The sequence below is a fragment of the Parasphingorhabdus sp. genome, assembly GCF_039977335.1.
GTDB lineage: Bacteria > Pseudomonadota > Alphaproteobacteria > Sphingomonadales > Sphingomonadaceae > Parasphingorhabdus.
Window position 1 is genome coordinate 1548013 of record NZ_JBDWDI010000004.1, and the last position, 115343, is coordinate 1663355.

Below are 115343 nucleotides of genomic sequence, written 5' to 3' on the forward strand. Positions count from 1 at the left end.
ACCTGCCCGCTTTGAGAAAATTTCTGAACGAAGATGACGGCCGTCCTATCTATACGGTGAATTTGTATAAGTTTCACGATGTTGCTGATTATCCAGCAGCACTGGGCCTAACTGGATCGGGTGAAGAGGCCTATGACCGTTTCAGCTCGGTAATGATTAAACTAATGGCGGTGCGGGGCTCTCATCCGGTCTTTGGGAGCAGCTGGTCAGATCAAGCCAATGGTGATTGGGATCGCATCGTGATTGTGCGGTACCGAAGTCGTCGCGATCTTGTTGATCTTTTTGCGACAAAAGAATTCGCCGAAGCATCACTGCACAAATGGGCCAGTATCAAGAGCCATGATCGGCTGCTAGTGCAAGCACTTCACCTTCCCGGAGGAGAAGTGCCAATCTTCATATTGGCACTGATTGTAACTTCGATGGCGTTCTTTTCGAGTTCCCGGCGCTGTCTGGAAAAACAGGATGCAGATGTTTGCTAAGAACTGCGATAATTCCCATGCCTCGCTGACGCCCGCTTTCGGGATGAAGCGGATTTCAGATTCAACCGTTACGAAGCGATAGATTAGCTGTGTTCAGCTACGCCTGACTCAGCGCACTCGATAACCGGTCACGAATGGTTTTCAGCTCTTTGAGCATCACACCACTATCGTCTTTGACACTTGCGGCCACTGGTGGCGCGGATGCGGCTGGCTGACTCGCTGCAGCACCGGACTTCGCCTTGTGGGATGTCAGGAATTTACGCGCACCTTTGATGGTATAGCCTTCTTCGTTGAGCAGGCGGTTGATCGTCTTAACCATAGTAACATCTTCGGGCCGATAATGCCGACGTGAGCCAGCGCGCTTCAGCGGCTGAAGCATCCCAAACTGGTCTTCCCAATAGCGCAAAATATGCGGCTTAATGTTGAGCTCTTTGGAGAGCTCTCCAATGGTTCGGAATGCGCCGCTGTCTTTGGTCATACTATACTCGACCTTTCAGCTTACCCGGCCGCGATAATGCGGTCGCGCATTGTCTGGCTGGCGCGGAAAGTCAGTACGCGGCGAGGAGCAATGGGTACTTCCACACCGGTTTTGGGATTACGACCAGTACGCTCGCCTTTGTCGCGCAGAACGAAGGTGCCGAATCCAGAAATTTTCACATTTTCCCCGTTGATCAGCGCGCCAATCATGTGATCCAAAATCGACTCAACCATCACAGCGCTATCGGCGCGCGACAGGCCAACCTGGCGATTCATAGTATCAGAAAGATCGGCACGCGTAAGAGTACTGCTGTAGCTCATCTAAAATATCTCCTAGTAAGAGATTGAAAACCCTACATATCACATAGAGCAAGTTGGGAAATATGTAAATCTTAACAGTAGATTTCGATTGTTTCTCGCGATAAGTCGATTTTATGACCGATCAGATGACCCAAAATACCGATAAAATGGTGACCTTAGCCGACCTTCTGAACCAATGTGGACCGGGCGGAGAAGCCAATCCGATCACACTGCCGCAAGGATGGACGCAAGGACGCACCGCCTTTGGCGGGCTGTCAGCAACGCTGGCCTATCATGCAGCGAGTCATATTGAGGATGGTCTACCCGGCCTTCGCTCGGCGCAGATTGCCTTTACTGGGCCGCTATTTGGCGCGCTCACCGCTGAGACGAAAATGCTCCGCCGGGGCCGCAATACTGCTTTTGTCCAGTCCGAACTATTTGGCGACAAGGGACTCGGCCTGCACTGCAACTTCATCTTTGCGAGCAAGCGCGAAACGGAAGTCAAAACCCATGACATGACGCCACCTGATTTTCCGCCGCTACCCAAAGACGAAGAGTTGCACAGCGGACCGGAACAGTTTTTCACTTCAAAAATGGAATTTGTCGGGAAGCGGATTGATACCAGTATCAAGACCAACCGGCTAACACGCTGGATGCGGCTGGCTGACCGCGATGGCCTCGATCCGATGGCAGAAATTCTCTGCATGGGTGACAGCCTGCCGCCCTCGATCATGGGGCTGCTCGATAAAAACGCGATGGTCAGTTCGATGAACTGGCAGGTCAATGTGATCGCTGACCACCCTACCACTCAGGACGGATGGTGGCTCATCGATTCGCAGACCCATCATGCCGATCATGGTGCCAGCAGCCAGTTTATGAGCATCTGGAACAGCGACCAGCAATTGATCGCGACCGGCATGCAAAGCGTTGCCTATTACGCCTGATTAGAAATATCAGCTTTCAGTCAGCGCTTTCCGCCGGTTAGCGAACATTGTCTGAAGCCTTTGCTTGCCGCGATGTTCGAGCAGTGCCAGTGCCGGTATCAATAGCTGCAAGATGAACGCACCGAACAGCACACCAAAGCCCAGGCTAGCCGACATCGGGATCAAGAACTGCGCTTGAAGGCTGGTTTCAAACGTGATCGGCGCGACGCCCAGAAAGGTCGTGAGCGAGGTCAGCATTATCGGCCGGAAACGGGATTTTGCTCCCTTCAATATTGCCTCTTCTATTGGCATGCCGCTGCGCAGATTCTCGTTGATGAAATCGATCATCACCAGCGAGCCGTTTACGATCACACCCGACAAGGCGATAATCCCGAATATACTCAACACCACCAACTGTAGTCCAAGCAGGATATGCCCGATCAGTGCTCCAATGATACCGAACGGAATAACCGCCATGATGATTAGCGGCTGCACATAGGACCGGAAAGGAATGGCGAGCAGCGCATAGATAGCCAGAAGCGCGAAGAGGAACGCGGTGGTCAGGTCGCCAAACGACTCGGCCTGTTCTTCCTGTTCTCCGCCCAGCGTATATAAAAGCTGCGGATAATCGGCCTGTAGCTGCGGCATGATGTCATTGTTCAAAGCATCGGCAATTTCCTGCCCCGTAACCACGTCATCGTCTAGATCAGCGGTTATCGTCGTTACCCTGCGGCCATCTGTCCGGCGAATAATCGACGGCGCTTCGCCAAAAGACACGTCGGCCAGCGTTGCTAGCGCGACTTCACCGCCCGGCACACGGACTCGGAAACGCTCGACATCAGTAATCGAATTGCGTTCTTCTTCGGGCAAGCGGATATAGACTCGCACATCTTCCCGCCCGCGCTGAACACGCAGCGCTTCGCTACCGAAAAAGGCGGCGCGCACTTGTAGCGCCACATCCTGCAAGGTCACACCCAGCGTTCGCGCAGCTGGCTTCAGCCGTAGCTGAATTTCCTGCAAGCCTTCGTCCTGATCGGTTTCAATATCAAACACGCCGGAAAAGCGGGCCAATTCTTCCATAAGCTGCGCCGAGGCTGCGTTTACTATCGCTGGATCGGGATCAGACAGCTGCACGTTGACGGGCGCGCCAACCGAAATCAGTTCGGACGCAAAAACAAGCGATCGCACTTCGACAAGCGGACCCACCGTATCCCGCCACGCACTCTCAAACGCTTTGGCATCTAGTGTCCGCTGATCCCCAGGCACGAAACTAAACTGCACACTGGCGAGATTAGATGCCAAAGTGCCGCCACTGGGTTCCGGACCGCCGTCTGCTGCTGCCTGCCCGACGCTGGTAAATATTCCGCGCAGCGGTGAGGGTTCATCATCTTCCTGTTGCGCTTCATATTCTGCATAGGCTTTGCGCCCGCCCTCCTCGATCAGTCGCGCGATTTTCTCGGTCTGCCCAATGGTGGTTCCGGCGGGCATTTCGAGACTGGCAGTAACCACATCGGCCTCTACCGATGGGAAAAAACCGACTTTGATAATCCCGGCAGGGATGAACGAAGCGAACAGGATCAATATTGCAACCGAACCGGCAACGATGACATAGGGCATCCGAAGCGAGAAATTGAGCGCGCGATCCAGCGGTCCATCGACGAACGCCTGATAATGTTTATCAACCTTAGCCTGTACGCGTTCAAAAAACCGTGTGACAATGTTCAGGTTGGGCGTTCCAGGGGCTGGCAAATGACTCAGATGATAAGGCAGGATGAGCAAGCATTCGATCAATGACAGCGCAAGCACGGCGATCACCACCAGCGGGATGTCAGCCACCAGCTTCCCGATCACACCGCCAATCGCAAATAGCGGCGAGAAAGCGGCAACGGTCGTCAGCACAGCGAAAATCACCGGCACCGTGACCCGGCGCGCACCAGTAATAGACGCGCCCAAACCCGTGCGGCCATTTTCGCGCTGGGCATAGATATTCTCGCCCACCACAATTGCGTCATCGACCACCAGACCAAGGGCAAGGATGAAGCCGAATAGCGAGAACATGTTGATGCTCGAACCGGCAAGATCAAGCAGATAAATCGCACCGATAAAGGTGACACCAATCCCCACAGCGGTCCACATCGCTAGGCGAATATCAAGAAACAAGGTCAGCGACAGCAGAACCAAAAACAGCCCGATCGCTGCATTTTTGAGGAGCAGGCTCAGGCGGTCATTGAGCAGTTCGGAATCGTCGCTCCAGATCGCATAGGAAACACCTTCGGGAAGTGTTTCGGCAAAATCACTCTCCAGATGCTCCCGAACCGCTTCGGCCACATCGAGCACCCGCTCGTCACTGGTCCGGAAGACTTCAACAAAAGCAACCGGCTTGCCATTATAGAGCGGCAACAGATCAGCATCTTCAAAACCATCCTTGATCGTGGCGACCTGACCCAGCCTTATCAACGTGCCGTTTTCATTGCTGACCAACACAATATCTTCGAAATTCTGTTGGTTGTAATTCTGTCCGATGGTGCGCACCCGCACTTCCTCGGTATCGGTATCAATCGATCCGGCTGGGCTATCGAGGCTGGATGCCGCCACGGTTTGCGAGATATCGTTGAGCGACAAACCAAAGGCCTGCAATGTGTTTTGCGGGACTTCAATCGACAGCTCATAATCGCGGATGGAGCTGGTATCGACAAAAGATACCTCGTCGAGCGCCGCGAGTGAATCCTCCAGTTGGTAGGCGACCTCTTTCAGCGCGGTTTCCGAGACATCACCAAATATTGCAATTCGCACGACACTTTGTCTGGTGGTCAGTTCGCGTACATCCGGCTCTTCCGCTTCGTCAGGGAAGGTTTGGATCTGGTCGATCTCTGCCTTCACATCATCCAATGCGCGGTCAATATCTGTGCCGAGTTCAAGCTCAACCGAAACCGCGCCTGACCCTTCATAGGCACTGGCGGTGACTTTCTTGACCCCGTCCACGGCTTCCACCGATTCTTCGATTTTCTGGACAATCGATTCCTCGACTTCATCTGGTGTCGCACCGGGGTAGACGACACTCACCTGCACCGTGTCGAGGCTGTTTTCGGGAAACACCTCTTGTACGATCGTGCCAAAAGACGCGATGCCGGCAATGAAGAAGAACAGCATCAACAAATTCGCGGCCACGCCGTTGCGGGCCATGAAAGCGACAAAGCCGCGCTGCTCCATCACCTCTTTACTGGGAACTTCCGGCCCTGATGGCGGCGAACCCGATTGATCTGCCGGTTCGGTCATTGTGCTATATCAGCTCCGGATTTGGAGGATTCAGATTTTGGGGTTGGCGCTTTGCTATCCTTTGCCTTGCCGTTTCCTGATTTCTTGGTCGCCGGCTTGGTTTTTGCGGCAGCATCCTTTCTGTCTTCGGCGATTCGCACTTGCTGACCGTCCGTGGCCGTCTTCAATGTTCCCAAAATCACAACCGGCTTTGCGCCCAGACCAGCCGTGCTGATCAATGCCTGCGTATCGGTTCGCTGGAATATATCCACTTTGACGATGCGCAATTTTCCGTCCCGCACCAGCCATATCTGGTTGCCCGGGCGCAGCGCTGCCAGTGGCAGCACCGCATATTGATCCAATGCCCGGCCCGTAATTTCGGCATCGACAAAGCTGCCAACAAATAAAGGCGGTGCACCCGATGCGCCTGCGGATTTCTGTCCCTTTTTCTGGATCACCGCTGGAGCCCCGCCGCGCAGCGGGTTGGGGATGCGCAGGAACACATCTATCGTTCTTGTCTGCGGATTAAGAACACTGCTGGCGCGATCGACAAAGGCCTGCCAACGATAGCGCGTCCCGCCATAATCAGAATAGACCGATGCTTCGATCCGGTTGTTACCGGGCCGCCACAGCGCTGGAATCAGCGCCGCTTCACTTTCCGACAACGGGATAACCGCTTCAAAATCGGCCGTGCCAACCATGGAACCAAGTGATTGCCCTGGCGCCACATAACTGCCTAGCGCGATTTCCTCAGACCGCACGACACCGGAAAATGGCGCGCGCACCGTGGTCCGCTTTAGCGCCGTTTGCGCATCGGATAATTGCGCCTGTGCCCGGCGGAGCGCTGCCCGCGCAGACAGGAGTTGCGGTTCACGAGTCGCCAACCCATTGGCTGGCGCTGATGTGCTGGCTTGCTGGCCATTTGTGCCTCGGCCTTTGGTCAATGTCTCGGGCGGCAATATCCGGGCCGCATAGTCACTGCCATCGACGCTGGCATAGGCACTGCTGCTGGCCCCCCGTTGCTCAAAGCGAGCCAGTTCTGCCTTTGCCAGTGACACTTCCTCACGCGCTTCCATGACGGCAACGTTCTGGGACGCCACATCAGCCTGCGCGGTCTGGACAGCATTGCGATAATCCGATGTATCGATCCGGAACAGCGTCGCGCCGCGCGCCACACTCTGACCTTCGCGCAGGCCAGGATTGACATAAACCAGCTTGCCCGCAACCTCTGCCGATAGCGTCAACTCTTCACGCGCGCGAACCGTGCCGGACCCTTGTACCATCAAATTGCCGGAGCGAATTTCGAGCGGCTCGGCCTGCACCAGCGGAATATTTTCCTCCGGCGGCTTTTCCTCTGGTCCGGCGCGCAGAAATATCAACAGCGCCGCAATTAATATTGCTGCGAGCAGGATCAGGCCGCCAATGACGCGTTGCCGATGCACTATTCGTCTCCTTTAATGTCTGATGCTCCGGTCTTGGGATCATCATTGTCGGTATTGGGCGCTGAGGAAGCGGTCTGGTCCCAGCTTCCACCAAGCGCGCGGTGCACTGCCAAGCGGGCCAATGCCACGTCACGCGCCGCTGAAGACAAGGCCGATTGCACCTGATATTGCGCGCGCAGCGCATCAAGATAGTCAACATAGCTGCCGACGCCCGTCGCGAACCGGCGCGATTGCAACTGTGCCGCCGCGGTCGCTTCGTCTAGTTGAGAGAATAAAAAGCTATAGCGCTGCCGCTCTTCTTCATAGCCTTCGATGGCAGCGCCCACTTCTTGATAAGCGGTCAATACCGTCCGCGCATAAACCGCCGCCTGCTGTGCATATTGCGCATCCGCGGCTTCGATATTCGCCCTGATCCTGCCGCCCTGAAATAACGGCGCGGTCAGATTGGCGCCCAGATTCAGTACCCATTTGTCAAAGATATCAAACAGGCCCGATGTGTTTCCGGCCTGTGTTCCCGTTCCAGCAGACAGGCTGATCGATGGGAAACGCTCCGCTTTGCGGGCACCGAGATTAAACCGTGCCGATTCCAGTCGCTGGCCTTCTGCGCTGATATCCGGCCGCTGCACCAACAAGTCGATGGGCAAACCGGAAGGAATGGAGGTGAAGACAAGCTGCGGCGATAGCTTCTGGCCGAGAAACTGTTCCATATTATTGGAATAGCGCCCGATCAGTACCGCCAGCTGGCCTTCGGTCGCCGTCAATTGGCGTTCGCGCTGCGGCAATCCGGCCTGAATATTACGGAAATCCTGACGCACTTGATAAAGTTCGAAGGACGTCGCGAGACCCCGGCGATAGCGATTTTCGGTTTGCTCGACCCGGTCGCCCAGCACATCGATAATCTTTGTAGTCAGCGCTATTTGATCGCGGACATCCACAATATCGAAATAGCTGGTTATCGTTTCGGCGATCACGGCAAGGCGCGCGGCTTGCAGGTCTGCGGCTGCAGCCTCGGCATCTGCGCGACCTGCGCGCGCATCATCGCGCAGTCGGCCCCAAAGGTCGACCTCATAAGAAAAGCCGAGACCGGATGTGTAGTTTTCAACTTGGATCCGAGACCCCCCGCCGGCTGCGCCAAATCCGGTGCCGGCCGATGGTGTATCGGAATAGCTGCTGCCAAGGTCGGCATTGACTTGCGGGAACAGACCGCTTTTCGACACGCGTGCTTGCGCTTCTGCCGCGCGCAAACGGGCGGCCGCTTCAGCGAGGTCGAGATTTTTGGTGAGCGCTTCGTCCAACAAGCTATTGAGAACCGGGTCCTGAAAAGATCTCCACCATTGCGCCGGTTCATAAGCGCCGCTCGCATCGACCTTGCTATATTCCTGCGGGACTCCAGCAGCGATTTCTGGTGCCTTCGAATCCGGTGCCATACTTACACAACCGCTCGCCAGCAACATAGCTGCGCCGGACGACAGAAAGGCTCTAGAAAGTTGATTTTTCACAATAGGGGCACCGTTTCAGCGGCTTAGAATCTACTAAGCATTCCCAAAGTGCCATCGAAATAAATGAACGTCAACGTTTTATTTGTACGTTGGCGTTCATTTTGCTAGAGAGGCATGACAGAGGGGAATTGCCGTGACAGATACGGACACTAATCAAGCACATAGCTTGGCCGGCGGACCAGCAAGCCAGCGCAAGATTGCTGATATCTTGGCAGCCGCGCGCGTTGAATTTTTTACCAATGGTTTTTCAGCGGCCACTATCGAAGCCATTGCAGCCCGTGCGCAGGTTTCCAAAGTGACAATTTACAGCCGGTTCAAGGACAAAGAGAATCTGTTCGGGCAAGTGGTTCAAACAGAGGTTGCCCATATGCGCGAAAATTTTGTGCCGGAGAATTTGGCGGAGAAAAGCTTGCGCGAAATCTTACTCCACGCCGCACTCGGCATGCTCGACTTTCTGTTGCGGGAAGACAGGGTTCGGCTAGAACGGATGCTCGCTGCGGAAATGGCGCGCGATCCGGCAATTGGCACGATGTTCCTCAAAAACGGGCCGCATCGAATGGCTGAGAGCCTTAAAGCTCTTTTGAAGGCCTCTGTTGATAAAGGTGAAATTCAAAGTGATGATTTGGACGCATCTACAGAAATGTTTGCCGGATTGGTGATGGGCCGGATGGATTTACTGCTACGCTATGGCCATAAGTTCAAGCTATCCGCTGCGGACAAAGAAAAACGCGCCACACGCGCCGTCGATGCCTGGATGCTGATCCACAAACCCAGAGCCAATTTTTGATCGGTACCGTTAAGCCGAATCTATCTGCGCCCAAACCGGCAGATGGTCCGATGCCTTGCGTGCCGAGGCACTGTAATGGACGCCGCCGATAACCGCCTTTAACCGATCACAATGCATGATCCGGTCGAGCCGGGCAATCGGTCCGCGCGAGTGAAAACTGCGACCGCATTCAACCAGATTATAGCTGCGCCCAAAATCATTCAGGCAACCACCAGAGGCACTCCATTCGTTGAGATCACCCATTAATATGGTCGCCCTTTCCTCTCCATATTGTTTGGCCAGTTTGACAATGGTGGCCGCCTGCCGGCGGCGCCAAAGGCCGGACAGGTCCAGATGCATGCCAAATATCGACAGTTCAAAACCGTTCACATCTATCTGCGCCATCACCGCGCCGCGCGGCTCCAGATAGGGAATATGCAATATGTCATGGGCCACTATCCGGGCGGACTTGTGCGCCAATATCGCATTGCCATGCCAACCCATGCTATCCGTCTGCACATCCAGCGGAATGGCGCGATAGTCACTATATTGTTCTAGCAGTAACGCCGGGATAGCCGCCGCCCGCGCGCCAAAGCGGCGATCCGCTTCCTGCAAGGTGATAATATCCGCCTCAAGCTCGTTGAGCACTTCAATAACACGGCCGGGATTGCGCCGCCTGTCGGTTCCGATAGCCTTATGGATGTTGTAACTGGCAACTTTTAGCATCGAAGAGTCTGCACTTGTCCCACGCCGGTTCCGTTCCGCCCGGTTTCCATTTGCCCGGGCCGGAGCCAAGTTAGGGATAAGCGCCCATCATGCAAATAGTATCTGGTCCACAGAAGTTCGTGGTTTAGCGCGCTGGTTCCAAAAATCCGAACAATGCGCCAGTGGGGTCCCGCAACAGCGCGAACCGGCCAATGGCTTCTATGGTCTTTGGTAGGATCATTATTTGCGCGTCCAAAGATAGCGCCTTCTCGGTCAACGCATCAACATCTCCAGCGGCAATACAAGGCACCCATTGCGCCATAACATCTAGCCCTTCGGGTATCGCCAAAGCCCCTGTCACGGGGCTACCATCAACTGCCGAGAAACTGGTATAAGGTCCCATATCTCCAGCATCGGACTGCTTGGCAGACCATGCGAAGAGCTTTTCATAAAATAGCTGCGCACTGTCCGTATCCGTCGTGAGCGTTCATCCCAAAGGAACACGCCCGTCGGCGCTGGATAGTCGTGACTGGCGACAAAGGGACAAATCGTTGCACCTTGCGCGTCGCGCACGACTGCGCTTCGCCCGACACCGGGAATATCAAACGGTTCTCTTTCAATTGTGGCCCCCAATATCTTGGAGCGTGCAGCGGCATCATCGACATCGTCAACGGCGACAAAGGCCAACCAGCGAGAAGGTTGATCCGGTTCAATCTCGATAAACCCGCCATGCGCTTCGCCATCATGGAGGATCAGCGGATAATCTGCCTCGCCGGATTTCCAGACAAATTCCGTCGCATGTTCAACCTCATAGCTCCACCCGAGCAACGCCGAATAAAATTGACGCGCTTTGCTAACGTTGGTGGTCAAAAGGTCATGCCAGACAATATGACCTGATGCTGATGGTTCAGACATGATTAGCTCCCTTCTGATCGTCGCCATGCAGTTTATTGCACAGAGGAATTTCCGGGGTCTTGAGCCATATCAATCCGAATCCAAAAATTTGGCGAAATATCTTTTGCTGAAGCTGTCATAATAATCTTGAAACCGCGGGAAAGGGCCCATAAGATTCGCCTTCACAGACCCCATCGCATCACAGCAGAGGCCTGACCGTGCATCCTGAAATACCCTATCTTCGGGAAACCATCATATTCCTCGTCGCCGCCGGGCTGGTTGTGCCACTGGTCCGCCGTGCCGGTATCAGCGCGGTGCTGGGCTTTCTGTTTGTTGGGCTAATCATCGGCCCCTTTGGCGTCGGGCGACTGGTCGGCGAAACGCCGGTGCTCGAACTGATGGTCATTGCCGATGTCGAGGGGGTCAGCCGGTTTGCAGAGCTAGGCGTGATATTCCTGCTCTTCACCATCGGCCTGGAGCTATCAGTTGCACAGCTTTGGGGCATGCGCCGGCTTGTCTTCGGTTTCGGTACAATGCAGGTTACGATCAGCGCGCTGGTCATCGGCGGTATCGCCTATGCCTTTGGCAATAGCTTGGTCGCTGCGGCAATTTTCGGCCTGTGTCTTGCGCTATCATCGACCGCTTTGGTGATGCAATTGCTCACCGAAACACGGCGCCTCAGCACGCCCGCGGGTCGCGCCAGTTTTGGCGTGCTGCTCCTTCAGGATCTCGCCGTGGTGCCGATCCTGTTCTTCGTTGGTATAGCGGGCGCGACAGTGGAAGGTTCGCTGGCCTTGGCGGCGCTTCAAGCAATCGGGGAGGCGGTTTTGGTCATTGCCCTGATCTTCCTGATCGGCCGGGTCGCTGTCCGTCCATTCCTGCGTTTTGTTGGCGGCACCGGCAGCCGCGAAGTGTTTATGGCTGCAGTGATATTGTTGGTGCTGATCACCGCAGCTTTGACCGCATTGGCCGGACTATCCATGGCACTAGGCGCCTTTCTAGCCGGGCTATTGTTCGCCGGAACCGAATATCGCCATCAAATCGCCAGCGATATCGAACCGTTTAAGGGCCTGCTGCTCGGCCTGTTTTTCATCTCTGTCGGGATGAGTCTCGATATCTTGGCGGTTTGGGCGGATATTCAATGGGTCTTGCTATCCGCGCTAGGCCTGCTGACGATCAAAGGCATCATTCTCTTTGCCCTCGCCCGCATCTATCGCTTGCCCAAGGATGTCGCGGCAGAAACCGCCATATTGATGAGCCAGGGCGGTGAATTTGCCTTTGTTGTCATCGCCGCAGCCCTGTCTTTCGCCCTGCTTGATCCCGACATTGCACAGTTCATGCTGCTGGTCGTCATCGTCACGATGTTCCTCACGCCGCTGCTTGCCATAGCCGGGCGGCGGATCGGCGAATATATACGTCAGCGGGACGCCAAAAATGGCGGTCCAAGCGCGAGCATTGCTGACGAGCAACCGGTGATAATCGGCGGTTTTGGAAGGGTTGGGCGTATGCTTGCACAGTTGCTGGAAGAGCAACGCATTCCTTATGTTGCAGTCGACAGCGACCCCGAACTGGTGGCTGCCGAACGTGCGAAAGGAGCCGCCGTTTTTTTCGGCGATGCCAGCCAGCCCGACCTGCTCAAACATCTTGGCATTGAACGCGCGTCGGCCTTTGCCACTACGATGGATACGCCGGAAGCGGCCGAGCATGTCATCAAGGCTATCCACCACGATTGGCCGCATATCCCGATTATCGCGCGGGCTTGCGACGTCAGCCATGCTGCCCATCTGCGCGCCAGCGGAGCCCGCAGCGCGGTGCCTGAAACGGTCGAGGCCAGCCTGGAACTTTGCGAGCAATTGCTGACCAGCATTGGCTTCCCGCAAGATGCCGCCCGCGCCATCGTCGATGATCAGCGCACCTGGCAAACCGGCAGGGGAGAAGAAGAATAGACAGTCGCTATGGAATAGGACGTAATCAATCGATTTTACACTCGCGAACAGGCCGTGATACTCAATTTTTTAAATGAATATCCCCTCTTGAGAAGAAAGACATTCCCCCATGTCCGCAAAACCAGACCAGACCATATTCCTTACAACCGACATGACGGCGCGCGGTGATCGACCGATGGATCGCGCGATCCAGCTGGCAAAAGCAGGCAATGCCAAGTTGGTGGTTTTTCATGTGCTGGAAAAAGGCCGCCATGACAGTGCCGCCATGGATGCGGCCAGAGCTGAAATCGAGCTCGATCTCTCCAGCTATGATATGGACGCCGAAATCATTATCGAACGCGGCGATGTGGTGAGTCAGATTGTTGAAAATGCGGCCGCGACCAATGCCGCGATGATCGTGGCTGGTGTTGCCCGGATTGGCCGTCTCGGTGATCTTGTCATGGGCACGCAATTGGAACGGATCATCCACCACAGCCCGCTACCGATACTCATTGCAAAAAACCGTGCGACGACCAATTATGAGCGTCTGGTAGCCGCCAGCGATTTCTCGCCGCCTTCGGCCTATGCGATTGAGCAGAGCTGTGCGCTGTTTCCCGAGCTGCAGACCCATATAATCAATGCTTTTCATGTCCCGTTTGAGGGTTTTTTGAATAGCGAAGCCGCGACAGAAGAATTTCGGACCGAACAGCATTTGCAAATTGCAAAATTCATCGAGGAGCTGGAACTTTCTCCGAAAACGCGCAAGGATCTGACCTATAGCGTTGAATATGGCGATACATGCAGCGTCGCCCAGCAGGCACTAAAGGACCGTCATACCGACCTGGCGGTTATCGGCACCCACGGTACAAGCGGTTTTCGCGCCAATATGATGGGCAGCATGGCGCGCGCACTGATCACCTATTTACCGTGCGATGTATTGGCGGTACGCAAGCCGCCAAAATAGCCGCTTCGGCATCCGTCACATTTATGCCAACTCATCGCTTGCCAATGAGGCTGCCTTGCTGTATTAGTTAGCCAATACACATTGGAGGCCCTCATGAAAAAATTGTTACTTGTCGTTCCTTTCCTTGCTCTTTCAGCCTGTGAGGGGTCTATCGCCAACGCGGTTGGCAATGCGGGAAAGAGTAGTTTTTCTGACGGCATACAAATCGGGACCTCAGATACGAATCCTGGCGAATTTGAAGGTGTCACTCTTGCGGGACCAGATAATGTCATCTTCACCACCGGCTCGGACTTTTCCATTCGGGCGGAAGGCGATGCCGATACGCTGGAACAACTGCGCTACAAGATCACTGATGGGCAGCTGAAAATTGGCCGCGAAAGAAAAGGCATGTGGAGCGGCGATTATAAGGGTGCGACCGTCTATGTGAGTGCGCCGTCCCTGAACAGCGCCAAGCTTTCCGGGTCTGGCGATATGAAAGTCGATAAGATGGAGAGCGAAAGCACGAAGATTAGTGTTGCCGGGTCTGGCAATATCGACGTTGAGACCATGGACACCGCTTCGCTCACTACCAAAGTCGCCGGGTCTGGCGACGTCTCGGTTGCTGGCACCGCCGATGATGTCAAAATATCAATTGCTGGCTCCGGCGATATCAGCGGTAAGGGACTTAAAGCCGAAACCGCAACCATCAAAATTGCCGGCAGCGGTGATGTCTCCCTGTCTTCGGATGGCACCATCGATACCAAAATTGCGGGTTCCGGGGATGTCCTTATCCATGGCGACGCCAAGTGTAACTCCAAGACCGCAGGATCAGGAAAGGTCACCTGTGGGTAATTCCCTAAGCGGAATTCCCTTTCCTACCTGATTGGCCTTCTGCTAGCCTTCCTTACAAAGGCTTGGGAGGGCTATCATGACAACGCAAAACCATCAGATCAGCCACAACCAGATGAGATATGGTGCGGTTTTCGAACCGGCACCGCGCTTGCCTGCTTTTTGTGGAGAAACAGTGTGTGATCTATGTGAACTTTGGATCGCACGCTGCTCTGAAAAGTGGCGTGTGATGTGTGTGAACTTTGAACGGCGTACGTCTCGCAAAAAACGACCTGTGAATTGTGTGAACTTTGGAATTTCATCGCGATCAATAGCGGTGGATTGTGTTCCGGTCTGGAGTGCAATTTTCACGGGGAGACAGGCTCATGCCTAATTTCTGGGAAAAACATGCCGTTCCGCGGATCATCAAATTCGCCTGTTCACAACCGGCAGTGATGAAAGACCGTAGTGAAGTAGTCCCCAAAGCGCAGGGCGAAGTGCTGGAACTAGGCTGCGGTGGCGGTATCAATCTGCAATTTTATGATCGCTCCAAAGTCGACAAGCTCACTGGGCTCGATCCCTCTGCCGAGCTGCTCGACTATACGCGCAGCGAAGCCAAGGCGCTTGGTTTTGAGATGGATATATTGGACGGCATTGGAGAAGCCATGCCATTTCAGGACGATAGTTTCGATACGGTGCTCACGACCTTTACGCTTTGTTCAGTACAAGATGGTAAACAAGTTCTGAAAGAAATGCGGCGGGTGCTGAAACCGGGCGGCAAAATCCTGTTCCTTGAACATGGACGCGCGCCCGATAAAGGTCCCGAAAAATGGCAACAACGGATTGAGCCAGTATGGAAACATATTGCCGGTGGCTGTCATTTGCATCGCCCGGTCTCGAAATTATTCGAGGCAGAGGGCTTTGCGCTGCAACAGGAAGGCGGGCATTATGCCCCCAAGACGCCTAGATGGTTAGGCTGGATGGAATTTGGAGAAGCACGGCCGTTATGAAGAATCTCTTTGTCATTTTGTCACTCGCCTTGGCCGTGATCGCAGCGCCAGCGCAGGCTATGGAACGCAAATTCTCCATCTCCAGCTTCGAAGATATCCGTATTATCGGCAGCGTCGATGTCTTCATCACCACCGACCGCGGTGTGTCCGCCAGCGCGGAAGCGGCCAACCGGGAAGTGTTGGACCGTGTTTCTCTGCGCAAAAGTGGCAGCCAGCTGATCGTTTCGGTTAAACCGAAGCCTGGCAATAATAGCCGTTTTTCGGCTGACGAACCCGTCACAGTCACCCTCAGCAGCTATGTTATAAAGACAATCACTCATTCAGGATCAGGTACAGTATCCCTCGACAAGCTTGGTGGTAGCGCGCCCAAAGCACGTCTAAGCGGCTTCGGTGTGCTAATGATTAACGATGTCGACGGCGACACGCTCGACATTGCGATGAATGGGGGCGGGCAATTTACGATAGCTGGTCAAGCCAAAAGAGGGCGGATCAGCCTTCTCGGCTCCAGCATATTCGATGGCTCACAATTGACTTTGGAGACATTGGATCTCACTCATCGTGGACCGGCCAGTAGCCATGTTTTCGTTGAGAAAGAAGCCAATATTTTCAATAGCGGCACTGGTCAAATCCAGATTGATGGCAGGCCCAATTGCAGCGTCAAATCCGGCGGTTCGGCACAGATAACCTGCGATCCGAAACGGTAGACTCTCCTCTTAAATTTATCTGAAAATCAATCAGTTAGTGCACTGTTCCGATCGATTGGTCGATCGATAGCAATACACAAAGCCGTTCGACCTGGCGCCATTTACAATAGTGCAAATGATTGCCAACGGCACGGCTTTTGTCCGCCCGGTTGGCGGCTTCCAGACCGGCCTCTTCACCAAAATTGGTGATCAGCTGTTCGGCATCGGAAAAATTGGTGGAGTCTATAAATACGGGTAGTTGCAAAACAGGCTCCTGCGCTAAAAAAGTGAGCCTCTATCGACCCACTCGATGGCAATGAGCACTAATCAACAGGAGTGGAAATTCCGTCAAAGCGGATGGTGAACAAAAGCTTATTTTTTGGTAAGCAAACTGCTCTGGTCAATCGCGGCAGAGCATGGCATGGGGCGGCGATGACTGTTGAACGGGGACTCAATATGACCGACGACCAGAATCCAAAAGGCAGCACCAATAAAAGTGGCGGCGGGTTTTTCCTCGCGGCCGGTTGCATTCTCGGTGCCATTGTGGGCGGTCTGTTGGGGCAGCCTTCCATAGGTTTTCTTGCCGGATTGGCTACCGGTGCTCTGATCGCCACCGCCATCTGGTATTTTGATCGCTAATACCGTTGGAAGATTCCTACCAATAGCGTGCTTGTCATCAGACGCGGTGCTTCCTATTATCTTCCCATGCTAAAACATATTCGCAACGTCTCGATTCTGCTCATCATCATCGTTATTGGCGCAGGCTATTATTTTACGCGCGGCGACACGGCTCGCCTGCCGCTCGAAGCGACTACGGGGGTGAAACCCGAGATCACCAATGTGCGTAAGGAAAATTTCCCGACCATCAATATCGCCGAGGCCGATCCGTGGAATCCGGGCGAAGGTCCCGTCGCAGCAAAGGGCCTGACGGTCGAGCGATTTGCCGAAGGATTGGATCACCCGCGCTCCATGCTGCGTTTGCCCAATGGCGATATATTGGTTGCCGAAACCAACAGCCCGCCCCGCACCAATAGCGGCATCGAAGGCTGGATCATGCGCAATCTGATGAGCAAAGCGGGTGCCGGCACAGCCTCGGCCAACCGGATCAGCTTGCTGCGCGACAGCGATGCCGATGGTAAGGTTGATGAGAAATTCGCCCTGCTTGAAGATCTCAATTCACCTTTCGGCATGGCGTTGATCGAAGACACACTCTACGTAGCGAATACCAATGATGTCGTGGCCTATCCCTATACCGTTGGTGATACCAAAATCACCGCAGAGGGCCGCAAGGTTGCCAACCTCAATGCAAAGGCACCCAATAATCATTGGACCCGCAACCTGATCGCTAGCCCGGATGGAAAATATCTGTTCATCGCTGTCGGATCGAACAGCAATATCGGTGAAAACGGTATGGATTCCGAGGATGAGCGGGCAGCCGTTTTGCGCGTCGAATTGGCGACCAATGACAAGATTGTTTATTCAGACGGTCTGCGCAATCCGGTCGGACTCGCCTATGAACCGGTTTCCGGCAAGCTCTGGACCGTGGTCAACGAGCGCGACATGCTCGGCAGTGACATGGTGCCGGATTATCTGACCGAAGTGCTCTTTGCTTCTCATTATGGTTGGCCATGGCATTTCTGGCGCGGGCATGTCGATCCACGGGTGGAGCCGAAAAATCTCGATCATCGTCAATATGAGCGGCGGCCTGACTATGGCCTGGGCGCTCATGTCGCTCCTTTAGGTCTGGCCTTTTCCAATGGCGAAGCTTTGGGCGCGCCATTTGACAGCGGTGCCGTCGTTGCAAGACATGGCTCGTGGAACCGCAAGCCGCTATCCGGCTATGACGTTGTCTATGTGGATTTCGATGAAAAAGGAAAACCGCAGGGTAAGCCGCAAATGCTTCTTAGCGGCTTTATCGATGACGAAGAAAAGGCACGCGGTCGCCCCACTATGGTAGAGTTTGACCGGACCGGAGCCTTGCTGGTCAGCGACGATGTTGGCGGGATAATCTGGCGGGTTTCAAAGCCCGGTGCGACAAAGCCCGAAGCTGAAACCGAAACCGAACAGCCTAGCTGATCGACTTTCCGGCACGCCCGGCCAGTTCAACGATATATTGCCACGCAACCCGGCCTGACCGGCTGCCGCGCTGACGGGTCCATAAAAGCGCATCTTCGCTTTCATATACCAACCCATAGGCTTCAGCATATCGGTCAATCATCGCCAGATAGTCATCTTGTGATGCGGCATGAAAACCGAGCCGCAGGCCAAAGCGATCTGACAGCGCCAGTTTATCATCAACCACATCACGCGGATTGATCGGATCATCCTGTTCCGCCATTTGGCGCGGGACGATATGGCGACGATTTGACGTAACATAGAGCCGTACATTGGCGGGGCGTGCCGCCGCGCCACCTTCCAGCATGGACCGCATCAGGCGCGGTGCAGCGCTGCCTTCTTCAAACCCGATATCATCTATGAACAGGATGAAGGCGCGATCCGTCTTACCCAAGGTGGCAAAAAGACCCGGCAGGTTTTCGAGCATATCCGCATTGGCCTCAACCATGGCAATATCCGAGCCCGCCATGTTCAACTCGCGGACCACTGACTTAGCGAGGGCAGACTTGCCCATACCGCGGGACCCCCACAGCAAGACATCATGAGCCGCGAAACCTCCCGCCAGGCGTTTACTATTTTCCAGCAACCGTGCCTTCTGATCGTCAATTCCGGTCAACATATCCAGCGCAATGGGTGCGAAGCTGTCAATCGCTTCGATGGTTTTACCGGTCCAATGGAAGGCCGGCCCCGTGCCGATATCTGCAGATTCGGAAGGAACAGGGGACAGGCGTTCCAAAGCATTGGCAATCCGATGGAGCGCCACCCCAATTTCCAGACTGCTCTCCCCATCCGTCATATCAGGCGACCAGTTCCTCACTGTTGAGGCTATATAATATGTCAGCCCCGCCCATAGCTGCGGCTTTCAGGCCCAAAGCCTCGGGAACAAGATGATCGAGATAGTAGCGGGTCGTTACCAGCTTTGCTTTCAGGAACGGATCGTTGCCCTCGCCCAATTCCGCCTCAGCAATCCTCTGCTGCTTTTTCATCAGCATACCGCAAGTCGCCGTCGCCAGCATGGTCATGAACGGATAGCTACCGGCTAGACGGTCATCAATCGAGGCATCGCCGCCGGCCATCCACTTGGCGATATCTTCGACCATCAGTGCCAATGTCATCAGCGTATCTTCGTCTTTCGCTTCTGTTTTAATGTCAGAAATAAGAGCCATCATCGCATCACCGCCATCCAGACCCAGCTTCCGACCGACAAGATCCGCTGCCTGAATACCATTAGTACCTTCATAAATCGGGGCGATCCGGGCGTCGCGAAAATGCTGGGCCGCTCCGGTTTCTTCGACAAAGCCCATCCCGCCATGCACCTGAACGCCAATCGACGCGACCTCATTGCCGATGTCCGTCCCATAGCCTTTGATCAGGGGTGTGAGGATTTCAGCTCGCGACTTCGCACCTTCAATGCCCAAAGTCGCCCCATCTACATGAGAGGTCGCAAAATAGAGCAGCGCCCGAGCCGCCTGTGTCAGCGCTTTGCTGCGCAGGATCATCCGGCGCACATCTGGATGCTCAATAATCGCAACGGGTTCTTTATTGCCGCTGCCCGCACGCGCCGATTGTACGCGGTCGGTGGCATATTCTATGGCTTGCTGAGTTGCTCGTTCAGCAATCTGCACGCCTTGTGAACCGACATTGATGCGGGCGTTGTTCATCATCGTGAACATCGCTTTCATCCCGCCAAATTCGCCGCCAATCATCTCACCGATACATTCGTCATTCTCGCCATAGGCCATGACGCAGGTCGGCGACGCGTGAATGCCAAGCTTATGTTCAATCGAAACACAGGTCACATCATTAGGCGCTGCGCTATTGCCGTCAGCGTCCAGATGGAATTTGGGAACAATAAACAAGGAAATGCCCCGCGTCCCTTCTGGCGCACCGGGTGTTCGGGCCAAAACCAGATGAACAATATTGTCGGTCAGGTCATGCTCGCCAAAGGTGATATAAATCTTCTGACCTTTGATCTTATATTTTCCGGCATGTTCCCCTTCCGTGATCGGCTCTGCCGTGGAACGTAGTGCACCGACATCGGATCCGGCTTGCGGTTCGGTAAGGTTCATCGTTCCCGTCCATTCACCGGAAATCATTTTCTCTAAGTAGGTTGCCTTCTGCTCATCGCTACCATGAGCGTGAATCGCCTCGACTGCGCCAAAGCTCAGCATCGGGCATAGAGTGAAAGCGAAATTGGCCGCTCCACAGGTTTCGAGGATCAACGCGGACAGCGAATAGGGCAAGCCTTGTCCGCCAAAATCTTCAGGACCGTCAATAGAAGCCCAGCCACCTTCGACAAACTGACCATAAGCCTCTTTGAAACCCGCCGGCATAGTCACGCTGCCATCATTCCATTTCGCGCCCACAGTATCGCCGGTGCGGTTAATTGGGGCAAATTCACCGGCGGCAAACTGGCCAATGCCCTCAACAATGGCTTCGACCATATCTTCGCTGGCACCGGCAAAGCGTTCATGCTCGGCAAGCGAGCCGATATTGGCGATATGTTTTAGGACGAAATTCTGTTCTCTGCTGGGCGCTGTAAAGCTCATCTAATTGGTATCCGCTATTGCTTGAATTCTCGCTGGGCTATAGCGCCCTATCATGTCCGGCTCAAATGATCATATTGGCGACGATGCGCGACGTTACGGCAAGCAGACGATAGTCGCTGCTGCCGAGCGGTTAAAGGCCGGCGGGCTGGTCGCCGTACCAACCGAAACAGTCTACGGGCTGGCTGCCGATTCGACCAATGCCAGCGCGATAGCAGACATATACCGGACCAAGGGCCGCCCCGATTTCAATCCACTGATCGTCCATGTACCGAACGTTGAAGCCGCCGGGAAATTGGGTCTATTCAATGATCTGGCCAATAAACTGGCAAAGGAATTCTGGCCCGGTCCCTTGACGCTTGTTGTTCCCAAAACGCCTGACTGTCCGGTTGCGCCGACGGTGACCGCAGGCCTTGAAACCATCGCATTGCGCTACCCCGCACATCCCTTGATGCAAGAATTGCTCGCAGTTTCCGGGCTTTTCCTCGCCGCACCATCTGCCAATAAGAGCGGCGGCATCAGCCCAACAATGGCACAGCATGTCGAGCGCAGCCTGGGTGACGCGGCCCCCATGATATTGGACGGCGGCCCGAGTCAAAACGGCGTGGAGTCGACTATTGTCGCTATCAGAGGAGACGATTATCAAATATTGCGCCCCGGCCCGATAACCGCAGAGGATCTGAAAAAATGCACTGGCCAGGAGGCAATTAGTCAACAAAGCGCCAAGGTCGAAGCGCCGGGCCAGCTCGCCAGCCACTATGCGCCCTCCAAGCCGGTGCATCTGAATATTAGTCAGCCGGATCCTAGCGCCTATTATATCGGGTTTGGCTCCATAGGCGGCGATCACACCCTGTCGGCCACCGGTGACCTAGCCGAAGCGGCGACCAACCTGTTTGCCGCCCTGCATGTTGCCGATGCCAGCGATCGTCCGAATATTGCCATTGCACCCATCCCGAAGACTGGTATCGGCGCAGCAATAAACGATCGATTACAACGCGCAGCACAACAAGACTGACGTTTTTACATAGGTTTACGCCCTGAAATTAGGCGATTTAGCTGAATTGCGGTAAATGACAGCTGCGCAGCTCAATAGAGGCTGTGAACATTTCTTGGGGGAGTCAAGAATATGACGGCTATACAAAAATCATTAGCAGAATTTCTCGGTACATTTTGGCTTGTTTTTGGCGGGTGCGGCAGTGCGGTTATCGCGGCAGCGTTTCCCGAAGTCGGCATTGGCCTATTGGGTGTGTCGCTAGCCTTTGGCTTGACCGTAGTCACCATGGCTTATGCGATTGGCCATATTAGCGGTTGTCACCTGAACCCGGCCGTAACCATCGGCCTCTGGGCTGGCGGGCGCTTTCCGGCCAATGAAATTCCAGCATATATTATCGCGCAAGTGGTCGGCGCAGTCGCAGCGGCAGCGGCGCTCTATTGGATCGCAACCGGCAATGCGGATTATGACATCGCGGTCAATGGCCTTGCTGCTAACGGAGTCGGCGACAAATCCCCCGGCGGATATGCGATGGGTGCCGGGATAGCGATTGAGATATTGCTGACCTTCTTTTTCCTGATGATCATTCTGGGAGCTACGGATGGCCGGGCACCGGCGGGCTTTGCACCCTTGGCTATTGGTCTGGGGCTGACGCTGATTCACCTGATCAGTATTCCAGTGACCAACACATCGGTCAATCCAGCGCGGAGCACCGGTCCGGCGCTGATCGAAGGCGGCATTGCCCTGTCACAGCTTTGGATATTCTGGGTCGCACCCATTGTTGGCGCTTTGCTAGCTGGAATCGTCTATAAAATTGTCGGCGGCGACGCCCAGAATGTTGGTACGGAGAGCTAGTCTTCCCACCAACATAGTCTGATAAAAACCAAGGGGCCGGTCATATGATCCGGCCCTTTTCGTTGCAAATCGCAATTTTCTGTTGGTCACAGCGATTTCGCGACTTATGAAGAGATGTCGGGAGGGACAAGATAAGGAATATGGTGGGGCGTAGTCGAAACTATTTAGGTCTGAAATCTCTGGCGTTAATTGCAACTGCCTTGCTGTTTGGGTGCAGTGGAACAGAAGCAGAAGAAAAGCCGAAAGATCGAGATCCCGTTCCGGCAGCGACAATCGTCGTCCATAGCGCCGGCCAAAATGAAATCATCACCACAGCTGGCACCGTGCGCCTGCGCCGAGAGACGGAACTGGGGTTTACGACATCCGGACAAGTCGCCTCGGTACGCTATGAAGAAGGCGACCGGGTAAAGCGCGGCGCTACTCTGGCAGCACTCGATAACAGCACCGTGTCCGCTGATCTGGAATCGGCACAGGCCGAATTGGACCGTGCAGAAGCAGAATTTGGTCGGATCAAATCTCTCTATGCCGATGGCTGGGTTACCAAAGCACGCCTGGAACAGGCTGAAGCGGCGATGCGGGCCGCCAAAGCCCAAGTCAATGCCAGCGGTTTTGCAAGTAGAACTGCCCATATACATGCACCGAGCAATGGCATTATCCTCAGCAGAAATATTGATGCTGGCCAGATTGTGACTGCCGGAACGACCGCGATTATCCTTGGGGAAACCGACAAAGGCTTCGTCTTAAAAGTCCCATTCGCTGATGCCGATGCATCTCGGGTACGTGTAGGCATGCGAGCCAAAGTAACCATTTCTGCCATATCAGATTCTGCCATCGAGGCCGTGGTTAGCGAAAAAGACGGTCGCGCAGATGAAAGAACCGGCACGTTTGAGGTCAGCTTTCTGCTGCCCGCCAATGGCCGGCTGCGGTCAGGCCAATTGGGAACCGTTGATATTGAAGTAACCCGAGATAATGACGGTGCGATCGCCATACCCGCCTCCGCAATATTTGGTGTGCGATCAGGTGAAGGTCTGGTTTTCGTTGTCGATAAGGACAAGAAAGTCAAAACCCGTAATGTCATCATCGGTGAGTTAAATGATGACAGTCTGGAAATATCATCCGGTCTCGCCGAAGGCGATGTTGTTGTCATACGCGGCACTGAAAAACTGCAAAACGGTGATGTCATCAAACCGATCAGCACAACCAAATGATCTGGTGCCCAATATTCTTTGCTGAGATTTCCATAGATGCTTGCTAAATTCGTCATAGAGCGTTGGCAGCTGTCGATGATCCTGTTTTTGCTGTTGGTCGTATTGGGTATCAGCGCTCTATCCAATATCACCCGAGCCGTTGACCCGCATTTCCCGATTCCGGTCGTCAGCATCATCGCCATATTGCCCGGTGCCGATGCACAGGACATGGAAGAAACGGTCGCTAAGCCTATTGAAGAAGCCGTCCAAAGCCTAGACGATATAAAGGAGGTTCGCTCCAACAGCACCGATGGCGGCAGCACGATCAGCGTCGAATTTACCGACTGGACGGGGGACGTAGAAGGCTATTTTGATGATGTCATCCGGGAAGTGAATGCCATTCGTGACACATTGCCCCCGAATCTTCAGCGCCTGGAATTTCGAAAGGTTCGCACCACCGAGGCGGCGGTTTTGCAACTCGCTCTTGTCAGTGAGACCGCATCATGGCGGCGATTGGACAAATATGCCGATGATTTGGTTGATAACCTGACACGCTATCCCGGCGTGCGCGAAGCGCGCATATTTGGCCTGCCACAACCAGAAATTAGCGTTGAGATTGATCCCGCACGATTATCGGAATTGCAAGTCCCGGCAAGCGCGGTTGCAGATGCTTTGAAACAGGGCGGGATAGAACTTCCTGGCGGGGCGGTGCAAAGCGGCAATCGGCGGCTCAACGTGAAAGCGGGTGGTGTTTTTCGTAACCTGGAGGCCATTCGCGCTCTACCGCTGCGCGCTTCGGGCGGAGCCTTGCTGACCATTGATGATGTAGCGACCATTAAATGGGGTGCGGCTGAACAGATATATCGCACACGGCATAACGGAAAACGCGCCATAATTGTGACGGCTACTCAAAAAGATGGTGTTGATGTGACCCGCCTGAGAGAGGAACTCAGCACAGAACTTGCCAATCAGCGGGCTACCCTGCCTGCCGATATCAAGCTGGCATTGCAGTTTGACCAAAGCCGGGATGTTGAACGTCGTTTAAGCGAACTCTCCCGTGACTTTGCTATCGCCGTCGGATTGGTAATATTCACCTTATTGCCTCTCGGTCGGCGGGCTTCGGCCATGGTGATGATTTCAATCCCCTTGTCCTTGGCATCCGGATTGCTCGTACTCTACGCAATGGGCTATAATCTCAGTCAGCTGTCCATCGCAGGGTTCATTGTTTCATTGGGTTTGTTGGTCGATGATAGTATTGTTGTTACCGAGAATATAGCGCGCCATTTGCGCATGGGGAAAACGCGAACACAGGCAGCCATAGAGGCTACTATGGAAATCCGCGGCGCGGTAATCGGATCAACGTTCGTTCTCATCTTCGCTTTCGCGCCGCTGCTATTCTTGCCTGGAGGAGCAGGCTCCTATACCCGCTCTTTTTATCTGGCCATTATGATGACGGTGGCCGCGTCCTTAGTGATCTCCCTGTCCTTGATTCCATTTCTTGCCAGCCGCTTGTTGCGCCGAGACGAAAATCCAGAGGGCAACGCTCTACTCCGCTGGCTGAACGAAAAAATACAGACCTTTTATAGCCCGCTCTTGCATATCGCTTTGGGCGCGCCTCGGCGAACTGTTGGTATCGCTATGGTATTTTGCATATCGGCCTTTGCACTGGTTCCCTTAATGGGCTTCTCACTCTTCCCTAATTCTGACTCGCCTTATTTCCGAGTATCGATCGAAACAGAACAGGGGAGCAGCTTGAACCAAACGGACGAGATCGTCAGCCAGGTCGCAAAAATCATGGAAGCGGAACCATCGATCAAAGTCCGAGCAGAGAATATTGGCGCAGGCAATCCGCAGGTATTTTATAATGTCTTCGTCGGGGCGGAGCGCACCAACTATGGCGAAGTGCTGGCGGTGCTTGATGAATGGGATGCAGATGATGGACCGGAATTGGTCGCCCGGCTCCGGGCAAAATTTGATGCGATAGCGGGCGCGCGCGTTAAGTTGGAACCCTTTCAAAATGGTCCGCCGATTGCAGCGCCAATAGAAATCGAAGTGTCCGGGCCGCAGCTTGATGTCCTGAAAGATCTGGCAGGTCAGGTTGAGGATATCTTGCGTGATACCCCTGGTGCCAGAGACATTAATAACCCGATTGGAACGGACAAGATTGATCTTGATATCGGACTGGACGAACAAAAAGCCGCCTTACTCAATATTCCGCCAGGCGAAGCGCGCCGGGCAATTCAATTAGCGATTAGCGGCGAGCGAGCTGCGACTTTTCGGGATGAAGAAGGTGATAATTATCCCGTCACCGTCCGCTTGCCATTGAAAGAGACGCAGCCCGTTTCTGCTTTGGATGATATTTACCTTGCTACGCGCACCGGCAGCCCAGTTGCCTTATCACAAGTCACCAATCCAAAGCTGACCAACGTCCCGCCGCAAATTCAACGCCGCCAGTTGGAACGGTCTGTGTCAATTACCGCCCAACTGGAATATAACGAAGTGGCATCCATCGTAACCAACGAGGCGGTGGAGAAAATTCAGAATATCGATTTTCCAGAAGGCTATTCATTCTCCATCGGCGGAGAAAGCGAATCGATTGGTGACACATTTGGCGATTTGGGACCGATTGTTTTCACCGCTATTCTTTTGATACTAGCGATTCTGGTCGCAGAATTCGGGCGTTTCAGAGAAACAATAGTCGTTGCTGGTGTCATTCCATTGGGAACCTTTGGCGGATTGATCGCACAATATCTCTCCGGAAGTTCGCTCAGTTTCATGGGTGTAATCGGTTTTATCGCACTGATCGGTATAGAGGTCAAAAACTCCATCCTGCTTGTTGATTTTACCGCGAAGCTGCGCGAGCGGGGAATGCCTTTACGGGAAGCTATTGAACAAGCCGGTGAAGTCCGCTTCCTCCCCGTATTGCTTACATCTGTTACCGCCATCGGCGGTTTACTGCCTCTCGCCTTCCTTGGAGGCACACTTTACGCGCCGGTTGCGATCATCATAATCGGCGGATTGATCAGTTCGACCTTGCTTTCCCGCGTTGTGACCCCAGCTATGTATTTGCTTATTGCGCGCCGCGACGAAGAACGGCGAGTGAAAGAAGAGAAAAATGGCGATAGCGCTTCCCCTGATCAGACAGCGCCAGCCTAAAAGGAGTTCATGACTATGCAGGAAGCGATTTTTGCCGGTGGCTGTTTCTGGTGCACCGAAGCGGTGTTCAACGATATTGCTGGCGTTCAAAGCGTCGAAAGCGGCTATATTGGCGGCGACAACGCCAATCCCACATACCGGCAAGTCTGCTCGGGTACCACCGGTCATGCTGAAGGGATCAAGATCGGCTTTGATGCCGAAGTGGTGAGCTATGACGACCTGCTCGACATATTCTTTGCAACCCATGATCCGACCCAGCTCAACCGGCAGGGCAATGACATCGGAACGCAATATAGATCAGCTATCTTCCCCTTGGATGATGATCAGCGCGCTGCGGCTGTCGCGGGCATAGAACGGGCGGGCGCAGAGCGTTCGGAACCCGTTGTAACCACGATAGAAGGACCAGCAACTTGGTATGTAGCAGAGGATTATCACCAGCAATATTGGGCGGATGAAGGGCGCGGTAATCCTTATTGTGTCGCGACCATCCCTCCGAAGTTGCAGAAGCTGCGCACCAGTTTTGCAGATAAATTGAAGGACTAAGCCATTTCCATGAAACCGATCAAAAAAGCTGTTTTCCCCGTCGCTGGCATGGGCACCCGTTTCCTGCCTGCGACCAAGGTCATGCCAAAAGAACTGTTCCCGATTGTTGACCGTCCGCTGCTGCAATATGCGGTGGACGAAGCCCTTGAGGCCGGGATTGAACAGATGATTTTCGTCAATGGCCGCGGCAAGGGCATGATCGAGGACCATTTCGATCTTGCCTATGAGCTGGAACGCACCATGGGCGACCGCGGCAAAGATGGCTCGGTTCTTGATGGAACACGCCTCACTCCGGGCAACAGCGTCTTCGTTCGGCAACAGGAACCGCTTGGCCTCGGTCATGCGATCTGGTGTGCGCGGGATATTATCGGTGATGAGCCCTTCGCCATCTTCCTGCCTGACGAGTTCATGGTCGGTAGCCCTGGCTGTATGAAGCAGATGGTCGATGCCTATGGCAAGCTCGGCGGCAATATCGTCTGTGCGCTCGAGATCCCGATTGAGGATACCCCTTCCTATGGCGTGATTGATCCGGGCTACCGCGATGGCCCTATTACTGAAGTCAAAGGCTTGGTCGAAAAGCCGGCCGCTGGCACCGCCCCTTCCAATCTGATCCTGCCGGGCCGCTATATCCTGCAACCTGAGGTTATGCGTATCCTGCAGACCCAGGAAGCGGGCGCGGGCGGAGAGATTCAATTAACCGATGCAATGGCGCAGATGATTGGCAAACAACCGTTTCACGGCATGACCTTTGATGGTGCGCGATATGATTGCGGGTCGAAGGCCGGCTATGTCGAAGCCAATCTGGCGCTGGCACTGGCGCATCCAGAAATTGGGGATGATATCCGCGTTGTTGCTGAAAAATTACTCGCAAAATCATAAGCTTGTAAAGCCGAACTCCATTGTTCAGCGGGTCTTCATTCGCCAGAGCGCAAGGGATTGGCTGAGGAGATCATCCATGCGCCTATCGTCCGTACTCATGTCATCGCTTGCCCTCGCCTTGCTAAGCGGCTGCGTCGCCAGCAAAATCGTTACAGCTCCTTTCAAGGCCGCTGGTACGGTTGTCGAAACCGCTGTGGATGCCTCTACCCAGACCGAGTCCGAGAGAGAAGAAGATCTCGGACGCAAGGTACTGGCTGAACGGAAGCGAAAGCGCGATGACTGTCTTGAACAAGCGGAGACCAAGGAAGAGCGTAAAGAGTGCAAACGCGCTTATAAGGACGATTAAAGCGGGGCACAGGCTACTCAGCCTCGCTGGCCGCGAGCAAAGGCGGTGCATATTTTCCTGCAACGGCCTCCATCGCCTGCATTTTTGCAATTTCTTCCTCAAATAATTTCACACGTTTCTTCCACCGATAATGGGTGGATGCTGAGAAAATACCCTTGCCATGTTGCTTGCCGTAGCGGGTCCAGAAACGGATCGCGGCTTGCGGATCATAGCCGGCATTCGCCATCAGCCAGACTGACAACCGGTCTGCTTCTATCTCCGTTGCCTTGATCCTTTTCGCACTCTTGCCAAATTGACCGAAAAAGCCGCGATTGACCTTTTGCGCATTTAGCCGCTCCCGATGCTTGAGCAGATTATGCGCCAGCTCATGCGCGGCGATCACTGCCAACTCATCATCGCTCAACACATATTCCGCGAGGGTGGACGAAATGCTGACCATCTTTCCATCTGCCGACGCGTCGCGTTCCTTACTTACCCGGATTTGAAACTGACTGGGACATGTCCGTGCCGGTGTGACGGTGATGTCCTGACGCAACCCGCTGCGCTCTATAGTCAAGTTAACGCTGCCACTAGCTGCCGATTGAGTCATCGCCGTCTTGATCGTGGCAATACGTCGATATTCCAGTTTCTCATCGGCCATATCTTCTTCATCAATCTCGATGCTCTCAACCGGCATTCCATTGATCGCAATCAGACCATCGCCAACCGCCAACCCGGCGGCGGTGGCCGGACTGCCGGGCGCAACCGTGTTAATGGCGATCGGGCTAGCAAAACCATGTGCGATGCGCGCCGCAGCTTTATCGCCATATTGATCAATATCGTGGAGCAGGAGGCCAAGATGCTGCACCGTCTCCGCACAGAAATTCGCATTGGCAGAGACCAATCGATACCCGGTCGCATGCATGGTTTGATCGAGCGTTTGCAGAGCTTTGAGGGCCAGTACATCTGGGGATTGGCTGCCCTGCTCTTGCGCGGCAATCGCTGGCGATTGCGCAGCGAGTAAAATGACAAAAAGGGTGGGCAATATACGCAACATCTCGGCTCTTTACATTTCCATCCCTGTCGCGCTGTTGAACGCGAATGCTACGCCGGCGTCAATCAGATTGAGATAGGCCATTACAAGCGCCACACAAACCAGGACACCGGCGGCTACATATTTGAAAACATCCTGTACGCGATCGGCATTGCCCAGGCTGCGGGCTCGAGACGCCAGCGCGGCATAAAAGGTCAGACCGGCTGTTTCCGTAAATATGGTCAGACCTGCCAGTATCCCGAATTGCACGCATAAATTCCCCGTTGGGTCAACAAAGGGTGGGATGATCACGGTATAGAAGAAAAGCGCCTTGGGATTGGACATATGCACGGCCAGCCCGCTCAGGAACCCGCGCCGGAACCCTTCCGCCTTAGCCGATGAACCGCTGAGGCTCTGCCTCGCGCCACGCAGCATCGCTATGCCAAGCCACGCCAGATAGGCCACACCCAGCCAGCGCAACACGGCATAGGCTGATGGGAAAGCTTGAATCATTGCGATGAGTCCAAAAGCCGTCAGCGCATACCAAATGAAATTACCGACATTAATCCCGACAATTGGTCCGAGCGCACCGCGCATTCCACCCTGCTTCCCAGCAGGTAGTGCATGGCTGACCGTCACCATGGTTGCTGGCCCCGGCGTGAAGCAGAAGGTCAAGTCCGTAATCAGGAAGAGCAGGATGGTCTCAAGCGGCATCGTTAGACAGCTTCATCGCCCTCAATATGAACGAGATTATACGCATTATACACAGAATCGCACATAATCTTTTCGCCCCCTTTTTTGACGATGAAGCACCTCAATACGCCAGTTTATCAGCATGATAGACCATTTCTGAAGCAATATAGAAGGCACCCTCTGTAGGACAGCAGATTCTTTGCAAAGGAACAGGGGAGAAATTAACCGAGATACTTCTTCAAGTAGTTGATCAGAGCATTGACCCGTGCCGGGCGATGGGGAGAAGGCGGCATTACGAGATTAAGTGCGATCTCGCCGAAGCGCCAGTCCGGTAATATCGATTGCAACGCCCCGCTATCAATCGCGTCCTGACATATAAAATCGGGCAGATAACCTATCCCGCGCCCGGCGATCAGCGCCGGTAGCATGATATCACCATTGTTGCTCTGAAACCGGCATTTTGGCCGTACCGATATCTTTCCTCCCTCCGGTCCCTTCATGTGCCACATTTCCGGCGTGGCTTCGTTGGAGTAAAGAAAGCAATCATGGTCCGCGAGCTGCTCTGGCCGCGTTGGTGTACCGCGCCGTTCCAGATAGTCCGGGGCTGCGATAAAATGGGCCTGCATGCTCCGCACACGCAGGGCTCGCAAACTGCTATCCTGCAATTCGGCAATGCGAATGGCCACATCAAAGCCCTCGTCAATCAGATCAACGCGGGCATCACTCAGTTGCACATCAACCATGATCTCAGGATATTCGCACATGAAGTCCGCAATAACCGGCGCGAGATGGGAGAGGCCAAAGCTCAAAGGTGCGGCCAACCGGACCTGTCCGCGCAGCAAATGGGCGGTGTCACGGGCTGCCTCCATCGCTGCTTCTCCATCGAGCGCAATAGTTTGTGCATGGGGAAGCAGCGCCTTGCCTGCCGTTGATAGTGAAATTTTCCGGGAGGTCCGGTGAAACAACACCGTGCCGAGCGACTCCTCCAAACGCGTGATCGCCTTGGACACGGTCGGCTTGGAAATCGCCAGCTCATGCGAAACGGCTGTAAAACTGCCGAGCCGAGCCGCCGCTGCAAATATCGCCCAGGCTTCAAAATCAGGAAGGTTCATAAAATCATATTATTCAAATAATGGAAACAATCAATTTCTATATTTGATATTTATGAAACAATGAGATCATCCTAATTCTTTCTCCAGCAAGACGGAAACACTTCCAGTCCACTGAATAGGAGACTGACTATGATCGAGAAACGCACATTTGATGAACTGGCCCATGTCAATCATGACTGGCTACAGGCCCGGCACCATTTTTCCTTTGGCAGCTACTACGATCCAGCCCGCATGGGCTTTGGCCCAATCCGGGTGTGGAATGATGATGAGATAGCTTCCCAAACCGGATTTCCGATGCATCCGCATAAGGACATGGAAATCATCACCTATGTTCGTGAAGGCGCGATTACCCATCGCGACTCTCTCGGTAATGAAGGCCGGACGGAAGCTGGCGATGTTCAGGTAATGAGCGCGGGAACCGGAGTGAGGCACAGCGAATATAATCTGGAAGACGAACAGACCCGCCTGTTCCAGATCTGGATTGAACCACGTGCGCCGGGTGGTGATCCGCGCTGGGATGCAAAAACCTTTCCGAAAGGCGACCGCACTGGTCAGCTGGAAATACTCGCCAGCGGCTTTGACGAGGATGTCGATAATGGTGCGCTAATGATCCGGGCTGATGCACGGCTTTACGGCGCAACATTGAAGGCCGGAACAACCGTCCGGCACGACATCACTAAAGGCGCGCATGTCTATCTGGTTGGTTCAGCCGGCAAATTGCGGATCAACGGCGAATTGGTCCTTGCCCGCGATGCACTGGCAATCCGTGATGTGACATCACTTGAGATCGAAGCGGTAGAAGATGCCGAATTGGTATTTGCCGAAGCCTTTGAGACACAAAACTAACACCCGCGAAGGAGGAGGGCCCTTCCATCCCCGAACTCGGGGCTCTCCTCCACTTAACCCTACAAAAAAGGAAATATCTTATGACACATGCTAAATCTGTACTCCGCATCGACGCCAGCGCCCGGAAAAACGGCTCCTCCACGCGAGCAATGACCGATGCTTTGATCGGTCAGCTGGCTCCAGAAAATCTTACAGTTCGCGATGTTGCAACAGGCTTGCCCTTCGTGACTGAAGATTGGGTCGGCGCGAATTTCACTAGTGATGGGGATCGCTCAGACGAGCAAAAATCCGTACTCGGCCTTTCCGACACATTGGTTGACGAAATAATGGCTGCCGATACGCTGGTCATTGGTGTTCCGATTTATAATTTCGGTATCCCTGCTGCTCTAAAAGCATGGGTAGATATGATCGCTCGTGTCAACCGGACATTCCGCTATACAGATGATGGTCCCAAAGGGTTGTTGTCAGGAAAACGCGCCTACATTCTGGTCGCGTCTGGTGGAACTGTGGTGGGTAGCGAGATTGATTTTGCCACTAGCTATATCCGTCATGTACTGGGCTTTATCGGGATAACGGACGTTACATTCATCGCGGCAGATCAACAGATGACGAAAGGCGAAACGGCAATGTCTGAAGCCTTGCTAGAAATTGAAACTGCATAACCTCTGGAACACCCTCCAAACAAAAAGCCCCGCCGGATCATCTCCAGCGGGGCTTTTTGTTTGTTATGTCGGCGGGCTTACGCGTAGCTGACTTTCACATTTGCTTTCTTTTGACGCCGACGATTTGATCTCAGCGCGCCACCAATGGCACCGAAGCCAAAGATCATGAACGCCCAAGTCGCTGGTTCTGGAACAGCACCGCTGATTTGACCAGCTTCACTGGCGATGATCGCAGCATTGCCGTTGGCGAAACGCGCCAATACCTTGCTTGGATTTTCGCCGGAAAGCGCTGCGCCAAATTCAACAGCAGCGGGGTCGTAAGGAAAGCTAACCCCATCGGTAACCGGATTGCCAACACCAAAGGGTGTGATATCGATGTCGAGATTAGAACCGCCCTGTCCCGCACCGGAAGGTCCGGCCATGCCGTTCACTAGACCAATAGGATTATTGCCATCGCCATTGGCTGAATAGGCACCAAAAGCGCCGCGATATTCGCCAATATAGCCGCCTTGGCCACCGGAAATCACATAATCCAGCGCATTATTGAACAGCAGATCGGTATTGGCAGCACCAATATCATCCTGAAAATCGCCATTGAACAATACGATATTGCCCAGAACGTAAGATTTCACATTCGCCGCAGCACCAACGGAAAGGCCAGTACCAAAGCTTGACCCGTTGCGCGTGTAAACGAACAGATCAAATGAATCGAGAAATCCAGCCGTTGCAAGCTGTGCATCGGTAACGATTGTCGTTGTATGACCGCCGGCAGAATATAGGGTGTTGATATTATTGTCGCCGAAAATGGCGATCAACGCAGCATTGGCTGGGACTGGCGCAATAGCCATCGCAGACACAGATGCCGCAAGCAGTAGTTTTTTCATGATAGTTTTACCTCACATAATCGACCCGATCGAAAAATAGAAGTTACGCTATTGGCAGGATTCCAAATGCCTCATCGAATCCTGTGAATTCGTTAACATATTATACACCATAGTGCAAATTTACTGCGAAAACTGGCCGATGCTAAGCCTGTATTCTGAAACGAAATTCCCGGAAGTTACGATCGCTTGGACCAACGAAAAAAGCCCCGCCGGGTCATCTCCAGCGGGGCTCTTATTTCTTTTAGCCAAGTAAGAAAGAAACTATTCTTTCTCGTCACCCGTTTCAGCAGCAGCTTCAGGAGCTTCTGCAGCTGGTGCTTCTTCGGCCACAACTTCTTCGGCTGGCGCCTCTTCAGCGGCCGGTGCATCGAACACTTCTTCGGCAGCAGGAGCAGGCGCCGTGGCGGCCGCTTCTTCAGCTTTCAGATCGTCGGCAGCAGCCATCGCATCAGCAATCTTCTGCTGTTGCGCGCGAAGCGCGGCGTCACGGCCAGTGGCCGCAATCCGTGCCCGGTTCATGCCTGCACCCGTACCGGCCGGGATCAAACGTCCAACAATGACGTTTTCTTTCAGACCGATGAGCGAGTCTTTCTTCCCTTCGACAGCCGCCTGGGTCAGCACCCGGGTGGTTTCCTGGAAAGAAGCCGCAGAGATGAATGAACGCGTTTGCAGGCTGGCCTTGGTGATGCCGAGGAGTACCGGCTTGCCTTCAGCAGGAACCTGCTTCTTGGTCAGCTTGGCATTATATTCCAGCATCTCTTCGAGATCAACTTGCTCACCCGGAAGAAGCGTGGTGTCGCCGCCATTGGTGATTTCAACTTTCTGCAGCATCTGACGAACAATCGTCTCGATATGCTTATCGTTGATTTTCACGCCCTGCAGACGGTAAACTTCCTGAATTTCCGCAACCAGATATTCAGCAAGCGCTTCCACACCCAAGACTTCAAGAATGTCATGCGGATCAGGTGAACCGGAAACGAGGTTATCGCCCTTCTTCACGAAATCGCCTTCTTGCACGTCGATGACTTTCGTCTTCGGTACAAGATATTCTACTGGTTCGCCTTCCTCGGGAACAATCGCAATCTTACGCTTCGCTTTGTAATCGCGCAGATATTCAATCCGGCCCGATACTTTAGCGATAATCGAATTGTCTTTCGGAATACGTGCTTCGAACAGTTCAGCAACCCGTGGCAGACCACCCGTAATATCACGGGTTTTTGCCGCTTCGCGAGACACACGAGCGATAACGTCACCCGCTTGCACTTCCTGACCATCGGTAACCGACAAAGTTGCACCATTGGCTAGCAAATACCGTCCTGCTTCGCCGCTATTCTCATCCAGCAAAGTCAAGCGCGGACGCAAGTCTTCTTTGTTAGCACCGCGGCCAGAGGCCCGATATTCGGTGATAACACGCTGAGCGATACCGGTGGCTTCATCGGTAATTTCCGACATGGTTTTGCCGTCGATGACGTCCTGATATTTGATAACACCCGGCTTCTCGGTAATCATCGGCATGGTGAATGGATCCCATTCGGCCAGACGATCGCCCAGTTTGACCTTCTGGCCATCCTTGACCAACAGGCTGGTACCATATGGAAGTTTGTCAGCACTACGCTCACGCCCTTCATCATCGATAACCGCGATTTCACCAGAGCGAGCGAGTGACAAGAAACGTCCGTTCTTGTCTTCGATCACTGGCATGTCGCGATATTCAACCTTACCTTCAGCAACTGCCTCAAGGTTTGATTGCTCGTTCAGCTGTGCCGCGCCGCCGATGTGGAAGGTCCGCATCGTTAGCTGCGTGCCTGGCTCACCGATTGACTGTGCCGCGATAACGCCAACAGCTTCACCGATATTCACCGGTGTACCGCGAGCAAGGTCACGGCCATAGCAAGTGCCGCAAACACCCATTTTGGATTCACAGACCAGCGGAGAACGAATACGTGCGGACTGAATGCCGAGCTCTTCGATCACCACAATGGCTGCTTCGTCCAGCAACGTGCCGGCTTTGATCACAACCGTGTCGTCTTTGCTGTCGACAATATCTTCGGCCATTGTCCGGCCCAAGATACGTTCGCCAAGCGATGCAATAACCGAACCACCCTGGACGATGGCTTTCATCTCCAGTGCATTTTCCGTGCCGCAATCATTTTCGACAATCGTACAATCCTGAGACACGTCAACGAGACGCCGCGTCAGATAACCAGAGTTAGCGGTTTTCAGAGCGGTATCGGCAAGACCTTTACGCGCACCGTGGGTCGAGTTGAAATATTCGAGAACCGTCAGACCTTCTTTAAAGTTCGAGATAATTGGTGTTTCAATAATCTCGCCAGAAGGTTTGGCCATCAGTCCGCGCATACCGCCCAGCTGCTTCATCTGGGCTGGGCTACCACGCGCACCAGAGTGACTCATCATATAGATGGCATTAATCTGACGCTCACGGCCATGCTCGTCCTCTGGCGTCGCGGCCAGCTCGTCCATCATGGCGTTCGCAACCTGATCACCACAACGGCTCCAGGCATCGATCACTTTGTTATATTTTTCCTGCTGCGTAATCAGACCGTCTTGATATTGCTGTTCATAGTCAGCAACCAGAGCGCGGGTCTCTTCAACCGTTGCATCTTTCGAGTCCGGAATGATCATATCATCCTTACCGAAGGAGATACCGGCCTTACACGCATGGCGGAAGCCAAGATCCATGATCGCGTCAGCGAACAGAACCGTGTCTTTCTGACCCGTGTGACGGTAAACTTGGTCAATCACGTCACCGACCTCTTTCTTGGTCAGCAAGCGGTTCACGATGTCGAATGGCACCTTGTGCGATTTCGGCAGACATTCGGCAATCAACAAACGGCCCGGTGTGGTTTCGAAACGCTTGAGGATAGGCTTGCCTTCCTCATCGGTTTGCGGAACCCGGGTGGTGATTTTGGAGTGCAAAGTCACCGCACCAATTTCCAGCGCCTGATGCACTTCGGCCATATCAGCCAAGAGCATGCCTTCGCCTGGCTCGCCTTTGCGATCCATGGTGAGGTAATAGATGCCGAGAACCATATCCTGTGAAGGAACGATGATCGGTTTACCATTGGCGGGTGACAGGATGTTGTTTGTAGACATCATCAAGACACGTGCTTCCAGCTGCGCCTCAAGGCTCAGTGGAACGTGAACAGCCATTTGGTCACCGTCAAAGTCAGCGTTAAACGCAGAACAGACCAGCGGGTGAAGCTGAATAGCCTTACCTTCGATCAATACTGGTTCGAACGCCTGAATGCCCAAACGGTGAAGCGTTGGTGCGCGGTTCAGCATCACGGGATGCTCGCGGATCACTTCTTCGAGAATGTCCCAGACTTCCTTGCGCTCTTTTTCGACCCATTTCTTGGCCTGTTTAAGCGTCATTGAAAGACCCTTGGCGTCAAGGCGCGCGTAGATAAACGGCTTGAACAATTCCAAGGCCATTTTCTTCGGCAGACCGCATTGATGCAATTTCAGCTCAGGACCGGTCACGATAACCGAGCGACCGGAATAGTCGACGCGCTTACCGAGAAGGTTCTGACGGAAACGGCCCTGCTTGCCTTTTAGCATATCGGAGAGAGATTTCAGCGGACGCTTGTTCGCACCAGTAATGGTACGACCACGACGGCCATTGTCGAACAGCGCATCAACGGATTCCTGAAGCATGCGCTTCTCGTTACGGACGATAATATCCGGCGCGCGCAGTTCCATCAGGCGTTTCAAACGGTTGTTCCGGTTGATCACGCGGCGATAGAGATCGTTGAGATCAGACGTTGCGAAACGGCCGCCATCCAGAGGAACCAGTGGGCGCAGTTCGGGCGGGATCACAGGAATGATTTCTAGGATCATCCATTCCGGTTTGTTGCCGGATTCGATGAAGCTTTCGACAACCTTCAGGCGTTTGATGATCTTCTTCGGCTTCAGCGTCGACTTGGTCGTCGCCAGTTCTTCCATCAGATCTTCTTTTTCGCGCTGCAGATCCAGGTCCTGCAACATGATCTTGACCGCTTCAGCACCAATGCCAGCGGAGAATGCATCTTCGCCATATTCATCTTGTGCTTCGAGCATCTCGTCTTCGGTCAACAACTGGAATTTTTCCAAAGCTGTCAGACCGGGCTCGATAACCACATAGCTTTCGAAGTAAAGCACACGCTCCAGCTGCTTGAGCTGCATGTCGAGCAACAGCCCGATGCGCGATGGCAGCGATTTCAGGAACCAGATATGCGCGACAGGAGCAGCAAGGTCGATATGACCCATACGCTCGCGGCGAACCTTGGTTACCGTGACTTCGACACCGCATTTCTCGCAGACAATGCCTTTATATTTCATGCGCTTATATTTACCGCACAGGCATTCGTAATCCTTTACGGGGCCAAAGATACGCGCACAGAACAGGCCATCACGCTCTGGCTTGAACGTCCGATAGTTGATCGTTTCCGGCTTTTTAATTTCACCGAATGACCAGCTGCGGATGCGCTCTGGTGAAGCAAGACCGATTTGAATCTGGTCAAATGTTTCCGGCTTTGCGATCGGATTTGCGAAATTTGTTACTTGGTTCATATTCTATTCCTTCGGGGCCTTAGCCCAAAATTTGAAATGCTGGGAAGAGTGAGACGTTGCCTGTCTTACTCTGCCGCAATCGCTACGCCGTCATCATCGCCATCTTCATCTTCGTCACCGAAGCTGGAGAGTTCGACATTGAGACCAAGTGAACGCATTTCCTTGACCAGAACGTTAAAGCTTTCGGGCACACCGGCTTCGAAAGTATCGTCACCTTTGACGATCGCTTCGTAAACCTTGGTCCGTCCGATCACATCATCCGATTTGACTGTCAGCATTTCCTGCAACGTGTAAGCCGCACCATATGCCTGCAGCGCCCAGACTTCCATTTCCCCGAAGCGCTGTCCGCCGAACTGAGCTTTACCACCCAATGGCTGCTGCGTGACGAGAGAATAAGGTCCGATTGAACGAGCGTGGATCTTGTCATCGACCAAGTGATGCAGTTTGAGCATATAGATATAGCCCACTGTCACCTTACGGTCGAACTTGTCTCCGGTCCGTCCGTCAAACAGGTTGACCTGTCCGCTGCGATCGAGGCCAGCAAGTTCCAGCATGTCGGAAACATCGCTTTCATGAGCACCGTCAAACACAGGCGTTCCCATTGGAACACCATTGCGCAAGTGACCGACCATTTCGACAATCTCAGCTGTTTCACGAGCATCGATATCCTCGTGATATTGTTCGCCGTAAATCACCTTGAGCCGCTCTTTCACCGCATCAGGTGGTGGTGCCGCCTGCGGATCGGGATTGGCCAGCTTCCATTCTTCCAGAGCCTTTGTCACCTGCTCGCCCAGACCACGTGCGGCCCAGCCCAAGTGGGTTTCAAAAATCTGACCGACGTTCATACGTGAAGGCACACCCAGTGGGTTCAACACGATATCAACCGGCGTTCCGTCTTCAAGGAACGGCATATCTTCTTGTGGAAGAATGCGGGAGATAACCCCCTTGTTTCCGTGACGGCCAGCCATTTTATCACCAGGCTGCAACTTGCGTTTCACAGCGACAAAGACTTTGACCATTTTCAGAACGCCCGGGGACAGTTCGTCACCACGCTCCAGCTTCTCACGGCGATCTTCAAAACGTTCGTTAATTTCCTTGATCGCTTCGTCATATTGACCGCGAGTGGCTTCAAAGTCGGATTGAACCTTGTCGTCCTTCACAGCGATTTTCCACCAATCGACATTGTCCAATTCGGACAGGCTTTCGGCGGTAATCTCTGCGCCCTTCTTCATCGGCTTGGGCGCGGATGTCGCGGTTTGACCGATCAGCATGTCTTTCAATGCGTTGAAGGTTGCACGGTTCAAAATGGCGCGCTCGTCATCACGATCTTTCGTGAAGCGCGAAATTTCTTCGCGTTCAATCGCCAGCGCACGCTCATCCTTGTCGATGCCGTGGCGGTTAAACACACGAACCTCAACTACCGTACCTGCAACACCCGGAGGTAGACGCAGGGACGTGTCACGAACATCAGAAGCTTTCTCACCAAAGATCGCGCGGAGAAGTTTTTCTTCCGGCGTCATTGGAGATTCACCCTTAGGCGTGATCTTACCGACAAGAATATCACCCGGCTCGATTTCAGCACCGATATAGACGATACCCGCTTCGTCGAGGTTGCGCAGGGCTTCCTCACCGACATTTGGAATATCGCGGGTAATATCTTCAGGGCCAAGTTTCGTATCACGCGCCATGACTTCAAATTCTTCGATATGGATCGAAGTGAAGACATCGTCTTTCACGATACGCTCGGAAATAAGGATACTATCCTCGTAGTTATAGCCATTCCAAGGCATGAAGGCGACGAGGCTGTTTTTGCCCAGTGCCAATTCGCCCATGTCAGTCGATGGACCGTCAGCCAGCGTATCGCCTTCCTGAACAATATCGCCCACTTTAACGAGCGGACGCTGGTTGATGCAGGTGTTCTGGTTAGAACGCTGGAACTTTTGGAGGGTATAGATGTCGACGCCGGACTTGCCTGCTTCGACATCGCCTTGTGCACGGATCACGATACGGGTCGCATCGACCTGATCGACAATACCGCCGCGGCGGGCCGCAATCGCAGCACCACTATCGCGGGCCACGGTTTCTTCCATACCGGTTCCAACAAACGGTGCCTCTGCTTTTACCAAAGGCACAGCCTGACGTTGCATGTTCGATCCCATAAGGGCGCGGTTAGCATCATCATTTTCCAGGAACGGGATGAGCGAGGCCGCAACAGACACAAGCTGTTTCGGTGAAACGTCCATCAGGGTGATTTGATCACGCTGGGCAATCAGAAATTCACCCGCTTCACGAGAAGAAACCAGTTCTTCGACGAAGCTGCCATCTTCGGTCAGCTCGGCGTTAGCCTGAGCGACGGTGTGCTTCTGCTCTTCCATCGCGGAGAGATAAACAACTTCATTGGTAACCTTGCCGTCTTTAATCTGACGATAAGGCGTTTCAATAAAGCCGTACTTATTCACCCGGCTGAACGATGCCAGCGAGTTGATCAGACCAATATTCGGCCCCTCAGGCGTTTCAATTGGGCAGATACGGCCATAGTGAGTTGGATGAACGTCACGGACTTCAAAGCCAGCACGCTCGCGGGTCAAACCACCCGGCCCAAGCGCTGATACGCGGCGTTTATGGGTGACTTCCGACAATGGGTTGGTTTGATCCATAAACTGGGACAGCTGCGAGCTACCAAAAAACTCACGAACTGTGGCAACAGCTGGCTTCGCGTTGATCAGGTCGTTCGGCATCACGGTGGATACGTCAACGCTGGACATACGCTCTTTAACCGCACGCTCCATACGCAGCAGGCCAACACGATATTGGTTTTCGAGAAGCTCGCCAACTGAACGCACACGCCGGTTACCAAGGTTATCGATATCATCAACCTCGCCCTTGCCGTCTTTCAGATCGACGAGAGTTTTGACCACGGCCAAAATGTCTTCCTTACGAAGAACGGTGTAATCATCCGGCGCATCAAGATCGAGACGCATGTTTAGTTTGACACGGCCAACAGCAGACAGGTCATAACGCTCAGGATCGAAGAACAGGCCTTCGAACAAAGCTTCAGCCGTTTCGCGGGTTGGCGGCTCGCCAGGACGCATGACACGGTAAATGTCGGACAGCGCGCCATCACGGTCTTCTGCCTTGTCGACCTTCAGCGTGTTGCGGATCCATGGTCCGGTTGTAACATGATCAATGTCGAGCAGCTCCAGCTGATCGATGCCAGCACCGTCAAGCTTCTCAAGATTTTCAACCGTCACTTCGTCGCCAGCTTCGATATAAATCTCACCGGTTTTTTCGTTGATCAGATCGAACGCGCTGTAGCGACCAAAAATTTCCTCGGTCGGAATGACAACATTTTTCATGCCGTCTTTTTCAGCCTTGTTGGCGCTACGCGGCGTGATCTTGTTGCCGCTGGCGAAAACAACTTCACCGCTATCAGCATCTACAATATCAAAGGTCGGTTTCTGACCGCGCCATTGCTCTGCCACGAAAGGAATGGTCCAGCCGTCTTTCGCACGCTTATAAGTAATACGGTTGTAGAATTCGTTGAGAATATCTTCTTCGGAATAGCCCTGTTTCAGAATGCCGGTGATTTCCGCACTCTTGGTCCGGCCTTCATCTTCAATCTTACCCTGAATTTCGATCGCGCCCATGGGCTCTTTGATCGTGATCCGGTTGCCTTCCATCTCGGTGATTTCTGCAGGCTGCTTCATACCAGCAACGCGAACCATTTCACCAACCTTGAATGGCGGCTTCTTCTCTTTCACTTCGATGATCGCATCACCCAGCGAACGCAGCAATGCGGTAACCGGCAATTTACGCTTACGGTCGATACGCACATTGACAATGTCTTTCGCGTCAAATTCAAAGTCGAGCCACGAACCACGATAAGGAATGACGCGGGCCGCAAACAGGAATTTGCCCGATGAGTGGGTTTTGCCGCGGTCATGGTCAAACAAGACGCCGGGCGAACGGTGCATCTGGCTGACAATAACGCGCTCTGTGCCATTGATGACGAACGTGCCGTTCTTGGTCATCAAAGGCATGTCGCCCATATAAACGTCTTGCTCTTTAATATCGAGAACGGAGCGCGCTTCTGTTTCCGGATCGACTTCAAAGACGATCAGACGCAGCGTGACTTTCATCGGCGCTGCATAAGTGATGCCGCGCTGACGACATTCTTCAACATTATATTTGGGATCTTCGAGCTGATAGTTCACGAAATCCATTTCGGCGGTGCCAGCAAAATCGCGGATCGGGAAAACGCTGCGCAGCGTTTTTTCCAGACCGGACACATAATCAATCGACGGATCAGAGCGCAGGAATTGCTCATATGATTCGCGCTGAACCTCGATGAGATTCGGCATATCGATGACTTCATGAATGTCGCCAAAGATTTTGCGGATACGTTTTTTGCGGGTCGGTGTGAGAGCTGTTGTCTTTACCGAAGATGCTTTCGTCGCCATGTATTTTTGCCTTCTCGCCATCACCGGATTTACGCCACTTATGAAGCGCTTAGCCGGTGGAAAACCAAATTATGTGGGGCGCTCCAGAACAAAAAGCCACGGCCTCTCAAACCCATATTTCCCGGGCGGAGAGTCGCAGCTTATAGCGTCCTGAAAACCGGTCAGACTTCATTTCTTTTGGCGCACCGCGCAACTGCACGCCCTGTCTCGAAATCTGTGGTGAGCCGCTCATATAGGGAGATGGTGGATATCGGTCAAGAGGCGGAAAGCGTTCTGATGGAGAGAATGGAGACGATAGCAAGCCATCACATTGGCTTGCCCTCATACCATTTGGTGGCCAACACGCGGACCACCCAAAACAACATGACAGCCAAGATGATTGGTTCCGGAGCGGACAACAAGCCCGTGTCGCGAATTGCCTTGGGAAAAGCAGTCGCTCCAGGGCCGGTGAACAAGGATCCGGCTGCGATGAAATAGGCAAAACACATGCGCCACAAATGTCGTGCGATGCGCTGTTTGCCGGAAATCCCCCGCCGAACAATCATCACCGCGTCCCCCAATGCAGTCAATAAGGCCAGCGCGCCGAAAAAATAGTGCGGGAAGGCCGGCAATCCGTCCTTCAACCCATCGGGGCTGTTTTGCGCTTCCATCCCGAACCACAGCCCGCTGGCGGCGACTCCCAATGTCATGGCCAGCGCGACATAGTGGAGCAGGTTGATATTTTCGTCATACTGCCGGGCTGCCATCCAGGATGTGGCAACAAGATAGATGGTGAAGACCGCGACCAAGACAGAAATCGCCATCGGAAGGACGAAGGCCAGATAGATTCCAGCGGCGGCCATGATCATCATGGTTATGAAAAAAACATTGCCGATGCCGCGATGCACCCGCGAACCCTTACGAACAAACAACGCGGCGGCACCAGCTAATACGGCGATCGTGCCCATAGTGATATGAAGGAACATGATAAATGTCATTGAAGATATCCTCGTTCAAAAGATTGGAACGAGGAGCCTAGTATATCCAAATTTATCGAAAAACAATAAACATCTTGACGTTTTTCGATAAATGTATATTGATAAACAACGAAACATATATCGCAATTCAATATTACTGGAGACTATCATGACAAATATCGCGGCCAAAGGGGAGGAAGACATCGTCCTAAAGTCAGCCCGCCTGCTACTCGGCTTTTTTCGCTTTGCGGTGATCTTCGCATCTGTAATCCTAGTTCTGTCATTGCCTGTCATGGCTATTTTCGGGCAGGAGATATTGGCAGAAGTTGGTCAGCAGTTTGTAGATGTGCCGCCGGCTGCCGTGCTTTGGGTATCCGCCGGCTTTGTATTCGTGATGCTGCTGATCATGTTGCTGAGCTATTTCACTATTGACCGGTTGCGCAAGATGCTGGCCTCGGTCCGTGAAGGAGATCCGTTTAACCGGACCAATGGCATGCGCCTGCGCGGCATGGGCATTGCCATCTTCGTGATTCAGATCCTGTCTGGCGTGCTTGGCGCACTTATCGGCGTGATCATCAGCTTGCTTGGCGAAGTGAAAGAAGGCGAGCAGATGGTCGTTTCGGGTGAATTTGGGCTCTCGCTTTCCGGCATATTGCTGGTGCTGCTGCTGATCGTTCTGGCCCGGGTCTTTGATCGCGGCGCAGATATGCGAGACGAATTGGAAGGTACGGTTTGATGGCCAAGATTTTGCGTGATCCCTTTCTTAGGTTCGGTGCCGTTATCGTTAAAACCGGCCAATACCTGTTTGCACTGGCCGCGGCGCTGGTCCTGCTTTTGGTTCCTTTGTCAGTGGTCTTTGGTGACAACGTGCTGCAGGCCGTCCACCAGCATTTTGCATTTGCAGATTCGTATTATCCTGTCGGTTCGGTGGTGACGCTATTGTTGTTCGTATCTGCGGTCCTCGCTTTGTGGTGGATGTTTTTCCGTTATCTCACCAATATTGTGGACACGGTGGTCGAAGGTGATCCCTTCATTGCCAGTAACGCAAGCCGGATTCAGCGCATGGCGTTTCTATTGCTTGCCATTCAGTTAATCTACATTCCCACCGCTGCCTTTGGCCTGATCGTTGAAACGGCGTTCAAAGGTCCGACATCAGAAGTGGACGTGTTCTGGGATTTTACCGGATTGCTGATGGTTATCACGCTCTTTGTATTCGCCCGCGTGTTTCGGCACGGAACCGACATGCGCAGCGACTTGCAGGGGACAATCTGATGGCAATCACTGTGAAACTTGACGATTTGCTCCACGACAACCGGATGACGTTGACCGAGCTGGCAGAGCGGGTGGAAATAACCATTGCCAATCTGTCGATCCTGAAAACCGGCAAAGCCAAGGCGATCCGATTCAGCACTCTGGAAGCCATCTGCCGAGAACTGAAATGTCAGCCTGGCGACATATTGCATTATGACGATGGTCAGAGCAACGGCAGTTGACATCAGTGTATTATTTAAGCAATACACTGTGATATGACTATTTCAACTGAACTTTCGCTGTCCGATCATCGTTCTCTGGCTCGCATTGTGGGCGGGTCGTTGCTCGCCACTATCCTGGTCGGGATGGGGGCAGCACTGACGGTTGCTGAAGGTATCGACATCAACCTGTCAGCGGATGTTGTCGCAACGGCGCAGAATATGCTGGACGCCGAAATACAATTGCGGGCTAAATCCTATATTGCGTTGGTGATGTTCGGCCTGGAGGCGATGGTCGGTGTCGGGCTATTTCTGCTCTTGCGACCAGCAGGGCAATTGCTGGCGGCTTGGAGTTTGATCGTCAGCATAGCCGCAGCTATTCTGGCTCTATTGGGTGCGGTCTTTAACATGAATGCGGCCGAGATAGCCGGGGATGTGGCCTATACACAGCTAGCCAGTGAATCGCAGCGAGTATTGCTGGCCGGTTTGCAAGCTACCTCTGACTATACATCCTTTCACCTCGCCCTGATTTTATCGAGCGCGTCCAAAGCGGGCTTTTTCTATCTCTTTCTGAAATCCGGTCTGATCCCGAAACTGATTGCCGGCTGGGGTCTGTTTGCTTCTTTATTTGTGTCCACGGCTATCACTATGCGCGACTTCATTCCGATCATCGGACATAGCGGCGTCACCGTCAGCTTCATGGCATCAAACCTTATCGCTTTGATCGCAACCGCGCTCTATCTTACCATCAAAGGCGTTCGTTCTGACTAGCGACTATTCCAGTCCAAAATCGGCAAGGGTTACTACTTTACGGATCATATCCGGGTCATATTCCACCTGACCGTCGAGGATCAACATCGCCAACCCATGGACTAATGACCAGGCATGCAGCGTAGCCGTCGCTCGGTGTTCCGGTGAGATATCTTCCGACATGGTCGCAGCGATACCGGCACGCAATTGATAGAATGCCTCGCCCATTTTGGTTGGGTTACCTACCGCGAGATCTACTTTACCAACCCGGTCATAGATAAGACGCACCAGCGCTGGATGCTCAACAGACCAGCGCACATAAGTTACGCCCATCTCTCCAAACCCCTCCCGGCCGCCGCCGACAGACTGCGCTGCCTGCGCCTGATGCGCGCCAAGCTGGTTCAGCGCCTCAAGGGCCAGTGCATCAAGCAATGCGTCCTTGTTGGGAAAGTGCCGGTAAAGGGCTGTGGCTGATACACCCAATTCGCGAGCAAGCGCACGAAGGCCCAGGTCTGGATGATTCTGCCCACCGAATTTTTCCATGCCCGCGGCAATAGCCGCAGCGCGCAAATCACCATGGTGATAGGCACCAGAATCCTTGGATGATTCTTTAATGTTGACACTGTTACCTTTAACGCTCATGTTAACAGCATAAACATTTGGAGTCGTTAAGCCAAGGGGAGTTTGCCTCCATGCTAATATTTGCCATCGTGACTGCCATCATCGCAGTCACCGTCGCCGCGGCCCATTTCATTCTTGGCGAACAGGCGGTGCTGAAACCGCTTTTTGCCGAACCGACCCAAGGGATATTGTCTGCTCCCACGATGCGCCATCTGACTTGGGCGATGTTTCAGCTTCATAGCCTGGTTTGGGGCAGTCTTGGTGTAGCGGTACTGCTGAACCGCCTACAGGGCGGCGGCGATCTGATCGGATATCTGGCAATCCTGATCTTTGCGATATCCGGCATCGGGAATTTCGCAGCCCTCCGGCGTCCGCATCCCGGCGGCATATTATTATTACTCGCAGCGGCGACAACCGCTGCCGACATTTGGTTTAACTGAAAAGGATTTCACTATGGCCTCTGTTATTGAAAACACCATTCGCGCTGCGGTGACCCCCGTCATGGGCGCGGTCGCCAATTTCAATCGCAAACGGATGAAAGCGCCAGAAGGTGGGCACCCTTATCTAACCGGCATTCACAGGCCGATGACGGAAGAAGTAACGCTCGCTAACCTGAAAGTGGATGGTGAAATCCCAGCACAGCTTGATGGCCGCTATCTGCGCATTGGTCCCAACCCCGTTACCGCACCTGATGAAGCCAGCTATCACTGGTTCGTCGGCGACGGGATGGCCCATGGTATCCGCATCACCAATGGCAAAGCCGAATGGTATCGCAACCGCTGGATACGTTCCAACGACGTGAGTGACGGACTTGGCGAAGAACGCAAGCCGGGTACGCGCAAGCCGCGCACCGATACCGCCAACACCAATATCGTCGAAATTGGCGGCCGAACCTTCGCCATTGTCGAAGCCGGCGGCTTTCCGGTCGAATTGACCGACGATCTTGAAACGGTTGCACACAACCCTTTTGACGGTACATTGCAGAACGCTTTTTCCGCACATCCCCATATGGATCCGAAAACCGGCGAGATGCACGCTATTTGCTATGATGCACCAGTGATGGACACCGTCTGGCATGTTGTCATCGGCAAGGACGGCAAGGTGAAGCGGGAAGAACCAATTACAGTGGCACAGGGCCCGTCCATCCATGACTGCCAGATTACGGAAAACCATGTGCTGGTCTTTGACCTGCCCGCGACATTCTCAATGAAGCGCATGCTGGCTGGCTATGCCTTTCCCTATGACTGGAACCCGGACCATAAAGCGCGCGTCGGCTTATGCCCCCGCGATGGATCGGGCGCCGACACGATCTGGTGCGATGTCGAGCCTTGCTATGTCTATCACCCGGCCAACGCGTTTGAGGCAGATGACGGCAAAGTCATTGTCGATGTGGTGGTCCATGAAAGCACTTATGCGCGCACAACTTTTGGCCCGGGCGGAGAATGGTCGCGGCTAGAACGCTGGACGGTTGATTCCGTTAGCAAAAAGGTAGACCGCAAAATCCTGAACGATCGCGCACAGGAATTCCCCCGCTATGACGAGCGCCTGTCGACCAGCGACTATCGCTATATTTACAGTATCGCTCTGGCCGGAGAACCGGATCAGCTCGACATGGCGGGCAATGAACTGTTCAAACATGATTTGAAAACCGGTGAAGCTGCCGTCCGCCATTTCGGCGACAATCGCCATCCTGGAGAATTTGTTTTTGTCCCGCGGTCGGCCGACAGCGCAGAAGATGACGGCTGGCTAATCGGCCTCGTGATCGACATGAATAACGAGACCACCGAGCTGCAAATCCTGAAAGCCAATGATTTCAACGGTGACCCGCAGGCAGTAATCCATGTCCCGCATCGCATCCCGCCGGGCTTTCATGGCAACTGGATTAGCGCGGCCTAGGCTTTAGTCTTTCTCGATTCTGGTGGAACCAAAGCCTTCAGAAAACTGCGGGGCCTCGTCGTTGATTTCCTCCCACGCCGCTTTGGATCCGACAAAGATGTGGGCGGCATAGCCGCGCTGGCCTGCATCGTTGTCCAGCAAGCCTGCCGGGACAAAGAACAGATTGCTTTTCTCACCATCCAGCGGGAGCGGACTGCCACATGTTTTGCAAAATACCGAGTGCCATCCATCCCCGTCCGGGACGAAGAATCTAGAAATCAGCTCCTCCCCCCGCTCCCAGGTAAAATTGTCGCGGGTGGCGTGGAAGACCGCATTGCCGCCTGTGCCCGACACTTTTCGGCATTTGGAACAATGGCATTGTCCAATCGGACCGGGCGGACCGCTGATCGAAAATGATATCCCGCCACAAAGGCAACTGCCCGTCAATTTATCGGTCATGATCTGATGTCAGTCCTGTCTTAAAACATGAGTACAAGTCATATCATATCGGATCGGCAATAAGAACCGGCCCTTTTATGCCCTCTGGTCAGGCCTCATCACCGCGGTGATCCTGTTCTCCTGCATTTTCGACATTCACGGTGCCGCCATTTATCTGGATCATGTGAGGGGCATAGGATTATTTTCAGCCTAGCAAAAACACCGATTGCTCGCTGACTGCTGGTAACCGACACTCAGGTTTAAACAGCGATCAGGAGATGGATATGAGAACGGCGATAGTCACAGGGGCATCAAGCGGCATCGGCGAAGCTACCGCTCGGAAACTGGTTGAGTCTGGCTATAACGTCATGCTGTCCGCCCGGCGGGCAGACCAGTTGGAAGCAATTGTCGAAGAATTGGGAGAGCAGGCGGCTTTCCTCGCAACAGATGTAAGCAACCGGGTAGATCAGGAAGCATTGGCGGCAGCGACGATTGATAGGTTCGGTCAGGTTGATGCACTGGTCTGCAATGCTGGCATAATGCCCGTGTCGCTGATCGAGAAAGGTGATGTCGAAGACTGGGACCGGATGATCGACGTTAATCTGCGCGGTGTGCTTTATGGCATAAACGCGGTGCTGCCGCAGATGGTCGAGCGCAAGGATGGACATATCATCATCATTTCTTCCATCGCGGCGCTAGAAACATTCCCCTCAAGCGCAGTCTATTCAGCAACCAAATCCGGAGTGCGGTCGATGAGCGATACCTTGCGCAAGGAAATGACCGCGCACGGTGTTCGGGTCACAACCATTTTTCCGGGTGGCGTAAAGACGGAGCTTGGCGCCAGTATCAAGGACCAATCGGTATTGGAAATGATGGGCGGTGTGTTCAACTTCGAGTTTCTCGATCCGGAAAACCTCGCCGATAGTGTCGCCTATGTGCTTGGTCAGCCGCCATCTGTCTGTGTCGGGGAATTGATGATCCGTCCGACCGGACAGGCTTGACACGGTGCGCCTAGATTTCGTTTAGCCGACAACCACGCTGATCCAAGATATCCCGCATCTCGCGATAGGCTCGCGGCGTGTCGGTCAGCGGAATATAGGGATGGAGATGGTGGACAATATGATATTGCATCCCCATCGACCCGATATTGCCCCATGCACTCTTGAACGCGCGGGTATCTTTGTAACGCCCGGTCTGATCGGCAGGATGATGTGGCGCCCAGCTTAAGAAAAACTGGATATAAGTCAGACCGATTTGCCGGGGCAACCACCACAAAAGAGCGGCCTCTTTGGCATAGCCGGACCATGCCAGTGCGATCAATAATCCGAAATGCGTAATCTGAAACAAAGCGCCATCAATCAGCGCATCCGGGCGGCCAATATCTCGCAGAACATCTCCATATTTGTTGAAACCGCCCGCGGCTCCCGGCTGGCGGTTTTGAATGGACTTCCAGATGGCATGCCACGGGCCGCGTGCTTTGCTGCTAATATCAGGATCAAGTTCCGGATCATTGGCATGGAGATGGTGCTGGATATGGGTGAGCTTCGCCACGCGATAGGGCAGAACCAGCGGAATGGTCGACACATGGCCAACCAATTCGTTCAGCCAGCGCCATTTGGTCCCCTTGCGCCCGATAATATCATGCTGCGCCTCATGCGACGGCAGATAGCAAAGCATCACGTTAAACGTCGCAATGATGAAACCCAGCCAAAGCGGCATAACGCCCAAAAAGACCAGCGGCCAAAGCGATAGCCAGACCAGTAAATTACCCAATCCCCACGCTACCGCTTCCCAAGGCAAGCGGTCTGCATATTTGCGGGCAATAGCCAGCTCCCGTTTGCGCAGGTCCTTTTCGGTCAGGGCGTCGCTCATATCCAGCGCCCCTTGATCTGTGCAAAAGCGCCCCATGCTCCGCCGATGATCAATCCCAATGTCAGTGGCGCAAGCCCCAGAGGAGCTTGCCAGTTCAGCATTTGCATGATCTGCCCCAGCAATGGCCCCAAAAATCCGATGCTGAAAATCAGCGGCATGAAATGGAGGATATTTTTCAGAACAAATTGCACGGCACCGTCCTTGTCAGGAACAAATATTACTGCAGCATCGCCCAACAATCAACTATTTACAATATTGTCAGTAGCTTGGCCGGTCGCGCTGGCTTCAGCCCGTCTTTCTTTGCCCAACCCTTCGGGGCGTTTTAAGGCGCTCTGGTTGCACATCTTGCTCACCAATTTCGGCCATTTGTGCATCCGTCTTGGGCGCGTCTTCAACCCGCCCTTCGACATTGACGGCCGGCACAGCTTTGCTGAACAAATAGCCCTGCACCTGCACGCAACCTTCTTCCTTAAGCTGGTTGAGTTGGTCACTGCGCTCAACACCTTCTGCGGTTGTTACCATACCGAGGCTGGTGGCCAGTCCCGTCACAGCGCGGATAATGGCACGGCAGTCTTCACGACTGTCCACTTCGTCGACAAAACAGCGGTCAATCTTGATCTTATCAAACGGGAAGCTGCGCAGATAGTTGAGCGAGCTATAGCCGGTGCCAAAATCATCTAGTGCAATGCGCACACCCAGTGATCGGATTTTGTGCAGCAGTTCCACATTGGACTGATTGTCATTCATCAGCACGGACTCGGTAATTTCCAGTTCCAGCCGGTGCGGGGCGACACCTGTCGCCGCCAGCGCGTTGATGATCGTCGGTACCAAGTTGGGACTGCGCATCTGCGTCGGTGAGAGGTTGACCGCTACGCTGAGATGATCTGGCCATTTGGCGACTTCGTGCAATGCCGACCGAACGACCCATTCGCCGAGCGGGACGATCAAACCAGTATCTTCTGCCACCGGAATGAAAACATCCGGCATAATCATACCTTTTTCGTTATGATGCCAGCGTAACAGAGCTTCATAGCCGATTGTCTCATTGGTATCGATATTGACGAGCGGCTGGTAATATAGCTCCAGTTCGTTGCGCTTCAGGGCGGCACGCAAGTCCATTTCGATATTGCGCCGGTCCTGGACCGCCTCATGCATGGACCGTTCAAACATTGACGCGCAGCCGCGGCCGTTTTCCTTGGCATGATAAAGGGCTATATCAGCATGCTTGATCAGCTCTTCCCCGTCATTGCCGCAATCCGGTGCCAGAGCTATACCGATGCTGACGCCGGTTGCGACCGGTTGCCCTTCGACCATTACGGGCTCAGAGAGCTTATCGATAATATTCGCCGCAACTTGCATGACATCCTCACGCGAATCAACATTGCGCAACGAGACCGCAAATTCATCACCACCCAGACGTGCCACGACATCTTCAATGCCGATATTATTTTCCAAGCGGTTGGCGACGGCTTTCAGCACCAGATCCCCCGCACCATGTCCCAATGTGTCGTTAATCGCCTTGAAGTGATCAAGGTCGAGATAGAGCACTGCCAGCTTCTGGTCATTCTTCATCCGAGCGATCGAACGCTGTAGCGATTGATTGAAAAGTGCGCGGTTAGGAAGATCAGTCAAACTGTCAAAATGGGCGAGATGCGCAACCCGCGCCTCAGCCTTCTTGGCGCTGGTAACATCAGCGGCCACGCCCCTTATGTGCTGGCTTTCGCCATCAGCGGTCTTGATCCGCCGACCGGATAATTTCCACCAACATTCTTCGCCATCAATTTTAATCGGTACATGAATATCACGAAACGCGTTACCCGAACCCAGAGATTGGGCGAGCTGATTACGCTCGGTTGAATCTTGGAACAGATCGACCAGCGGCAAATTGCGCAAGTCCCGTATTTCCATGTCCACTGCCGTCGCGAAACGTGCTGAAGGGTTGACGATCAAATGGTCACCATCGACTTCCCACAACCAATCGGAACTTTGCTCGGCATAGTCATGCAGCAACAATCGAACGGTCTCCGCCGCATCCTTTTGTTTGGCAGCATGCAGATGGCGCTGAACAAAGTTGAAGAAGAACATCCGGTAAATATAGTCGATGCAAAGTGCAAAAAAGACCAACAATATGGCGGTACTTATCCCGCCAAGACCGTCAGCAGCGATGAATGCCCCTGCATAGCAAAGCGTTGTGATGGACAGGTTATAGGTTTGCGCACGCGGCACGCTGCCAAAAACAAACCCACCGACAACCAGTCCACCCATTGCCAGTATTGCTATATCAAGACTGTATGGAACTTGTCCAAACGCCACCGGAATAGCCAACACACAGGAAAAGCCAATGCTGCTGATTATGCTCTCGACGCGAATGTCTTTCAGGATGGATTCATAATTGGCAGTATCAATATCAAGATTGGCTTGCCGAAGAAAGTTACGAACGCTCAAAAAAGCAGCGATAGTCACGTAGAAAAAGGCAGTCGCAACAAAAGTTGCATCTGCGTGGGTGAACAACAGCACGAGGGCATAGATGGTCAGCGGCAGAGCAATTAATGCCCCTAGTCGCGATATCTGTCCGAAAGATTTGAGCTGTTCGCGCGCGACAAGTTCGGTGGTTTCATGATCAGCATTGATCTTGAAATTCCACACTTTCTTCTGCATCTCCAGCAAACGCTGCAGTGTAATCGTCTCTCCCATATGCACGCCCTGCTTTACTCTAATTTACAAGTATTGAGCGCAACCTAGATCACGAGAGTTTGGATAAAGTTAACGAGGACAAAGGTATGTTTTTCAAATGGCTTATCCCACATTTTCGGAAGCTGAATGTTTGAATCACCGCTATGAACTGGGCGGCGGCATCCACCACCCGCTTGGCGGCAGCTTCCAGATTGGCGTGAAAGTCTCCGGAGCTATCACCATTGGCATTGTCAGTCGTCGCTTTGATACCCGCCCATGGAATATTCAGCAATTTTGCCATCCGCGCCAAAGCCGCCGTTTCCATGTCGACGAGATCCGCCTTTAACGTATCGCGCAAATAGGTTGAACGATCCGGGCATTTTACGAACATATCTGCGGTTGCAATGCGGGCCTTGGGCAGCGTCAATGTGTCCGGCATGGGGTGCGAGGAAAAAGGGTGCCCAATCGGACGCCCGCAGTCGCCGAGCCGTTAAGGTCTGTCAATCCATCTGGCCCAATAAGAGACTTGGTCGCAGCCTGGCTTCCCTAAACACAGAAGCGATCCTATAGCGTCGTCTATCAGACCGGAATCGGGCGGTCAGGCGGCGACGGGAGGCCGCATCTATGAAAAGTTTTACTATATTGGTTTTGACGGCCCTTGCCTGTTTCGCATCAGCGCATCCGGCCGCCGCTCAGGAAATATTTGTCGGTGTCGCTGCCCATGAAGTCGATACCCCCCTGTCCTTCAAAATAGATGAGGAAGGCGTCGATTTCCAGGCCGGTTATCGGGGCAAACGGATCGAAGCCCTGTCAATAATCGGCGCGCCATCGCCTTATATTTTCGCATCGATCAACAGCGCCGGTGATACCAGCTTGGTGGCGGCGGGTTTAAGTTGGAAAATCGGAGACAAATTTTATCTGCGGCCCGGCATCGGCCTTGCTATTCATGATGGACCATCATTGCGTTTTGCATCTGATGGCACCCAAACCCAATTGGGATCGCGCATCCTGTTTGAACCGGAACTGGCTGTCGGTGTGCAGCTCTCTGAGCGTATCGATCTGGAAGCCAGCTGGGTTCATGTCAGCCATGCACAGATATTCAACGGCAATCAAAATCCGGGCCTCGACATTATCGGCGCGCGTTTGGTGATTAAACTACCTTGACATCTCAAAATATATGTAACAACTTACATATATGAAAAATGACTATCTACGCGATTCTGGAATAAAGACGCTCGGTACGCGCATCAGGCGGCTGTTTGAAAGGCTTAACGGCAATGTGACCGAGCTTTATCGCCGCGAGCTGGACTTTGAACAACGCTGGTTCGCTCTTGGTATGCTGCTCGCCGAGCATGGCCCGATGAACAGCCGAGATGCGACAAAGATGCTCGGTCAAAGCCATGTCGCGATGGTTCAGGTCGTGCGTGCAATGGAAAAGGCCGGTTTGTTGGAGCGCAAGGCCGATACAAGCGATGCGCGCAGCAAGATATTGCACCTGACTACCGCAGGTTCCGAAAAGCTGGAACAAGTTTTGGCTATATCGCGGGTCGTGGATCAGGCCGCTGAGGCATTGCTGCGGGAAGCCGCTCCCGATTTTCTGGAACAACTTGATGCGCTCGATGACGCGCTAGACCGGCTGAGCCTCGCGGAGCGTATTGAAGCGACATTTGCCGAGGGAGGTCAGAGCAAATGATTTCAGCATTATTATTGTCAGTGCAGCCGGTACCAGCCGACTGCTCCGACGAGCATGCAGCCATCACCGAAATGGCCGCAGCGATTGATCAAAAATATGTCCTTGCCGATATTGCAACGCAGTCGGCAGCCACTGTTACGAGCAAACTGAATCAAGGGGTATTTTACCAACACTGCGACGATAGCGAAGCCTTTGCAAAGCACATGACGAAACAATTGCGCGCCATCCTGAACGATGACCATGTTTTCGTCGAATATGCTCCGAATTCCTCTGAGGCAGGAGAAGATGACTGGCTGGAAGAGTGGAGAGATGGCGCGCCAGCCAGAGGCTTTGGCGTAAAGCAAGTGGAGCGGATCAAGGGCAATATTTCCTATCTTCACCTCACCGATTTTTTCGAATTTTCAACCGCTGAGAAAGCGATGACGGCTGCTTTTGAGCTGGTCAGTAGCAGCGATGGCCTGATACTCGATCTACGTCATAATCCGGGCGGATCTCCGGAAACGGAATGGCCGGTACAATGGACTTTCATGGCGCCGGGCTCAGCAATCCCGCTGCACCGCGAAACCCGCCATGGCAAAAAACCGGATCTGAAGGAACCGTCGCTGCAATGGCCGCGATACGGAACCGAACGACCGCTCGCCATCATTGTCGACAAAAGTACATTTTCCGCACCGGAAGCTGTCGCCTATTCGCTGCAGGCACAAGGCCGGGCGGTTGTCTTTGGTTCTCCAAGCGGCGGTGGAGCCCATATGCTGGGAGAAGCTGTGCCCCTAACCGGTGGCTGGCACATCGTCATTCCGGAAACGAGACCTTATAGTCCGCATACCAGTGACAATTGGGAGGGGACCGGTGTGATTCCCGATATCGAGACATCAAAAGAAGGCGCCGTCGAGGCCGCGCAAAAATGGATTGCGAGCGAACTTGAATCAAAAAGGGCGGCTTCCAAACCGGAAACCGCCCCTTAATCTTGTCAATAAACCGAAAGGCTTATTTCAATTCAACGGTACCACCAGCTGCTTCGATCTTCGCTTTGATCTCTTCAGCTTCAGCTTTGTTGACGCCTTCTTTAACTGCTTTAGGCGCGCCTTCGACGAGAGCTTTCGCGTCGGTCAGGCCAAGGGCGGTAATCGCACGAACTTCTTTAATCACCTGGATTTTCTTGCCGCCGTCGCCGGTCAGAATGACGTCAAATTCGTCTTTCTCTTCAGCAGCCGCTTCGCCGCCACCAGCAGCTGGGCCAGCAACTGCAACAGCAGCTGCAGCAGATACGCCCCACTCTTCTTCAAGAGCTTTGGACAGTTCAGCCGCCTCCATAACGGTAAGTTTCGATAGTTCTTCAACCAATTTAGCAATATCAGCCATGTTATTTACGCTCCAAATTTTCTAATCTATTTTGAGTAAGTTTATTTATTCACCCGTAGCGGCATAAGCGCCCACTACACGTGCAAGGGCTCCAGCTGGTTCCTTGACCACCCGTGCGATTTTCGTTTGTGGTGCAACAAGCAATCCAACAATCGTTCCGCGCAGTTCATCAAGAGATGGCATGGAGGCCAGGGATTTAACGCCCGCTTCGTCAAGAAGGGTATCGCCCATCGCGCCGCCAACAATCTCCAGGAGATCATTAGACTTTGCAAATTCCACTGCGATTTTCGCAGCAGCCACCGGATCATCCGATGTGGCAAGTGCGACCGGTCCAGACAGCATATCTGCTATCGGGGCATAGTCGGTTCCTTCCAGAGCCAGCTTGGCAAGGCGGTTTTTAGAGACTTTGAAACTCGCACCGGCTTCCCGCATCTTTCCGCGTAGCTCAGTAGACTGAGATACGGTGAGACCCAGATTGCGTGTTACCACGACAACCCCAGCCTCTTTGAAAGTCGCGTTTAGCGCAGCAACGGCTTCGGTCTTTTGACCACGATCCATATTTTGCTCCTTCACGTGGATTGCGTTTTTGAGGCGCAATCCGCTTTCTTCAATACCGTCATTCAGGCGCGAGCAAGAACGACGAGCGAAAGGAATGATCGAAACCATTCCTGTATAATCCGAAGGGGGGTTTTGGTTGCCTTGTCGCGAAAGAAACGCTGACTGCAAACCCGTGAGTTGCCTCACGAAAAAACTGATCCCCGTCTAGGCTGGAAATTAAGAGAGGCATATTCCCCTCACCGGCTGTCTCGGACGGAAATTGTGGTTCGTTTGACGGAACCGCAATTTGTGACAGTGCCAATAGCGGGAACAACCCGGATGTCAAGAGCTTTGGGGAGCCTTCGTGTTGAGGATCTACCTAAATTAAAGGGCCTCGGGAGAGGAGTTACTGGTCCTTCTGCAAAACGCCATCTTCAATTTTATAATAGTCACCTTTGTCAGCCACGAAAATATGGCTCCACAAGCTCGTGTCCGTGGCTCCGTCAAATAGCCCCATCGCCACGGCAATCTTGTCATGATGAATCGGATCCCAAAATAGCGTTGATCCGCAGGTGCCACAAAATCCGCGTCGGACTTTTTCAGAGGACGGGTACCAGCGGACATTATCTTCACCCTCGACCGTTAAAGCACTCTCCGGTACATCTGTACTGGCAAAATAATGCCCTGTTTGCTTGCGGCATTGCGAACAGTGACAGGCGTCGGGTTGCGGCAAATCGCCAGCGATAGATATTTGCACCGCACCACAGAGGCAAGAGCCTTTATGTGTCGTATCTTGCATGTCTTCCCCTTTATTTTGATCCCGGTGTAACCGGATATGGTTTCATTCCGAAAGGCTATCTGTCCCCCAACTCTAATGGTGCGTGTAATTGCACCCAGAAAGATAGCTTACATGAATTATAACAAAATACTTCGCAACTCTGTCGCGCTCATCGGTTTGGCTGGCTGCATGGTTTTTTCGTTTCAAGCCCACGCCCAAACTGAAAATGACAGAGATGAAGGATTTTATCTGTCTGCATCCGCAGCAGCAGAATTTTTGAATGATAGTGATTTTGTCGGCACCCAAAACCCGGCCGCCGGTGTTCCTGGCATCGCCGGCGCACCTGCCGATGTGAACGTAGAATATGATACCGGCTTCGCCTTAAGAGGCGCGGTTGGCTATCAGTTTAAGAGCGGGCTGATCCCGTTTCTGAAACCGCGCGTGGAAGTGGAAGTCAGCTATGCAGAAGCAGATGTGGATGGCGGCGCTTTTAACGGCGGCAATCAGACATTTGGCGGCAGCGTCAACCGTTTCACAGCAACGGCCGCGCTCTATAATGACATTGTCTGGTCATCCAATCAGAAGGTCATTCCCTATTTCGGTAGCGGCATTGGTATCGGCGTGGTTGATGCGGATATCAACTATTTCCCTAGTAATGGCGTTGCGACTGCGCCGACTTTTGAAGTGGATGGAAACCCAACTGGTTTGGTCACTTTCAATGCCATCGGCGCAACTGTGAAAGCCAGCAAGCGCTTCGATATCTTCGCGGAAGGACGTTATACCAAAGTCTATCGCCGCGACTTTACGCGTAGCTTTGTTGGCGGTGGTGGTAATGATTTTAACGCCAATCTGCGTGATGACACAGAGTCGTTCGGTGTCGGTCTTGGTGTACGGGCTAAATTCTAAACTTACGGCCTCCCCAAGGGAGAGCCGACAAATAAAAAAGGCCGGGATCGCTCCCGGCCTTTTCTCTATCTCAATATCGATCAAATGATCGGCTTATGCGCCTTCAATCTCGCCGAGGTCGATTTTCAGGCCAGGGCCCATGGTCGAACTCAGACCGATTTTCTTGACATATTTGCCTTTCGCACCGGTTGGCTTGGCTTTGACAACCGCGCCGACCAGAGCATCGAAATTCTTGCGCAGATCTGCTTCCTTGAAGCTCGTCTTGCCGATACCATTATGGATGATACCCGCTTTTTCAACGCGATATTCGATCTGGCCGCCCTTGGCGTCCTTGACCGCTTGCGCGACATTCGGGGTTACCGTGCCGAGTTTCGGGTTAGGCATCAGACCTTTAGGACCAAGAACCTTACCGAGACGGCCAACAACGCCCATCATGTCCGGGGTTGCGATGACACGGTCGAAGTTCAGATCGCCGCCTTGCATGGCTTCCATCAAATCTTCTGCGCCGACAACGTCCGCGCCTGCTTCTTTCGCTTCGTCTGCTTTAGCATCCTTGGCGAACACAGCAACGCGGCTGTCTTTACCGGTGCCAGCTGGAAGGGAAATCACACCGCGAACCATCTGGTCGGCATGGCGTGGATCAACACCAAGGTTGATCGCAATGTCGAGCGTTTCATCAAATTTTGACTTGGAAGCGAGGGCTTTCAGCGCCTTGATCGCCTCGTCAATGCCATAGAGCTTTTCGCGATCCACAGCTTCGTTGGAAGCTTTTGCGCGTTTGGTGAGTTTAGCCATGTCTTATCCCTCCACCACGTCAATGCCCATCGAACGAGCACTGCCCGCGATGATCTTTACAGCTTGGTCAACGTCATTGGCGTTGAGGTCAGCCATTTTTAGCTCAGCAATTTCTTTCAGCTGCGATGTTTTGATCGTGCCGCCAGAAACTTTGCCAGGTTCGCTGGAACCTTTTTTTAGCTTGGCAATCTTCTTGATGAAGAAGCTGGCTGGTGGTGATTTGGTTTCAAAGGTGAAGCTGCGATCCGCATAAACCGTAATCTTGGTTGGTATCGGTGCGCCTTTTTCCATCTTGTCTGTAGCCGCGTTAAACGCCTTACAGAATTCCATGATGTTAACGCCGCGCTGACCCAGTGCAGGGCCGATTGGCGGGGATGGATTTGCAATACCGGCAGGTACTTGCAAATTGATGTAGCCATCAATTTTCTTAGCCATTTGGCTGTCCTTTCATTCTATCGGGCTCCGCATGATTGCTTTGCCCTCAAATTAAGCGGTCAAACAGATGATCCGAAAATCATCCTCCCGCGTTGGTGTCCTGGCGGCAAAGCCGCCGGGGGTAATCCAGTGGCTCAAAGCCGCTGGGGTTTATCCGGTGGCGCAAACCACCAAATCTCTTATTTCGCGACTTCAACCTGCTCGAAATCAAGCTCGACAGGGGTCGCGCGGCCAAAGATCGATACGGATACTTTGACACGGTTTTTCTCGAAATCCAGTTCTTCGACAATACCGTTGAAGCTGGCGAAGGGGCCGTCCAAAACCTTAATTTGGTCGCCAATTTCGTAGTTGACCGTAATCCGCTGTTTCGGCGCGTTGGCGGCTTCCTCTTTGGTGTTGAGGATGCGCGCTGCTTCGGCTTCGCTAATTGCTTGCGGTTTTGTCGTGCCCAAGAAGCCAGTTACTTTCGGCTGATCTTTGACCAAGTGATAAACATCATCGGTCATCTGCAGCTTGGCAAGCACATAGCCGGGGAAGAATTTCCGCTCCGACTGCACTTTCTTACCGCGACGTACTTCGGTCACGGTTTCGGTTGGAACTTCGATTTCTTCAACCAGCGGGGTCAGGCCCAGGCGTTTGGCATCCGCCTCAATGGCTTCTTTGACCTTATGCTCAAAGCCTGAATAAGCGTGAATGATATACCAGCGTGCCATGTAAATAACCTAATCTAAATTGCGTTTCGCGAGGGTTTAGCCGCCCTTTGCGAGATTAAGGAGCCAACCAACGACACCATTGAAAACCGAATCGATAGCGAGGAAAAACAGCGCCAAAATCGTCGTCATGATCAGCACCATGATCGCGGTGCGGACCGTGTCGGGCCATGTCGGCCAGACAACCTTGCTGTTTTCGGCGCGGACTTGCCGCATAAATTCGCCGGGATTGACTTTCGCCATGGTTCGATTCCTAAAGTTATTTCCCCAAACCCGGCATAAACTCCGGGTGTCAGTCTATCGACTGGGATCGGATATATGCATGATTTAGGAAAGAACCAGCCCTTTAGCTCGTGATTCCCGATTCCGCAAGACAAGAGTGGGATATTACTGGCGTGATTCCGCCACGATAAGAGACTTTATCCACGGCAGATGTTCCCGACCGACAAAGAGTTGGTCCTGAATAATATAGGATGGCGATTCAAAAATTCCTGATTCGCTTGCCTTATCTCGGACTAAAGCCAGTTTCTCGAGCGCTGATCCAAGGTCTGGAATGTCGATGCCCGCCGACTGGAGCAAGCCCACAACCACCGCTTCATTATCCAAATCCACCTGCTCTATCCAATAGGCAGCAAAAGCTGCGCGCATAAACGGAACAGGGTCTCCTTCCATTCCGGCTATGGCCGCCAATGCTAGATCAGAACCAGCAGGTGTTTTCGAAAACAGCATTTCCCGCCCTTGCACTGCTGAATAGTGCAAATAGGTGTCTCGCTGAGCAATCGCACGAACCCGGCGATGGCGTTCCCCAACGGTTTCATCCGCTTGTTCTTCAGGCACTGACAAAGGCCGCACTGAAAAAGGGAGCCAGTCGATATGGACGCCGGTTTCGCGCGCCAGATCCAATGTTGGCTCGAACGCCAGATAGGAAGCGGGCGATTTAAAATCGAGATAGATGGTTAGCATGGCCCCACTCCCACATTATCCGCCTCAATGGCATCAATCTCATAGGCGATATCGGGCGCCGGCCCTTCTCGCCCCTGCAAATGCCACCGAACATAAGGCAGATGCTCGCGGCCAAACAAGATGGTGCCGTCCAACACATAAGTCGGAACGCCGTAAATACCGCAAGGATGGAGCTGAGACTGAAGCGCATCATGCCGGGCGCGGCCTTTCCCTTGCTCAAATGCAGCAAAGCCGTTCGAATCGATTCCGGCTTTCTTGAGACAAGCCTCGACCACGGCTACATCTTCAATATCCAGCTCGCGCCGCCAAAAGGGTGGATAGACTGCTTCGAAATAATCGCCCAGCCGTTCGCGGTCTGTCTGCATGGCCCATAGAATTCCTATATTGGGAATCGATGAGTCCCAGATTTTCTCTGTACCCTTGAGCATTAACCCCTGACGCTCGACATAGCGGCGGGCATCGCGGTATGCATATTTGACCCAGCTCCACTGGCTCGTGCTGCGGGTGCTTTCGACGACCTTGCCTTTGCTTTTGCGCGCCGATCCCAAATAGCTAGGGATATCCAACGTTAACGGCCGCCAGTCAAAACGCATCCCGAGCGACTTCTCCAGTGCCAGCGTTGGCCGAATCGCGGCAAAGGCATAGGGACTCTTGATGTCGACATAGACGATCAGCGGCGCGTCACTCTCCAAGGCCTTCACACAGTATCTCCCTGGGTCATGAATAGATGAGAAAACAGTTTAACTGGCCAAAGCCCGGCCCGGGTGCATACCATCGACATAGCCCATGAAAGGCTCGTGAATGGAATAGCCAAGCAACTCTTGCGCGCGTTTCGGCAAGGCGGCCGCTTTCTCGGGTGGCACCGCGAGCAACATGGTTTCCAATGGCCGCATCCAGCCCGGACAATATTGCGGCGTCACGATTAGCCGCGAGCTGTCCGAGCGGTTGGCACCGCCGCGATGCCACAAATTGCCCTTGGCGATCATCAAGGAGCCCGCTGGCATGACGGCCTTGATCGCCTCTGGATGCGCGCCGGGATCGCCATCGCCATCAAGCAAGGATTTGTTGGAAAAATGGGAAGATTCATTCGCGCCTTCTGGTTTCACCGGTCCCCATTTATGGCTTCCGGGAATAACTTCGGTTGCGCCATTTTCTTCCGTCATCGGATCAATAGTCCAGAATGTGCTGACACCAAGCGCCTTGCGCGGCATTTTCTGACGGCAATGGTCATCGTCCATATGCCAAGGTTGTACAGTCTCGCCTGGATGCAGGTTGATCGCAAGACAGGCGGATAGCAGGCAGGTTGCACCCAATTCCCGCTCAGCAAAAGCCAGTTGCAAGGGGTGAGTGATCAGGTCGGCAAATACTGGGTCCTTGCCCAGCATCGCATAGATGCGATTGGACTGGACGCCTTCAAACACATTGCGCCCCCGAATATCGGCTTCGATAAACGGTTCAAGCGCCGCGCTCTGTTCTGCGATTTGATCGGCAGGCATGATTCCGGGGAAAATCACATAGCCATCGGTTTCATATTGTTCCCAGCATTGCTCGAAACTTCTACCACCCAAATAGGGTTCCAAAGCGTCCTGATCGGTCGCTGCGATTTGCTGTTCGGTCATGAGTTGATTATGGCAGAAAACAGCGGTTCAGGCAATTTTCTGTGGTGACGCTACGGCATTGCTACGAGGGGGCTTTACTAGTGCCGCTCGATCAAGTCCCATTTATTGCCGAAGGGGTCACGAAAGACGACCACCTTCCCGTAGCTTTCGACTCGGGGCTCCTCGATAATGTCGACGCCCGCACGCTCCATTAGCGCCAGATCGCCCTCAAAATCATAGGTTTCGAGGAATAGGAACACGCGGCCACCGGCTTGCTCACCGATAACCTCTTCCTGCGCTTCATTACTGGCCTTAGCCAATAACAGCCGCGTTTCGGTGCTGCCAGGAGGCGCCACCAATACCCAGCGTTTATCCTCGGAAAGCTCTGTATCTTCAATAAGATCGAAACCCAATAGGCCAACATAAAAGCCAATCGCCTGATCATAATCAGGGACCACCAGTGAAATAGCGGAAATAAATTGAGTCATATGTTCAGACTGCCATATTTTGGAGAAAAAGTGGCAGGGGCGCACGGGATCGAACCGTGGGCCTTCGGTTTTGGAGACCGACGCTCTACCATCTGAGCTACACCCCTACATATGCTGATCAGCTTTAGTCTGAATCAACCAATGGCCGCGCATTAGCGCTATGTGCGGCTGAGGGCAAGCGTCATTCTGCGGCCGCCGCAAACAACGGGTCTACGCCCCGTCAGCATCGCAAACATAGTTAATTTTTTTAGAATCCTGTTTACCTCGCGAAAGAAGAGGTGGTTTACTTGGTCGTGGGAAAAGCAGTTCATCGGTGCACACCCAAGCATTGATACGCCGTCGTCACTACGAAGGAGGTTCCTATGACATATTTACAAACCCAGAATTCAAAAACTGCACCCACTGTAGCGCCCTATACATTCGCAGCGGAGGAAGATCGCTGCGCGCCACGGCACAAGGTTGCCATACCGGCAAAAATGCGCTTTTCCGGTTCGAGCAGCTTTGCAACAGAAGTTGCGAATATATCAATGGCCGGCTTTGCTTGCGATGCGTTGCTGCAAGCCCATCCCGGCACAAGATGCTGGCTGACCCTGCCCGGTCTCGCACCATTGGAAGCAGAAGTGATCCACCGTAGTAATATTGGGCTAGGCTGCGCATTTAAAGACATGCTCAACCCCGCCGTGCTGGACCGCTATATTGCCAGCTATCCAGCCCGCGTACCGATTCCGGTCTAACCCGTTCCCCCGGCGCGCCTGTGGTGCTATATCCTCTCTCCAAACTGGTCCGGAGAATGATATGGCAGATGCCTCCCCCACGAAAACAGGCACCAAAGCAGGCGTAAAACCCGAGCCGCTGAAAGTCCTGCGTATCTTCCGCAAAGAAGATGCGCAGGACTTTGGCGATGCGGGGCATATGTCTTATGTCGATGAAGCGCCGGTCATCCTTGATGGTTTGACCAAAATGGGTGAAGCCGGTGTAGCCGATGGCTATAAAGGCACTTGTCTGTTCAGCGGCTTCGGCTTCTCGCTCCATCATTTCTGGTTCAAGCCCGGATATCCGCTGCCGCTACACAGCCATGATAGCGATTGCCTCTATTATATCATTGCTGGAGACATCCGCATGGGTACCGAAGAAATGGGCCCGGGTGACGGATTCTTCCTGCCCGCCGAGACCCCTTATACCTATACAATTGGTGAGAAGGGCGTTGAAATTCTCGAATTTCGGACCGCCGAGGATTTTAACATCCAGTTTAAAGGCAAGACCGAATCCTATTGGGAACAGATGCTGGAGAAGCTGCGGAACGAGCGGCCCAAATGGCAGGAAGCCCTGCCGCCTAGCCGCGATTTCCGAAACGCTTAGCTATTCGGCCGCCTGCAACTGTGGAGCAAATATAGCATCTAACTCAGCATCATCGGCTTCGATGAGCTTATCGACCCATTGATGGAAAGCCTGCCCGCCACCTTCGTTGCGGCCAAACCAGACTTTGTCGAGCATGCCAGATTGCAGCGATTCATGCTGGCGTTTCCCGGTTTTATAATCTTCATCCGCCACAACGGTTTCCAGAAAAGCAAACTGTTCATGCGCGCCTTGCCGCACGGCATCGTCCGCAGGCTCATGCTCCATCACATAAAATTGCGTGGTAAAACTGTCACCAACGCCGGTGCCCGGGAAAAGTTGGGATATCATCGCCCCGCGACCGCCACCGCCGTAAAAACTGGCGATCGAGATATGCGGGAAGATGGTCCACACGCCCTGTAGCAACGCGTCGATCGGCCAATCTTTTTCATCAGTCTCGGTCAGATCAATTTGTTCATCGCTGCCCGTCTTCTGAATGAATTTTGATGGCGAGGAGAGGCGTTGATGCGGACCCCATGCAAAATAATTGGCTCGGTTGAAGAAATCAGCACCGAATGTATCCTTATGCAGCACCGGCAAATGATAGAAATCCAGATAGCCGTCATAGGCGGTCTTCCAGTTCGGGCCGGGAATCGTTCTTTGATCAAACAAATGCCAGGTTTTGAATCCGAAATGCTCCAGCAGTTCGTCATAGCCGCATAGATAAGAGGCAATATCGAGGGTACTTTCCGGATCGAGCGTCGCCCAGATCAGACCAGCGCGCTCAAGGGTCGGGAATTTCTTCAGACAGAATGCCGCCTTGTCGACCGTGCCAAAATCCTTGGGCGAGGCCACGGCGAGCAATTCGCCGTCATTTTTGAATGTCCAGCCATGATAGCCGCAGGTAAAGCGGGATGCCTTGCCGCTGCCTTGCGCCACTGGATTGCCGCGATGGGTACAACTGTTGAGAAACGCCTGCGCGGTACCGTCTTTCTGCCGGGTCACCAAAACCGGTATACCGGCAATTTCCATTGCCTTGTAGCAGCCGGGTTCGGGCAACTCGCAAGACGGCGCTACCATCAGCGGCAGGCGTTTGAAAATACGTTCTTTTTCCTGCTCAAACCGGTCTTCATCGGTATAGTCGGAAGCGGGCACAGCCACCACATCATCGACCAGTTCCATCGTGTCGGCCTCGCCATGCGCGACCAACGAACGAGTCATTTCCAATAATTTCTGCCGTGACATAATGCTCTCCTCCTGGCGATCCGCATCGCATGCGAGGCCCGTCGCCTATTTGCCGATCTTTTATCATCATCCGGCACAGGAAAAACTATTCTTTATGCGGAGACTCTTTTTCGGCCACTGCATCTGAGGCAATTTCTGGCGCAGGATCAGGCTCGTTGCGGGTCCATATCCACGTACCGCAAATTAATGCAGCAGCGACCGGAATAAGATTCCAGGGCATTTTCAAGAAGATAAGCGCGATCGCGATACTGACTGCAAAAGCTGCAATCGCGGCTCGCTTCCCGCGCTTGGTAATCGCCCGCCTGTCACGCCAGTTACGAATATGTGCCCCAAAGACATGATGATCGAGAAGCCAGGCCTCTAGCCGCGGACTGCTGCGCGCAAAACAAAAGGCCGCAAGGATGACAAAGGGCACGGTTGGCAGCAGCGGCAGGATGATGCCAATGCTGCCCAAGGCCAATGCGGTAAAACCCGCCGCAAGATAAAGATGCCGTGTCATCAGAAGGCGGTATCATATAAGCCGCCCTGTGGGGCAATCTAATTCAACCAATTGCTATCCATTGGAACGTCATCGCGCAGGCCGAGCAAAGCGCAGGACCAGGAACCCCAGAACGCCGGACACTAGAGACCCACTGATCACGCCCAGTTTCACCGTTTCAATCTGCGCCGGATCGACAAAAGCAAGGTTGCCGATAAACAGGCTCATCGTAAACCCGATACCGGTGAGGCAAGCAAGACCGTAAAGCTGTAACCAGGATACACCCATGGGGCGCTGCACCAAACCAATTTTCGCAGCGATAAACATGAAGCCGAACACGCCAACTTGTTTGCCGATCACCAGGCCAGCCGCAATGCCAAGCGCCAGCGGTGCAAACAAGTCACTAAGCTGAAGCCCCGCCAGCGAGACACCAGCATTGGCAAAGGCAAAAATAGGCAACACCATGAAGGCCGTCCACGGGTGCAATATATGCTCCAGATGCTTCAGCGGCGACGTCCCGTCTTTTGCATTAAGCGGGATCGAAAGCGCAGCGATCACGCCGGCCAGTGTCGCATGGACGCCGGATTTCAAAACACATATCCAAAGGAATGTGCCGACCAGTACATAGGGGGCAATCCGCGTAACACCCAGCCGGTTCATCAAGATCAGGACAACAATGCCGACCGCAGACAGCATCAGCGAGAAACTCGATACATCCGCCGTATAGAATAGCGCTATGATTATGATCGCGCCGATATCATCAATAATCGCAATGGCGAGCAGCAGCACTTTCATAGAGAGCGGCGCATGTTTGCCGAGGAGCGCCAGAACGCCAAGGGCAAAGGCAATGTCGGTGGCCGCTGGAATCGCCCAGCCATTTATATTGGCTGCAATGTTCCAGTTAAAATAGAGAAACACGGCCGCCGGAACAGCCATGCCGCCAACCGCTGCAATCGCAGGCAAAGCGGCCTTGTTGATACTGGATAACTGGCCTTCCAGTATCTCCCGTTTGACTTCTAGGCCGACCAGAAAGAAGAAAATCGCCATAAGGCCATCGTTGATCCACAAAGATAGCGGCTTGGCAATTTCCAATGCGCCAAATTGCGCCACGACTGGGATATTCAAAAAGGCCAGATAATAGGGACTGAACGCGCTATTGACCGCAATCATCGCGAGCAGGGCCGCAACAAATAACACGATGCCGGCGCTGGTTTCGCGAGCAACAAATTCCATCAGCGCCGTGCGCATTTTTCCGGCCATAGCTATGCTTTCGTAAGGGATATCATGAGGGGGGAGAGGCTTTTCTAATCATAACGGATGAAAACCCGGTGACAAAAAAATGGGGCAGCAGCGGAAAGAGGGAAAGCTGCTACCCCAGTTCGGGGGGGGGTAAAGAAATGTTCGTTTATGTCATTCGGCAATCAGGGCCGCATCGCAAACGAGTGGTTGTGTCATTCGAGCTTGCGATATTTGCGGATCAGACTGTTTAGATATTTTTTTCATGTCTTTATCTCCTTTTCTATCGTTTTTGCTTCTGTTGATCTTGATATTGCAGAAAGTTGGTGATACTTCCAATCGAATGAAAATTGAATAATCAATAGATAATATCTATCACCATAAAAGGTATCCCCCATGCCAACATTACGTCAGTTTCAATATCTCGTCGCGGTTGCCGATCACCAGCATTTTGGGCGTGCAGCTCAAGCTGCCGGTGCTTCCCAGCCTACGCTTAGCCATCAGTTAAGAGCGCTCGAATCGCGGCTCGGCGTAACGCTGGTTGAACGTCGGACCCACGGCGCGGAATTATCTCCAATTGGCCGCGAGATCGCCGAACGGGCCAGACGAGTGCTCGTGCAGGTAAAGGATATTCGTGACCTTGCCGAGCGCGCGAGTGAAAGCCTGGCAGGCACATTGCGTTTTGGAGTATCGCCGACCCTCGGCCCCTATCTGATGCCGCCCGTAATCGCTGCGCTGCACCGCGCCCAGCCCGATCTTCGCTTCTACATGCGAGAGGGTATTCCAGATTTACAGGCCATGGAACTGGTTAAAGGCGCGATTGACATGCTGCTCGGTCCGTTGCCGATTGAAGGGGAAAATCTCTCGATAGAACCCTTATTTCGTGAACCTTTGATATTGGTTGCGCCGCCCGACCATCCCTTGGCTACACAGGAAAAACTTTCCAAGGCTGATCTCTATAATGCACCAGTCCTCAGCCTTGATCGCCGCCATCACTTGCATAGAGATGTGGCCGAACAATGCCACAAGCACGGTATGCACCTGTTGCAAGACTATGAAGGCACCAGTCTGGACAGCGTGCGCCAGATGGTCGCATCAGGCTTAGGCCTTGCAATTTTACCTGCGCTATATGTACGCTCCGAATTGGCTCATGGCGGCGACGTGGCTCAGCTTCAAATAGAAGACTGGGAGGCCTCGCGCAGTATCGGTATCGCCTGGCGTACGGGAGCGGGCTTTGCCGATGAATATATGGCCGTCGCTCAGCGGATCGCTGAAGAAGCGAAAATTTTGCTGAACACCCCGGTCGGTCCGGAGCATTAATGGCGATTGAGATCGAACTGCTGCTGAAAGCCTATGCATCGGGCATCTTTCCGATGGCCGATGCAAGGGACGACCCCGAAACTTTCTGGGTAGAGCCAAAGACCAGAGCGATATTGCCGCTGGACGGCTTTCGCATGTCACGCTCTTTGCGCAAAACTATCCGTTCCGGACGTTTCGAGGTGACGGCGGATACCGCTTTTGCTGAAGTCATTGCCATTTGCGCAGAGTCGGCGAGTGATCGCCGCGAAACATGGATAAATGCCGATATCGAAGAGGCATTTGTCCAGCTTCATGAGCGTGGTCACGCCCATAGTGTAGAATGCTGGTTGGTCGATGAAAAAGGTGAAAAGACGCTTGTCGGCGGACTTTATGGCCTCGTCATTGGTGAGGCGTTTTGCGGGGAGAGCATGTTTTCCCGTGCTCGTGATGCATCAAAGGTCGCGCTGGCATGGCTCGTGGCGCGATTGATTGTCGGGCGTTTCACACTGCTTGATTGTCAGTTCATGACCGATCATCTGGCTTCGCTTGGTGCTATTGAAATCAGCCAGGAAGAATATCTCGACCGACTGGGCGCCGCTCAAGATTATTGCACGCCTGCATTCTCGGCAATTAAGTCAGCTATGGGATCAGAGGGTTCCGCGGACGGTGTTGCAGGCACCGGCTGTACGGGTTCCGGGACAGGCTCTGGAGCCGGTGCGGGCTCCACTGGGCTTGTTGCCGGACCATCGTTTGCAGCGCTTGACGTATTGTTAGCTTCACTGGACGAAGGCGACGAACGCGGCGCGGTCGGATTGGAGTTATCCGCTGGCGGCGCTTCTTCGCCTGCAAAACTCATCGCACAGCTTTTGACCCAGACATCGTAAATCGGATGCTCTACCACATTCAGCGATGGTGATTCGCGAAACAGCCATCCGGAAAAAACCGTTTCCCACTTGTCATCGCCCTGCCGCGTAGCCGGGCGAGCGTTTACCAACAACTGAACAAAAGCGCCTTGCTCCGGTGTCAACTCCCATGGCGCGGTGCGTTCACAGGCACGTAGACGGACAACTGCGCGGCCGACACGGATCGACTGGCCCGGCTTCAATTCCAGATCACGGGTCAGACCATTGCGTTTGTTTAAGAAACCCAGTGTCGCAACGCGCTCTGCCATTGGCGTACCGATTTGTTCCGTCACCGGTTGAACCAGTTCCTCATCATCGGTTGCCGCTACTTCGGCTTTTTCTGCAGGCTGCCCCGTACTCTCGCCGGTTTCATCATCACCAAAAAGGCCGCAACCCGATAATAACAGTGCGCCAGCAAAAACCGGAACCAATCGATTCCGGTTAGAAGTGAGAAATCCAGAATCAGCGGTCATTCGGCTTCGGCCGGGTTCCATGGCTCATAGTCGCCTGTTGCAGCGGCCCGAACGCCACCTGCCTCCAAAGCGCCGGCCGGGCGATAGGCATTGGCTGTACCGGTCAAGTTACCGGTTGGCTCTTTTTCCCATATGCGCGGTTGCGGCAAATAGCTTTCTGGAATCTCGTCAAAACTCTTGTGCAGCCAGCCATGCCATTCGGGTGGTACAAGGCTCGCATCATTTGCACCGGAATAGATAACCCAACGCTTGTCGCCGTCCTTGCCAAGATTTTTAGTCTGGTAATAAACATTACCAAAAACATCCTCGCCGACGGACTTGCCCTTGCGCATACTAAACCATGAGGTACCGATGGTCGCACCGTCCCACCACGTGAAGATTTTGCCTAATATTCCCATAGCTGTCCGCTTAGCGCCACGAGTGGGTGGTCCGCAATTAAAAAATGCGTCGAAATATGGGGCGCAGCTTTCGGTCTGTCGCTATTGCTGCCATTCTACTTTGTCGCCTGCCGAAATCCCTAGCTCTGCGGCACGCCCACCAGCCAATTCCAGAACTGCAACAACCGGCTCTCCCGATGGTACCGGCTCTAGCGAATAAGGAGTGGTATTGGCAGCAATTGATTCGATCGTACCGTTGCTGCGGATGAAGATGATATCAAGCGGAATCACGGTGTTCTTCATCCAAAAGCTTGCCATACGCTCTTGGGTAAAGGGAAATATCATACCGCGATCAGGCGCCAGTTCGGTCCTGAACATCAGGCCGCGGGCTTGTTCTTGACTGGTTTTGGCGAGTTCAACAGTGAAAGCATGGGTTTGGACGCCAGATGTGACCGTCAACGGGATCTGCTTAAGCCCTGCTTCTGAAAGACTGTTCTCCGATGATTGGCTTTGCGGTGTCTTGCCATCAGTATTGCCAGCCTGCGCATAGCAGCCCGTTAGCCCTAGACTGGATGACAAAAGGATAGGCCATAGGGCACGTTTGAAAAATCCGGTCATAGACGGGCGCTCTTTATGCAAGTGGATATCTGGTTACTGGGACGCTAGCGCTGTAGTGATCTGCACTGCCATATGACCGCGATCTCCATCATCAATGCGGACCAAAACCTGTTGTCCAGGCATGATTTCCGCAATCCCGGCATTACGTAGTGTTTCCATATGAACGAAAATATCACCATCCATGCCATCAGCAACCAGAAAGCCATAGCCTTTGGCGCGATTAAACCATTTAACCTCTGCTCCTACAAAAGTCCCTGTGTCCTCCACCGCATGGAAGGATTTGCGTCTCGTTTCAGGAGCTGGCTGATGTACCATCTGCTCGCAGTTAGATTCATCAATATCGAGGATTTTTGTGGCCTGTAGGCCTTTGGCAGCATCTACATATTCGCAGCGGACAACGGCCATTTCCGGCAAGTCCCGGCGGCCAAGCGGTTCCAGCACCGTCCAGTGCACCAATATATCTTGGCCATGGTCAAGATCGGCACCCTGATGTTGTTCAAGGTCGGGAATAATGAAGCCGAAACCCCGATGGGAATCGAACCATTTCACATGCCCTACAGTCTGCAAAACAGGTTTTGCCTGTTCTTGCCCACTCTCTACTACATCACTAACCGAACCATCATCTGCTCTGGCGGGCTCCGCATACAAACTTGCCACAATGCATCTCCGAACACTTTATCCGAATCAAGGGTCCTTCAACCAAAAAGAATCGGGGGAAGCACAATATAGCATATTAATTGTAAACTTGCGATTCTTGTTGAGATCAGAACATTTTAACTCAAAAAACAGGTGTTCTAAATCTCTACTTCAATCTCTTCTCCAGGCTTTGCAAAAACAAACCGGGAGGCAATGTCAAAGTCATGTCCCGCTCGTAAAAATGCCTGCAACTGTTTCCGGCATTTGTCCTTGTCGGTTGGCTCTTGGGCAAAGGGACCAATGGATTTCTTGCGCGCATAAGTGCGCGCGGCGTCCCATTTCTTGGCATCACTAAGATCAAGCGCCTGTCTGTCGTCGCCTTCTTGTATTCCAGCCTGATATAGCGCCTGTGTCACGCGGCGCTTGCCATAACCTCGGCTTATCAACGCCGCTGCGCGGTTCTTGGCAAATAGCGCGTCGTCAATATACCCAAGCTCGGCAAAGCGTTCCACCATCGCTTCTACGTCTGCCGGCCGGTCTTCGGACCATTCTCGCTCCCGTAGTTTACGGAAAAGATAGGATTTTAATTTGTGCCGCGTGGTCGCGTAGCGGCTCACATAGCGCAAAGCCAGTTCTTGCAGGCTATTTTGGTCCAACGGTCTACCGCTATTTTTCAACGCTTCGCCTCTCATTCAGAACCACTGCCCTTTTTGTGCCACAGTAGAGCCGAAATTTAAACGCCAGTTGCAATCATTAGGGCTTGTTTAGGGTTAAGACAGCTGAATATCTCTCAAATTCGGCTGAATATCTGGGAAAAATGACGATTTGTAAGAAGGCTGGACCTTCTGGAAAATGGATTTTGTATGACTGAGCTGACACCAACCCCCACCGCAGACGATCTCCCACGCCGTTTCGCCGATTTTGAAACGGTCGGTGAAGCGCTGGATTATGCGGCAGAGGGGCAAAGGGGATTTAATTTTCATGATGCTCGTGCCTCATTGGTGCGGGTATATCCTTTTAAGGAGCTGCAGGTTGACGCGAAGGCCGCAGCACGCCGCCTGATCGGTTTTGGCGTCAAGCCGGGTGACCGGATTGCTTTGATTGCCGATACAGAACCACAATTTTGTGCTCTATTCTTCGGCGCGATCTATGCTGGTGCATGGCCAGTGCCGCTGCCGCTACCGACCTCTTTCGGCGGGAAGGATAGCTACATCGATCAAATCGGCGTCCAGTTGGACAGCTGTGATCCGGCAATTTTACTTTATCCCGATGAGATTGAAGAACTCGCCGCTGCTGCTGGTCAGTCGCGCAAAATTCCGGTTTTCGGCTGGGATAAATTTGCCGAAAATGACATTCCCGATTGTGAACTGCCAGAAGCCAAGAGCAGCGATATTGCCTATTTGCAATATTCCAGCGGATCGACCCGCTTCCCGCATGGCGTGGCCGTGTCGCATAAAGCATTGCTCCACAATGTCGGATCGCATTCTTATGGCATGAACGTAGGCGAAGATGATCGCTGTGTTTCCTGGTTACCCTTTTATCACGATATGGGTTTGGTAGGCTGTTTCATTTCGATGGTCTGTAATCAGGTCTCGACTGACTATCTCAAAACGTCTGATTTTGCGCGCCGCCCGCTGTCATGGCTGGATCTAATTTCCCGCAACCCAGGCACTTCGTGCAGCTTTTCACCGACATTTGGATATGAGATTTGTGCACGCCGCATTGGCAGCCAGTCCAACGTGGCAGAACGCTTCGATCTATCGCGCTGGCGTCTCGCCGGTAATGGTGCTGATATGATCCGCCCGGATGTGATGCAGCGCTTTACCGATGCCTTTGCGCCAGCGAAATTTGACGCGAAAGCCTTTTTGCCAAGCTATGGTCTTGCCGAAGCTACTTTGGCCGTAACCATCATGCCGCCAGGTGAAGGCATGGAAGTTGAACTGGTCGAAGAAACCGAATTGTCTGGCGAAAAGCAAGCCGATGGCAGCAGGCCCAAGCGGTATCGCGCTATCGTCAATTGCGGGAAGCCCGTGCGTGATACATTGCTCGAGATTCGCGAAGAAGATGGCAGCGTCTTACCAGAAAAAGCTGTCGGTAAAGTGTGGATGCAAAGCCCCTCTGTCATGGAATGCTATTATCGGGATCAGGAAGCCACCGATGCTTGTCTGATCGATGGCTGGCTCGATACCGGTGACATGGGCTATTTGTCCGACGGGTATCTCTATATTGTAGGCCGCGCCAAGGATATGATCATCATCAACGGCAAAAACCACTGGCCGCAGGATATCGAATGGGCTGTGGAACAATTGCCCGGATTTAAGGCTGGCGATATTGCTGCGTTTGCGATCACCACACCGGGTGGCGATGAAACACCGGCTGTATTGGTTCAGTGCCGGACATCGGATGAGATTGAAAGATTGCGTTTGCGTGACGAGATTCGCGAAAAAGTTCGCGCAATCACGGGCATGAACTGCGTGATCGAGCTCGTCCCGCCGCGTACTTTGCCGCGCACCAGCTCAGGCAAGCTCAGCAGGGCCAAGGCGCGCAACCTATATCTTTCCGGAGATATCCAACCTTATGATGTGGCCGCTTAAAATCAGCAACTAAAAGCGTCAATATCGATTAACCATGTTTCGGAAAAATAGGTCGCCGCTTACTTTTCGATAAGGTTTTCCGCGTATGGGAAAAGCGTGGAAGAAAAACTGTCATCATCATCGGGCTTACCGCAAGAAATACCTGTGAGCGTCTTGCTTGGGATATCTGATCCCGAGGGCGTGGACTGGGGCCGTATTCGTGTGCTTCAGTTTGAAGGCATGCATCAAAATGGCTTCATCAAAATGATCGGGTCGATCACTTGCGGCCTGTTGGCTATTCAGTTTTGTATTGGGCAGGTAAACTGGTTGTTGCTCAGTGCTTGGACCCTCGCCTTGTTCGGCCTGTATGTTTACAGCTATGTCAAAGCGCGCAAAGAAGCTGTCTGGGAGCGCAAGAGCATTTCCCGGCGCGAGAATATCGACGTCATTTTAACATCATTGGCCGGTGGACTCTTATGGTCAATTGCTATGGTTCTTTTTGGACCGTCCGGCGATTTGAGCACGATGGTTGGCATATGGGCGCTGGTTTTGTGTTTGATGGTTGGCTCGGCCATGTTGATGTCAGCTGTCCCGCTTGCCAGCATCGTTTTCATCGGAATGTGCGGCCTGTCTTCGGCTTTTGGCTGGTATTTGATCAACGGATATCAGATGGCGATGGCGTCCGCCGCTATAGCTATGTTGCTGATCGCGTCCTGCCTGATGAATGGCCGGTCTTTCATAAATCGTAAAATTGCGGAAGCCAATCTCAACGAGAAGAAGGAGGTGGTCAGCCTCCTGTTGCGGGAATTTGAAGATACCGGAGCCGATTGGCTGTGGCAAACCGATACATCGCGCCGTTTAACCCATGTTTCGCCGCGCTTTGCGCACGCTGTGGGCCGGACCGCAGAAGATATTGAAGGCCGCCCGTTCCTACAATTGGTTGCAGGGCAAGCGTGGGATTCAGGGAAATTCCCTCCGGCTCTGCACGAGCTGGCCGAAAAACTAAAACGACGTGACAGCTTCAGTAATATGCTGGTTCCTGTCATGATCAATGACGTGACGCGGTGGTGGGAAATATCCGCATCGCCTAAACTCGATGAAAATGGCGTTTTCCATGGGTTCCGCGGTGTTGGGTCGGACGTGACCGAACAGCGCGAATCTGCAGACAAAATTTCGCACATGGCGCGCTTTGATACGCTGACGGGACTCCCCAACCGCCTTCAGCTGACGGAAACACTCGGTAAAGCACAACAGGATTCCGACAAGTGGAATGGCCGCTGCGGCTTCATGATGATCGATCTAGACCGGTTCAAAGCGGTCAATGATACGCTTGGTCATCCTGTCGGCGACCGTTTGCTTGCTCGTGTTTCAGAGCGGCTACGTTCGATCATGACGGATAATGAGCTTTGCGGTCGTCTCGGCGGCGATGAATTTGCCATTGTCATCAAAGATGCCAGCGATTCCCAATATATGGATATGCTCGGCAAAAAAATTATTGATACCTTGTCGCGCCCTTATGAAGTCGACAATCATACACTCTATATTGGTGCAAGCGTCGGCACCGCTATTGGACCGCGCGATGGCCGCACCGTCGAGATGCTGATGCGTAGCGCCGATCTCGCGCTCTATCGATCCAAGGATCAGGGCGGCGGGGCTCATAATCAATATGAACCGAAGCTTCACGTTCATGCCGAAGAACGCCGAGTTATGGAAATTGCCCTGCGTAAGGCACTGGATAATGACGAGTTTTCGCTCAACTATCAGCCAGTGGTGAGCGCGGATACTGGCGGTGTTATGGGTTTTGAAGCTCTGTTGCGTTGGACCAACCCGGAATTCGGTGTCGTGTCTCCGGCAAAATTCGTGCCGCTAGCCGAAGATGCGCGACTAATCGTACCAATTGGCGAATGGGTCATGCGGACAGCTTGTAAAGAAGCCATGAAATGGCCATCGACGATCAAGATAGCGGTGAACGTTTCGGCCGATCAGCTAACTGATCCTAACTTCCTGGATATGGTTGTGTCTGCGCTTCAGGATAGCGAGCTCCCCGCTCAGCGGCTGGAGATAGAAGTGACGGAAAGCATCTTCATGCGCGAAGGTACTGGCGCCACACAGGTGCTCGATCAGATTATCGGGCTGGGCATCAATCTATCGCTTGACGATTTTGGCACTGGCTATAGCTCGCTGGGCTATCTTCGGAAAACCCGCTTCTCAACGATTAAAGTCGATCGCAGCTTTGTGCAGGGTGCTGCCAAGAAAGTACCAGAAAGCCTGGCTATCATTCGTGCCGTTGTCGCTATGGCTGATAGCCTGGGCATGACAACGACAGCCGAAGGGGCGGAGACCGAAGAAGAAGTCAAGATGATCCAGAAGCTCGGCTGCAGCAAAATCCAGGGCTATTATTTTGGCCGGCCCATGGCACCGCATGATGCGCTCGACCTGTTCAAGGATTTTAATCCTGACACCGCCAGACTGGGTGATCGCGCCGCTTAATATATCAAATCGTGCCCTAGAGCTTAGATAGCTTCTTTTCGATACCGCGCCAAATTTTGGCATAGGCTAAGGCCGCTGGACTGCGCGGCGCCAATTCTCCAAGTGGCTTTTTGATACGGGTCATCCGTTCGACATCGCTGGACATTGGAATAGTCGGCCATTTTGGCTTTTTGGCCAAGGTTTGCTTGTGAATCGTGCGGCGGCGATCAACCATATTATAGACAGGTAACAGTGGTGCATGTTTGCGCCGCCGAGAATCGAGGAAGGTCTGCACGTCCGTCAGCGCGCGTTCCGACAATGGTGACGGGATGACCGGCACGATCACCAGATCAGCATTGCGCAAAATCTGTTCACTGGTTTCGGTCAACCCGGGCGGGCAATCAAGAATGATCCGGTCATAGTCTTTTTCGAGCTCACGCAAGATTTTGCCCATATATTTTTTCTTGTTCAGGTCGAAAAAGAACCGGTCGAGACCGCGCAGCGACACATCAGCCGCCAGAAGGTCACAATTCTCAATAGTCGTTGGCTTGATCAATTTGCCCGGCTTGACATCGCCTGCAATCATTGCCCGCGCACGATCTTTCTTATGCCGGTCGCCATTCAGGATGAACGATGCTGCACCCTGCGGATCGATATCCCAGACCAGGGTTCGCCGCGATGATTGTATCGCGCTATTCCAGGCGAGGTTAACGGCGGTGCAGCTTTTGCCGACGCCCCCCTTCATACTATAAACTGCGATAACGGCCATATCTGTGATCCGGATGGGTGAGCGAACTAAGTCGCCAAATTCCAGAACTGTCAGATAATCTCCTGCACCCGGTCTTGCGGCCGACATAGGCGAACGCCTTTATCGGTCTCCACCAGCGGCCGCTCAATCAGGATCGGCTCAGTCGCCATGGCATCCAATATCTTTTCAGCGGTGGCGCTATCATCTGTCAGTCCCAGCTCTTCGGCGGGCGAACCACGGGTTCTTAAGCCCTCCCGCGGGCTGATACCAGCATCGCGGTAGAGCTGTTCCAGCTTGGCACGGCTAGGTGGGTGTTTGAGATACTCCACGACGGTCACATCAACACCTGGCGCTTCTTCGAGCAGAGCCAGAGTCTTGCGAGATGTACCGCATTTGGGATTATGCCAGATGGTTGCTTTCATATCATGCTCCGTAACAGCGTGTTTCTGTGCCCCATAAACACCACCTCACGCGATGTTTCAAAGAAAATTTACAAAATACAACAAAGGGCATTGCTTGTGAGAACTATTCTCATTAGTGCCCGATTGATATTGAGAATGATTCGCACATCAGGGAATTTGCACATTATGATTTCATCACGTTTTCGCGGTACAAAATTTTTATCTGTTGCCAGTGTTGTGGCATTGGCGCTGCAGGCCAATAACGCACTGGCTGCTGAGGAAACCCTTGATGATGCAGCGTGGGATGATCAGAATGAGATCATCGTTACGGGTGAAAAAGATGGCTATGTTGCGATTAGCAGCGCTGGCCTGAAAACTGGCACGCCTTTGCTGGACACTCCGCAGACCGTTTCCGCCGTGACCCGCGAACAATTGGATGACCAAGCCTTGCAAGATATTGGCGACATCCTGCGTTACACCCCCGGAACCTCAATTGGCCAGGGCGAAGGCAATCGCGACCAGATCACCATTCGCGGTCAAAACACCACTGCGGACTTTTTCGTCGATGGCATCCGCGATGACGTCCAATATTTCCGTCCACTCTACAATCTGGAGCGTGTCGAGATTCACAAAGGCCCCAATGCGATGATCTTTGGCCGCGGTGGCGGTGGTGGCATCATCAACCGGGTCACCAAATCCCCGATCAGCGATGAGACATTCGGCTCGACAACCGCAAGCGTAGACAGCTTCGGTGCGTTTTACCTTAGCGGTGATGTGAATGCAGCCATTGCTGACAATGCCGCGTTCCGCATCAATGGGCTATATGAAGAATTTAACAACCACCGCGATTTCTTTGATGGTCGGCGCATTGCGATTAACCCGACAATCGGTGCAGAACTGAGCGACCAAAGCCGTATCCTGCTCTCCTATGAATATGTCGATGACGACCGCTCGGTTGATCGCGGCAATCCGGCTGAATTACGGGCCGTTGGTGATGAGTGCTCGTTCGACAGTCCTTGCGGCCCCTTACGCGGATTTCGCGATACCTTGTTTGGATTTGACGGCACCAACAAAACCACCTTGCAGGCCCATATCCTGAAACTGCGCGTCGAACATGATTTCAACGACACGCTCAGCTTCAATGCAACCACGCTTTATGCTGACTATGACAAATTATACCGGAATGTTTATCCGGTCGACGCCATATTAGGCGTCCCGGCCGGCGGTCCACTTGTCGATTCCGTCACCCTTGATGGTTATAACGACACCACCGACCGCGAAAATTTCATCACCCAGGGCAATTTGCTGTGGACCGGTGAGACGGGCGGCATCGGTCATACGCTGTTGCTCGGCTATGAAATCGGCCAACAGCAATCTGCCAACGCCCGGCAGGATATTTTATTTGCCGATAGCAATGATGACCAGATCACCATCCCGCTTACCGACCCGATTGCGCAACCGGCATTCAGCTTCCCTGCTTTCACCCGCAACCGTGCTTCGGACCTGAAATTCTTCTCGCTTTATATCCAGGATCAGATCAGCATTGGTGACCATTTCGAGATTGTCGGTGGCGTCCGTTTTGACAGTTTTGATATTGATGTGAACGATATTCAGAATAACGTGCGCCTCAACCGGACCGACGACAAATTCTCCCCGCGTATCGGCCTGATTTACAAGCCACAGGAAAATATCTCGCTTTACGCCAGCTATTCCAAAAGCTTCCTACCCCGTGCTGGCGACCAATTCCTGACCCTGACACCAACAGTCGGCTCAACTCTCGGCACTGTAGATCTGGAACCGGAAACCTTCGAAAACTATGAAATCGGTTTGAAATGGGATTTTGCGGAAGGCCTCAGCTTGACGACAGCCCTGTTCCGTCTTGACCGCGACAATCAAGCCGTCCTGCTGAACAATCAAGGTGACACGACCTTATCCGGATCTCGCACGGAAGGTGCAGAAATCCAGCTCGTTGGCCGTGTGACGGATAAACTTCAGGTTAATGCCGGTTACAGCTATCTTGATGGTCAACAGCGCAACAGCGCCACGGTTGCCGGACAGGATCTGCGCTTGTTCCAGGTGCCAGAGCATATGGCATCGCTTTGGACCAAATATGATTTCACCGATCGGTTCGCCGCTGGCCTGGGCATCACGCATCAGTCGAGCCAGTTTGCCAGAAACGACAACAGCGTTCGGGTTCCTGCCTATACCCGGGTAGATGCGGCGCTTTACTACACTGTGAACGAACAGTTCAAAATCCAGTTGAACGTCGAAAATCTCTTTGACGAAACCTATTTCCCGTCCGTGCATAACAATGATAATATTACGACAGGCGAACCAATTAACGGCCGCTTGACCGCAACATTTAGCTTTTGAATGCTGCCACTTTGAATTGGTGAATTTACTAATCGTTCGTGATTGACTACGAACTTTGCAGCATGCTGGGTCTATCGATTACCCCACCCCAAAACCCCATCGATAGGCTCAGCGTGTACTGGCAAAACACCTTAAGATGATAGGCGAGCCTTGAAGCGCCTGAAGCTTGGCAATACCGCCTATTTTTTCGGCGTAAGCGCCGGAACGGCTTTGGCGGCATCCGCAGGATCAATGCCTGGTGGGGGTGCCGTGCTAAGGACATCATCGCCGCGCGCAACCCTTGCTGCCCGCTGGATTGCCTCACGGATGCGCGGATAAGTACCGCAGCGACAGATATTGGTAATCGCTTCGTCAATCTCGTCATTGGATGGATTCTTGTTTTTCTTGAGCAAGACTGCCGCAGCCATGATCATACCCGACTGGCAAAACCCACATTGCGGGACGTTCTCAGCCGCCCACGCTTGTTGTACCGGATGGCTCCGGTCCCGCGACAGCGCCTCGATCGTCGTGATGAACCGGCCTTCGAGTTCGCCAATAGTGACAAGGCAACTACGTATAGCCTCCCCATCAACCTCCACCATACAGGCGCCGCAATCACCGGTGCCGCAGCCATATTTGGTTCCGGTCAGATTCGAGGCATCACGCAACGCCCATAAAAGTGGCGTGTCGGCGTCCATCCGATATTCAACGGGTCTGTCGTTAACAGTGAATTTTGTCATTAAAATAGGCGATACATTAGAAAACCTATCGCGACAATGTAGCTCTCACACAACGGCTTGACCAACCTCGATACCCACATTATGTAATGTTATATCATCTTATACAGAAGAAAGCATCGCGCTGGTATGCCCGAACTCATAATATATGCCTCGCTCCTTGGAATATTGGCCACGGCCATGCTCGATCTTTGGGCAATATTCGCGCGTCAAATATTGCATTTACCGGGACCAAATTGGGCAATGCTGGGCCGCTGGCTAGGACATTTCGCAAGAAGGCAGTTTACTCATGGCAATATATCGTCGGCACCGCGGATCACTGGAGAACAAATTATTGGATGGAGCGCTCATTATCTCATCGGCACTGTATTCGCGCTCTTGTTGCTCCTATTCACTGGCCCGGATTGGCTCGATAGCCCAACAGTTCTGCCTGCCCTCGTTGTCGGCTTATCGACCATATTAGCCCCGTTCTTGATCATGCAACCTGCGATGGGGGCCGGCATTGCGGCATCGAAAACGCCTAGACCCAATATTGCGCGCTTGAGCGGTGTTGCAGCTCATAGCGTGTTCGGTCTCGGACTTTATAGCGCGGCGGCAATGTTGTCGCTGTTCAGATAGCTGATAGGAGGCTCTCGGCGAGTCCTATTCCCGCCAGCTTTTATCTTCCCGGTCAATCAACCGCACCATCGCATCAAATTCTGGCACGCCCTGAATCGCAGGATCAACCGACGCCTTTGAAAGATTGGCCAGATGTTTCCTAATAACCTCTTCGCCGATCACTAGCGGTTTGCCCATGGACAGCGTCTGCATCTGAATTTCGCAGGCGCGCTGCAATACCCAATGGTTCAGGAATGCCTCTTCCAACGTTTTACCCATAACCACCGGACCATGATTTTCGAGGAGCATCATGCGTTTCTTGTCCAGACTCGCAAGGAAACGTGGCCCTTCATCCTCATGCACCGTGACGCCTTCAAACTTGTGATAAGCGAGGCGCGGAACAATCGCCGCGGCATAGAAGTTCACCGGTTGCAATCCGCCTTCCAGCGATGCCACCGCCATTGTAGCGGTCGTATGAGTATGGATGATTGCATGCACATCCGGCAGCTCGCGGTGGAACAGGCTATGCTGCGTAAAACCGGCTTTGTTCACCGGGTAAGTTGAACCATCCAGTGTATTGCCATCAATATCAATCTTCACCAAAGTCGAAGCAGTTACCTCGCTAAAATGCAGACCATAGGGGTTGATCAGAAACGCGTCATCCTCGCCGGGCACTTTCAACGTAACATGATTGAAAATCATCTCATCCCAGCCCAGATGGGCAAATATCCGGTAGCAGGCGGCAAGTCGCTGACGCGCTTTCCATTCGTCTTCGCTGCAGCTCGACTGGATATTGATTGCCGTGGCCATTTTCTGTCTCCTGATTCGGGTCTATTGCCGTCGAAACGAACATGACACAGGCCTCGGCGATAATCAAAAGGCTTTGATGGCGCAAAAACCGCGCCCAAGCGCGGCGAAACTCTGGTAAAAATGCCACATATTTGAGTCGGAAATGCTTGAAATCGGTAGATTAGCCTGTTAGGCGCGCTCCAACTGCAGGTGAACGAATCATCTGCAAACCCTTTTTTATGGCTTAAATAATTTTCAGCCGGTTATGAATTGACCCGGCTTAAAGACGATATTGAACGGAGTTACTCAGTCTTATGCAAATCATGGTTCGCGATAATAATGTTGATCAAGCCCTTCGGGCGCTCAAAAAGAAATTGCAGCGTGAGGGCGTTTATCGCGAAATGAAACTGCGCCGGCATTATGAAAAGCCTTCAGAAAAGCGTGCACGCGAAAAAGCAGCCGCTGTACGCCGCGCCCGTAAAATGGAGCGCAAGCGGATGGAACGCGACGGTACCATTTAAGACCGATCGTCTTTCAAACACCGACTTTCATTAAATAGGTAGTCTGACATGTCCGTAACCACTGTTCCCATCCGGCCGATCAAAAAAGGCTCATTGACGAAACTTTGGATCGGGCTTGCGCTGGTTTTGGCGGTTGCGGGGGCACTGGCTTATGCCGGAACACAGAATGCCGTTACAACTGGCGCGTCAAACGCACAGTTTCTGGCAAGCAATGCTGACAATGATGGCGTTATAACCACGACCTCTGGTCTTCAGTATCAAGTGCTTAAGCCCGGTGAAGGGGCATCACCAACGGCGACAGATACGGCTTTGGTGAAGTATAAAGGTACAACCCGCGACGGTAACGTGTTTGACGAAAATGAGCAGACACCGATGCCAGTGGGCGGCGTAGTACCGGGTTTCTCCGAAGCCCTGCAGCTAATGCAAAAAGGCGGTGAATACCGGATCTGGATCCCGTCGGAACTTGGCTATGGCGAACAGTCACCCGGACCAGAACTGCCTGCCAATTCAGTGCTGATATTTGATGTAACTCTGCTCGACTTTATCTCGGCAGAACAAATGCAAGCGCTACAACAGCAAATGCAGCAGCAAGGCGGAATGCCTGGCGGCCCACCACCTGGCATACCTGGCCAGTAAACAGGCAATCCAAATTTGAAGGCTGCGCTCCTCGCGGAATGCGGCCCTTATCTCATGACTTAGGCCACCGGCTGTTCATGCTCAGGGCCTTATCTGGCTTGTAGAACTGACACGCCGCTTGAGGGTTCGCAGAGGAAAAAAGGCGCGCTGCCGTGATCAGGCGTCTGATAATGCTGACTTACCCATGATTCCAATGCGGCCGCTTTTGATTTTTCCACGACCGCAACAACGCAGCCACCGAATCCCCCACCGGTCATCCTGATGCCGCCGGTTGCCCCCAGAAACTGAGCGCCGATTTCGACCAACTGATCAATGGCCGGCACCGTAATTTCGAAATCGTCGCGCATCGATGTATGGGACTGTGCCATCAGAGTGGAAAGCGCAGTCAGATCACCTTTTATCAACGCTTCTCCTGCGGCTAATGTGCGCGCATTTTCGGTCACGACATGCCGCGCCCGACGAAAACTAACCTCGTCCAGCCCCGATTGCCCGTCCTCAAGCTGTTCGATCGTCAGGTCACGTAGTGCTGCAACGCCATAGTGGTTCGCGGCCTGCTCGCACTGGACCCGCCGTTCATTATAGGCACTGTCCACCAAGCCTCTCTGAACACCGGAATGAATGACCGCTATGGCCAGATGATCCGGTATCGAAATGGGTGTAGTTTCCAAAGAACGACAATCAATCTGCAGCGCAGCACCTGTGACGGCGCGTGCAGAAGCTAGCTGGTCCATGATACCGCAGGCACAGCCAACATAATGATTCTCGCTATGCTGAGCGATCAACGCCAGCTCGGTCTTGCCCAGCCCGCCCAGCTGATGCATCTCATCAAAGGCCTTGGCTAGCGCGACGCCGAGTGAGGCCGATGACGAAAGCCCCGCTCCCTGAGGAACGTTCCCGGCTATCGCAATATTACTTCCCGTCAGTGCAAACCCTTTGTCAGTCAAACTTGCTGCGATACCGCGCACATGGTTTTTCCATTCTGCCGGCTGTTTGGCAAAGGGTTGAATCGGATCGAAACTGTCGTGATCGCTGTCAAGATCACAGGCCAGCGCGTGGACTTCCGCTTCGTTACCCGGCCCGATCGCTACGATCGTTTCATAGTCGATTGCGCAAGGCAGAACGAAGCCGTCATTATAGTCAGTATGCTCGCCGATAAGGTTTACCCTGCCGGGAGCAGCGATGAGAATAGCGGGTTCCATGCCATAGCTGTCGACATAGGCTTGCGTCACTTTGGCCCTTAGAAGGGCACGTCGTTCCACAGTCATCGGGCCTGCTCGCTAAAACGGATATCACTGACTGATCTCAGCATCTCTGCCGCCTTTTCAGGCGAGAGGTCGCGCTGGGCTTCGGCGAGCATTTCATAGCCGACCATGAACTTTCTTATTGTCGCCGAGCGCAGAAGGGGTGGGTAGAAATGCGCATGAAGCTGCCAATGAGCGGTATCATTCTCGCCGAAAGGCGCACCGTGCCAGCCCATGGAATAGGGAAAGCTGCACTGGAATAGATTGTCGTAGCGTGCGGTCAGCTCGCGCAAGGCGATGGCGAGGTCGTCGCGCTGCTCCTCATTCAAATCCGGTATCCGTCCTACAGCAAAGCGGGGCAGCAACAGCGTCTCAAACGGCCATTCCGCCCAATAGGGCACAATGGCTAACCAGTGGTCCGTTTGTACCACCACCCGCTCGCCCAGTGCTGCTTCGCGCTTTGCTAGGTCGAGCAGCATGGGGGTTCCGAAGTTGGCGAAGTGGCCGCGCATACTGGCATCTTCGCGGCGTAGCGCGTCTGGCAGGTGGCTGGCGGCCCAGACCTGGCCGTGGGGATGGGGGTTGGAACAGCCCATCATTGCGCCCTTATTCTCGAATATCTGGACCGATTTGTAAGTATGCCCTAGCGTATCTGAAAGCTCACACCATGTGTCCACAACCGCCACGATCTGGTCCCGGGACAGTTGCGGCAGGGATTTGCCGTGATCGGGCGAGAAACAGATGACGTGACATTCACCAGAGGTCGTCTCGGCGCGAAACAGTGGATCGTCGGTCTGCTGAGCCGGCACATCTTCCATCAAGGCGGCAAAGTCATTCTTGAACACAAACACGCCATCATAATCGGGATTTTGCTCGCCGGTAATCCGCTTGTTACCTGGGCAGAGATAGCAATCGGGATCATAGGACGGCGGCTGTTCTTCGGTCTCCCCCTCATCCCCCTGCCATGGGCGCGACAGCCGCTGTGGTGAGACCAATATCCACTCGTCTTTCAGCGGGTTGTAGCGGCGATGGGGTTTATCAAACATGGCCGTTACGTTAGCGCCTCTTTAAATCCAGCAAAGCGCGCTTTATTGCCCATCGCGCGATTGGTCAGCAAGGCGGCAATTACAGATGTCGTCAACGTGACCACCATGAAGTCGATATAATGCATGGTGATGATGCCCGCCGGTTCCAGCCGGAACGTATAGGCGCCGTAAAGCAGCACGCCCCAGATGACCCCGCCAACCGCTGCGGGCGCACAAACGCCGCGAAACAACAGCCCCGCGATAAAGGCGGAAAGGATTGGCATCGATAGCAAGCCGTTCAACTGCTGCAGCAGGTTGATGATACTGTCCGCATTTTGGTAGAGCGGCACCAGCATGATCGCAACGACCGTCAATAAGACCGAAACGGCCCCGCCCAGTTTCCAGTGGTCTTTGACCTCACCGATAAACTGCTCGTGAAAATCAACCGAATAAAGCGCAACCGAACTGTTAAGCACCGCACTAAAGGTCGTGATCACAGCGGCTGCGACCATCGCGGCAAAAGCACCCGATAACCATCCTGGAAGCACTTCGGCTACCAGCCGGCCGTAAGCCGCATCACCGACATCACCGAACAGTTTATAAGCCACAACGCCCGGAATCACGACAATGGGCGGCACGATCAAAATACGGATAATCGCTGCAACCATCACGCCCTTTTGCGCTTCCTTGACGGTGGGCGCCGCCATTGCCCGCTGGGTTATATTCTGGTTGGTCGACCAATAGAAAATCTGGATGAAAATCATTCCCGTAAACAGGGTATGAAACGGAATTGGAGAATCCGGTCCACCGATCATCGAGAGTCGTTCCAACGGCATATCGGTCACAATATCATAATCCACCGCGGCCAGCGCCAATATGACGATCGCCATTGCCAGACCCAATATGCCGACACCCGAATAAGTATCCATCACCGCCACCGCCCGCAGCCCGCCGAAAATTGTATAGGCCGCAGAAATGATCGCCAAAATCCCGGCAAAATAGATCAGCGGTATGGTGGTGCCAAAAAGCGATTGCATGAACAATGCCCCGGAATAGAGCGCAGCCGGCAGATAGATCAGGATATTGCCGAATAGGAAAAGCCCCGAAATCAACGTCCGGATGCTTTTGCCCTTGTACCGCTTTTCAAGCAGCTGGGTCACGGTCGTACAGTTATTTTTATAGTAGATTGGCACGAAAACAAAGGCGAGGATCAGCAAGCCCGCAAAACCGCAAATCTCCCACCAGGCCAGCAAGAGCATCTGATTGCCGTTCATCCCGACGAGCTGATCGGTAGACAGGTTGGTGAGCGTAATCGAGCCCGCCACAAACAACCATGTCAGACCGCCACCAGCGAGAAACACGTCTTTGCTCGACCCGTCATGGGTTTTCGCCTGCCGGACTTTTGCCCAGGTCGCAAAACCAATAAGCGCGGTGATAGCGACACAGACAATAATCTGTACGCCGCTGGTTGTCGGTAAATTGGCTAACATGCGATCCCCTTTACGCCCCTGTGTTGTTTTTTTGCGGGGTGTGCCTTTTTGTTAGGGCCGGTCCTCACAAAAGCCAAGCCGAATTGCGCTGGAAACTGTTTGACTTTGCGCCAGAATTCATCGCCTAATCCGCCGATGGTTGAGAGGGGAACAAGCTGGCGGCTGGATGGTGATGCCATCACATTGGTGTTTGTCGCCGCCGGGCGCGATGAAATTGATCTGGTCTATCTCGGCCCCCGTTTACCTGATGGGGAAGACCTGTCAGCACTGGTCGCTGCGGGAACCTTCGGTAGCCACGAAAATGAACCGGATGCACCCCGCATCGGCGGAATCCTGCCGCAAGCCAATGGTGGTTATCGCGGTCGTCCAGCCTTTCGTATCCGCTCTGGTGAACAGCCCGTTGATGGGGATTTCCGGCTGGTCAATGTCCGCTCTGGCACCGCTGATATGACGGTGCGCTGGGTTGAACAGCAAACCGGCTTACAGGTCGACACGCACTGGACAATTGTTGATGACAGAACCATCGCAGTGACGGTGGATCTTTTGGCCGACGACAAAGGCGCAATTGTCCTTGAATCCGCGTCATCGCTTTCCCTGCCACTGCCCCGCCACCTTAGTCACATGACGGCTTTCCACGGGCGTTGGGCGCGGGAGATGCAGGCTAAGACCACCCGCATCGGTCCTCAAGCCATCGAGATGCGCTCGGCCAATGGCAAGCCCGGCTTTGATGCGGGCAACTGGCTGATCTTTCATGGCGATGACGGCCAAAAAGATGGCGGAGAATGTCTTGGCATTCATGCATCTTCCTGTGGCGATCATCTCGCCCATGTCGTGCAGGATCAGGATGGCCGGGCCTGCCTGTCCATCGAGGCGCTGCGGCAACCGGGTGGAATTGCGCTGAACGCCGGTGATACTGCCGACCTTGGCCAAGTGACCATGATCCTCGGCGACAATCGGGATCATCTCACCCGGCTGTTTCACGATCATGTCCGAACGCATATCCTGCCGCAAAGGTCCGACTGGGGACCGCGCAAGGTGCATCTCAACAGCTGGGAAGCGCTGGCGTTCGATCTTGACGAAGCCAAGTTGAAGACCTTGGCCACGGCCGCCGCCGACCTTGGCATTGAGCGTTTCGTGCTGGACGATGGCTGGTTCAAAGGACGGCGTCGTGACAATGCCGGTCTTGGCGACTGGCAAGTGGATGAAGCGATTTTTCCGGACGGTCTGACGCCGCTTATCGATCATGTGCATGGGCTGGATATGGATTTCGGCTTGTGGGTTGAACCGGAAATGGTTTCACCCGACAGCGATCTATACCGCGCCCATCCCGAATGGTGTCTGCATGATGATCGTGCGGATCGTCCGACGGAGCGCAACCAACTGGTGCTTGATCTCAGCCGCGAGGATGCATTTGCCTATATCCATGACGCGCTGGCCGCGTTGCTCGAAAATCATGATATTGCTTATCTGAAATGGGATCATAACCGGCGGCTTTTTCCCGACAATGGCTTGCAGCAATTTGCGATCCAAAGGTTGCTCGGCAAGCTGCGGCAACAATATCCGGCGGTGGAGATTGAAAGCTGTTCCAGCGGCGGCGGGCGTGTCAGTTTTTCGATGCTGCAATATTGTCATCGCATCTGGCCGAGCGACAATAATGATCCCATCGAACGGCTGCGGATCATGGAGAGCTGGGCGCGCTTCCTGCCGCTCGAAATTCTGGGCAATCATGTCGGGCCCTCGCCCAATCCGATCACCGGACGGCGGACCGATATGGATTTCCGGGCGAAGGTTGCCTTGTTCGGGCATATGGGTGTCGAGACCAATCCGGCGGCGATGAGCGAAGATGAGCGGGCCATCTTGCGGGCGCATATCGCGCTCTACAAGCAATGGCGCGCCCTGCTGCATCAGGGTGATTTCCGGCAATTGCACCATCCCGAAACCAGCATCTACGGCCAGATGGTGATCGGCGACCGGCGCGCGCTGGCCGTGGCGGCGCAAACCGCCTTTGCCGAGAATTTCAATGTGGCGCCGGTTCGTTTGCCGGGTCTGGATGCAGATAAAATTTATCACGTCACCCTGCCCAAGCCATGGCCGCGCAAGGCGTCTGCTTATCTTGCCGATCCCGCTGCTTGGGAAAGCGGGATGGTTTTAAGCGGACGGGCACTGGCCGAACGCGGTTTGGCGCTGCCACTGACTCACCCCGAAACAGCCTGGCTGATCGCCATCGAAGAAAAGGGATAAAGCCAAATGATGAAACTGGGATGCTGCTATTATCCGGAACATTGGCCGGAGGACATCTGGACCGAAGATGCGAAGCGCATGGTGGAAATGGGGCTATCACAGGTGCGCATCGGTGAATTTGCATGGAGCCGTCTCGAGCCGACTGCGGGTCATTATCAGTGGGAATGGCTGGACCGGGCGATCAAGACGCTCGGTGATGCAGGTTTGGAAATCATTCTCGGCACACCGACGGCGACGCCGCCCAAATGGCTGGTCGACAGCATGCCGGATATGGTGGCCGTTGATGCACAGGGCAATCCGCGTAAATTCGGATCGCGCCGTCATTATTGCTTTTCCCATCAGCCCTATCGTGAACAATGCGCGCGGATCGTCGAGGCGATGGCGGAGCGCTATGGTGACAATCCCGCCATTGTCGCATGGCAAACCGATAATGAATATGGCTGTCACGATACGATTGTAAGCTATTCCGAGGCCGCAAAGCTGGCCTTTCGCCGGTGGCTGACCGACAAATATGACAATGTCGATGCGCTGAACACCGCATGGGGCAATGTCTTCTGGAGCATGGAATATCGCAGCTTTGATGAAGTGGAGCCGCCCAATCTGACGGTGACCGAGCCCAATCCCGCCCATGTGCTCGACTATCGCCGCTTTGCCTCGGACGAGGTTGTTACTTTCAACAAGTTGCAGGTGGATATATTGCGCGCGCGGTCGCCGGGGCGGGACATGATCCACAATTATATGGGGTTCTTCACCGAATTTGATCATCATGATGTGGGCAGGGATCTCGATGTCGCCAGTTGGGACAGCTATCCGCTCGGCTTTCTCGAACAATTCTGGTTCAGCGATGAGGAAAAGCTGCGCTATACGCGCCAAGGCCATCCCGATATCGCGGCCTTTCATCACGATCTGTATCGCGGATGCTGCGCTGGCGGCCGTTGGAGCGTGATGGAGCAGCAGCCGGGACCGGTAAACTGGGCGCGCTATAATCCGGCGCCGCTGGATGGCATGGTCCGGCTGTGGACACTGGAGGCCATGGCGCATGGGGCGGAGCTGGTGTCCTATTTCCGCTGGCGGCAAGCACCGTTTGCGCAGGAACAGATGCATGCCGGCTTGCTCCGTCCCGATAGCGAAGTGGCGCCCGGCGGTCATGAGGCGGCTTTGGCGGCTGCTGATATCCAGCAGCTAGGGCAAATTGGCGAGACAGCGAAATCGGTCGCTTTGCTATTCTCTTACGAAGCCGCTTGGTTGTTCGAGGCCCAGCCGCAAGGACAGAGCTTCCGCTATCTCGAGCTCGTTTTTGAAATGTACAGCGCGCTGCGGCAGCTTGGTTTGAATGTTGATATCGTGTCGCCGGATGCTACGCTCGATGACTATAAGATGCTCGTGGTGCCGAGCCTGCCGATACTCAGCGCGTCGCTGGTGGACAGGATCGAACAGCTGGGCGTCCCAACACTGTTCGGGCCGCGCACCGGCAGCAAGACCATGGACTTTGCAATCGAAGCGGGCTTGCCGCCCGGCCCGCTGCAGCGCTTGCTGCCTTTGAAAGTTTCGCGAGTGGAAAGCTTGCGCCCCGGTCTGACGGAGAAGGGCGCGGACTATGATGTGACGCGCTGGATCGAAACTGTCGAGACAGATTTGCCCAGCGACGAAGTGGTCGCGGATGGCCGCGGGGTCGTCTTCTCCAACGGTACGGTCCGCTATCTGGCAAGCTGGCCACCCGCACCACTTATAAAGCGCGTTTTTGCAGACATGACCAAGGAAGCCGGCATCGATATATTGCATCTGCCGCGCGATCTGCGCGTCCGGCAGCTTGGCGATGTGCATTTTGCGTTTAATTACGGCACCGAGGAGCTCGACCTCACTGACCATATAAAGGGCGACACGCTCGTGCTCGGTGATGCTGTGATTAAGAGTGCCGGTGTGGCTGCATGGAAGGCGGACTAAAGACGCTCGGCCTGCGCAATCGCTTCCGATGCCCGGAGCGCCGATAATATCCGCATCAGGTGGTGGACATTATGCACTTCCAAATCCACCTCAAACGTGTGGAAAGGCGCATCGCGATTGGTCATGCGCAGCCGCAGGATATTCGCATTGTGAAAACCGAAAATCCCGGCCATCTCGGCCAGCGTTCCCGGTTTGTTATGCAGCACAACCATGAGCCGCGCCGCTGCGCCATCAGTTTCCATGCCCCAGCTGAGATCGACCCAATCGGCATCAACCCCATCAGCCAGCTTCAGGCAATCAATCGCATGCACCTCGACATTCGCCCCGCTGCGGCGCAGGCCGACAATGCGGTCGCCGGGCACCGGATGGCAACATTCTGCGAGATCAAAGGCAACACCAGGCGTTAGCCCCTTGATAGAGATCGCGCGGTCCTGTTCCGGCCATTCGCGGTCGTCATCATTGTCATTAACGCTGCCGGGCATGAGCGCTTCCATGACTTCGCGGTCGCTAAGCTCACGCGTGCCGATGGCGATCATCAGCTCGTCATCATCTTCCAGATCGAGCCGTTTGAGCGCTGCCTTCAGGGCCTTCTTCCCGATCTTACCGGGCAGGCGTTCGACAATCTCGTCGTAAAGCTTGGTGCCAATTTCGACAATCTCGTCGCGTTCCTTGTGCCGCACGAACCGGCGGATCGCGGCGCGCGCTTTGCCGGTAATGACAAAGGACAACCAACCCGGCTGCGGTTCCTGACCATCGGATTTCAGGATTTCCACGACATCGCCATTATTCAGCTGCGTCCGCAAAGGCACATGACGGCCATTGACCTTCGCCCCCACCGCCTGATTGCCGAGGTCAGTATGCACCGCATAGGCAAAATCGACCGTCGTTGACCCCTTGGGCATCTGCAGCAAAGTGCCCTTGGGCGTGAAGGAAAATATCCGGTCCTGATACATGGCGAGTTTGGTATTTTCGAGCAGCTCTTCAGCATCCTCGGCATGGTCGAGAATTTCGATGAGATCGCGAATCCAGCCCGCTTGCCCATCGGGCCCGCCACCTTGTTTATAGGCCCAGTGCGCCGCCAGCCCATATTCATTGTCGCGGTGCATGCGTTCCGACCGGATTTGTATTTCCACGCGCATATTATTGCCGTGCATGATCGTGGTATGCAGCGACTGATAGCCATTGCGTTTAGGCGTCGAGATATAATCCTTGAATCGCCCCGGCACTGTTTTCCATTTTTGATGCAAGATGCCCAGCGCCCGGTAACATTCCGCGCTGTTATCGGTAATCACCCGAAACGCCATGATATCGGTTAGCTGTTCAAAGCTGACATGGCGTTCCTGCATCTTGCGCCAGATCGAATAGGGATGTTTCTCGCGCCCGCTAACCTCTGCCGCCAATCCGCCAGCGGCCAGCGCCTTTTCCAGCGATCGGGCAATTTTATGAACCTGCCCGTCATCGCCTTCCTTGATCGTCTGCAACCGGCCAGTGATCGTTTCATAGGCTTCCGGCTCGAGATGGCTGAACGCAAGCAGCTGCATCTCGCGCATATATTCATACATGCCGATCCGCTCAGCCAGCGGCGCATAAATATCCATCGTCTCATGGGCGATGCGCCTTCGTTTTTCTTCGCTTTTGATGAAATGCAACGTGCGCATATTGTGGAGCCGGTCGGCCAGCTTGACGAGCAGCACCCGGATATCATCCGACATGGCGAGAAGGAATTTGCGCAAATTCTCCGCCGCGCGCTCATTGTCGGTCTGCGCCTCGATCTTCGACAATTTGGTCACGCCATCAACGAGCCGGGCAATATCGCCCCCGAACAGCTTTTCAATTTCTTCGGTCGTGGTCAGCGTGTCTTCGACCGTATCGTGCAGCAGCGCAGTGACAATGGTCTGTTGATCAAGCTTGAGGTCGGTCATCAGCCCGGCCACCTCGATCGGGTGACTGAAATAGGGATCGCCGCTGGCGCGTTTCTGGCTGCCATGTTTCTGCACAGAGAACACATAGGCGCGGTTGATCAGATCCTCATCCGCCTCCGGGTCATAGCTGCGCACCCGCTCTACAAGTTCATATTGTCGTAACACAGCTGCAAACTGTCTGGCTTTCACCGCAGGAGCAACAAAAAAATAGCGTTGAAGACAATGCCTTCGAGGGTGGAAGGCAATGCTTCAACGCTTAAGTAAGACCGGCCGAGCCATTTGCATGGCCGTCACGGGATTGAGTGGCCGGTCGTGAAGGTGTATTTATTTGCGGTTCGCTACCCGTTGCTTGCCACCATTTTTATCTCCGTTGCACTTGGCCAGAGCCTCGGCATCAACGGCTTCACCTTTATAGGTAAAAGACGCCAATGGGCCGACTTTACGGGACAGTTTGGCGCAGACAGTCTTGAACGACGAGCCACTTTTGGCTCCTTTGCATTCGGTTCCAGCACAGTGCATCACCGTACCTCTGATGATGTGACGCGAAGCTTCAACCGGCTGTTGCAGCTCGGCGGTATAGGCAACCGTCTTGCTGCGCGCGTTCGCCGCGCTGGCGGAAAAGATAAGCGTGGTGGTGAGAATGGCGACAAACAGCATGGCTATGTGGCGCAATGGGCTTTGGGAGATAAGCATTTCAAATTCCTTTCTAATGATCCGAACCCTTGTTGTGCGCCGTTATCCTGGGGAGAAAAATCGGCTTGCAATTTAGGTTGCGAATCAGTACTTATATAAAAAGGTTTTAAGTTGCAACTAAAAACTTATATTTTTTTTTGGGTTTATCAAAAACTGGTCTAGGGTTGGGATATGGACAAATTGACAGAAAATCTTGCAGAGCTCGGAACCGGGTGCAGCCTGCCCATCTCTCTAGAGGTGATTGGCGAGCGCTGGTGTTTCATGATCTTGCGCGCCTCGTTTAATGGTGTGCGCCATTTTGAAGATTTTCTCAGCGAAATCGGCATTGCTCGGAATATATTGGCCAACCGGCTGACCCGGCTCGTTGAAGCCGGCATCATGTCCCGCCGCCCCTGCGATCATGACAAACGCAAAGTCGAATATCGCCTCACAGACAAGGGCACAGACTTATTGGCCGTCATTGTGGCCATTCGCCAATGGGGCGAAAAATGGGAAACCGGCACCCCGTCCAATCCGGTACTGGCCGATGCCAAGGACCGTCAACCGATTAGCCGGATCACATTACGCGCGCATGATGACAGGGTTTTAGGCCTTGATGACCTGTGCTGGATTGACGAAACGGAACTCAAGAACCACGCCTCCGACCACAGTGGATCGGCAGACCGCGGCGATATGATTGTCCGCCATCTCAAGGAAATTGGCGAGCCATCGGCGGCCTGAGCGCAAGTTTTCGGCGCAAGGCTGAATGGCAATATCACGACAACAATACTCCTAGGGTGTTGGGACGTAGGCGGGTAAGCCTTTCAACACGTCCCGATCAAACGGCTCATCCCGAAAGAGATATGGATAGTGGAACGCTCGCAATTGCTTGTGAAAATCGCGCACGGAATCTTCATAGGCAATCATCGAGGCTGCATCAGTCCCTGCAAGCTTCTCAAACGATCGCTCAACAAATGAAGTCGGTGAGAGAAAAGCGATCAATCCGGCCTCACGATCGCGTACGAGGCGGGCTGAGCGATATTGCTCGACCAAAGGCGCCGCTTTTTGATCGCCAACTTGCTGGAATGCATAATACCATTTCCATTCAAACGCTGTCTCAAAGGTAGCATGATCGCTCCATTCAGGATGCTCTTTGAGGAATGGGGTCATCGTTGCTTCCTTGGGCAAGTCCCAGGCATCGTTCACTGTTTCCCGCTGAAGCAGCAGAATTTCGCCACCATTGGGCAATGGCTGACGGGCTTCGATTGCCGCTTTTGAAAGCGCTGGAACAACGATCGCCAAAGCCAGCCAAAAGCCAATCAACGAGGTGAGCAGAACAGAAGGCGAGGCGTTGATCCGGCTCACCAGTTCAACAATCAACCACCAGATTAGGAGCGCGCCGACAAGAATTACCGTGGCTTTAGAAACAATATCTGGCGATGTTCCTACTATTATCGATGCCCCCCATAAAGGGGTTAACAGCAACGCCGACAATGCGACTACCCGAACGAGTGCCCTCGGCAACCACAACTGCACAGGTGACCCGGCTGTTGCCACTAGCAAGTCATGACGCCTGGCACTGCGTTCAGCTGCACGAAGGTCATAAAGCAAGAGGATAAGAAGCAGCGGTGCGACCGATGCAGCAAGGAATGCGAAATCGAACCGTCCGATCAACCCGAAATCAGCATTTCTGGTGTCAGCTTCATGAATCTGACCTTCGAGTGCCAGCATCCGCACGCGATGCTTCCAAGGACTGCTATCACGCTGGCCCATGGCAGCAAACGCAAAATCAGAAGGCGGAGCATGGGTAAGGTGGAACGCATAGTAAGCTGCGCCACCCCAATCTTCTTGCCCTTTCAGCGCGTTGGCGCGATCGGCTGCATCTTCCTCGATCAGCGTGGCAATGGTTTCTTGCTGATCGCGGACTTCTGCAACACCGAAGGAAACAGCGATAACGGAAAGAAAAAATGCCAACGCCAACCAGAATAGCGCGCCGCTATCTTTGGCTAGAAATCGAACTTCGCGGATAAGATTGCCAACCATCACAGACGCACCTTTCGAGCTGCGAGGAACACTATGCCGCTAGATACCAGTAACCACGCGAACAGCACGCCCAGCGAGAGCGTAGCGCGGCTGATCCGCTCGCTGGCGGTGTCAGGCGCAAAGCGAAACGCATCAAGCACTTGCCAAGCTTGCGAATTTACGGTTGCGCGTCGCGAGGCCTCAGCATCAGCGTTGCGGTTCATATCGTCGGCATAACTGAGCTCATTAACGTGGACGTCGTTGAGCGATTGGACAAAATTAAAACGCAGTTTCTCACTTTCGCGCAAAAACCTATGATGAGTCGCAAGGTCAGTTCCGGCGAAGGTGCGCGATAGCGACCCGATGGCAATTGTGGGCGACGCCAGGCCGAACAGATCGAATATTCGCGACTGGCTCGCCTCAAGGCTCATGCGGTTTTCCGCGTAGCTGTTGAGTAATTTGGTTAACTCCGCCTCGGAATAGGACGCGACAACGCCACGCCAATTAATTGGCAGCTCTTCAATAGTCTCAACGTCATATTGCTCCAGCACCTCGGCTTGAAGCCGCTGAAATGCCGGGTCCGCCGCATTGTGCCCGTCTCCCAGCTTGCGCTGCTCGGCGAGCATCACGAGGTCGCTTTCAATTTTACCGGGCGCATCGATTGCAGCGCTACTGGCATTGATCGCGAAGCGCGGCACGATCAGAGCGGCGAACAACCAAACGAATATGAGCACACCCAATGAGACAGCACGCTGTTTGAGAATGATCGAGGCGGCGAGGACGATGGCGCCCCACACGCAGAGATACATGAAGTAACCACCAACCATTGAGAACGCACCAAGCCCGCTTTCACCGAGGCTCACCGAATAGGTCGCGACTAAGATTAGCGGAATCATGAAGATAAGGATGACCGCAAGCAAAGCGGTTGCCTTGCCCATTGCCAGCGTCACACCAGATTGTCCCTGTGCCAAAATCACGGCTAGAGTCCCGCTCTCACGCTCTCGCAAGAAGAGCGCATGGCCGAGTACGATTAAGAGGAGCGGCAAGAGCAATTGGTAAAGGCTGGCTGGCGTCAGCGCCGCAAACCCGCCAAGGTCAGCAGCCGCCTTGGTATCGGCGAACATTGCAGTGTTTTGGCGGTGTCCTTCGAGGAAGATAGACTGACCAGTGACCGCATCTACACCCGGCTCAAACGCAGCAAGCGGCGGTGGTGGCCGAAAAGCATAATGGCCGTAATGGACCATGCGATGTGGGTGGCGATCCGGTTGGGCAAAAAAGGTCTTTTCCGCTTCAACCTGCTGGGCGAGCCGCTGCGATTGCTCGTCCGCGACCCGGTTGATTGTGAGCACACTGGTCACGGCAAGCAATGTTACAACGATCAATGCAGCGACTACGATTACTTTCGAACGCAGCCAGAGCCGCCATTCTTCTTTGGCTATTCTGATTATCATACTCATGCTGCTTCTCGCTCCGCGAAAGCTGCGTGTACCGTCTCGGTATCAATGCGCTTTCCGTTCTCGGCGGAAAAACTACCAACTAACTGGCCGCGCCTGAGCAATCCAATCCGGTCCGCTACCTGACACGCACCATAAACATCATGCGTAACCATAAGAATTGTCTGACCAGCGCTGGCCAGGTTCTTAACCAGATCATGAAACTCATCAATCGCCACTGGATCAAGACCGGAGGTCGGCTCATCGAGCAGCAAAATCGGCGTCTCGCGCAACAGAGCAAGCGCAATCGCTGTCTTTTGCCGCATCCCCTTGGAGTAGGATTGCAAGCGCCGGGACCGGGCTTCATCGGGAAGCGCGACCCGGTCCAGCGCTTGATCATAGTCAGTCTTGTTCGCTGATTTGCCGGCTAGATCAAGAAAGTAATCCAGATTCTCGTAAGCGGTCAAATGCCCGTAAAGCGAAGCTGCTTCTGGTAGATAGGCGATGGCAGAACGCGCAGTGACAACATCGCTAGTGACGCTTGTACCATTGACGAGAATGTCTCCACTCGCAGGTTGGATAAAACCAAGAAATGCAAGCAATGTACTAGATTTTCCAGCGCCATTGCCACCAAGCAGAGCAAATATTTCACCCTTGGCGACCGCAAACGAAACGCCGTCTAAGACGGTATTCCCTTCACGATTTAGCGATAGGGATCGGGTTTCAAGTGGGGAGGTCATAATATTGTTTTCCATTACTCAAAGATAGAAACTGGCTAATATACAAACTGGGAATAGGGCTTGGTTGGCGGGCGCAACCTGTATGTAGTGAGAACACATCAGAAATAACTCAACCAAGCTTTGTTGCGTTTCTCTCGATGCTTATAGGCAGCGAAAACCTTGGCGATCGGGTAATGCACCGCGATCAACAATACCGTGCCGACCCAGATCATTCCAACGTTATCGAGCCCAAATCGTTCCCCATGCGTTGCACCAAAGACAGCGTATAAGATCCAATAGGCCGCCAACAACACATAGAGATGTAGAATATAAACGAACATCGGGATCGAGCCGAATGTCTGCATCAATTTTAGTGCAGGATTTTGTTTCTGTATTGAATCGATCCAGACCATCAACAGAAAACCGATACCCAAAGTTAGCAGTATGTAATCCAGAGAAGGCGGATATTTGGTGAAATTGATGAAAGACATAACCGTCTCGATCACATTTTCCTGAACAGACCAGGGCAGTGTTTCACCATAGATATTAAACCCGCGTAGAAACAGCAGCAGTGCCAGACATATTACCCCGATTGTGATCAGCGCATTGCGCCGCGTAACAGCGTTGGTCGAGCGCGCATATAGTGGCCCGGCAAAATAGCCGAGTAGGATAACGCCAAACCATGGCAGGCTGGGATAGGATAGATCGATAGTTAGAGGGCCGATCTGCGTCAGATTACCTCCATCATGCAAAATGGCCCACGGAATATAAGCCCAGTGACCGGGTTCGAAATCCAGTGGCGTCAGGAAGTTATGTCCCAGCACAATCAGGAAGCCCAAAACCCCAATCACCCAATAGTTGAAGCGGCAGGCAACCGACAGCGCGATCATGCAAAGGCCGATCGCCCAAAGCACTTGCAGAAACAGAAAGGTAGGATAGCTATCCGCCCACACAAGATAGTATAATACAATCTCGATCAGAAGGATTACGACGCCGCGCTTAAACAGAAACATCGAGGGTGAGCGATATTCGCCGTCTTTTTGATGCGCATAAAGCCAGGCAGATGTCCCGGCCAAGAATATGAATATCGGCGCGCATAAATGCGTCAACATTCGTGTAAAAAAGAGGTCCGGCTCGATCGTGTCCGCTATCGGATCACCCGTGCGCACGTGCATATAGAAACGCTCCCGCACATGATCGAGCATCATCAGGATGATCACCAGCCCGCGCATGATATCGATCGAAGCGATACGAGAGGGTGCTGGTTTCAATGAAGTCATGTTCGATTACTCGTCTGATAGGACAATGGAGCCGGACCTTATTTTCCTAAAACTTGAACCGAGCAGAAACGCGCACCGTTCTTGGAGCGCCTGGCTGTACCCAGACATTCGCGAAGGAGTTTGTGTAAAAGGTCTCGTCGAACAGATTATCGATGTCGACCCGCAACGCCAAGTTTTCGATCGGCTCGATCTGACCGAATAGACGGACTGTGGTGTAGTCCGGCAGATCGAAATCACCGCCCACTTCGCCGTTTCGTTCCCCTACATGAATCACCCCTCCGCCAATTTGTGCGGCAATGTCAGCGACTGTAAAGCTTTGGGACATTTGCAAGCTTAGCTTATGATCGGGCGAGTTGATCAGTGGCTCGCCTGGCTCGAAGGTGGTAAAAGTTCCAGAGTCCGTCCCGCTATTGGTGTATTCCGCATCCGTGTAGGCGTAGGAAAACCAGATACGGAAACCACTGTCGAAGCTCACATTGGCATCCAGTTCCAGTCCGCGGCTGCGCGCCTCGCCAGCAGGGATCAGCTCGCCAGCTGCTTGCGGACGGGGGTCAAAGATGAGAATGTTGCTTTGGTCGACGTCGAAGATGGTCGCGGTGGCCGAACCTTGCACGCCGGGAAATATCCCGCCAAAATCAAGCTTGATACCAGCCTCGAACGAGGTCGACTTATTCGGGTCGAACGATGTTCCCTCAAAATCAGCGCCTGAGAGTTGGCGAATGCCTTCCCCGTAGGACGCGTATAGGCTGATGCTGTCAGTTGCGCGAAAAACGATGCCCGCTTGCGGCGAGAACGCATTGTTGGACGACGTGCTCGCAACCGCAGGAACACTGCGCCGGTTGATCAGCTCTTGATCGAAGTCGTCGAACCGGCCGCCAACGCGTATCTGAAGCGTTTCGGTCAAATCGATCTGGTTCTGGATGTAGAAACCCAGACCGCTTGTCTTTTCAAGTCGATCGATTTGCGCAGCTGCATCGGGCCGCGGATAAAGGCCGTACTGGGGATTATCGACATCGATCAACAAATAGGTCACTGGATCGAGCGAGCTGCTTGGCGCGCCGCCGATACCAGCTTGGCGGAAACGATTGGCTACCTGATCATTATCAAACTCATCATAATCCACTCCGAAGATCACACGATGGCGAATGCTACCCGTGTTGAACTCACCGGTTACTTCGGCGCGTAGAGCCAGATATTCCGCTTCATAATCTCGAAACCGGAAAAAACGCGAAATGGTTTCGCCATCAACCAGGTAAGGCTGGCGACTGCCGAAATTGTTCTCATACGCATCTCCGAAGAGCGATGTCTCCCGGTATCCTGCGCCAATAAGAATACCCCAATTTTCACCGAAGTCGTGCTGAAGTTCTAACTGATGCCCCAGAACCTCAAGGTCGACGAGCGCATCAGGTTCGCCTGTGAACAGCCTGCGCGGCGAGAAGCCGAACTGATCGGAAAAGATGACACCGCGGTCCTGCGGCACCTTCTGTTCGGTATATTCCAGCTCATAGGTAGCTACAGTATTCTCACCGAGCTTCACGGTAATCGACGGATATAGGCCATAACGCTCGGTCTCGACCGTTCTACGGAAGCTTCCTGCATCTTCGTAAAAGCCGACAAGCCGCACGCCAACATTGTCACCCAGCGTAGTTTGAAGATCGACATCGCCGCGATAGAAATCAAACGACCCGGCCTGAAACCCGATCTCGCCCGACGTTTCAAACCGTGGCCGCTTGGTAACAAGATTGATCGTACCACCGGGTTCACCCCGTCCAAAAAGAGCCGAGCGCGGCCCTTTCAATATTTCAACGGATTCGATTCCCGCCAGATCACGCGGGCCGCCAAAGCCGCGTCCTGCGTTAAAGCCATTGACCAGAAACCCGCTTGGCAGATTGATGTCGCCAGAGAAACCGCGAACCGAAAAAGAGTTCCAGAGGCCGCCGAAATTATTCTGCTGCGCAACAGATGCCGACAAATCAAGAGCATCATTCAAGTCCAGCGCGCCGGAATTGCGAAGCAATTCCTGATCGATTATCTGATCAGCCTGAGGAGTCTCCAGTACATCAAAATCACCGCGATAAGCCTGCCGTGTGCCTGTCACGATAATAGCACTTTCATCCTCCGCAGAACTATCCCCAGTTTCATTATTCCCTGATTGTGCAAAAGCTGTGTTAGCGATGCACAATGCCGCGCTGCCCATAAGCAACCGAGCGGTATTTTTTATTTTCATTATATGTATTCCTGTAAATCAGATAAAATGCTCACCCGGACTATTCAGACCGGGTGGCAGTATTTTTCGGAAGCATCAGGCTATCCGTGTCATATGACTCCATGACATGCGGATAAGTCACCTGATTTCAGGAATAGGGAGGGGCCCGCGCTTTTCCCTTAAGCGCGAAGATGGCCGGCTGTCTTTTGACGACTAGTGCTGTCCATGATTCTGGAGCAACATTCGGCGGCATCACTGCTGGCGTTGGCAGATCAAAGTCGTCGCTTTGACTGCCTTGAACGCAAATTGCACAAGAGGCTTCCGGCGCTTCATCCAGATTTTCATTATGGGCATGCCCAGCCGTCATGATTTGCACGAGCAAAAACACGCCACAGACTATTGGCAACCAAATAGCTGCCAAAAGATTACGCTGAGTAAGTCGCAGAGTCCGGACCATAAAATGTAACTATATTACATAAATTAAATTAGCAACAGGTGAGTGGTTAGATCCTTGGTCGGGCTATATTGGCTGAGATTGACCATTCTTCAAAGTGTCCGCTTTCGGGATTTGGCGATCGCTCAAGGCGTCCCCGCAATTCTGATACACTGCCCGGTCACCCACTCCGAAGCCGGCGCGCACAGGTAAAGCGTTAGCGCGCCGATATCTTGTGGTGTTCCCAAACGTCCGGCGGGCAGGCCTAGCGTGTCTTCGAAACCGATAAAATCCTCGTCCGTCATGCTCAGCGCTTTTTTCACCGTTTCCGTCGGAACAAAGCCCGGCAGGATCGCGTTTACCCGGGTCTTGGGTCCGAGTTCGTGGGCGAGGGTTTTGGTCAGCATCAGCACGCCGGCCTTGGCCGCGCTGTAGTGGCCGCTGCCGGGGAAGGGGTCTTGTCCGGCCATGGAGCTGGTGTTGACGATCCGGCTGCCTTCGCCAAAATGCTTGCAGGCGGCGCGCACGCCGTGGAAGACCGAGGTCAGGTTGACCGCCATGGTCTTGTCCCATTCCGCTTCATCCAGATCGGTCAGCGGGGCAGAGACCAGCGAACCGCCGGCATTATTGACCCAGATATCGAGCTTGCCAAACTCATCGACCGCGCGCTGGGCGAGCGCGTCCATCTGTTCTGCGCTGGTGACATCGGTGACTTGAGCAATCGCGCGGCCGCCCGTATTGCTCGCGTTGATTTCATCTGCGACGGATTGGATCTCGCCCATACTGCGAGAGGCGCACACTATATTGCACCCCGCATCGGCTAGCGTCTTGGCCATGCCTTCACCAATGCCGCGTCCGGCGCCTGTGATAACGGCCACTTCGCCGGTAAGGTCGAAAAGAGGATTGGTCATGTCTGTTCCTTTATGCGTCATCCCAGCACAAGCTGGGATCTCCTCAAGACAAGGCACCACCCTCGAAGAGATCCCAGCTTGCGCTGGGATGACGAACTCCTCTGGATGATCCCGAGAGATTATTCCGCTGCTTCGAGCACCTCCTGCTTCGCCCGCACGCGGATGGGGATGCTGCTCATCAGCGGGATGCCGGTGCGCTTGTCAAAATCGCGGTCATTATAGGATAATCGGCCGGTATTGCCGCCTGCGCCCAAGGGATCTTCTTTCTCATCCGGATTGGTGCCCCAGCTATGCGGGAGCGAAACACAGCCCGGCTTGACCGTCTTATCCGCCTTGGCCACGCAGCTGATGAAGGCGCGCGCGGATTCCACCTCGACCGGTTGATCTTCGGTGAGGCCGAGCGCGTCCATATCTTCCGGATTCATAAACGCGGGATGATGTGGCACGCGTTTGCGTTGCACCGGATCTTCATGCCAATTGCTGTTATGGATTTCGGTCATCCGCCGCCCAATCATCCGCATCGGGAAAGCGTCTTCTTCAACCGGCTGGCCAAGGCGCTCGGCATAGCCTGCCAGTTCTTCCATCATCGCGCTATTGCCAACCGACAGTTTGCCTTCCCAGTCGGCGGGCTTGGGTTGGACCATCAACGCCTGTGCGTCCACGATTTTGCCCTTGTGCGCGTCCGGGTCCGCATAGACATCGGCCACTGGAACCGGCGATCCGTTAAGCGCAGCACTCCACGCGGTAATCGGGTCAGGTGTTTCGCTGGGTTCAAAGGTCGTGGCTTTTTCCTCACGCTCTTCGAGATGCGACACCAAGGCAAAGCTTTTGATTTTCAGCGGCTTGCCCATTTCGCTGGCGAGCGCGTGAATAAACTCATATTCCTCGCACAGGTCTGATCCTTCTGGCGATTCCATGATTGGCAGGCTGGCTTGCGCATAGTTATTTTCGAAACCCCATCCGGCACCAAAGCCGCCATAAAGTTCTGGAGCCGCAGTATTACCGTGGACTTCATAGTGGAGTTTTGGCGAGATGACATAGTCGGCCAGTTCGGCCGTCTTCGACATGCGCGGATCTAGACAGACGAGCAGATCAAGGGCCTTCATCGCCTCAAATGTCTTGAGCTGGTCCGGCCATGCGAGCATTGGATTGCCGCCAAGGCAGATCAGTGCTTTCACCTGCTTGTCACCTGGCGTCAGGATTTCGTCGGGCAGCGCAGCTGTCGGCATGCCGGAAATGCTCTGTTCCAGATTGCGGCTATGCAGTTTGCGGCCAAAGCCCCATGCTTGCATTGGCCCGGGGGAAGCAGCAACCGGCGGTGCGGGTTTCATAAATACCCCGCTGCGCCGGTTAATATCGCCCTCGCGCAGCCAGTGTCCCATGATCGAGGTCAGCGACAGGTTCAGATATTCGGTGATATTGCCGCCGCCCGCCATATTGGGGCCGGTGCCGACGCTGATACTGCCTTTTTTCCAGCCGCCATACATGCGTGCAGCCTGCACAATTTCTTCGGCTGTCACATCGGCGCGCTCGGCGGCCAGAGCAGGGTCAAATGGGGCGACGGCTTTTTTCAAGGCCTCGAAACCATCTACATCGTTGGCGACGAATTGTTCGTCATAGAGCTTTTCTTCAATCACCACTTTGGCAATCGCGCCGAGGATGATCGGGTCTTCTCCGGGGCGACATTGCAGGTGCAAATCAGCCTGTTTCGCGCTGTCGGTCTTGCGCGGATCGATAACGATCAGCTGCATGCCGCGCTTCTTGGCGTCATGGAGTTTTTTGGCAGGGTTCATGCCAAGGCCGCCATTCATCGACACAACCGGATTGGTACCGACCAGCATCAGGCCATCCCAGTCGCCAACGCGGGGGGCTCCTGCCAGCCACGGACCGACCAACGCGCGGGCAATGCCTTTGCCCGGCTGGTCAATCGTGACGCTGTCATAGACAGAGGTCGAACCAATGGCATCCATCAGCGCCAGCATGAACGCATGACCGTTGAGATTATTGTAGCCGAAGGTGCCGACATAAGACGCGACGCTATCGGGACCATGTTCGTCGACTATGGCTTCGATGCGCTGGGCAATTTCCTTGGCGGCAGTGCGCCAGTTAACGGTTTCTTTCTGGCCGTGCTTCATGCCCTTGTAACTGGTCAGCAGACGGGTATCGAAACTGTGATAATTGGCCAGTTGCCGCCCCTTGATGCAGCTATAGCCTTCAAATTCCGGGTTATTCTTGTCGCCGTGGGTTTTGACCGGCACGCCATCTTCAAAATCGACAATCAGGCCGCAATGGGCGTGGCAGGCCCGGCACATCACATGTTTCTGTTCACTTGCCATTGTCGCTCTCCTGACTGATATTTCAGACCATTGCTTTTTCAAATTTAATCGTTCAATTAATAGCAATTGATTCCCAATTTAGGGCAAGGCAGCGGACGCTGCCACTGACCCTATTGATAAGATATTTCAGGAGCGAAGCGCCATGGCCGAAAAGCCCGATGCAGCAGAATTAAAGGACTATACCCAAGCCGCCGATGCGTGGTTCAAAGAAAACACGGTCCGCGATCCGGGCTTCATGTTACCACTGACCTTCATGGAAGTGAGCACCGATCAACAATTTGATTTCCTGCGCGAATGGCAGCGCAAAGTCTATGAAGCGGGCTATCTCGGCGCGGCATGGCCGAAAGAATATGGCGGCGGCGGTCTCCATACCGATTTCCAGCGCGCGGCGACCCGGGCGATGAAAAAATATGACGCGCCGATCATGCTCAATGCGATCGGCAATGGTTGGGCCGGGCCGCTCATCCTTGATCTTGGTTCCGAGGAGCAGAAGCAGACGTATATCAAGGGCATGCTCAATGCCGAGGATATCTGGTGTCAGGGTTTTTCCGAGCCGGAGCATGGCAGTGACTTGGGCAACGCGCAGTTGAAAGCCGTAAAAGAGGGCGATGAATATGTCCTCAACGGATCGAAAATCTGGACCTCGCTGGGTGACCGGGCGAAATATATGATCCTATTGGCGCGCACCGATTTTGAGGCGGAGAATAAATATAAGGGCCTTAGCTTCTTCCTCAATCCGATGAAGGTTGACGGGATCAGCACAAGCCGGATTAAGAAGCTCACCGGCGAATATGGCTTTGTCCAAACCTTCTTCACCGACGCGCGCATTTCGGCTGACTGCCTGTTTGGCGGTGAGGGCAATGGCTGGTCGATGGCGATGAAGACGCTGGAATATGAGCGCGGTGCGAAGGTGAAACCGGTCGGCGGTTATTTCGTCAAGGAACTGGACGTCATGCAGATTGTCGAGTTGGCGAAAAATTCGGTGCGGAACGGGAAGCCGCTACTCGATGATCCAGTGATGCGCGACAAGATGACACAATATATGATCGATATTCAGGCGCTCAATCTCAACAATACCCGCCGCCGGATGCCGCAGCTGATGCAGGACAAGCCCATGGGATTGCCGCTGATGAACAAGCTGGCGCGGACCGAGTTGATCCGCGAGCTGACCGAATTTTCACTGGGCTTTCAGGGGACCAAGGCGGGCTATTATGTCGGTGATGAAAATGCGGTCGATGACGGCTATTGGCACCGCAGCTATCTCAACAGCTTCTCGGCGACAATCGGTGGCGGGACGTCAGAGATTCAGCGCAATATAGTCGCCGAGCATGCGCTTGGCCTGCCTAAGACACGATAGATCAGGACCGATAAAAATGGATAATTTAGGCGAAATCGGCACGACCGAAGAGCAAATTGAATTGATGGATGTCGCGACAAACTTCTGCCGCGACAAGTCACCTATGGACAAGGTTCGGGCACTGATCGAGGACGATCTGGGCTATGATCCACAGGTCTGGAAAGAAATTGGCGAACTGGGTTGGCTGGCAATCGCAATTCCCGAGAAACATGATGGAGTCGGCCTATCCATGGCCGAAGTGGTCCCGATTGCCGAGCAAATGGGCCGCAACCTTATGAATACGCCTTTCGGCTCTACAACAATCGCGGCACAGGCTTTGCTCACTGGCGGTAACGAAGCGCAGCAGGCGGCATGGCTTCCTAAAATTGCAGCAGGTGGTGCGGCCACGATGGCGCTTTCCGAAGATGGTGGTGACTGGGACCTGAGCAATATTACCTGTTCGGGTAAGCAAGATGGCGATAACGTGGTCCTGTCTGGCAAGAAGCAACTGGTGCGTTGGGCCGATAGCGCGGAACTGATCATCGCTTCGATAAAAGTGGACGCTGATGTCCGTTTTGCTGTGATCGAACGATCTGCTGTGCCGGAAGGTGCACTGCGGCGAGAGTCGATTATTGACGAGACGGCACGTAGCTTTGAACTGACTCTGGACGGTGTGACGATCCCAGCAGATGCTCTATTCGATGCTGGTCGGACGCGCGAAACCATCGAGAAGGTTGAGCTTGCAGCAGGCCTGATCCACGCCGCCGAAATGTGTGGCGGGTCTCAGGCAGTGATTGATTACACGCTTGAATATCTGAAAACGCGCAAGCAATTCGACAAGATTATCGGTAGCTTTCAGGCGCTGAAACATCCCACCGTGGACAATTATGTCGAATATGAAAAAGCCCGGACCCATCTCTATAGCGCCGCCCATAGCTGGGGAGAGCAGGGTCGCGGCGAAGTGGCGGTTCGCATGGCTGCGGCGCAGGCGCATAGCAGTTACAGCCGTGCGGCTGATCGCTCGATTCAATTTCATGGCGGCTTCGGCTTCACCCATGATTGCGACGCCCAATTGCACAGGCGTAAAGCCATTTTCGACGGCGCACTCATAGGTGACGCTGCTTATCAACGGTCGAAACTGGCCGGCTTGCTATTCGATTAGGATTTAAAGGAGAGATTAATATGTCAGAAGTGCTCACGGATATTCAGGACGGTTTCATCATCGTCACCATCAACCGGCCAGATGCGAAGAACGCGATGACCAAGGCAGCGGCGGAAGGCATCAGAGCTGCCATGGAGCAGCTCGATAACGATAACAGCCTCAACGCCGGGATTATCACTGGCGCGGGCGGTACATTCTGCTCCGGCATGGATCTGAAAGGCTTTTTGCGCGGGGAAACACCGTCAGTGAAAGGCTATGGCTTTGGCGGTATTACGGAAAAGGGTCCGGAGAAACCGATTATCGCAGCGGTCGAAGGCTATGCGTTGGCAGGTGGTCTGGAACTGGCTCTGGCTTGTGATCTTTGTGTTGCCAATAGCAACGCGAAATTCGGTATTCCTGAAGTGAAGCGCTCACTCGTCGCAGCAGCCGGCGGGGTGATTAAGCTTCAGCAATTGGTTGGCAAACGCATTGCGATGGAGATGGCATTGACCGGCGACTTCTTCTCGGCCCAGCGTGCTTATGATGTTGGTTTTGTAAACCGCCTAACCGATGGCCCTGCTCTTGACGCGGCGATTGAATTGGCCGCAACTGTCGCTGCCAACGGCCCGCTAGCGCTGAAAGCGACCAAGAAAATCATCAACGAAAGCTATGATTGGACTAGCGAAGAAGCCTGGAAGAAGCAGGCGGAAATTACCGGCCCGGTATTTACCTCCAAAGATGCGCAGGAAGGATCGCTGGCCTTCGCTCAGAAACGCAAACCCGACTGGAAAGGCGAATAACCATGGCTGATATTGAGCGGATCAACCCGGACACGCTGCCGGATGCGGGAGCGATGGGCTATTCGCAGGTCACGACTTGTACGCCAGGGAAGATGATTTTCATCTCCGGTCAGGTGGCATGGACACCCGGCGGTGATCCGCCGCCTGCAACCATTGGAGAGCAGGCTGCACTGGCCGCTGATAATCTTGGCAAAGCGCTGGCTTCGGCCGGTGCCGGACCTGAGAATATCGTGTCTGCGCGCGCTTTCATTGTTGATTATACCGAAGAAAAGGGTGCAGAGGCATTCGCGCCCATCATGGCTTTTCTGGGTGGCAATCAAGTGGCGTTCACCGCCATTGGTTGCTCGGCCTTAGCCGGCCCCGGTTTGATGATCGAGATTGAGGCGATTGCGGTTGTCTGATTCCATTACGACAGGCAGCACTGACATTGTTGAACTTTGGTCTACCGATCAAGACCTGCCACACTGGTTTACTGAAGCACTGGACGTGCCTCGTGAAGAAGCTTTTGTGGAGGTCGGTGGGCATAAGGTCCATTATTTCCGCTGGGGCAAACGCGGCAATCCGCCGCTGCTGCTGACGCACGGCTTTCTTGCCCATGCCCGTTGTTTTGCATTTATCGCCCCGTTTCTGGCCGAGGATTACGACATTATCGTCTATGATCTGGCCGGTATGGGCGAAAGTGAAATAGGCGCCGAATTTGAAGGGGCGCAGCGCGCCGAAGACATGGTGGCGCTTGCCGATGCGCTGGATCTTTTTTCCGGTCCGGTGAAACCGAAAATCATCGCGCATAGCTTTGGCTCCGGTGTGGCGCTGACCGCAATGGAATTGGCAGGCGATAGATTTGGCGGTCTGATCATCTGTGATCTTATGATCATGCGGCCAGAAAAGCTTGCGGCCCATTTCAAGGGTGGTGGTGGGCCTCCGGGGTCTGGCAAGTCTGATCGGCCAACCAATATCTATCCCGACTATGAGACGGCCCGCGGACGCTTTGTCCTGGCTCCGCCACAGGATGTGCAAACGCCTTTTCTGCTGGAATATATGGCTTATCACAGCATGCGCCGGGTTGAGGGCGGCTGGACCTGGAAGTTCAATCCAAAAGTGTTCCATCGTAGTGAAAATGATCAAGCCAAATGGATGCAGGCGCCGCAACGGATAGTCGATTTGCCGCACCGACTGGCGATCATCTATGGCGAGAATAGCAGGCTATTCGATGGCGATAGTACCGCCTATTTGCGCGAGTTGGGAGGCGCGCATATTCCGATGATCGCAGTGCCCAAGGCAGAACATCATCTGATGCTCGACCAACCGCTTGCATTTGTGACAGCGCTGCGCTCTGTTCTGGCTTTATGGGACGTTCCATAAGCGAGAAAGAGGTTAGGTCGTGAGCAGCAAATCCAAAACGCGTATCGTTTCAGTGGTTCAGGCCGGATCCGATCCATTCGATACACCGGCTACCCTGAGCAAATTTTCTGACCTGCTGTCAGACGCTAAGGCTGCGAAGAGCAATCTCGCCGTTTTCCCGGAAGCCTTCGTTGGCGGCTATCCCAAAGGCGTGGATTTTGGGGTTCGGGTAGGATCGCGCGATGAAGCCGGACGGGAATTATTCCGGCTCTATTCGGACAATGCCATCATATTGGGTTCATCCGAATTTGATGCATTGAGCGAGGCAGCCGCGGCCAATGATCTTGCCGTGGTGGTGGGTGCCATCGAGCGGAAAGGCGCAACGCTCTATTGCTCGACTTTCAGTTTCGAACGGGATGGATCGCTGCTGGGCGTGCACCGCAAGCTGGTTCCCACCGCGATGGAAAGACTGATCTGGGGCCAAGGCGATGGCAGCGACTTACCTGTAATGGACAGCAGCGCCGGGCGGCTGGTTAGCGCGATCTGCTGGGAAAATTACATGCCGTTGTTGCGCAGCTATTATTATGATGCCCAGCCCGATTTCTACTGTGTCTCGACCGTAGATGATCGTCCGGTCTGGCTGCCAACCATGCAAACCATCGCCCTGGAAAGTCGAGCCTTTGTGCTTTCTGCCTGCCAATATTTGGAGCGCGGTATGATTGGGTTGAACAGCGATCAATTTGATGCGGTTCAAGGCAATGACTCTGATACGGTTCTGATCAAAGGCGGTAGCTGTATTATTGCCCCGTCTGGTGAAGTTGTCGCTGGACCGGTGTTTGGCGAAGCGACATTGCTAACTGCTGAAATTGACTTGAACGACCGGATGCGGGGCAAATTCGATATGGATGTCGCAGGCCATTATGCGCGGCCCGATGTGTTTGAGCTGCGCGCGAACATAGAGAAGCAGAAGAACATTCGGAAGGATTGAACGACCCTGAATCGCCTGGCTCGTCCAGATGTGCTACTATTGATTTCTCAACAGGATCATGAATTGGGAGGATCAAATGGGAGGGCACGCGCAACCGGATATTGTCACACAGGAAAATTGGGAGGCCGCTATCGAAAAGCTGCGCGTCAAAGAAAAAGAACTGACGCGGTCGCATGATGCTCTCAATGCAATGCGACGACAATTGCCGATGGTGAAGGTCGAGAAAAGCTACGCGTTTGAGAGTGAAAATGGCAAGGTCAGCTTGCTGGATCTGTTTGATGATCGAAAACAGCTCATTGTCTATCATTTCATGTTTGCGCCAGATGCCGAAGCCGGTTGCCCTGGCTGCTCATGGGTGACGGATGCAATGTCCCATCCGGCCCATTTGCACGCACGGGATACATCTATCGTGCTGGTCTCGCGGGCGCCTTTGGAAAAGCTGATGCAATACAAACAGCGAATGGGTTGGGACCTGCCATGGGTGTCTTCTTTCGGCAGCGATTTCAACTATGACTTTAACGCCACCAATGACGACGGTGAGAATCATGTCGCCAGTGTTTTTCTGCGCAACGGGGAAGACATTTACCGCACCTATTATACAGATCAGCGCGGTGTCGAGCATTTGGGCAGCCACTGGACTTGGCTCGATCTCACACCTTATGGCCGTCAGGAGCCTTGGGAAGTCGCACCCGAAGGCTGGCCCAAGGGGGAGATGTTCTGGGACAAGCGGCATGATGAATATGGGTCGTGAGATGGCTGTCAGCCTGGCTCACGGGCGGATATTATTCGCTTCTGGCCCAATCGTAACAAATATAGTCCCGGAACGGTTGCAACACAGAATATAATTATTATCGCTGCAAGATATCCTGACACATCACCGGCGCTGTCGGGTATTTCGGGGCCGAAGAAATTATCGAGGTCGCCCATGGCATTGATAAAACTGTGGATCGCAATCGTTGGCCAGATAGATTTCGTATAGACAGCGATACCCGCAAATCCGATACCCAGAAGGGTCGCATAAATCACTTGCGGCAAAACATCTCCGACGGGTGCATTTTGCAAATTGGATAAATGGGCGACGCCGAAGATCAAAGCCTGCGCGAACGCCGCCAGAAAGATGGCATTTTCCCGCTCCTGCCAACAACGATAGAGAAAATAGAAGCAAAAGCCCCGCAACAATATTTCTTCAAACAGCCCGGTGGAAACGCTGTTGTAAATCCATCCGGTTACACGAACGCCATCAAAGGTAAGCGCATTCCAGTCGACAGATAACAAGTTGATCAGTCCAATCAATCCCATCGGCACAACCGCGAACGGCCAGTTTCGGGGCCAATTACGGATAGTATTGGTTAGTCCGGTCGCGTCAAATAGTTCAAATCGTTTCAGCAATGCGATGACAGCGATACAGAGCAGTATTTGCAAGCTGCTGTGCACCATGTCTTCGGCAAAACGAGATGAGAGTGGGTAAAGACCAGCGAGTTTGAACAGCGATATGCTGCCAACCACGAGCAGGATCGGTAGAAGCAAAGGATAGCGCTGCGGCTGGAAGGTATTGGAAATAATTTTCATTTCGAGATGCTATTGTTCAAACCCTTTTAATAAGCTGGTATTTCGACCAATAGCATCTCTGCTTCGATCAGTCCTGTTAAGCTGATTATCAAATGAACAGACCCTTCTCCTCGCGACAATTTGATACAATAAACCTGAAATCTGACGAATCTTTGCGACACGCTTTCGTCATAACTATTTCTGACGCCGCAGTTGGCGCCGCGTAAAAAGAGGAGTTTATGATGAAAAAGATTCTGATGATATTGGCTGCATCAACAATGGTCGTGTCACCAATGATAACCGCCCAGGCTGAGGCCGCAACCCATAAGACGGTCAAGAAAACGGTCACAAACAAGGAAGGCAAGCGCGTTGTTACCAAGACAGTTACGGTCAAAGACAAAGCTGTCAGGAAGAACGTTAGAACCCGCCAAGTTGTGAGCCAGAAGCGCTGGACCAAGGGTCAAAGCTTTGATCGCCGCCATGCCGTCAATTATCGGGTTATCAGCAACCCCCGCGCCTATCGTTTAGCAACCGCTCCGCGCGGTTATCGCTGGGTTCGGTCCGGCAATGATGCTGTTCTTGTTGGCATCACAAGTGGAATCGTCGGAGCCGTAATCGGCAATGCTATATCGCGCTAATGGCAAATACGATCAGATAAAAACAGAAGCCCCTTGGCTCGGTCCCGGGGGCTTCATGCGTTTTTGATCGTAAGGCCGCCGTCAACCGGAATGATCGCGCCGGTTAGAAAACTCGCTGATGGCAACACGCAGGACAAAGTCATGTGCGCAACCTCTTCCGGGATGGCATAGCGGCGCAGCGGCACACGGCGTTTGGCGTAGATGGTTTTATGCTCTTCTGAAATCGCATCGGTGATACCGGTGCGGATCGGTCCGGGACAGATGCAATTGACGGTGATGCCCTCGCGGCCGAGGTCAACTGCCAAGCCTTTCGTCAGGCCGATCACACCATGTTTGGCGGCGACATAAGGGCTGTTGCCCGGCGATGCACCCAAGCCTTCGGTTGATGCGATATTGACGATTCTTGGATGGTCGGCCTCTCTCAGATACGGCAAGGCGGCGCGGATCATCCGCTGATGCGCTGCCAGCATGACCGACAGGGTCGGTTCCCAACTGTCTTCATAGCTTTCTTCGGCAACATCGGCCGGAATAGCAAAGCCAGCATTGTTGACGAGAATATCGATGCCGCCAAAGGCTTGGGCAATATCGGCGACAACCGCTTTGATGATGTCAGGGTTGCTGACATCCAGAGACCAAGCCTCTGCTGAGCCTTCGTAACCGGCTGCCGCTATTTCTTCGACAACGGCGTCGCACCGCCCCTGATCGAGATCGGTAACGGCAACCATCGCGCCCTCCGACGCAAAGAGATGCGCCGTGGCACGGCCCATACCGCTAGCCGCTCCAGTGACAATGGCTTTCTTGCCAGCGATGGACCGGCTCAGCGGTTGATAGGGTTCCATGATTAGGCTGCCAAAAAGCCTTCTAGACGTCCGCGAATAATCGCATCTGCTTCGGTCATGATGCCGTCGATCAATTCCTTACAGGTTGGAATATCATTGATCAGGCCTGCGACCATGCCGCAGCTCCACGCGCCCGCATCCATGGTGCCTTCCAACATGATCTGCGGATAGACACCGGCAACCTGTTCGATAACATCGGTAAATTGCAGGTCTGCGCCTTTTTCCTTTTCAATCTCCAGAAGCTTTTCGACCGCCGCATTGGTCAGCACGCGCTCGGTATTGCGCAGTGGGCGCATGACGAGGCGGGTGTCGAGTTCGCTGGCCGCGACGATGGCGTCTTTCACATTCTGGTGGACCGGTGCTTCTTTGGTCGCGATGAAGCGTGTCCCCATGTTCATGCCTTCGGCACCCATGGCGAGAGAAGCGACAAGTGACCGAGCGTCTGCCTGACCGCCAGAGCTGACAAAGGGAATGTCCAATTCATCGGCGGCGCGGGGCAGCAGGATCATGT

Annotated in this window: 110 protein-coding genes, 1 tRNA gene and 3 pseudogenes (2 of these 114 only partly in view); 51 read left to right on the forward strand and 63 right to left on the reverse strand. The window is 53.6% G+C overall.

Annotated features, from left to right (window positions below):
• On the forward strand, positions 1–479 hold the 3' portion of the coding sequence (locus ABJM21_RS14800; RefSeq protein ID WP_348300768.1) for a hypothetical protein. 166 nt of this gene lie to the left of the window's left edge; the window shows 479 of its 645 coding nt (coding positions 167–645); the start codon falls outside the window, past its left edge; the stop codon is at positions 477–479.
• A 97-nt stretch (positions 480–576) separates the two neighbouring features.
• Here the strand turns inward: ABJM21_RS14800 and ABJM21_RS14805 are convergent, their stop codons facing one another.
• Both ABJM21_RS14805 and ABJM21_RS14810 read right to left on the reverse strand, forming a co-directional pair.
• Positions 577–957, reverse strand: coding sequence for a MerR family transcriptional regulator (locus ABJM21_RS14805; RefSeq protein WP_348300769.1), 381 nt, complete (start codon positions 955–957; stop codon positions 577–579).
• Positions 958–977: 20 nt separating this feature from the next.
• Positions 978–1277, reverse strand: coding sequence for an integration host factor subunit alpha (locus ABJM21_RS14810; RefSeq protein WP_348300770.1), 300 nt, complete (start codon positions 1275–1277; stop codon positions 978–980).
• Positions 1278–1390: 113 nt separating this feature from the next.
• Between ABJM21_RS14810 and ABJM21_RS14815 the strand changes: the two genes are divergently transcribed.
• Positions 1391–2200: a thioesterase family protein gene (locus ABJM21_RS14815; protein ID WP_348376474.1), complete on the forward strand. Its 810-nt coding sequence runs from the start codon at positions 1391–1393 to the stop codon at positions 2198–2200.
• 9 nt (positions 2201–2209) lie between these two features.
• Here ABJM21_RS14815 and ABJM21_RS14820 read toward each other — a convergent pair whose 3' ends face one another.
• Genes ABJM21_RS14820 through ABJM21_RS14830 form a run of 3 tightly spaced genes read right to left on the reverse strand, consistent with a single transcriptional unit; the run spans position 2210 to position 8375 of the window.
• On the reverse strand, positions 2210–5455 hold the full coding sequence (locus ABJM21_RS14820; RefSeq protein WP_348300772.1) for an efflux RND transporter permease subunit: 3246 nt from the start codon (positions 5453–5455) through the stop codon (positions 2210–2212).
• Entirely contained in the window at positions 5452–6876 is a 1425-nt protein-coding gene (locus ABJM21_RS14825; protein WP_348300773.1) for an HlyD family efflux transporter periplasmic adaptor subunit, read from the reverse strand. The genes ABJM21_RS14820 and ABJM21_RS14825 overlap by 4 nt, the downstream gene beginning before the upstream one ends.
• Entirely contained in the window at positions 6876–8375 is a 1500-nt protein-coding gene (locus ABJM21_RS14830; protein ID WP_348382170.1) for a TolC family protein, read from the reverse strand. Before ABJM21_RS14830 ends, ABJM21_RS14825 begins: the two co-directional genes overlap by 1 nt.
• Positions 8376–8508: 133 nt before the next feature.
• On the opposite strand from ABJM21_RS14830, the gene ABJM21_RS14835 reads away from it, so the two are divergent.
• Positions 8509–9162, forward strand: a complete 654-nt coding sequence (locus ABJM21_RS14835) for a TetR/AcrR family transcriptional regulator (RefSeq protein ID WP_348300774.1) — start codon at positions 8509–8511, stop codon at positions 9160–9162.
• A 9-nt stretch (positions 9163–9171) separates the two neighbouring features.
• Here ABJM21_RS14835 and ABJM21_RS14840 read toward each other — a convergent pair whose 3' ends face one another.
• The 3 genes from ABJM21_RS14840 to ABJM21_RS14850 all read right to left on the reverse strand — a co-directional run bounded on the left by ABJM21_RS14840 (position 9172) and on the right by ABJM21_RS14850 (position 10761).
• Entirely contained in the window at positions 9172–9867 is a 696-nt protein-coding gene (locus ABJM21_RS14840) for an endonuclease/exonuclease/phosphatase family protein (protein ID WP_348300775.1), read from the reverse strand.
• 124 nt (positions 9868–9991) lie between these two features.
• Positions 9992–10207, reverse strand: coding sequence for a hypothetical protein (locus ABJM21_RS14845; protein ID WP_348300776.1), 216 nt, complete (start codon positions 10205–10207; stop codon positions 9992–9994).
• Entirely contained in the window at positions 10204–10761 is a 558-nt protein-coding gene (locus ABJM21_RS14850; RefSeq protein ID WP_348300777.1) for a VOC family protein, read from the reverse strand. Before ABJM21_RS14850 ends, ABJM21_RS14845 begins: the two co-directional genes overlap by 4 nt.
• 197 nt (positions 10762–10958) lie before the next feature.
• On the opposite strand from ABJM21_RS14850, the gene ABJM21_RS14855 reads away from it, so the two are divergent.
• From ABJM21_RS14855 to ABJM21_RS14875, 5 genes are all read left to right on the forward strand, one after another.
• Positions 10959–12686, forward strand: coding sequence for a cation:proton antiporter (locus ABJM21_RS14855; RefSeq protein ID WP_348300778.1), 1728 nt, complete (start codon positions 10959–10961; stop codon positions 12684–12686).
• Between the two features lie 109 nt (positions 12687–12795).
• On the forward strand, positions 12796–13629 hold the full coding sequence (locus ABJM21_RS14860) for a universal stress protein (RefSeq protein ID WP_348300779.1): 834 nt from the start codon (positions 12796–12798) through the stop codon (positions 13627–13629).
• 93 nt (positions 13630–13722) lie between these two features.
• The gene (locus ABJM21_RS14865) at positions 13723–14460 is read left to right on the forward strand and encodes a head GIN domain-containing protein (RefSeq protein WP_348300780.1); all 738 of its coding nucleotides are present in this window, start codon (positions 13723–13725) and stop codon (positions 14458–14460) included.
• A gap of 362 nt (positions 14461–14822) precedes the next feature.
• Positions 14823–15446: a class I SAM-dependent methyltransferase gene (locus ABJM21_RS14870; protein ID WP_348300781.1), complete on the forward strand. Its 624-nt coding sequence runs from the start codon at positions 14823–14825 to the stop codon at positions 15444–15446.
• Positions 15443–16150 (forward strand): DUF2807 domain-containing protein, encoded by a 708-nt coding sequence (locus ABJM21_RS14875; RefSeq protein ID WP_348300782.1) that lies wholly within the window; start codon positions 15443–15445, stop codon positions 16148–16150. The genes ABJM21_RS14870 and ABJM21_RS14875 overlap by 4 nt, the downstream gene beginning before the upstream one ends.
• A 34-nt stretch (positions 16151–16184) precedes the next feature.
• Here the strand turns inward: ABJM21_RS14875 and ABJM21_RS14880 are convergent, their stop codons facing one another.
• A complete protein-coding gene (locus tag ABJM21_RS14880) occupies positions 16185–16394 on the reverse strand; it encodes a hypothetical protein (protein ID WP_207986832.1) in 210 nt (69 codons plus the stop codon).
• Between the two features lie 191 nt (positions 16395–16585).
• Here ABJM21_RS14880 and ABJM21_RS14885 point away from each other — a divergent pair, with 191 nt between their 5' ends.
• Both ABJM21_RS14885 and ABJM21_RS14890 read left to right on the forward strand, forming a co-directional pair.
• On the forward strand, positions 16586–16768 hold the full coding sequence (locus ABJM21_RS14885) for a hypothetical protein (protein ID WP_348300783.1): 183 nt from the start codon (positions 16586–16588) through the stop codon (positions 16766–16768).
• Between the two features lie 66 nt (positions 16769–16834).
• Complete coding sequence (locus ABJM21_RS14890; RefSeq protein WP_348300912.1) at positions 16835–18205, forward strand: sorbosone dehydrogenase family protein; 1371 nt, start codon at positions 16835–16837, stop codon at positions 18203–18205.
• Here the strand turns inward: ABJM21_RS14890 and ABJM21_RS14895 are convergent.
• On the reverse strand, positions 18198–19040 hold the full coding sequence (locus ABJM21_RS14895) for an ATP-binding protein (RefSeq protein ID WP_348300784.1): 843 nt from the start codon (positions 19038–19040) through the stop codon (positions 18198–18200). The two genes, ABJM21_RS14890 and ABJM21_RS14895, sit on opposite strands and share 8 nt — an antisense overlap.
• 1 nt (position 19041) lies before the next feature.
• A complete protein-coding gene (locus ABJM21_RS14900; protein WP_348300785.1) occupies positions 19042–20793 on the reverse strand; it encodes an acyl-CoA dehydrogenase in 1752 nt (583 codons plus the stop codon).
• Positions 20794–20845: 52 nt separating this feature from the next.
• Here ABJM21_RS14900 and ABJM21_RS14905 point away from each other — a divergent pair, with 52 nt between their 5' ends.
• From ABJM21_RS14905 to ABJM21_RS14935, 7 genes are all read left to right on the forward strand, one after another.
• The gene (locus tag ABJM21_RS14905; RefSeq protein ID WP_348300786.1) at positions 20846–21805 is read left to right on the forward strand and encodes an L-threonylcarbamoyladenylate synthase; all 960 of its coding nucleotides are present in this window, start codon (positions 20846–20848) and stop codon (positions 21803–21805) included.
• Positions 21806–21916: 111 nt separating this feature from the next.
• The gene (gene aqpZ / locus ABJM21_RS14910; RefSeq protein WP_348300787.1) at positions 21917–22636 is read left to right on the forward strand and encodes an aquaporin Z; all 720 of its coding nucleotides are present in this window, start codon (positions 21917–21919) and stop codon (positions 22634–22636) included.
• A 143-nt stretch (positions 22637–22779) separates the two neighbouring features.
• Positions 22780–23844, forward strand: coding sequence for an efflux RND transporter periplasmic adaptor subunit (locus tag ABJM21_RS14915; RefSeq protein ID WP_348382172.1), 1065 nt, complete (start codon positions 22780–22782; stop codon positions 23842–23844).
• 36 nt (positions 23845–23880) lie between these two features.
• A complete protein-coding gene (locus ABJM21_RS14920; protein ID WP_348300789.1) occupies positions 23881–26979 on the forward strand; it encodes an efflux RND transporter permease subunit in 3099 nt (1032 codons plus the stop codon).
• Between the two features lie 9 nt (positions 26980–26988).
• Entirely contained in the window at positions 26989–27522 is a 534-nt protein-coding gene (msrA, locus tag ABJM21_RS14925) for a peptide-methionine (S)-S-oxide reductase MsrA (protein ID WP_348300790.1), read from the forward strand.
• Between the two features lie 3 nt (positions 27523–27525).
• Complete coding sequence (locus tag ABJM21_RS14930; RefSeq protein WP_348300913.1) at positions 27526–28401, forward strand: UTP--glucose-1-phosphate uridylyltransferase; 876 nt, start codon at positions 27526–27528, stop codon at positions 28399–28401.
• Between the two features lie 76 nt (positions 28402–28477).
• Positions 28478–28747, forward strand: coding sequence for a DUF6726 family protein (locus ABJM21_RS14935; protein WP_348300791.1), 270 nt, complete (start codon positions 28478–28480; stop codon positions 28745–28747).
• Between the two features lie 13 nt (positions 28748–28760).
• On the opposite strand, the gene ABJM21_RS14940 is transcribed toward ABJM21_RS14935, so the two are convergent.
• The 3 genes from ABJM21_RS14940 to ABJM21_RS14950 form a co-directional block, all read right to left on the reverse strand.
• Positions 28761–29783, reverse strand: coding sequence for a M48 family metallopeptidase (locus ABJM21_RS14940; protein ID WP_348300792.1), 1023 nt, complete (start codon positions 29781–29783; stop codon positions 28761–28763).
• Between the two features lie 9 nt (positions 29784–29792).
• Positions 29793–30473, reverse strand: coding sequence for a LysE family translocator (locus ABJM21_RS14945; protein WP_348300793.1), 681 nt, complete (start codon positions 30471–30473; stop codon positions 29793–29795).
• A 200-nt stretch (positions 30474–30673) separates the two neighbouring features.
• The gene (locus ABJM21_RS14950) at positions 30674–31564 is read right to left on the reverse strand and encodes a LysR family transcriptional regulator (RefSeq protein WP_348300794.1); all 891 of its coding nucleotides are present in this window, start codon (positions 31562–31564) and stop codon (positions 30674–30676) included.
• A 129-nt stretch (positions 31565–31693) separates the two neighbouring features.
• Here ABJM21_RS14950 and ABJM21_RS14955 point away from each other — a divergent pair, with 129 nt between their 5' ends.
• Complete coding sequence (locus tag ABJM21_RS14955) at positions 31694–32410, forward strand: pirin family protein (RefSeq protein WP_348300795.1); 717 nt, start codon at positions 31694–31696, stop codon at positions 32408–32410.
• 80 nt (positions 32411–32490) lie between these two features.
• Positions 32491–33072, forward strand: coding sequence for an NAD(P)H-dependent oxidoreductase (locus ABJM21_RS14960; RefSeq protein ID WP_348300796.1), 582 nt, complete (start codon positions 32491–32493; stop codon positions 33070–33072).
• 77 nt (positions 33073–33149) lie between these two features.
• On the opposite strand, the gene ABJM21_RS14965 is transcribed toward ABJM21_RS14960, so the two are convergent.
• From ABJM21_RS14965 to ABJM21_RS14980, 4 genes and pseudogenes are all read right to left on the reverse strand, one after another.
• Positions 33150–33956, reverse strand: coding sequence for a PEPxxWA-CTERM sorting domain-containing protein (locus ABJM21_RS14965; RefSeq protein ID WP_348300797.1), 807 nt, complete (start codon positions 33954–33956; stop codon positions 33150–33152).
• A 261-nt stretch (positions 33957–34217) separates the two neighbouring features.
• Positions 34218–38525 (reverse strand): DNA-directed RNA polymerase subunit beta', encoded by a 4308-nt coding sequence (rpoC, locus tag ABJM21_RS14970; RefSeq protein ID WP_348300798.1) that lies wholly within the window; start codon positions 38523–38525, stop codon positions 34218–34220.
• 65 nt (positions 38526–38590) lie between these two features.
• Positions 38591–42934, reverse strand: a pseudogene (gene rpoB, locus ABJM21_RS14975) (DNA-directed RNA polymerase subunit beta); the annotation flags it as partial.
• Positions 42935–43290: 356 nt separating this feature from the next.
• A complete protein-coding gene (locus tag ABJM21_RS14980; RefSeq protein WP_348300799.1) occupies positions 43291–43962 on the reverse strand; it encodes a hypothetical protein in 672 nt (223 codons plus the stop codon).
• A gap of 148 nt (positions 43963–44110) precedes the next feature.
• On the opposite strand from ABJM21_RS14980, the gene ABJM21_RS14985 reads away from it, so the two are divergent.
• Genes ABJM21_RS14985 through ABJM21_RS15000 form a run of 4 tightly spaced genes read left to right on the forward strand, consistent with a single transcriptional unit; the run spans position 44111 to position 46181 of the window.
• Positions 44111–44677, forward strand: coding sequence for a DUF2975 domain-containing protein (locus tag ABJM21_RS14985; protein WP_348300800.1), 567 nt, complete (start codon positions 44111–44113; stop codon positions 44675–44677).
• A complete protein-coding gene (locus ABJM21_RS14990) occupies positions 44677–45213 on the forward strand; it encodes a DUF2975 domain-containing protein (protein ID WP_348300801.1) in 537 nt (178 codons plus the stop codon). The genes ABJM21_RS14985 and ABJM21_RS14990 overlap by 1 nt, the downstream gene beginning before the upstream one ends.
• Positions 45213–45434 (forward strand): helix-turn-helix transcriptional regulator, encoded by a 222-nt coding sequence (locus ABJM21_RS14995; RefSeq protein ID WP_348300802.1) that lies wholly within the window; start codon positions 45213–45215, stop codon positions 45432–45434. The genes ABJM21_RS14990 and ABJM21_RS14995 overlap by 1 nt, the downstream gene beginning before the upstream one ends.
• Before the next feature lie 33 nt (positions 45435–45467).
• Entirely contained in the window at positions 45468–46181 is a 714-nt protein-coding gene (locus ABJM21_RS15000) for a DUF4386 domain-containing protein (RefSeq protein ID WP_348300803.1), read from the forward strand.
• Positions 46182–46184: 3 nt separating this feature from the next.
• Here ABJM21_RS15000 and ABJM21_RS15005 read toward each other — a convergent pair whose 3' ends face one another.
• Positions 46185–46802: a TetR/AcrR family transcriptional regulator gene (locus ABJM21_RS15005; RefSeq protein WP_348300804.1), complete on the reverse strand. Its 618-nt coding sequence runs from the start codon at positions 46800–46802 to the stop codon at positions 46185–46187.
• 50 nt (positions 46803–46852) lie between these two features.
• Between ABJM21_RS15005 and ABJM21_RS15010 the strand changes: the two genes are divergently transcribed.
• Positions 46853–47221 carry a hypothetical protein gene (locus ABJM21_RS15010; RefSeq protein ID WP_348300805.1) on the forward strand — a complete coding sequence of 123 codons (369 nt, stop codon included), beginning with the start codon at positions 46853–46855 and terminating at the stop codon, positions 47219–47221.
• Positions 47222–47234: 13 nt separating this feature from the next.
• Complete coding sequence (locus ABJM21_RS15015) at positions 47235–48677, forward strand: carotenoid oxygenase family protein (RefSeq protein ID WP_348300806.1); 1443 nt, start codon at positions 47235–47237, stop codon at positions 48675–48677.
• A 3-nt stretch (positions 48678–48680) separates the two neighbouring features.
• Here ABJM21_RS15015 and ABJM21_RS15020 read toward each other — a convergent pair whose 3' ends face one another.
• Positions 48681–49115 (reverse strand): GFA family protein, encoded by a 435-nt coding sequence (locus ABJM21_RS15020; protein ID WP_348300807.1) that lies wholly within the window; start codon positions 49113–49115, stop codon positions 48681–48683.
• Positions 49116–49378: 263 nt separating this feature from the next.
• Between ABJM21_RS15020 and ABJM21_RS15025 the strand changes: the two genes are divergently transcribed.
• The gene (locus ABJM21_RS15025) at positions 49379–50095 is read left to right on the forward strand and encodes an SDR family oxidoreductase (RefSeq protein WP_348300808.1); all 717 of its coding nucleotides are present in this window, start codon (positions 49379–49381) and stop codon (positions 50093–50095) included.
• A gap of 10 nt (positions 50096–50105) precedes the next feature.
• Here ABJM21_RS15025 and ABJM21_RS15030 read toward each other — a convergent pair whose 3' ends face one another.
• The 4 genes from ABJM21_RS15030 to ABJM21_RS15045 form a co-directional block, all read right to left on the reverse strand.
• Entirely contained in the window at positions 50106–50966 is an 861-nt protein-coding gene (locus ABJM21_RS15030) for a fatty acid desaturase (protein ID WP_348300809.1), read from the reverse strand.
• Complete coding sequence (locus ABJM21_RS15035; RefSeq protein WP_348300810.1) at positions 50963–51157, reverse strand: hypothetical protein; 195 nt, start codon at positions 51155–51157, stop codon at positions 50963–50965. The genes ABJM21_RS15030 and ABJM21_RS15035 overlap by 4 nt, the downstream gene beginning before the upstream one ends.
• A 94-nt stretch (positions 51158–51251) precedes the next feature.
• Positions 51252–53660, reverse strand: a complete 2409-nt coding sequence (locus ABJM21_RS15040) for an EAL domain-containing protein (protein WP_348300811.1) — start codon at positions 53658–53660, stop codon at positions 51252–51254.
• A gap of 49 nt (positions 53661–53709) precedes the next feature.
• On the reverse strand, positions 53710–54078 hold the full coding sequence (locus ABJM21_RS15045; protein ID WP_348300812.1) for a hypothetical protein: 369 nt from the start codon (positions 54076–54078) through the stop codon (positions 53710–53712).
• Between the two features lie 185 nt (positions 54079–54263).
• Between ABJM21_RS15045 and ABJM21_RS15050 the strand changes: the two genes are divergently transcribed.
• The 3 genes from ABJM21_RS15050 to ABJM21_RS15060 are packed head-to-tail and all read left to right on the forward strand — an operon-like array spanning position 54264 to position 56297.
• A complete protein-coding gene (locus ABJM21_RS15050; RefSeq protein ID WP_348300813.1) occupies positions 54264–54803 on the forward strand; it encodes an acyloxyacyl hydrolase in 540 nt (179 codons plus the stop codon).
• A 31-nt stretch (positions 54804–54834) separates the two neighbouring features.
• Positions 54835–55332 carry a MarR family transcriptional regulator gene (locus tag ABJM21_RS15055; protein WP_348300814.1) on the forward strand — a complete coding sequence of 166 codons (498 nt, stop codon included), beginning with the start codon at positions 54835–54837 and terminating at the stop codon, positions 55330–55332.
• Positions 55329–56297 (forward strand): S41 family peptidase, encoded by a 969-nt coding sequence (locus tag ABJM21_RS15060; protein ID WP_348300815.1) that lies wholly within the window; start codon positions 55329–55331, stop codon positions 56295–56297. Before ABJM21_RS15055 ends, ABJM21_RS15060 begins: the two co-directional genes overlap by 4 nt.
• 22 nt (positions 56298–56319) lie before the next feature.
• Here ABJM21_RS15060 and rplL read toward each other — a convergent pair whose 3' ends face one another.
• The 3 genes from rplL to ABJM21_RS15075 all read right to left on the reverse strand — a co-directional run bounded on the left by rplL (position 56320) and on the right by ABJM21_RS15075 (position 58030).
• Positions 56320–56694, reverse strand: coding sequence for a 50S ribosomal protein L7/L12 (rplL, locus tag ABJM21_RS15065; protein WP_348300816.1), 375 nt, complete (start codon positions 56692–56694; stop codon positions 56320–56322).
• Between the two features lie 45 nt (positions 56695–56739).
• Entirely contained in the window at positions 56740–57252 is a 513-nt protein-coding gene (rplJ, locus tag ABJM21_RS15070) for a 50S ribosomal protein L10 (RefSeq protein WP_348300817.1), read from the reverse strand.
• 385 nt (positions 57253–57637) lie between these two features.
• On the reverse strand, positions 57638–58030 hold the full coding sequence (locus ABJM21_RS15075; RefSeq protein WP_348300818.1) for a GFA family protein: 393 nt from the start codon (positions 58028–58030) through the stop codon (positions 57638–57640).
• 111 nt (positions 58031–58141) lie between these two features.
• On the opposite strand from ABJM21_RS15075, the gene ABJM21_RS15080 reads away from it, so the two are divergent.
• Complete coding sequence (locus tag ABJM21_RS15080) at positions 58142–58915, forward strand: hypothetical protein (RefSeq protein ID WP_348300819.1); 774 nt, start codon at positions 58142–58144, stop codon at positions 58913–58915.
• Between the two features lie 93 nt (positions 58916–59008).
• On the opposite strand, the gene rplA is transcribed toward ABJM21_RS15080, so the two are convergent.
• The 9 genes from rplA to ABJM21_RS15125 form a co-directional block, all read right to left on the reverse strand.
• Positions 59009–59710 carry a 50S ribosomal protein L1 gene (rplA, locus tag ABJM21_RS15085; protein ID WP_348300820.1) on the reverse strand — a complete coding sequence of 234 codons (702 nt, stop codon included), beginning with the start codon at positions 59708–59710 and terminating at the stop codon, positions 59009–59011.
• A 3-nt stretch (positions 59711–59713) separates the two neighbouring features.
• Complete coding sequence (gene rplK / locus ABJM21_RS15090) at positions 59714–60145, reverse strand: 50S ribosomal protein L11 (RefSeq protein ID WP_348300821.1); 432 nt, start codon at positions 60143–60145, stop codon at positions 59714–59716.
• A gap of 179 nt (positions 60146–60324) precedes the next feature.
• A complete protein-coding gene (gene nusG, locus ABJM21_RS15095) occupies positions 60325–60858 on the reverse strand; it encodes a transcription termination/antitermination protein NusG (protein WP_348300822.1) in 534 nt (177 codons plus the stop codon).
• A gap of 36 nt (positions 60859–60894) precedes the next feature.
• Positions 60895–61098, reverse strand: coding sequence for a preprotein translocase subunit SecE (gene secE, locus ABJM21_RS15100; protein ID WP_207986798.1), 204 nt, complete (start codon positions 61096–61098; stop codon positions 60895–60897).
• Positions 61099–61242: 144 nt separating this feature from the next.
• Positions 61243–61818, reverse strand: coding sequence for a DsbA family protein (locus ABJM21_RS15105; RefSeq protein WP_348300823.1), 576 nt, complete (start codon positions 61816–61818; stop codon positions 61243–61245).
• Positions 61812–62519 carry a DsbA family protein gene (locus ABJM21_RS15110; protein ID WP_348300824.1) on the reverse strand — a complete coding sequence of 236 codons (708 nt, stop codon included), beginning with the start codon at positions 62517–62519 and terminating at the stop codon, positions 61812–61814. Before ABJM21_RS15110 ends, ABJM21_RS15105 begins: the two co-directional genes overlap by 7 nt.
• Positions 62520–62558: 39 nt before the next feature.
• Positions 62559–63437 carry a phytanoyl-CoA dioxygenase family protein gene (locus ABJM21_RS15115; RefSeq protein WP_348300825.1) on the reverse strand — a complete coding sequence of 293 codons (879 nt, stop codon included), beginning with the start codon at positions 63435–63437 and terminating at the stop codon, positions 62559–62561.
• Positions 63438–63514: 77 nt separating this feature from the next.
• On the reverse strand, positions 63515–63904 hold the full coding sequence (locus ABJM21_RS15120; protein ID WP_348300826.1) for a VOC family protein: 390 nt from the start codon (positions 63902–63904) through the stop codon (positions 63515–63517).
• Between the two features lie 31 nt (positions 63905–63935).
• A tRNA-Trp gene (locus tag ABJM21_RS15125) sits at positions 63936–64011 on the reverse strand.
• Positions 64012–64266: 255 nt separating this feature from the next.
• On the opposite strand from ABJM21_RS15125, the gene ABJM21_RS15130 reads away from it, so the two are divergent.
• On the forward strand, positions 64267–64638 hold the full coding sequence (locus ABJM21_RS15130) for a PilZ domain-containing protein (RefSeq protein WP_348300827.1): 372 nt from the start codon (positions 64267–64269) through the stop codon (positions 64636–64638).
• Positions 64639–64699: 61 nt separating this feature from the next.
• Positions 64700–65263 (forward strand): cupin domain-containing protein, encoded by a 564-nt coding sequence (locus ABJM21_RS15135; RefSeq protein ID WP_348300828.1) that lies wholly within the window; start codon positions 64700–64702, stop codon positions 65261–65263.
• Here ABJM21_RS15135 and ABJM21_RS15140 read toward each other — a convergent pair whose 3' ends face one another.
• The 3 genes and pseudogenes from ABJM21_RS15140 to nhaA form a co-directional block, all read right to left on the reverse strand.
• Positions 65264–66484 carry an aromatic ring-hydroxylating dioxygenase subunit alpha gene (locus tag ABJM21_RS15140; protein WP_348300829.1) on the reverse strand — a complete coding sequence of 407 codons (1221 nt, stop codon included), beginning with the start codon at positions 66482–66484 and terminating at the stop codon, positions 65264–65266. It abuts the gene before it with no gap.
• A gap of 151 nt (positions 66485–66635) precedes the next feature.
• A pseudogene (locus ABJM21_RS15145) lies at positions 66636–66983 on the reverse strand (YbaN family protein); the annotation flags it as partial.
• A gap of 69 nt (positions 66984–67052) precedes the next feature.
• Positions 67053–68222: a Na+/H+ antiporter NhaA gene (gene nhaA / locus ABJM21_RS15150; protein WP_348300830.1), complete on the reverse strand. Its 1170-nt coding sequence runs from the start codon at positions 68220–68222 to the stop codon at positions 67053–67055.
• Positions 68223–68594: 372 nt separating this feature from the next.
• Between nhaA and ABJM21_RS15155 the strand changes: the two genes are divergently transcribed.
• Complete coding sequence (locus ABJM21_RS15155) at positions 68595–69518, forward strand: hydrogen peroxide-inducible genes activator (protein ID WP_348300831.1); 924 nt, start codon at positions 68595–68597, stop codon at positions 69516–69518.
• Positions 69518–70381 (forward strand): leucyl/phenylalanyl-tRNA--protein transferase, encoded by an 864-nt coding sequence (gene aat / locus ABJM21_RS15160; RefSeq protein WP_348300832.1) that lies wholly within the window; start codon positions 69518–69520, stop codon positions 70379–70381. The genes ABJM21_RS15155 and aat overlap by 1 nt, the downstream gene beginning before the upstream one ends.
• A 35-nt stretch (positions 70382–70416) precedes the next feature.
• Here aat and ABJM21_RS15165 read toward each other — a convergent pair.
• The 5 genes and pseudogenes from ABJM21_RS15165 to ABJM21_RS15185 form a co-directional block, all read right to left on the reverse strand.
• Positions 70417–70893: pseudogene (locus tag ABJM21_RS15165) on the reverse strand (DUF2155 domain-containing protein); the annotation flags it as partial.
• Positions 70869–71270 carry an NADH:ubiquinone oxidoreductase subunit NDUFA12 gene (locus ABJM21_RS15170; protein ID WP_348300833.1) on the reverse strand — a complete coding sequence of 134 codons (402 nt, stop codon included), beginning with the start codon at positions 71268–71270 and terminating at the stop codon, positions 70869–70871. The pseudogene ABJM21_RS15165 and the gene ABJM21_RS15170, both read right to left, overlap by 25 nt.
• A gap of 81 nt (positions 71271–71351) precedes the next feature.
• On the reverse strand, positions 71352–71867 hold the full coding sequence (locus ABJM21_RS15175) for a DUF192 domain-containing protein (protein WP_348300834.1): 516 nt from the start codon (positions 71865–71867) through the stop codon (positions 71352–71354).
• A 33-nt stretch (positions 71868–71900) separates the two neighbouring features.
• Complete coding sequence (locus ABJM21_RS15180) at positions 71901–72524, reverse strand: cold shock domain-containing protein (protein ID WP_348300835.1); 624 nt, start codon at positions 72522–72524, stop codon at positions 71901–71903.
• A gap of 137 nt (positions 72525–72661) precedes the next feature.
• Complete coding sequence (locus ABJM21_RS15185; RefSeq protein ID WP_348300836.1) at positions 72662–73195, reverse strand: regulatory protein RecX; 534 nt, start codon at positions 73193–73195, stop codon at positions 72662–72664.
• A 171-nt stretch (positions 73196–73366) separates the two neighbouring features.
• Here ABJM21_RS15185 and ABJM21_RS15190 point away from each other — a divergent pair, with 171 nt between their 5' ends.
• Both ABJM21_RS15190 and ABJM21_RS15195 read left to right on the forward strand, forming a co-directional pair.
• On the forward strand, positions 73367–75097 hold the full coding sequence (locus ABJM21_RS15190; RefSeq protein WP_348300837.1) for a fatty acyl-AMP ligase: 1731 nt from the start codon (positions 73367–73369) through the stop codon (positions 75095–75097).
• A gap of 144 nt (positions 75098–75241) precedes the next feature.
• Positions 75242–77566 (forward strand): EAL domain-containing protein, encoded by a 2325-nt coding sequence (locus ABJM21_RS15195; RefSeq protein WP_348300838.1) that lies wholly within the window; start codon positions 75242–75244, stop codon positions 77564–77566.
• Between the two features lie 16 nt (positions 77567–77582).
• Here the strand turns inward: ABJM21_RS15195 and ABJM21_RS15200 are convergent, their stop codons facing one another.
• Entirely contained in the window at positions 77583–78401 is an 819-nt protein-coding gene (locus tag ABJM21_RS15200; RefSeq protein WP_348300839.1) for an AAA family ATPase, read from the reverse strand.
• Entirely contained in the window at positions 78365–78715 is a 351-nt protein-coding gene (gene arsC / locus ABJM21_RS15205) for an arsenate reductase (glutaredoxin) (RefSeq protein WP_348300840.1), read from the reverse strand. The genes ABJM21_RS15200 and arsC overlap by 37 nt, the downstream gene beginning before the upstream one ends.
• Positions 78716–78880: 165 nt before the next feature.
• Between arsC and ABJM21_RS15210 the strand changes: the two genes are divergently transcribed.
• Positions 78881–81067 (forward strand): TonB-dependent siderophore receptor, encoded by a 2187-nt coding sequence (locus ABJM21_RS15210; RefSeq protein ID WP_348300841.1) that lies wholly within the window; start codon positions 78881–78883, stop codon positions 81065–81067.
• 179 nt (positions 81068–81246) lie between these two features.
• Here ABJM21_RS15210 and ABJM21_RS15215 read toward each other — a convergent pair whose 3' ends face one another.
• Positions 81247–81786 (reverse strand): (2Fe-2S)-binding protein, encoded by a 540-nt coding sequence (locus ABJM21_RS15215; protein WP_348300842.1) that lies wholly within the window; start codon positions 81784–81786, stop codon positions 81247–81249.
• Between the two features lie 126 nt (positions 81787–81912).
• Here ABJM21_RS15215 and ABJM21_RS15220 point away from each other — a divergent pair, with 126 nt between their 5' ends.
• Complete coding sequence (locus ABJM21_RS15220) at positions 81913–82401, forward strand: DUF2938 domain-containing protein (RefSeq protein ID WP_348300843.1); 489 nt, start codon at positions 81913–81915, stop codon at positions 82399–82401.
• Between the two features lie 24 nt (positions 82402–82425).
• Here the strand turns inward: ABJM21_RS15220 and ABJM21_RS15225 are convergent, their stop codons facing one another.
• Positions 82426–83190, reverse strand: coding sequence for a class II aldolase/adducin family protein (locus ABJM21_RS15225; RefSeq protein ID WP_348300844.1), 765 nt, complete (start codon positions 83188–83190; stop codon positions 82426–82428).
• A 293-nt stretch (positions 83191–83483) separates the two neighbouring features.
• Between ABJM21_RS15225 and rpsU the strand changes: the two genes are divergently transcribed.
• Together rpsU and ABJM21_RS15235 are read left to right on the forward strand one after the other, a co-directional pair.
• Positions 83484–83690 (forward strand): 30S ribosomal protein S21, encoded by a 207-nt coding sequence (gene rpsU / locus ABJM21_RS15230; RefSeq protein ID WP_074204042.1) that lies wholly within the window; start codon positions 83484–83486, stop codon positions 83688–83690.
• Between the two features lie 48 nt (positions 83691–83738).
• Positions 83739–84326, forward strand: coding sequence for an FKBP-type peptidyl-prolyl cis-trans isomerase (locus tag ABJM21_RS15235; protein ID WP_348300845.1), 588 nt, complete (start codon positions 83739–83741; stop codon positions 84324–84326).
• An 89-nt stretch (positions 84327–84415) separates the two neighbouring features.
• Here the strand turns inward: ABJM21_RS15235 and galK are convergent, their stop codons facing one another.
• Genes galK through ABJM21_RS15250 form a run of 3 tightly spaced genes read right to left on the reverse strand, consistent with a single transcriptional unit; the run spans position 84416 to position 88082 of the window.
• Complete coding sequence (galK, locus tag ABJM21_RS15240; protein ID WP_348300846.1) at positions 84416–85591, reverse strand: galactokinase; 1176 nt, start codon at positions 85589–85591, stop codon at positions 84416–84418.
• Positions 85588–86613, reverse strand: a complete 1026-nt coding sequence (locus ABJM21_RS15245) for a UDP-glucose--hexose-1-phosphate uridylyltransferase (RefSeq protein WP_348300847.1) — start codon at positions 86611–86613, stop codon at positions 85588–85590. Before ABJM21_RS15245 ends, galK begins: the two co-directional genes overlap by 4 nt.
• Before the next feature lie 5 nt (positions 86614–86618).
• Positions 86619–88082, reverse strand: coding sequence for a sodium/solute symporter (locus ABJM21_RS15250; protein WP_348300848.1), 1464 nt, complete (start codon positions 88080–88082; stop codon positions 86619–86621).
• A gap of 105 nt (positions 88083–88187) precedes the next feature.
• Between ABJM21_RS15250 and ABJM21_RS15255 the strand changes: the two genes are divergently transcribed.
• Both ABJM21_RS15255 and ABJM21_RS15260 read left to right on the forward strand, forming a co-directional pair.
• Positions 88188–90323: an alpha-galactosidase gene (locus ABJM21_RS15255; RefSeq protein ID WP_348300849.1), complete on the forward strand. Its 2136-nt coding sequence runs from the start codon at positions 88188–88190 to the stop codon at positions 90321–90323.
• Positions 90324–90329: 6 nt separating this feature from the next.
• Entirely contained in the window at positions 90330–92267 is a 1938-nt protein-coding gene (locus ABJM21_RS15260) for a beta-galactosidase (RefSeq protein ID WP_348300850.1), read from the forward strand.
• Here ABJM21_RS15260 and ABJM21_RS15265 read toward each other — a convergent pair.
• Positions 92264–94354 carry a bifunctional (p)ppGpp synthetase/guanosine-3',5'-bis(diphosphate) 3'-pyrophosphohydrolase gene (locus ABJM21_RS15265; protein ID WP_348300851.1) on the reverse strand — a complete coding sequence of 697 codons (2091 nt, stop codon included), beginning with the start codon at positions 94352–94354 and terminating at the stop codon, positions 92264–92266. The genes ABJM21_RS15260 and ABJM21_RS15265 overlap by 4 nt on opposite strands.
• A 159-nt stretch (positions 94355–94513) precedes the next feature.
• Positions 94514–94882: a hypothetical protein gene (locus ABJM21_RS15270; RefSeq protein ID WP_348300852.1), complete on the reverse strand. Its 369-nt coding sequence runs from the start codon at positions 94880–94882 to the stop codon at positions 94514–94516.
• A 171-nt stretch (positions 94883–95053) separates the two neighbouring features.
• On the opposite strand from ABJM21_RS15270, the gene ABJM21_RS15275 reads away from it, so the two are divergent.
• Positions 95054–95602 (forward strand): helix-turn-helix domain-containing protein, encoded by a 549-nt coding sequence (locus ABJM21_RS15275; RefSeq protein ID WP_348300853.1) that lies wholly within the window; start codon positions 95054–95056, stop codon positions 95600–95602.
• A gap of 51 nt (positions 95603–95653) precedes the next feature.
• On the opposite strand, the gene ABJM21_RS15280 is transcribed toward ABJM21_RS15275, so the two are convergent.
• From ABJM21_RS15280 to ABJM21_RS15310, 7 genes are all read right to left on the reverse strand, one after another.
• Positions 95654–96904, reverse strand: a complete 1251-nt coding sequence (locus tag ABJM21_RS15280; protein ID WP_348300854.1) for a DUF3526 domain-containing protein — start codon at positions 96902–96904, stop codon at positions 95654–95656.
• Positions 96904–98334: a DUF3526 domain-containing protein gene (locus ABJM21_RS15285; protein ID WP_348382174.1), complete on the reverse strand. Its 1431-nt coding sequence runs from the start codon at positions 98332–98334 to the stop codon at positions 96904–96906. Before ABJM21_RS15285 ends, ABJM21_RS15280 begins: the two co-directional genes overlap by 1 nt.
• 2 nt (positions 98335–98336) lie before the next feature.
• On the reverse strand, positions 98337–99056 hold the full coding sequence (locus ABJM21_RS15290; RefSeq protein WP_348300856.1) for an ABC transporter ATP-binding protein: 720 nt from the start codon (positions 99054–99056) through the stop codon (positions 98337–98339).
• Positions 99057–99154: 98 nt separating this feature from the next.
• On the reverse strand, positions 99155–100315 hold the full coding sequence (locus ABJM21_RS15295) for a heparan-alpha-glucosaminide N-acetyltransferase domain-containing protein (protein ID WP_348300857.1): 1161 nt from the start codon (positions 100313–100315) through the stop codon (positions 99155–99157).
• A 46-nt stretch (positions 100316–100361) separates the two neighbouring features.
• Positions 100362–102542: a TonB-dependent siderophore receptor gene (locus tag ABJM21_RS15300; protein ID WP_348300858.1), complete on the reverse strand. Its 2181-nt coding sequence runs from the start codon at positions 102540–102542 to the stop codon at positions 100362–100364.
• Between the two features lie 558 nt (positions 102543–103100).
• Positions 103101–103865, reverse strand: a complete 765-nt coding sequence (locus tag ABJM21_RS15305) for an SDR family oxidoreductase (RefSeq protein WP_348300859.1) — start codon at positions 103863–103865, stop codon at positions 103101–103103.
• Positions 103866–103984: 119 nt separating this feature from the next.
• On the reverse strand, positions 103985–106201 hold the full coding sequence (locus tag ABJM21_RS15310; protein ID WP_348300860.1) for a molybdopterin-dependent oxidoreductase: 2217 nt from the start codon (positions 106199–106201) through the stop codon (positions 103985–103987).
• Positions 106202–106343: 142 nt separating this feature from the next.
• Between ABJM21_RS15310 and ABJM21_RS15315 the strand changes: the two genes are divergently transcribed.
• The 7 genes from ABJM21_RS15315 to ABJM21_RS15345 all read left to right on the forward strand — a co-directional run bounded on the left by ABJM21_RS15315 (position 106344) and on the right by ABJM21_RS15345 (position 112558).
• A complete protein-coding gene (locus ABJM21_RS15315) occupies positions 106344–107558 on the forward strand; it encodes an acyl-CoA dehydrogenase family protein (protein WP_348300861.1) in 1215 nt (404 codons plus the stop codon).
• A gap of 16 nt (positions 107559–107574) precedes the next feature.
• Complete coding sequence (locus ABJM21_RS15320; protein ID WP_348300862.1) at positions 107575–108699, forward strand: acyl-CoA dehydrogenase family protein; 1125 nt, start codon at positions 107575–107577, stop codon at positions 108697–108699.
• Positions 108700–108719: 20 nt separating this feature from the next.
• On the forward strand, positions 108720–109478 hold the full coding sequence (locus ABJM21_RS15325) for a crotonase/enoyl-CoA hydratase family protein (RefSeq protein ID WP_348300863.1): 759 nt from the start codon (positions 108720–108722) through the stop codon (positions 109476–109478).
• A gap of 2 nt (positions 109479–109480) precedes the next feature.
• Positions 109481–109879 (forward strand): RidA family protein, encoded by a 399-nt coding sequence (locus tag ABJM21_RS15330; RefSeq protein WP_348300864.1) that lies wholly within the window; start codon positions 109481–109483, stop codon positions 109877–109879.
• The gene (locus tag ABJM21_RS15335; RefSeq protein WP_348300865.1) at positions 109872–110840 is read left to right on the forward strand and encodes an alpha/beta hydrolase; all 969 of its coding nucleotides are present in this window, start codon (positions 109872–109874) and stop codon (positions 110838–110840) included. The genes ABJM21_RS15330 and ABJM21_RS15335 overlap by 8 nt, the downstream gene beginning before the upstream one ends.
• A gap of 19 nt (positions 110841–110859) precedes the next feature.
• A complete protein-coding gene (locus tag ABJM21_RS15340; RefSeq protein WP_348300866.1) occupies positions 110860–111807 on the forward strand; it encodes a carbon-nitrogen hydrolase family protein in 948 nt (315 codons plus the stop codon).
• Between the two features lie 76 nt (positions 111808–111883).
• Positions 111884–112558: a DUF899 domain-containing protein gene (locus tag ABJM21_RS15345; protein WP_348300867.1), complete on the forward strand. Its 675-nt coding sequence runs from the start codon at positions 111884–111886 to the stop codon at positions 112556–112558.
• Between the two features lie 8 nt (positions 112559–112566).
• Here the strand turns inward: ABJM21_RS15345 and ABJM21_RS15350 are convergent, their stop codons facing one another.
• Positions 112567–113376, reverse strand: a complete 810-nt coding sequence (locus ABJM21_RS15350; protein ID WP_348300868.1) for a CPBP family intramembrane glutamic endopeptidase — start codon at positions 113374–113376, stop codon at positions 112567–112569.
• Positions 113377–113594: 218 nt separating this feature from the next.
• Here ABJM21_RS15350 and ABJM21_RS15355 point away from each other — a divergent pair, with 218 nt between their 5' ends.
• Positions 113595–113993, forward strand: coding sequence for an RcnB family protein (locus ABJM21_RS15355; RefSeq protein ID WP_348300869.1), 399 nt, complete (start codon positions 113595–113597; stop codon positions 113991–113993).
• A 53-nt stretch (positions 113994–114046) separates the two neighbouring features.
• Here ABJM21_RS15355 and ABJM21_RS15360 read toward each other — a convergent pair whose 3' ends face one another.
• Both ABJM21_RS15360 and ABJM21_RS15365 read right to left on the reverse strand, forming a co-directional pair.
• Positions 114047–114832, reverse strand: coding sequence for an SDR family oxidoreductase (locus tag ABJM21_RS15360; RefSeq protein ID WP_348300870.1), 786 nt, complete (start codon positions 114830–114832; stop codon positions 114047–114049).
• A 2-nt stretch (positions 114833–114834) separates the two neighbouring features.
• Positions 114835–115343, reverse strand: the 3' portion of a protein-coding gene (locus ABJM21_RS15365; RefSeq protein ID WP_348300871.1) for a nitronate monooxygenase family protein. The gene runs 469 nt beyond the window's last position; only the last 509 of its 978 coding nucleotides appear in the window; its start codon lies beyond the right edge, outside the window — the gene reads right to left on this strand; the stop codon is at positions 114835–114837.

Bases quoted from the DNA above. Each gene is read 5' to 3' on its own strand.
- ABJM21_RS15275 (WP_348300853.1), top strand. From the start codon at position 95,054: ATGGACAAATTGACAGAAAATCTTGCAGAGCTCGGAACCGGGTGCAGC.
- ABJM21_RS15345 (WP_348300867.1), top strand. From the start codon at position 111,884: ATGGGAGGGCACGCGCAACCGGATATTGTCACACAGGAAAATTGGGAG.
- ABJM21_RS15005 (WP_348300804.1), bottom strand. From the start codon at position 46,802: ATGAGCGTTAAAGGTAACAGTGTCAACATTAAAGAATCATCCAAGGAT.
- ABJM21_RS15075 (WP_348300818.1), bottom strand. From the start codon at position 58,030: ATGCAAGATACGACACATAAAGGCTCTTGCCTCTGTGGTGCGGTGCAA.
- ABJM21_RS14950 (WP_348300794.1), bottom strand. From the start codon at position 31,564: ATGAACCTTCCTGATTTTGAAGCCTGGGCGATATTTGCAGCGGCGGCT.
- rplK (WP_348300821.1), bottom strand. From the start codon at position 60,145: ATGGCTAAGAAAATTGATGGCTACATCAATTTGCAAGTACCTGCCGGT.
- ABJM21_RS15285 (WP_348382174.1), bottom strand. From the start codon at position 98,334: ATGATAATCAGAATAGCCAAAGAAGAATGGCGGCTCTGGCTGCGTTCG.
- ABJM21_RS15050 (WP_348300813.1), top strand. From the start codon at position 54,264: ATGAAAAGTTTTACTATATTGGTTTTGACGGCCCTTGCCTGTTTCGCA.
- ABJM21_RS15350 (WP_348300868.1), bottom strand. From the start codon at position 113,376: ATGAAAATTATTTCCAATACCTTCCAGCCGCAGCGCTATCCTTTGCTT.
- ABJM21_RS14810 (WP_348300770.1), bottom strand. From the start codon at position 1,277: ATGAGCTACAGCAGTACTCTTACGCGTGCCGATCTTTCTGATACTATG.
- ABJM21_RS14860 (WP_348300779.1), top strand. From the start codon at position 12,796: ATGTCCGCAAAACCAGACCAGACCATATTCCTTACAACCGACATGACG.
- ABJM21_RS14905 (WP_348300786.1), top strand. From the start codon at position 20,846: ATGTCCGGCTCAAATGATCATATTGGCGACGATGCGCGACGTTACGGC.
- ABJM21_RS15105 (WP_348300823.1), bottom strand. From the start codon at position 61,818: ATGCTAACCATCTATCTCGATTTTAAATCGCCCGCTTCCTATCTGGCG.
- ABJM21_RS14820 (WP_348300772.1), bottom strand. From the start codon at position 5,455: ATGACCGAACCGGCAGATCAATCGGGTTCGCCGCCATCAGGGCCGGAA.
- ABJM21_RS14900 (WP_348300785.1), bottom strand. From the start codon at position 20,793: ATGAGCTTTACAGCGCCCAGCAGAGAACAGAATTTCGTCCTAAAACAT.
- ABJM21_RS15360 (WP_348300870.1), bottom strand. From the start codon at position 114,832: ATGGAACCCTATCAACCGCTGAGCCGGTCCATCGCTGGCAAGAAAGCC.
- ABJM21_RS15210 (WP_348300841.1), top strand. From the start codon at position 78,881: ATGATTTCATCACGTTTTCGCGGTACAAAATTTTTATCTGTTGCCAGT.
- rplJ (WP_348300817.1), bottom strand. From the start codon at position 57,252: ATGGATCGTGGTCAAAAGACCGAAGCCGTTGCTGCGCTAAACGCGACT.
- ABJM21_RS14955 (WP_348300795.1), top strand. From the start codon at position 31,694: ATGATCGAGAAACGCACATTTGATGAACTGGCCCATGTCAATCATGAC.
- ABJM21_RS15245 (WP_348300847.1), bottom strand. From the start codon at position 86,613: ATGTTTGATAAACCCCATCGCCGCTACAACCCGCTGAAAGACGAGTGG.
- ABJM21_RS14815 (WP_348376474.1), top strand. From the start codon at position 1,391: ATGACCGATCAGATGACCCAAAATACCGATAAAATGGTGACCTTAGCC.
- ABJM21_RS14945 (WP_348300793.1), bottom strand. From the start codon at position 30,473: ATGCCGCTTGAGACCATCCTGCTCTTCCTGATTACGGACTTGACCTTC.
- ABJM21_RS14960 (WP_348300796.1), top strand. From the start codon at position 32,491: ATGACACATGCTAAATCTGTACTCCGCATCGACGCCAGCGCCCGGAAA.
- ABJM21_RS15310 (WP_348300860.1), bottom strand. From the start codon at position 106,201: ATGGCAAGTGAACAGAAACATGTGATGTGCCGGGCCTGCCACGCCCAT.
- ABJM21_RS15315 (WP_348300861.1), top strand. From the start codon at position 106,344: ATGGCCGAAAAGCCCGATGCAGCAGAATTAAAGGACTATACCCAAGCC.
- ABJM21_RS14850 (WP_348300777.1), bottom strand. From the start codon at position 10,761: ATGTCTGAACCATCAGCATCAGGTCATATTGTCTGGCATGACCTTTTG.
- ABJM21_RS15200 (WP_348300839.1), bottom strand. From the start codon at position 78,401: ATGTCGGCCGCAAGACCGGGTGCAGGAGATTATCTGACAGTTCTGGAA.
- ABJM21_RS15250 (WP_348300848.1), bottom strand. From the start codon at position 88,082: ATGTTAGCCAATTTACCGACAACCAGCGGCGTACAGATTATTGTCTGT.
- ABJM21_RS15115 (WP_348300825.1), bottom strand. From the start codon at position 63,437: ATGACCGAACAGCAAATCGCAGCGACCGATCAGGACGCTTTGGAACCC.
- ABJM21_RS14865 (WP_348300780.1), top strand. From the start codon at position 13,723: ATGAAAAAATTGTTACTTGTCGTTCCTTTCCTTGCTCTTTCAGCCTGT.
- ABJM21_RS15270 (WP_348300852.1), bottom strand. From the start codon at position 94,882: ATGCTTATCTCCCAAAGCCCATTGCGCCACATAGCCATGCTGTTTGTC.
- ABJM21_RS15220 (WP_348300843.1), top strand. From the start codon at position 81,913: ATGCCCGAACTCATAATATATGCCTCGCTCCTTGGAATATTGGCCACG.
- rplL (WP_348300816.1), bottom strand. From the start codon at position 56,694: ATGGCTGATATTGCTAAATTGGTTGAAGAACTATCGAAACTTACCGTT.
- ABJM21_RS15135 (WP_348300828.1), top strand. From the start codon at position 64,700: ATGGCAGATGCCTCCCCCACGAAAACAGGCACCAAAGCAGGCGTAAAA.
- ABJM21_RS15130 (WP_348300827.1), top strand. From the start codon at position 64,267: ATGACATATTTACAAACCCAGAATTCAAAAACTGCACCCACTGTAGCG.
- ABJM21_RS15330 (WP_348300864.1), top strand. From the start codon at position 109,481: ATGGCTGATATTGAGCGGATCAACCCGGACACGCTGCCGGATGCGGGA.
- ABJM21_RS15305 (WP_348300859.1), bottom strand. From the start codon at position 103,865: ATGACCAATCCTCTTTTCGACCTTACCGGCGAAGTGGCCGTTATCACA.
- ABJM21_RS15025 (WP_348300808.1), top strand. From the start codon at position 49,379: ATGAGAACGGCGATAGTCACAGGGGCATCAAGCGGCATCGGCGAAGCT.
- aat (WP_348300832.1), top strand. From the start codon at position 69,518: ATGGCGATTGAGATCGAACTGCTGCTGAAAGCCTATGCATCGGGCATC.
- ABJM21_RS15185 (WP_348300836.1), bottom strand. From the start codon at position 73,195: ATGAGAGGCGAAGCGTTGAAAAATAGCGGTAGACCGTTGGACCAAAAT.
- ABJM21_RS15055 (WP_348300814.1), top strand. From the start codon at position 54,835: ATGAAAAATGACTATCTACGCGATTCTGGAATAAAGACGCTCGGTACG.
- ABJM21_RS15280 (WP_348300854.1), bottom strand. From the start codon at position 96,904: ATGGTTGGCAATCTTATCCGCGAAGTTCGATTTCTAGCCAAAGATAGC.
- ABJM21_RS15030 (WP_348300809.1), bottom strand. From the start codon at position 50,966: ATGAGCGACGCCCTGACCGAAAAGGACCTGCGCAAACGGGAGCTGGCT.
- ABJM21_RS14895 (WP_348300784.1), bottom strand. From the start codon at position 19,040: ATGACGGATGGGGAGAGCAGTCTGGAAATTGGGGTGGCGCTCCATCGG.
- galK (WP_348300846.1), bottom strand. From the start codon at position 85,591: ATGACTGTGGAACGACGTGCCCTTCTAAGGGCCAAAGTGACGCAAGCC.
- ABJM21_RS15060 (WP_348300815.1), top strand. From the start codon at position 55,329: ATGATTTCAGCATTATTATTGTCAGTGCAGCCGGTACCAGCCGACTGC.
- ABJM21_RS14920 (WP_348300789.1), top strand. From the start codon at position 23,881: ATGCTTGCTAAATTCGTCATAGAGCGTTGGCAGCTGTCGATGATCCTG.
- aqpZ (WP_348300787.1), top strand. From the start codon at position 21,917: ATGACGGCTATACAAAAATCATTAGCAGAATTTCTCGGTACATTTTGG.
- secE (WP_207986798.1), bottom strand. From the start codon at position 61,098: ATGGCGAAAGTCAATCCCGGCGAATTTATGCGGCAAGTCCGCGCCGAA.
- ABJM21_RS15320 (WP_348300862.1), top strand. From the start codon at position 107,575: ATGGATAATTTAGGCGAAATCGGCACGACCGAAGAGCAAATTGAATTG.
- ABJM21_RS14980 (WP_348300799.1), bottom strand. From the start codon at position 43,962: ATGACATTTATCATGTTCCTTCATATCACTATGGGCACGATCGCCGTA.
- ABJM21_RS15015 (WP_348300806.1), top strand. From the start codon at position 47,235: ATGGCCTCTGTTATTGAAAACACCATTCGCGCTGCGGTGACCCCCGTC.
- ABJM21_RS15235 (WP_348300845.1), top strand. From the start codon at position 83,739: ATGTCCGTAACCACTGTTCCCATCCGGCCGATCAAAAAAGGCTCATTG.
- rplA (WP_348300820.1), bottom strand. From the start codon at position 59,710: ATGGCTAAACTCACCAAACGCGCAAAAGCTTCCAACGAAGCTGTGGAT.
- ABJM21_RS14995 (WP_348300802.1), top strand. From the start codon at position 45,213: ATGGCAATCACTGTGAAACTTGACGATTTGCTCCACGACAACCGGATG.
- ABJM21_RS15295 (WP_348300857.1), bottom strand. From the start codon at position 100,315: ATGACTTCATTGAAACCAGCACCCTCTCGTATCGCTTCGATCGATATC.
- arsC (WP_348300840.1), bottom strand. From the start codon at position 78,715: ATGAAAGCAACCATCTGGCATAATCCCAAATGCGGTACATCTCGCAAG.
- ABJM21_RS14890 (WP_348300912.1), top strand. From the start codon at position 16,835: ATGCTAAAACATATTCGCAACGTCTCGATTCTGCTCATCATCATCGTT.
- ABJM21_RS14935 (WP_348300791.1), top strand. From the start codon at position 28,478: ATGCGCCTATCGTCCGTACTCATGTCATCGCTTGCCCTCGCCTTGCTA.
- ABJM21_RS15020 (WP_348300807.1), bottom strand. From the start codon at position 49,115: ATGACCGATAAATTGACGGGCAGTTGCCTTTGTGGCGGGATATCATTT.
- ABJM21_RS15140 (WP_348300829.1), bottom strand. From the start codon at position 66,484: ATGTCACGGCAGAAATTATTGGAAATGACTCGTTCGTTGGTCGCGCAT.
- ABJM21_RS15120 (WP_348300826.1), bottom strand. From the start codon at position 63,904: ATGACTCAATTTATTTCCGCTATTTCACTGGTGGTCCCTGATTATGAT.
- ABJM21_RS15260 (WP_348300850.1), top strand. From the start codon at position 90,330: ATGATGAAACTGGGATGCTGCTATTATCCGGAACATTGGCCGGAGGAC.
- ABJM21_RS14940 (WP_348300792.1), bottom strand. From the start codon at position 29,783: ATGTTGCGTATATTGCCCACCCTTTTTGTCATTTTACTCGCTGCGCAA.
- ABJM21_RS14990 (WP_348300801.1), top strand. From the start codon at position 44,677: ATGGCCAAGATTTTGCGTGATCCCTTTCTTAGGTTCGGTGCCGTTATC.
- ABJM21_RS15000 (WP_348300803.1), top strand. From the start codon at position 45,468: ATGACTATTTCAACTGAACTTTCGCTGTCCGATCATCGTTCTCTGGCT.
- ABJM21_RS15080 (WP_348300819.1), top strand. From the start codon at position 58,142: ATGAATTATAACAAAATACTTCGCAACTCTGTCGCGCTCATCGGTTTG.
- rpoC (WP_348300798.1), bottom strand. From the start codon at position 38,525: ATGAACCAAGTAACAAATTTCGCAAATCCGATCGCAAAGCCGGAAACA.
- ABJM21_RS15300 (WP_348300858.1), bottom strand. From the start codon at position 102,542: ATGAAAATAAAAAATACCGCTCGGTTGCTTATGGGCAGCGCGGCATTG.
- ABJM21_RS14885 (WP_348300783.1), top strand. From the start codon at position 16,586: ATGACCGACGACCAGAATCCAAAAGGCAGCACCAATAAAAGTGGCGGC.
- ABJM21_RS15010 (WP_348300805.1), top strand. From the start codon at position 46,853: ATGCTAATATTTGCCATCGTGACTGCCATCATCGCAGTCACCGTCGCC.
- ABJM21_RS14875 (WP_348300782.1), top strand. From the start codon at position 15,443: ATGAAGAATCTCTTTGTCATTTTGTCACTCGCCTTGGCCGTGATCGCA.
- ABJM21_RS15045 (WP_348300812.1), bottom strand. From the start codon at position 54,078: ATGCCGGACACATTGACGCTGCCCAAGGCCCGCATTGCAACCGCAGAT.
- msrA (WP_348300790.1), top strand. From the start codon at position 26,989: ATGACTATGCAGGAAGCGATTTTTGCCGGTGGCTGTTTCTGGTGCACC.
- ABJM21_RS15215 (WP_348300842.1), bottom strand. From the start codon at position 81,786: ATGACAAAATTCACTGTTAACGACAGACCCGTTGAATATCGGATGGAC.
- ABJM21_RS15175 (WP_348300834.1), bottom strand. From the start codon at position 71,867: ATGACCGGATTTTTCAAACGTGCCCTATGGCCTATCCTTTTGTCATCC.
- ABJM21_RS15325 (WP_348300863.1), top strand. From the start codon at position 108,720: ATGTCAGAAGTGCTCACGGATATTCAGGACGGTTTCATCATCGTCACC.
- ABJM21_RS14965 (WP_348300797.1), bottom strand. From the start codon at position 33,956: ATGAAAAAACTACTGCTTGCGGCATCTGTGTCTGCGATGGCTATTGCG.
- ABJM21_RS15155 (WP_348300831.1), top strand. From the start codon at position 68,595: ATGCCAACATTACGTCAGTTTCAATATCTCGTCGCGGTTGCCGATCAC.
- ABJM21_RS15355 (WP_348300869.1), top strand. From the start codon at position 113,595: ATGATGAAAAAGATTCTGATGATATTGGCTGCATCAACAATGGTCGTG.
- ABJM21_RS14805 (WP_348300769.1), bottom strand. From the start codon at position 957: ATGACCAAAGACAGCGGCGCATTCCGAACCATTGGAGAGCTCTCCAAA.
- ABJM21_RS15040 (WP_348300811.1), bottom strand. From the start codon at position 53,660: ATGGGAGAGACGATTACACTGCAGCGTTTGCTGGAGATGCAGAAGAAA.
- ABJM21_RS14985 (WP_348300800.1), top strand. From the start codon at position 44,111: ATGACAAATATCGCGGCCAAAGGGGAGGAAGACATCGTCCTAAAGTCA.
- ABJM21_RS15170 (WP_348300833.1), bottom strand. From the start codon at position 71,270: ATGGGAATATTAGGCAAAATCTTCACGTGGTGGGACGGTGCGACCATC.
- ABJM21_RS14870 (WP_348300781.1), top strand. From the start codon at position 14,823: ATGCCTAATTTCTGGGAAAAACATGCCGTTCCGCGGATCATCAAATTC.
- ABJM21_RS15225 (WP_348300844.1), bottom strand. From the start codon at position 83,190: ATGGCCACGGCAATCAATATCCAGTCGAGCTGCAGCGAAGACGAATGG.
- nhaA (WP_348300830.1), bottom strand. From the start codon at position 68,222: ATGGCCGGAAAAATGCGCACGGCGCTGATGGAATTTGTTGCTCGCGAA.
- ABJM21_RS15190 (WP_348300837.1), top strand. From the start codon at position 73,367: ATGACTGAGCTGACACCAACCCCCACCGCAGACGATCTCCCACGCCGT.
- rpsU (WP_074204042.1), top strand. From the start codon at position 83,484: ATGCAAATCATGGTTCGCGATAATAATGTTGATCAAGCCCTTCGGGCG.
- nusG (WP_348300822.1), bottom strand. From the start codon at position 60,858: ATGGCACGCTGGTATATCATTCACGCTTATTCAGGCTTTGAGCATAAG.
- ABJM21_RS15290 (WP_348300856.1), bottom strand. From the start codon at position 99,056: ATGACCTCCCCACTTGAAACCCGATCCCTATCGCTAAATCGTGAAGGG.
- ABJM21_RS14840 (WP_348300775.1), bottom strand. From the start codon at position 9,867: ATGCTAAAAGTTGCCAGTTACAACATCCATAAGGCTATCGGAACCGAC.